114 protein-coding genes (1 of these 114 cut by a window edge) are annotated in these 111,133 nt (G+C 62.6%); 45 read left to right on the top strand and 69 right to left on the bottom strand.

Features of this window, described 5'->3' with window-relative positions; all coding sequences use genetic code 11:
• Nucleotides 1-1,153, bottom strand: partial view of a peptide chain release factor 3 gene (locus tag CQ13_RS29700; RefSeq protein WP_057846374.1) — the 5' portion only. Its footprint begins 467 nt before the window's first position; the window shows 1,153 of its 1,620 coding nt (coding positions 1-1,153); its start codon is at nt 1,151-1,153; the stop codon falls past the left edge of the window.
• Between the two features lie 156 nt (nt 1,154-1,309).
• Here CQ13_RS29700 and sugE point away from each other — a divergent pair, with 156 nt between their 5' ends.
• Complete coding sequence (gene sugE / locus CQ13_RS29695) at nt 1,310-1,633, top strand: quaternary ammonium compound efflux SMR transporter SugE (protein ID WP_057846373.1); 324 nt, start codon at nt 1,310-1,312, stop codon at nt 1,631-1,633.
• Here sugE and CQ13_RS29690 read toward each other — a convergent pair.
• From CQ13_RS29690 to CQ13_RS29660, 7 genes are all read right to left on the bottom strand, one after another.
• Entirely contained in the window at nt 1,625-2,629 is a 1,005-nt protein-coding gene (locus tag CQ13_RS29690) for an inorganic phosphate transporter (RefSeq protein ID WP_057846372.1), read from the bottom strand. The genes sugE and CQ13_RS29690 overlap by 9 nt on opposite strands.
• 15 nt (nt 2,630-2,644) lie before the next feature.
• Nucleotides 2,645-3,289 carry a DUF47 domain-containing protein gene (locus CQ13_RS29685; RefSeq protein WP_057846371.1) on the bottom strand — a complete coding sequence of 215 codons (645 nt, stop codon included), beginning with the start codon at nt 3,287-3,289 and terminating at the stop codon, nt 2,645-2,647.
• Nucleotides 3,290-3,438: 149 nt separating this feature from the next.
• Nucleotides 3,439-4,407: a branched-chain amino acid ABC transporter permease gene (locus tag CQ13_RS29680; RefSeq protein ID WP_057846370.1), complete on the bottom strand. Its 969-nt coding sequence runs from the start codon at nt 4,405-4,407 to the stop codon at nt 3,439-3,441.
• A 1-nt stretch (nt 4,408) separates the two neighbouring features.
• A complete protein-coding gene (locus CQ13_RS29675; RefSeq protein ID WP_057846369.1) occupies nt 4,409-5,272 on the bottom strand; it encodes a branched-chain amino acid ABC transporter permease in 864 nt (287 codons plus the stop codon).
• A gap of 88 nt (nt 5,273-5,360) precedes the next feature.
• Nucleotides 5,361-6,581, bottom strand: coding sequence for an ABC transporter substrate-binding protein (locus CQ13_RS29670; protein WP_057846368.1), 1,221 nt, complete (start codon nt 6,579-6,581; stop codon nt 5,361-5,363).
• 37 nt (nt 6,582-6,618) lie between these two features.
• The gene (locus tag CQ13_RS29665) at nt 6,619-7,362 is read right to left on the bottom strand and encodes an ABC transporter ATP-binding protein (RefSeq protein ID WP_057846367.1); all 744 of its coding nucleotides are present in this window, start codon (nt 7,360-7,362) and stop codon (nt 6,619-6,621) included.
• On the bottom strand, nt 7,355-8,110 hold the full coding sequence (locus tag CQ13_RS29660) for an ABC transporter ATP-binding protein (protein WP_028346542.1): 756 nt from the start codon (nt 8,108-8,110) through the stop codon (nt 7,355-7,357). Before CQ13_RS29660 ends, CQ13_RS29665 begins: the two co-directional genes overlap by 8 nt.
• A gap of 373 nt (nt 8,111-8,483) precedes the next feature.
• On the opposite strand from CQ13_RS29660, the gene CQ13_RS29655 reads away from it, so the two are divergent.
• Complete coding sequence (locus CQ13_RS29655) at nt 8,484-9,086, top strand: PAS domain-containing protein (protein ID WP_057846366.1); 603 nt, start codon at nt 8,484-8,486, stop codon at nt 9,084-9,086.
• Here CQ13_RS29655 and CQ13_RS29650 read toward each other — a convergent pair.
• A complete protein-coding gene (locus CQ13_RS29650; RefSeq protein WP_057846365.1) occupies nt 9,083-9,454 on the bottom strand; it encodes an ArsC family reductase in 372 nt (123 codons plus the stop codon). The genes CQ13_RS29655 and CQ13_RS29650 overlap by 4 nt on opposite strands.
• A gap of 109 nt (nt 9,455-9,563) precedes the next feature.
• On the opposite strand from CQ13_RS29650, the gene CQ13_RS44655 reads away from it, so the two are divergent.
• On the top strand, nt 9,564-9,722 hold the full coding sequence (locus CQ13_RS44655) for a DUF5993 family protein (protein ID WP_197427481.1): 159 nt from the start codon (nt 9,564-9,566) through the stop codon (nt 9,720-9,722).
• A 7-nt stretch (nt 9,723-9,729) separates the two neighbouring features.
• A complete protein-coding gene (locus CQ13_RS29645) occupies nt 9,730-10,287 on the top strand; it encodes a disulfide bond formation protein B (RefSeq protein WP_057846364.1) in 558 nt (185 codons plus the stop codon).
• Here CQ13_RS29645 and CQ13_RS29640 read toward each other — a convergent pair.
• A complete protein-coding gene (locus tag CQ13_RS29640; protein WP_057846363.1) occupies nt 10,284-10,988 on the bottom strand; it encodes a glutathione S-transferase family protein in 705 nt (234 codons plus the stop codon). The genes CQ13_RS29645 and CQ13_RS29640 overlap by 4 nt on opposite strands.
• Before the next feature lie 78 nt (nt 10,989-11,066).
• On the opposite strand from CQ13_RS29640, the gene CQ13_RS29635 reads away from it, so the two are divergent.
• Complete coding sequence (locus CQ13_RS29635; protein ID WP_057846362.1) at nt 11,067-11,939, top strand: SDR family oxidoreductase; 873 nt, start codon at nt 11,067-11,069, stop codon at nt 11,937-11,939.
• 21 nt (nt 11,940-11,960) lie between these two features.
• Nucleotides 11,961-12,596, top strand: coding sequence for an HAD-IA family hydrolase (locus CQ13_RS29630; protein ID WP_057846361.1), 636 nt, complete (start codon nt 11,961-11,963; stop codon nt 12,594-12,596).
• A 42-nt stretch (nt 12,597-12,638) separates the two neighbouring features.
• On the opposite strand, the gene CQ13_RS29625 is transcribed toward CQ13_RS29630, so the two are convergent.
• From CQ13_RS29625 to CQ13_RS29615, 3 genes are all read right to left on the bottom strand, one after another.
• Nucleotides 12,639-13,181 carry a 2'-5' RNA ligase family protein gene (locus tag CQ13_RS29625; protein WP_063800179.1) on the bottom strand — a complete coding sequence of 181 codons (543 nt, stop codon included), beginning with the start codon at nt 13,179-13,181 and terminating at the stop codon, nt 12,639-12,641.
• Nucleotides 13,182-13,256: 75 nt separating this feature from the next.
• Nucleotides 13,257-14,978 (bottom strand): dihydroxy-acid dehydratase, encoded by a 1,722-nt coding sequence (ilvD, locus tag CQ13_RS29620; RefSeq protein ID WP_057846529.1) that lies wholly within the window; start codon nt 14,976-14,978, stop codon nt 13,257-13,259.
• A 68-nt stretch (nt 14,979-15,046) separates the two neighbouring features.
• The gene (locus CQ13_RS29615; protein ID WP_057846359.1) at nt 15,047-15,397 is read right to left on the bottom strand and encodes a Lin0512 family protein; all 351 of its coding nucleotides are present in this window, start codon (nt 15,395-15,397) and stop codon (nt 15,047-15,049) included.
• A 112-nt stretch (nt 15,398-15,509) separates the two neighbouring features.
• On the opposite strand from CQ13_RS29615, the gene CQ13_RS41690 reads away from it, so the two are divergent.
• Complete coding sequence (locus tag CQ13_RS41690) at nt 15,510-16,136, top strand: putative glycolipid-binding domain-containing protein (protein WP_283807538.1); 627 nt, start codon at nt 15,510-15,512, stop codon at nt 16,134-16,136.
• A gap of 91 nt (nt 16,137-16,227) precedes the next feature.
• On the opposite strand, the gene CQ13_RS29605 is transcribed toward CQ13_RS41690, so the two are convergent.
• The 5 genes from CQ13_RS29605 to CQ13_RS29585 form a co-directional block, all read right to left on the bottom strand.
• Nucleotides 16,228-16,500, bottom strand: a complete 273-nt coding sequence (locus CQ13_RS29605) for a hypothetical protein (RefSeq protein ID WP_057846357.1) — start codon at nt 16,498-16,500, stop codon at nt 16,228-16,230.
• Nucleotides 16,497-17,246, bottom strand: a complete 750-nt coding sequence (locus tag CQ13_RS29600) for a DUF899 domain-containing protein (RefSeq protein WP_057846356.1) — start codon at nt 17,244-17,246, stop codon at nt 16,497-16,499. Before CQ13_RS29600 ends, CQ13_RS29605 begins: the two co-directional genes overlap by 4 nt.
• A 52-nt stretch (nt 17,247-17,298) precedes the next feature.
• Nucleotides 17,299-17,832 (bottom strand): SRPBCC family protein, encoded by a 534-nt coding sequence (locus CQ13_RS29595; RefSeq protein WP_057846355.1) that lies wholly within the window; start codon nt 17,830-17,832, stop codon nt 17,299-17,301.
• Between the two features lie 4 nt (nt 17,833-17,836).
• Nucleotides 17,837-18,202 carry an ArsR/SmtB family transcription factor gene (locus CQ13_RS29590; protein ID WP_057846528.1) on the bottom strand — a complete coding sequence of 122 codons (366 nt, stop codon included), beginning with the start codon at nt 18,200-18,202 and terminating at the stop codon, nt 17,837-17,839.
• Between the two features lie 70 nt (nt 18,203-18,272).
• The gene (locus CQ13_RS29585) at nt 18,273-19,361 is read right to left on the bottom strand and encodes an adenylate/guanylate cyclase domain-containing protein (protein WP_057846354.1); all 1,089 of its coding nucleotides are present in this window, start codon (nt 19,359-19,361) and stop codon (nt 18,273-18,275) included.
• A 104-nt stretch (nt 19,362-19,465) separates the two neighbouring features.
• On the opposite strand from CQ13_RS29585, the gene CQ13_RS29580 reads away from it, so the two are divergent.
• Nucleotides 19,466-19,921 (top strand): SRPBCC family protein, encoded by a 456-nt coding sequence (locus CQ13_RS29580; protein ID WP_057846353.1) that lies wholly within the window; start codon nt 19,466-19,468, stop codon nt 19,919-19,921.
• 35 nt (nt 19,922-19,956) lie between these two features.
• Here CQ13_RS29580 and CQ13_RS29575 read toward each other — a convergent pair whose 3' ends face one another.
• From CQ13_RS29575 to CQ13_RS29565, 3 genes are read right to left on the bottom strand one after another with little or no spacing between them, the layout of a single operon-like run.
• On the bottom strand, nt 19,957-20,655 hold the full coding sequence (locus CQ13_RS29575) for a GNAT family N-acetyltransferase (protein WP_057846352.1): 699 nt from the start codon (nt 20,653-20,655) through the stop codon (nt 19,957-19,959).
• A gap of 37 nt (nt 20,656-20,692) precedes the next feature.
• Nucleotides 20,693-21,670 (bottom strand): SDR family oxidoreductase, encoded by a 978-nt coding sequence (locus CQ13_RS29570; protein ID WP_057846351.1) that lies wholly within the window; start codon nt 21,668-21,670, stop codon nt 20,693-20,695.
• 57 nt (nt 21,671-21,727) lie between these two features.
• Nucleotides 21,728-22,252 (bottom strand): MarR family winged helix-turn-helix transcriptional regulator, encoded by a 525-nt coding sequence (locus CQ13_RS29565; RefSeq protein WP_082637710.1) that lies wholly within the window; start codon nt 22,250-22,252, stop codon nt 21,728-21,730.
• A 184-nt stretch (nt 22,253-22,436) separates the two neighbouring features.
• Between CQ13_RS29565 and CQ13_RS29560 the strand changes: the two genes are divergently transcribed.
• The 7 genes from CQ13_RS29560 (at nt 22,437) to CQ13_RS29530 (ending at nt 27,144) form a co-directional block, all read left to right on the top strand.
• Nucleotides 22,437-23,123 carry a VOC family protein gene (locus CQ13_RS29560; protein WP_057846349.1) on the top strand — a complete coding sequence of 229 codons (687 nt, stop codon included), beginning with the start codon at nt 22,437-22,439 and terminating at the stop codon, nt 23,121-23,123.
• Between the two features lie 69 nt (nt 23,124-23,192).
• Complete coding sequence (locus CQ13_RS29555) at nt 23,193-23,594, top strand: cupin domain-containing protein (RefSeq protein ID WP_057846348.1); 402 nt, start codon at nt 23,193-23,195, stop codon at nt 23,592-23,594.
• Nucleotides 23,595-23,628: 34 nt separating this feature from the next.
• Nucleotides 23,629-24,330 carry a cytochrome c biogenesis CcdA family protein gene (locus tag CQ13_RS29550; protein WP_057846347.1) on the top strand — a complete coding sequence of 234 codons (702 nt, stop codon included), beginning with the start codon at nt 23,629-23,631 and terminating at the stop codon, nt 24,328-24,330.
• A gap of 2 nt (nt 24,331-24,332) precedes the next feature.
• Entirely contained in the window at nt 24,333-25,313 is a 981-nt protein-coding gene (locus CQ13_RS29545) for a thioredoxin family protein (protein ID WP_057846346.1), read from the top strand.
• A 133-nt stretch (nt 25,314-25,446) separates the two neighbouring features.
• Nucleotides 25,447-25,911 (top strand): Rrf2 family transcriptional regulator, encoded by a 465-nt coding sequence (locus CQ13_RS29540; RefSeq protein ID WP_057846345.1) that lies wholly within the window; start codon nt 25,447-25,449, stop codon nt 25,909-25,911.
• The gene (locus CQ13_RS29535) at nt 25,901-26,602 is read left to right on the top strand and encodes a class I SAM-dependent methyltransferase (RefSeq protein WP_057846344.1); all 702 of its coding nucleotides are present in this window, start codon (nt 25,901-25,903) and stop codon (nt 26,600-26,602) included. The genes CQ13_RS29540 and CQ13_RS29535 overlap by 11 nt, the downstream gene beginning before the upstream one ends.
• Before the next feature lie 44 nt (nt 26,603-26,646).
• A complete protein-coding gene (locus CQ13_RS29530) occupies nt 26,647-27,144 on the top strand; it encodes a peptide deformylase (protein ID WP_057846343.1) in 498 nt (165 codons plus the stop codon).
• A gap of 43 nt (nt 27,145-27,187) precedes the next feature.
• Here the strand turns inward: CQ13_RS29530 and CQ13_RS29525 are convergent, their stop codons facing one another.
• Complete coding sequence (locus CQ13_RS29525; protein WP_057846342.1) at nt 27,188-28,399, bottom strand: MFS transporter; 1,212 nt, start codon at nt 28,397-28,399, stop codon at nt 27,188-27,190.
• 354 nt (nt 28,400-28,753) lie between these two features.
• Between CQ13_RS29525 and CQ13_RS29520 the strand changes: the two genes are divergently transcribed.
• Nucleotides 28,754-29,575: an arginase family protein gene (locus CQ13_RS29520; protein WP_057846341.1), complete on the top strand. Its 822-nt coding sequence runs from the start codon at nt 28,754-28,756 to the stop codon at nt 29,573-29,575.
• A gap of 58 nt (nt 29,576-29,633) precedes the next feature.
• Here CQ13_RS29520 and CQ13_RS29515 read toward each other — a convergent pair whose 3' ends face one another.
• Together CQ13_RS29515 and CQ13_RS29510 are read right to left on the bottom strand one after the other, a co-directional pair.
• Nucleotides 29,634-31,082 (bottom strand): carotenoid oxygenase family protein, encoded by a 1,449-nt coding sequence (locus CQ13_RS29515; protein ID WP_057846340.1) that lies wholly within the window; start codon nt 31,080-31,082, stop codon nt 29,634-29,636.
• A gap of 77 nt (nt 31,083-31,159) precedes the next feature.
• The gene (locus CQ13_RS29510) at nt 31,160-32,038 is read right to left on the bottom strand and encodes an NAD(P)/FAD-dependent oxidoreductase (protein ID WP_057846339.1); all 879 of its coding nucleotides are present in this window, start codon (nt 32,036-32,038) and stop codon (nt 31,160-31,162) included.
• 130 nt (nt 32,039-32,168) lie between these two features.
• Here CQ13_RS29510 and CQ13_RS29505 point away from each other — a divergent pair, with 130 nt between their 5' ends.
• Nucleotides 32,169-32,579, top strand: a complete 411-nt coding sequence (locus CQ13_RS29505; RefSeq protein WP_156433982.1) for an Rrf2 family transcriptional regulator — start codon at nt 32,169-32,171, stop codon at nt 32,577-32,579.
• A gap of 32 nt (nt 32,580-32,611) precedes the next feature.
• On the opposite strand, the gene CQ13_RS40245 is transcribed toward CQ13_RS29505, so the two are convergent.
• From CQ13_RS40245 to CQ13_RS29490, 3 genes are all read right to left on the bottom strand, one after another.
• Nucleotides 32,612-32,983, bottom strand: coding sequence for an Atu4866 domain-containing protein (locus tag CQ13_RS40245; protein WP_063800177.1), 372 nt, complete (start codon nt 32,981-32,983; stop codon nt 32,612-32,614).
• Nucleotides 32,984-33,011: 28 nt separating this feature from the next.
• Nucleotides 33,012-33,527, bottom strand: a complete 516-nt coding sequence (locus CQ13_RS29495; protein WP_057846338.1) for a nuclear transport factor 2 family protein — start codon at nt 33,525-33,527, stop codon at nt 33,012-33,014.
• A 152-nt stretch (nt 33,528-33,679) separates the two neighbouring features.
• Nucleotides 33,680-34,615 carry an aldo/keto reductase gene (locus tag CQ13_RS29490; protein WP_347337067.1) on the bottom strand — a complete coding sequence of 312 codons (936 nt, stop codon included), beginning with the start codon at nt 34,613-34,615 and terminating at the stop codon, nt 33,680-33,682.
• Nucleotides 34,616-34,713: 98 nt separating this feature from the next.
• On the opposite strand from CQ13_RS29490, the gene CQ13_RS29485 reads away from it, so the two are divergent.
• The 4 genes from CQ13_RS29485 to CQ13_RS43540 all read left to right on the top strand — a co-directional run bounded on the left by CQ13_RS29485 (nt 34,714) and on the right by CQ13_RS43540 (nt 37,089).
• Nucleotides 34,714-35,604, top strand: coding sequence for a LysR family transcriptional regulator (locus CQ13_RS29485; RefSeq protein WP_057846337.1), 891 nt, complete (start codon nt 34,714-34,716; stop codon nt 35,602-35,604).
• A gap of 50 nt (nt 35,605-35,654) precedes the next feature.
• On the top strand, nt 35,655-36,089 hold the full coding sequence (locus tag CQ13_RS29480) for an antitoxin Xre/MbcA/ParS toxin-binding domain-containing protein (protein WP_057846336.1): 435 nt from the start codon (nt 35,655-35,657) through the stop codon (nt 36,087-36,089).
• Nucleotides 36,090-36,091: 2 nt separating this feature from the next.
• Nucleotides 36,092-36,568 (top strand): RES family NAD+ phosphorylase, encoded by a 477-nt coding sequence (locus CQ13_RS29475; protein ID WP_057846335.1) that lies wholly within the window; start codon nt 36,092-36,094, stop codon nt 36,566-36,568.
• A 170-nt stretch (nt 36,569-36,738) separates the two neighbouring features.
• On the top strand, nt 36,739-37,089 hold the full coding sequence (locus tag CQ13_RS43540) for a hypothetical protein (RefSeq protein WP_156433981.1): 351 nt from the start codon (nt 36,739-36,741) through the stop codon (nt 37,087-37,089).
• 781 nt (nt 37,090-37,870) lie between these two features.
• Here CQ13_RS43540 and CQ13_RS29470 read toward each other — a convergent pair.
• The gene (locus CQ13_RS29470) at nt 37,871-38,506 is read right to left on the bottom strand and encodes a class I SAM-dependent methyltransferase (protein ID WP_057846334.1); all 636 of its coding nucleotides are present in this window, start codon (nt 38,504-38,506) and stop codon (nt 37,871-37,873) included.
• Between the two features lie 155 nt (nt 38,507-38,661).
• Nucleotides 38,662-39,162 carry a styrene oxide isomerase gene (locus CQ13_RS29465; RefSeq protein ID WP_156433980.1) on the bottom strand — a complete coding sequence of 167 codons (501 nt, stop codon included), beginning with the start codon at nt 39,160-39,162 and terminating at the stop codon, nt 38,662-38,664.
• Nucleotides 39,163-39,440: 278 nt separating this feature from the next.
• On the opposite strand from CQ13_RS29465, the gene CQ13_RS29460 reads away from it, so the two are divergent.
• Nucleotides 39,441-39,995, top strand: coding sequence for a DUF3237 domain-containing protein (locus tag CQ13_RS29460; RefSeq protein ID WP_197427480.1), 555 nt, complete (start codon nt 39,441-39,443; stop codon nt 39,993-39,995).
• 60 nt (nt 39,996-40,055) lie between these two features.
• Here CQ13_RS29460 and CQ13_RS29455 read toward each other — a convergent pair whose 3' ends face one another.
• Complete coding sequence (locus tag CQ13_RS29455; protein ID WP_057846331.1) at nt 40,056-41,315, bottom strand: serine hydrolase domain-containing protein; 1,260 nt, start codon at nt 41,313-41,315, stop codon at nt 40,056-40,058.
• 261 nt (nt 41,316-41,576) lie between these two features.
• Here CQ13_RS29455 and CQ13_RS29450 point away from each other — a divergent pair, with 261 nt between their 5' ends.
• Both CQ13_RS29450 and CQ13_RS29445 read left to right on the top strand, forming a co-directional pair.
• The gene (locus tag CQ13_RS29450) at nt 41,577-42,506 is read left to right on the top strand and encodes a DUF4238 domain-containing protein (protein ID WP_057846330.1); all 930 of its coding nucleotides are present in this window, start codon (nt 41,577-41,579) and stop codon (nt 42,504-42,506) included.
• A gap of 76 nt (nt 42,507-42,582) precedes the next feature.
• Nucleotides 42,583-43,119 (top strand): hypothetical protein, encoded by a 537-nt coding sequence (locus CQ13_RS29445; RefSeq protein WP_057846329.1) that lies wholly within the window; start codon nt 42,583-42,585, stop codon nt 43,117-43,119.
• A 7-nt stretch (nt 43,120-43,126) separates the two neighbouring features.
• Here CQ13_RS29445 and guaA read toward each other — a convergent pair whose 3' ends face one another.
• The 3 genes from guaA to CQ13_RS29430 all read right to left on the bottom strand — a co-directional run bounded on the left by guaA (nt 43,127) and on the right by CQ13_RS29430 (nt 46,722).
• The gene (gene guaA / locus CQ13_RS29440; RefSeq protein ID WP_057846328.1) at nt 43,127-44,722 is read right to left on the bottom strand and encodes a glutamine-hydrolyzing GMP synthase; all 1,596 of its coding nucleotides are present in this window, start codon (nt 44,720-44,722) and stop codon (nt 43,127-43,129) included.
• A 207-nt stretch (nt 44,723-44,929) separates the two neighbouring features.
• Complete coding sequence (locus CQ13_RS29435; protein WP_057846327.1) at nt 44,930-46,228, bottom strand: RsmB/NOP family class I SAM-dependent RNA methyltransferase; 1,299 nt, start codon at nt 46,226-46,228, stop codon at nt 44,930-44,932.
• A 71-nt stretch (nt 46,229-46,299) separates the two neighbouring features.
• Nucleotides 46,300-46,722, bottom strand: coding sequence for an MAPEG family protein (locus CQ13_RS29430; RefSeq protein ID WP_057846326.1), 423 nt, complete (start codon nt 46,720-46,722; stop codon nt 46,300-46,302).
• A 177-nt stretch (nt 46,723-46,899) separates the two neighbouring features.
• On the opposite strand from CQ13_RS29430, the gene CQ13_RS29425 reads away from it, so the two are divergent.
• The 4 genes from CQ13_RS29425 (at nt 46,900) to CQ13_RS29415 (ending at nt 49,766) form a co-directional block, all read left to right on the top strand.
• Nucleotides 46,900-47,592, top strand: a complete 693-nt coding sequence (locus CQ13_RS29425) for an acriflavin resistance protein (protein WP_245309402.1) — start codon at nt 46,900-46,902, stop codon at nt 47,590-47,592.
• 118 nt (nt 47,593-47,710) lie between these two features.
• Complete coding sequence (locus CQ13_RS29420; protein ID WP_057846325.1) at nt 47,711-48,679, top strand: dienelactone hydrolase family protein; 969 nt, start codon at nt 47,711-47,713, stop codon at nt 48,677-48,679.
• 72 nt (nt 48,680-48,751) lie between these two features.
• On the top strand, nt 48,752-48,898 hold the full coding sequence (locus CQ13_RS43535) for a hypothetical protein (RefSeq protein ID WP_156433979.1): 147 nt from the start codon (nt 48,752-48,754) through the stop codon (nt 48,896-48,898).
• Nucleotides 48,899-48,932: 34 nt separating this feature from the next.
• Nucleotides 48,933-49,766, top strand: coding sequence for a metallophosphoesterase family protein (locus CQ13_RS29415; RefSeq protein WP_057846324.1), 834 nt, complete (start codon nt 48,933-48,935; stop codon nt 49,764-49,766).
• A gap of 3 nt (nt 49,767-49,769) precedes the next feature.
• Here the strand turns inward: CQ13_RS29415 and CQ13_RS29410 are convergent, their stop codons facing one another.
• The 4 genes from CQ13_RS29410 to CQ13_RS29395 all read right to left on the bottom strand — a co-directional run bounded on the left by CQ13_RS29410 (nt 49,770) and on the right by CQ13_RS29395 (nt 53,322).
• Complete coding sequence (locus CQ13_RS29410) at nt 49,770-50,036, bottom strand: hypothetical protein (protein WP_057846323.1); 267 nt, start codon at nt 50,034-50,036, stop codon at nt 49,770-49,772.
• A gap of 119 nt (nt 50,037-50,155) precedes the next feature.
• Nucleotides 50,156-51,178 carry an NADP-dependent oxidoreductase gene (locus CQ13_RS29405; protein WP_057846322.1) on the bottom strand — a complete coding sequence of 341 codons (1,023 nt, stop codon included), beginning with the start codon at nt 51,176-51,178 and terminating at the stop codon, nt 50,156-50,158.
• A gap of 181 nt (nt 51,179-51,359) precedes the next feature.
• Nucleotides 51,360-52,850 (bottom strand): IMP dehydrogenase, encoded by a 1,491-nt coding sequence (guaB, locus tag CQ13_RS29400; RefSeq protein ID WP_057846321.1) that lies wholly within the window; start codon nt 52,848-52,850, stop codon nt 51,360-51,362.
• Between the two features lie 223 nt (nt 52,851-53,073).
• Nucleotides 53,074-53,322 carry a hypothetical protein gene (locus CQ13_RS29395; protein ID WP_057846524.1) on the bottom strand — a complete coding sequence of 83 codons (249 nt, stop codon included), beginning with the start codon at nt 53,320-53,322 and terminating at the stop codon, nt 53,074-53,076.
• A gap of 138 nt (nt 53,323-53,460) precedes the next feature.
• Here CQ13_RS29395 and CQ13_RS29390 point away from each other — a divergent pair, with 138 nt between their 5' ends.
• Entirely contained in the window at nt 53,461-54,939 is a 1,479-nt protein-coding gene (locus tag CQ13_RS29390; protein ID WP_057846320.1) for a DHA2 family efflux MFS transporter permease subunit, read from the top strand.
• A 110-nt stretch (nt 54,940-55,049) separates the two neighbouring features.
• On the opposite strand, the gene CQ13_RS29385 is transcribed toward CQ13_RS29390, so the two are convergent.
• The 3 genes from CQ13_RS29385 to CQ13_RS29375 form a co-directional block, all read right to left on the bottom strand.
• On the bottom strand, nt 55,050-55,871 hold the full coding sequence (locus tag CQ13_RS29385; RefSeq protein WP_156433978.1) for a Crp/Fnr family transcriptional regulator: 822 nt from the start codon (nt 55,869-55,871) through the stop codon (nt 55,050-55,052).
• A 319-nt stretch (nt 55,872-56,190) separates the two neighbouring features.
• Nucleotides 56,191-56,874, bottom strand: a complete 684-nt coding sequence (locus tag CQ13_RS29380) for an RlmE family RNA methyltransferase (protein WP_057846319.1) — start codon at nt 56,872-56,874, stop codon at nt 56,191-56,193.
• 117 nt (nt 56,875-56,991) lie between these two features.
• Nucleotides 56,992-57,948, bottom strand: a complete 957-nt coding sequence (locus tag CQ13_RS29375; RefSeq protein WP_057846318.1) for an alpha/beta fold hydrolase — start codon at nt 57,946-57,948, stop codon at nt 56,992-56,994.
• A 218-nt stretch (nt 57,949-58,166) separates the two neighbouring features.
• Between CQ13_RS29375 and CQ13_RS29370 the strand changes: the two genes are divergently transcribed.
• On the top strand, nt 58,167-58,796 hold the full coding sequence (locus CQ13_RS29370; protein WP_057846523.1) for a phasin family protein: 630 nt from the start codon (nt 58,167-58,169) through the stop codon (nt 58,794-58,796).
• A gap of 87 nt (nt 58,797-58,883) precedes the next feature.
• On the opposite strand, the gene CQ13_RS29365 is transcribed toward CQ13_RS29370, so the two are convergent.
• The gene (locus CQ13_RS29365) at nt 58,884-59,927 is read right to left on the bottom strand and encodes a Ppx/GppA phosphatase family protein (protein ID WP_057846317.1); all 1,044 of its coding nucleotides are present in this window, start codon (nt 59,925-59,927) and stop codon (nt 58,884-58,886) included.
• 218 nt (nt 59,928-60,145) lie between these two features.
• On the opposite strand from CQ13_RS29365, the gene CQ13_RS29360 reads away from it, so the two are divergent.
• A complete protein-coding gene (locus CQ13_RS29360) occupies nt 60,146-62,521 on the top strand; it encodes a xanthine dehydrogenase family protein molybdopterin-binding subunit (RefSeq protein WP_057846316.1) in 2,376 nt (791 codons plus the stop codon).
• A gap of 167 nt (nt 62,522-62,688) precedes the next feature.
• On the opposite strand, the gene CQ13_RS29355 is transcribed toward CQ13_RS29360, so the two are convergent.
• Nucleotides 62,689-63,483, bottom strand: coding sequence for a hotdog family protein (locus CQ13_RS29355; protein ID WP_057846315.1), 795 nt, complete (start codon nt 63,481-63,483; stop codon nt 62,689-62,691).
• Nucleotides 63,484-63,634: 151 nt separating this feature from the next.
• Between CQ13_RS29355 and CQ13_RS29350 the strand changes: the two genes are divergently transcribed.
• The 3 genes from CQ13_RS29350 to CQ13_RS29340 are packed head-to-tail and all read left to right on the top strand — an operon-like array spanning nt 63,635 to nt 67,062.
• Nucleotides 63,635-64,129: a YaiI/YqxD family protein gene (locus CQ13_RS29350; protein WP_057846314.1), complete on the top strand. Its 495-nt coding sequence runs from the start codon at nt 63,635-63,637 to the stop codon at nt 64,127-64,129.
• A 3-nt stretch (nt 64,130-64,132) separates the two neighbouring features.
• Complete coding sequence (locus CQ13_RS29345) at nt 64,133-65,947, top strand: ABC-F family ATP-binding cassette domain-containing protein (RefSeq protein WP_057846313.1); 1,815 nt, start codon at nt 64,133-64,135, stop codon at nt 65,945-65,947.
• 32 nt (nt 65,948-65,979) lie between these two features.
• The gene (locus CQ13_RS29340; protein WP_057846312.1) at nt 65,980-67,062 is read left to right on the top strand and encodes a D-TA family PLP-dependent enzyme; all 1,083 of its coding nucleotides are present in this window, start codon (nt 65,980-65,982) and stop codon (nt 67,060-67,062) included.
• A 79-nt stretch (nt 67,063-67,141) separates the two neighbouring features.
• On the opposite strand, the gene CQ13_RS29335 is transcribed toward CQ13_RS29340, so the two are convergent.
• The 8 genes from CQ13_RS29335 to CQ13_RS29300 all read right to left on the bottom strand — a co-directional run bounded on the left by CQ13_RS29335 (nt 67,142) and on the right by CQ13_RS29300 (nt 76,486).
• On the bottom strand, nt 67,142-68,371 hold the full coding sequence (locus CQ13_RS29335) for a BaiN/RdsA family NAD(P)/FAD-dependent oxidoreductase (protein ID WP_057846311.1): 1,230 nt from the start codon (nt 68,369-68,371) through the stop codon (nt 67,142-67,144).
• A 145-nt stretch (nt 68,372-68,516) separates the two neighbouring features.
• Nucleotides 68,517-69,434, bottom strand: coding sequence for an SDR family NAD(P)-dependent oxidoreductase (locus CQ13_RS29330; protein WP_057846310.1), 918 nt, complete (start codon nt 69,432-69,434; stop codon nt 68,517-68,519).
• A 174-nt stretch (nt 69,435-69,608) separates the two neighbouring features.
• Nucleotides 69,609-70,088: a MaoC family dehydratase gene (locus tag CQ13_RS29325; RefSeq protein ID WP_057846309.1), complete on the bottom strand. Its 480-nt coding sequence runs from the start codon at nt 70,086-70,088 to the stop codon at nt 69,609-69,611.
• 3 nt (nt 70,089-70,091) lie between these two features.
• A complete protein-coding gene (locus tag CQ13_RS29320) occupies nt 70,092-71,822 on the bottom strand; it encodes an AMP-binding protein (RefSeq protein WP_057846308.1) in 1,731 nt (576 codons plus the stop codon).
• 10 nt (nt 71,823-71,832) lie between these two features.
• Nucleotides 71,833-72,720 (bottom strand): 3-hydroxyisobutyrate dehydrogenase, encoded by an 888-nt coding sequence (gene mmsB, locus CQ13_RS29315; protein ID WP_057846307.1) that lies wholly within the window; start codon nt 72,718-72,720, stop codon nt 71,833-71,835.
• 32 nt (nt 72,721-72,752) lie between these two features.
• Complete coding sequence (locus tag CQ13_RS29310; RefSeq protein ID WP_057846306.1) at nt 72,753-73,826, bottom strand: enoyl-CoA hydratase/isomerase family protein; 1,074 nt, start codon at nt 73,824-73,826, stop codon at nt 72,753-72,755.
• The gene (locus CQ13_RS29305; protein ID WP_057846305.1) at nt 73,823-74,968 is read right to left on the bottom strand and encodes an isobutyryl-CoA dehydrogenase; all 1,146 of its coding nucleotides are present in this window, start codon (nt 74,966-74,968) and stop codon (nt 73,823-73,825) included. The genes CQ13_RS29310 and CQ13_RS29305 overlap by 4 nt, the downstream gene beginning before the upstream one ends.
• Before the next feature lie 21 nt (nt 74,969-74,989).
• Nucleotides 74,990-76,486 carry a CoA-acylating methylmalonate-semialdehyde dehydrogenase gene (locus CQ13_RS29300; protein ID WP_057846304.1) on the bottom strand — a complete coding sequence of 499 codons (1,497 nt, stop codon included), beginning with the start codon at nt 76,484-76,486 and terminating at the stop codon, nt 74,990-74,992.
• Between the two features lie 103 nt (nt 76,487-76,589).
• On the opposite strand from CQ13_RS29300, the gene CQ13_RS29295 reads away from it, so the two are divergent.
• The gene (locus tag CQ13_RS29295) at nt 76,590-77,504 is read left to right on the top strand and encodes a LysR family transcriptional regulator (protein WP_057846303.1); all 915 of its coding nucleotides are present in this window, start codon (nt 76,590-76,592) and stop codon (nt 77,502-77,504) included.
• 107 nt (nt 77,505-77,611) lie between these two features.
• Here CQ13_RS29295 and CQ13_RS29290 read toward each other — a convergent pair whose 3' ends face one another.
• Both CQ13_RS29290 and CQ13_RS29285 read right to left on the bottom strand, forming a co-directional pair.
• On the bottom strand, nt 77,612-78,226 hold the full coding sequence (locus CQ13_RS29290; protein WP_057846302.1) for a TetR/AcrR family transcriptional regulator: 615 nt from the start codon (nt 78,224-78,226) through the stop codon (nt 77,612-77,614).
• 62 nt (nt 78,227-78,288) lie between these two features.
• Nucleotides 78,289-78,825, bottom strand: coding sequence for a PaaI family thioesterase (locus CQ13_RS29285; RefSeq protein ID WP_057846301.1), 537 nt, complete (start codon nt 78,823-78,825; stop codon nt 78,289-78,291).
• A 134-nt stretch (nt 78,826-78,959) separates the two neighbouring features.
• On the opposite strand from CQ13_RS29285, the gene CQ13_RS29280 reads away from it, so the two are divergent.
• Entirely contained in the window at nt 78,960-79,730 is a 771-nt protein-coding gene (locus CQ13_RS29280; RefSeq protein ID WP_057846300.1) for an enoyl-CoA hydratase, read from the top strand.
• A 367-nt stretch (nt 79,731-80,097) separates the two neighbouring features.
• On the opposite strand, the gene CQ13_RS29275 is transcribed toward CQ13_RS29280, so the two are convergent.
• Complete coding sequence (locus CQ13_RS29275; protein ID WP_057846299.1) at nt 80,098-81,657, bottom strand: acyl-CoA carboxylase subunit beta; 1,560 nt, start codon at nt 81,655-81,657, stop codon at nt 80,098-80,100.
• Entirely contained in the window at nt 81,587-82,564 is a 978-nt protein-coding gene (locus tag CQ13_RS29270) for an IclR family transcriptional regulator (protein ID WP_057846298.1), read from the bottom strand. Before CQ13_RS29270 ends, CQ13_RS29275 begins: the two co-directional genes overlap by 71 nt.
• 133 nt (nt 82,565-82,697) lie before the next feature.
• On the opposite strand from CQ13_RS29270, the gene CQ13_RS29265 reads away from it, so the two are divergent.
• The 4 genes from CQ13_RS29265 to glsA all read left to right on the top strand — a co-directional run bounded on the left by CQ13_RS29265 (nt 82,698) and on the right by glsA (nt 88,244).
• Nucleotides 82,698-82,919, top strand: coding sequence for an acyl-CoA carboxylase biotin carboxyl carrier protein subunit (locus CQ13_RS29265; RefSeq protein WP_057846297.1), 222 nt, complete (start codon nt 82,698-82,700; stop codon nt 82,917-82,919).
• Nucleotides 82,920-83,081: 162 nt separating this feature from the next.
• The gene (locus CQ13_RS29260; protein WP_057846296.1) at nt 83,082-84,245 is read left to right on the top strand and encodes a TAXI family TRAP transporter solute-binding subunit; all 1,164 of its coding nucleotides are present in this window, start codon (nt 83,082-83,084) and stop codon (nt 84,243-84,245) included.
• Nucleotides 84,246-84,295: 50 nt separating this feature from the next.
• Nucleotides 84,296-86,362, top strand: a complete 2,067-nt coding sequence (locus tag CQ13_RS29255; RefSeq protein WP_057846295.1) for a TRAP transporter permease — start codon at nt 84,296-84,298, stop codon at nt 86,360-86,362.
• Nucleotides 86,363-86,384: 22 nt separating this feature from the next.
• Complete coding sequence (gene glsA / locus CQ13_RS29250; RefSeq protein WP_057846294.1) at nt 86,385-88,244, top strand: glutaminase A; 1,860 nt, start codon at nt 86,385-86,387, stop codon at nt 88,242-88,244.
• Nucleotides 88,245-88,416: 172 nt separating this feature from the next.
• On the opposite strand, the gene CQ13_RS29245 is transcribed toward glsA, so the two are convergent.
• Nucleotides 88,417-90,753 carry a Tex family protein gene (locus CQ13_RS29245; RefSeq protein ID WP_057846293.1) on the bottom strand — a complete coding sequence of 779 codons (2,337 nt, stop codon included), beginning with the start codon at nt 90,751-90,753 and terminating at the stop codon, nt 88,417-88,419.
• 225 nt (nt 90,754-90,978) lie between these two features.
• Between CQ13_RS29245 and CQ13_RS29240 the strand changes: the two genes are divergently transcribed.
• Nucleotides 90,979-92,235: an Hsp70 family protein gene (locus CQ13_RS29240; RefSeq protein ID WP_057846292.1), complete on the top strand. Its 1,257-nt coding sequence runs from the start codon at nt 90,979-90,981 to the stop codon at nt 92,233-92,235.
• 29 nt (nt 92,236-92,264) lie between these two features.
• On the opposite strand, the gene CQ13_RS29235 is transcribed toward CQ13_RS29240, so the two are convergent.
• The 14 genes from CQ13_RS29235 to CQ13_RS29170 form a co-directional block, all read right to left on the bottom strand.
• Nucleotides 92,265-92,792, bottom strand: a complete 528-nt coding sequence (locus CQ13_RS29235) for a carboxymuconolactone decarboxylase family protein (RefSeq protein ID WP_057846291.1) — start codon at nt 92,790-92,792, stop codon at nt 92,265-92,267.
• Nucleotides 92,793-93,316: 524 nt separating this feature from the next.
• The gene (locus CQ13_RS29230; RefSeq protein WP_057846290.1) at nt 93,317-93,676 is read right to left on the bottom strand and encodes a Zn-ribbon domain-containing OB-fold protein; all 360 of its coding nucleotides are present in this window, start codon (nt 93,674-93,676) and stop codon (nt 93,317-93,319) included.
• Nucleotides 93,673-94,809, bottom strand: coding sequence for a thiolase family protein (locus CQ13_RS29225; RefSeq protein ID WP_057846289.1), 1,137 nt, complete (start codon nt 94,807-94,809; stop codon nt 93,673-93,675). Before CQ13_RS29225 ends, CQ13_RS29230 begins: the two co-directional genes overlap by 4 nt.
• A 13-nt stretch (nt 94,810-94,822) precedes the next feature.
• A complete protein-coding gene (locus CQ13_RS29220; RefSeq protein WP_057846288.1) occupies nt 94,823-95,989 on the bottom strand; it encodes an acyl-CoA dehydrogenase family protein in 1,167 nt (388 codons plus the stop codon).
• Between the two features lie 9 nt (nt 95,990-95,998).
• Nucleotides 95,999-97,201: a CaiB/BaiF CoA transferase family protein gene (locus CQ13_RS29215; RefSeq protein ID WP_057846287.1), complete on the bottom strand. Its 1,203-nt coding sequence runs from the start codon at nt 97,199-97,201 to the stop codon at nt 95,999-96,001.
• A gap of 148 nt (nt 97,202-97,349) precedes the next feature.
• On the bottom strand, nt 97,350-97,550 hold the full coding sequence (locus CQ13_RS29210) for a hypothetical protein (RefSeq protein WP_057846286.1): 201 nt from the start codon (nt 97,548-97,550) through the stop codon (nt 97,350-97,352).
• Nucleotides 97,551-97,740: 190 nt separating this feature from the next.
• Entirely contained in the window at nt 97,741-98,910 is a 1,170-nt protein-coding gene (locus CQ13_RS29205; protein WP_057846285.1) for an acetyl-CoA acetyltransferase, read from the bottom strand.
• A 56-nt stretch (nt 98,911-98,966) separates the two neighbouring features.
• On the bottom strand, nt 98,967-99,617 hold the full coding sequence (eda, locus tag CQ13_RS29200; protein WP_057846284.1) for a bifunctional 4-hydroxy-2-oxoglutarate aldolase/2-dehydro-3-deoxy-phosphogluconate aldolase: 651 nt from the start codon (nt 99,615-99,617) through the stop codon (nt 98,967-98,969).
• Entirely contained in the window at nt 99,614-100,567 is a 954-nt protein-coding gene (locus CQ13_RS29195) for a sugar kinase (protein WP_057846283.1), read from the bottom strand. The genes eda and CQ13_RS29195 overlap by 4 nt, the downstream gene beginning before the upstream one ends.
• A 33-nt stretch (nt 100,568-100,600) precedes the next feature.
• A complete protein-coding gene (gene denD, locus CQ13_RS29190; RefSeq protein ID WP_057846282.1) occupies nt 100,601-101,584 on the bottom strand; it encodes a D-erythronate dehydrogenase in 984 nt (327 codons plus the stop codon).
• 188 nt (nt 101,585-101,772) lie between these two features.
• Nucleotides 101,773-102,708, bottom strand: a complete 936-nt coding sequence (locus tag CQ13_RS29185) for a carbohydrate ABC transporter permease (protein ID WP_057846281.1) — start codon at nt 102,706-102,708, stop codon at nt 101,773-101,775.
• The gene (locus CQ13_RS29180) at nt 102,701-103,660 is read right to left on the bottom strand and encodes a carbohydrate ABC transporter permease (protein WP_057846280.1); all 960 of its coding nucleotides are present in this window, start codon (nt 103,658-103,660) and stop codon (nt 102,701-102,703) included. Before CQ13_RS29180 ends, CQ13_RS29185 begins: the two co-directional genes overlap by 8 nt.
• A gap of 121 nt (nt 103,661-103,781) precedes the next feature.
• The gene (locus CQ13_RS29175; protein WP_057846279.1) at nt 103,782-105,101 is read right to left on the bottom strand and encodes an ABC transporter substrate-binding protein; all 1,320 of its coding nucleotides are present in this window, start codon (nt 105,099-105,101) and stop codon (nt 103,782-103,784) included.
• 57 nt (nt 105,102-105,158) lie between these two features.
• Entirely contained in the window at nt 105,159-106,226 is a 1,068-nt protein-coding gene (locus tag CQ13_RS29170) for an ABC transporter ATP-binding protein (RefSeq protein ID WP_057846278.1), read from the bottom strand.
• A 193-nt stretch (nt 106,227-106,419) separates the two neighbouring features.
• Between CQ13_RS29170 and gntR the strand changes: the two genes are divergently transcribed.
• The 4 genes from gntR (at nt 106,420) to CQ13_RS29150 (ending at nt 111,083) form a co-directional block, all read left to right on the top strand.
• Complete coding sequence (gene gntR / locus CQ13_RS29165) at nt 106,420-107,478, top strand: HTH-type transcriptional regulator GntR (RefSeq protein WP_057846277.1); 1,059 nt, start codon at nt 106,420-106,422, stop codon at nt 107,476-107,478.
• A 160-nt stretch (nt 107,479-107,638) separates the two neighbouring features.
• Nucleotides 107,639-109,459 carry an IlvD/Edd family dehydratase gene (locus tag CQ13_RS29160; RefSeq protein ID WP_057846276.1) on the top strand — a complete coding sequence of 607 codons (1,821 nt, stop codon included), beginning with the start codon at nt 107,639-107,641 and terminating at the stop codon, nt 109,457-109,459.
• A 119-nt stretch (nt 109,460-109,578) separates the two neighbouring features.
• Nucleotides 109,579-110,310 (top strand): SDR family oxidoreductase, encoded by a 732-nt coding sequence (locus CQ13_RS29155; protein WP_057846522.1) that lies wholly within the window; start codon nt 109,579-109,581, stop codon nt 110,308-110,310.
• 26 nt (nt 110,311-110,336) lie between these two features.
• The gene (locus CQ13_RS29150; RefSeq protein ID WP_057846275.1) at nt 110,337-111,083 is read left to right on the top strand and encodes an SDR family NAD(P)-dependent oxidoreductase; all 747 of its coding nucleotides are present in this window, start codon (nt 110,337-110,339) and stop codon (nt 111,081-111,083) included.
• Nucleotides 111,084-111,133 lie beyond the last annotated feature (50 nt).

The following is a 111,133-nucleotide window of genomic DNA, read 5'->3' as shown; positions in this document are numbered from 1 at the left end:
ACGTATCGCCGATCCGCAAGGTACCGTGGTTCGGAATGCCGACGACGTCGCCGGCAAACGCCTCATCGGCCACCGAGCGATCCTGCGCGAAGAAGAACTGCGGCGACGACAGCGACATGTTCTTGCCGGTCCGCACCAGCTTCGCTTTCATGCCGCGGCTGAGCTTGCCGGAGCACAGCCGCGCGAACGCGATGCGGTCGCGGTGGTTCGGATCCATATTGGCCTGGATCTTGAACACGAAGGCGCTCATGCGCGGCTCGGCTGCTTCAACCTTGCGCAAATTGCTGTCCTGCGCCCGCGGCGCCGGCGCGAACTTGCCAAGACCTTCCAGCAAGTCGCCGACACCGAAATTGCGCAGCGCGCTGCCGAAATAGACCGGCGTCAGGTGGCCCTCGCGAAACGCGTCCAGCTCGAACGGCTTGCAGGCTTCCGACACCAGCGCGAGTTCGTCCTTGATCTCGGCGACGTCGAGATTGGGGTTGCGGCCGGCAAGATCGGCGATATCGATCTGCTCGGTCGCGCCGGTCTTGGCGCCGCCGCCTTCGAGCAGGCGCACGCCGCCGTTGACGACGTCGTAGGTGCCGAGGAAGTCGCGGCCGCGGCCGACCGGCCAGGTCATCGGCGTGGTGTCGAGCGCCAGCGTCTTTTCGATCTCGTCCAGCAGTTCGAACGTGTCGCGGCTCTCGCGGTCCATCTTGTTGATGAAGGTAATGATCGGAATGTCGCGCAGCCGGCACACCTCGAACAGCTTTCGCGTCCGCGCCTCGATGCCCTTGGCGGCGTCGATCACCATGACGGCGGAATCGACCGCGGTCAGCGTCCGGTAGGTATCTTCCGAGAAGTCTTCGTGACCGGGCGTGTCCAAGAGGTTGAAGACGAGGTCCTGGAACTCGAACGTCATCACCGAGGTCACGACCGAAATGCCGCGCTCGCGCTCGATCTTCATCCAGTCGGAACGGGTATTGCGCCGCTCGCCCTTGGCCTTGACCTGCCCTGCCAGATTGATGGCGCCGCCGAACAGCAGGAGCTTCTCGGTCAGCGTGGTCTTGCCGGCGTCCGGATGGGAGATGATCGCAAATGTGCGCCGCCGCGCCACTTCATCTGATAGCGGCGAGCGGGACGGCGATTCGGCTGTAACGGCAATGTCGGACATGAGGCTCGAGCGTTTGGCAGGGAAAACCAGGCTGATCAAGCCTCATTTGGTGGTTGCGAGGGCTCCTGGCCAGTCCCATATCGGCAGCGGAAGGACGGCCTTCCAATTTTGCAGCTCATCCGCGGGGACGACCCTGCCGGGGTTCGGAGGGTTGTCATGGCCTGGATCGTGTTGTTCGTCGCCGGTCTTATGGAAGTGGGCTGGGCGATCGGCCTGAAATATACCGAGGGTTTCACACGGCTTATCCCATCCGTCCTGACGCTTGCCTGCATGGCAGGCAGTATCCTCCTGCTTGGCCTTGCCTTGAAAGCGCTGCCGATCGGAACCGCCTACGCGGTATGGACCGGCATTGGCGCGGTCGGAACCGCCATCCTAGGCATCGCACTGTTCGGCGAGCCTGCGACGGCCGCCCGCCTCGCCTGCATTGGACTGATCGTGGCCGGCATCGTCGGGCTTAAACTCGTCACCGGATCAGCGTAGCAACAGCACGGCCCAGTAGGTCAGTGCCGCCACGAACGCCGACGCCGGAATGGTGATCACCCAAGCATAGACGATCGAGCTCGCGACGTTCCAGCGCACCGCCGAGACCCGCCGCGCCGCGCCGACGCCGACGATCGAGCCGGTAATGGTGTGGGTCGTGGACACGGGAACCCCGAGATAGGTCGCCATGAACAGGGTCGCAGCTCCACCGGTTTCGGCGCAAAAGCCCTGCATCGGCGTCAATTTCGTGATCCGCAATCCCATCGTGCGGACGATCCGCCAGCCCCCCATCAACGTGCCGAGCCCCATCGCCGCCTGACAGGAAATCACGACCCAGAACGGGATGGCAAAATCCGCCCCGAGATGGCCCTGCGAGTACAAAAGCACCGCGATGATGCCCATGGTCTTTTGCGCGTCGTTGCCGCCATGGCCGAGCGAATAGAGCGATGCCGAGACGAATTGCAGAATGCGGAAGGCGCGATCGACCGCAAACGGTGTCGAGCGCACCGACAGCCAGGACACGATCGCGACCAGAACCAGCGCGAGCAGAAACCCGACCAGCGGCGACAGCACAATCGCCAGCAGCGTCTTCGACAGGCCGCTCCAGACCGCCGCGGAAATTCCAGCCTTGGCCATGCCCGCGCCAACCAGTCCTCCGATCAACGCGTGCGAACTCGAAGATGGAATGCCGAGCCCCCAGGTGATCAGGTTCCAGACGATCGCGCCGATTAGCGCAGCGAAGATCACGGCGGCATCGACGACGTCGGGTTCGATGATTCCCTTGCCGATCGTGTTGGCGACGTGCAGCCCAAAGAAGAGGAAGGCGATAAAATTGAAGAAGGCCGCCCAGAACACCGCGTAATGCGGGCGCAGCACGCGGGTCGATACGATCGTGGCGATCGAATTGGCGGCGTCATGCAGGCCGTTGAGGAAATCGAACAACAGCGCGACGCCAATTAAGAAGACCAGAATTGGAAAAGCCAGGGTGGCGTCCACTGAATTGGCCCTGCCCTATACCTGTTCGATCACGATCGAGTTGATCTCGTTGGCGACGTCGTCGAAGCGGTCGGACACTTTTTCGAGATGCTTGTAGATCTCGGCGCCGACCACGAAATCCATCGAATTGCCGTTGCGGTGCTTGAGAAACAGCTCCTTCAACCCGATGTCGTGGAGATCGTCGATACGACCCTCCAGTTTTCCGATTTCCTCAGTAATGGCGGTCAGCATCGCGACGTTGTTGCCGATCGACTGCATCAGCGGAAGCGCGCGGCTGACCAGATTGGCGCACTCGACCAACAGCGTGGCTATTTCGCGCATCGGAGGTTCGAACGTTCGGACCTCGAACAGTACCACCGCCTTCGCGGTCTGCTGCATCTGGTCAATCGCGTCGTCCATCGACGTGATCAGATTCTTGATGTCGCCGCGGTCGAACGGGGTAATGAAGGTGCGGCGGACCGCGGTCAGGACCTCGCGGGTGATGCCGTCGGCGTCGTGTTCGAACTGATTGACTCGTTGGCAGAATACCGGCGTCTCGTCGCCGCCGCGCATCATGTCCTGCAACGCCAGCGCGCCCTGCACGACCGTCTGGGCGTGGCGGGCAAATAAATCAAAAAACCGCTCCTCCTTGGGCAAAAAGGCACGAAACCAGCGCAGCATGGGTATTTTCCGTCGTTCAGAAACAGCCGCGGAGCGATCTGTCACAAAACTGTCATAGATCATTCGAGGGAAAAGGGCGCGACGTCGGGTCCCGGGAACCGGGTCATCCACCGCTTTGTGGAGCCTAAAAACTGCGCCAAACCGCCGTTTTAGAGGGATCGGCGGAAATAATGCGCGATCTCGCCGATGATGCCACGGCGGAACGTCAACACGCAGGCCACGAAGATGACGCCCTGGATCACCGTCACCCATTGGCCGAAGCCGGCCAGATATTGCTGCATGGCGATGATAACGAAGGCCCCCACGACCGGACCGAACACCGTGCCGAGGCCGCCGACCAGCGTCATTAGCACGATTTCACCCGACATCGTCCAGTGCACGTCGGTGAGCGAAGCGTTCTGCGCCACGAACACCTTCAGCGAGCCGGCAAAGCCCGCAATCGTTCCGGAGAGGATGAAAGCGAGCAGCTTGTACTGGTCAGTCTTGTAGCCCAGCGAGATCGCGCGCGGCTCGTTTTCGCGAATGGCTTTCAAGACCTCGCCGAACGGCGAGTTGATGGTGCGGTAGATCAGGAGGAAGCCGCCGAGGAATCCGGCGAGCACCACGTAGTAAAGCACCGTGGGCTTGGAGAGATTGAATATTCCGAACAGGTAGCCCTGCGGAATGCCCTGGATGCCGTCCTCGCCATGCGTGAACGGCGCCTGCAGATAGATGAAATAGAGAAGCTGCGACAGCGCCAGTGTGATCATCGCAAAGTAGATACCCTGCCGCCGAATGGAGATGAAGCCGGTGACGACGGAGAGCGCGGCAGCGCCGGCGGTGCCGATCACAATGCCGAGCTCGGGCGTAACGCCCCAGACCTTGAGCGCATGCGCCGAGCAGTAGCCCGCGGTTCCCAGGAACATCGCATGGCCGAACGACAGCAGGCCGCCATAGCCGATCAGGAGGTTGAACGCGCAGGCGAGCAGTGCGAAGCACAGCGCCTGCATCACGAAGAACGGGTAGATGCCCGTCAGCGGCACAACACCCAGCAGCACCGCCATCGCCGCGAACATAAGCATCTCGTCGCGCATCGCACGCGGCGTTACCGGCAGTGTATCGTCAGTCAATGCGCTCATGTCAGGCTGCCCGTCCCGTCAGTCCCGCCGGCTTCAACAGCAACACCAGCACCATCAGGACGAACACCACGGTGTTGGAAGCTTCGGGATAAAAATACTTGGTCAGTCCCTCGATCACGCCGAGCGCAAATCCGGTGATGATCGATCCCATGATCGATCCCATGCCGCCGATCACCACCACTGCGAACACGACAATGATCAGGTCCGCGCCCATCAACGGCCGCACCTGGTTGATCGGAGCCGACAACACGCCGGCCAGCGCCGCGAGGCCAACGCCAAGTCCGTAGGTCAGCGTGATCATTCTGGGCACATTGATGCCGAACGCGCGCACCAGGGTCGGATTTTCAGTCGCCGCACGCAGATTGGCGCCGAGCCGGGTTTTCTCAATCAGGAACCACGTGGCAAGGCAGACCACGAGCGAGAAGACGACAACCCAGCCGCGGTAAATCGGCAGGAACATGAAGCCGAGGTTCATGCCGCCCTGCAGTTCACTGGGAATCGCATAGGGCAGCCCCGACGAACCGAAATAATTCTGAAAGACGCCCTGGATAATCAGCGCCAATCCGAATGTCAGCAGCAATCCATAGAGATGATCGAGGCCGGCGAGCCATTGCAGCATGGTCCGTTCCAGGATCATGCCGAAAATGCCGACCGCGATGGGCGCGATGATCAGCGCCGGCCAATAGCCGATGCCGGCGATGTTCAACAGAAAATACGCGCAGAACGCGCCCATCATGTAGAGCGCGCCATGGGCGAAATTGATGATATTGAGCATGCCGAAGATCACCGCCAGCCCGAGACTGAGCAGCGCGTAGAACGATCCGTTGATCAATCCCACCAAAAGCTGGGCGTAGAGAGCTTGCATCGGTTTCGCACTCAATCTCGTTATGATGCGGGTTAGCTTGGGCCGCGAGAGGGAGGCCCGCCGGCATGAGGCCGACGGGCCATCGTTGTTACTTCTTTACCAGCGGGCAGGCGCTTTCCGAAAGCGGCCGGAAGGCTTGGTCGCCCGGGGTGGTTCCAATCAGCTTGTAATAGTCCCACGGTCCCTTGGATTCGGAGGGCTTCTTGACCTCGAACAGGTAGGCCGGATGGATTTTGCGGCCGTCGGCGCGGATCGTGCCTTTGCCGAACAGCGGATCGTCGGTCGGCGCTTCCTTCATTTTCGCCACCACCTTCACGCCGTCATGCGGATTGCCGCCCATGGCGTCGAGCGTCTTGAAATAATGAACCAGGCCCGAATACACGCCGGCCTGCACCATCGAAGGCATCGCCTTGTTCTTCATGCGCTCGGAGAAACGCTTGGAGAACGCGCGGGTGCCGTCATTCAGATCCCAGTAGAAGGTCTCCGTGAAATTCAGGCCCTGCGCCACCTTCAGGCCGAGCGAATGCACGTCAGTAATGAACAGCAGAAGGCCGGCGAGCTTCTGTCCACCGGCGACAATGCCGAACTCCGACGCCTGCTTGATCGTGTTCGTGGTGTCGCCGCCAGCATTGGCCATGCCGATGATCTTGGCCTTGGACGCCTGTGCCTGCAGCAGGAAGGACGAGAAGTCCGACGAATTCAGCGGATGCTTGACACCGCCGATGACCTTGCCGCCCGACTTCACCACGACCGCCGTGGTGTCGCGCTCCAACGCGTGGCCGAAGGCATAGTCCGCGGTCAGGAAATACCAGGTGTCGCCACCGGCCTTCACCAGCGCCTGCCCGGTAGAGTTGGCAAGCATGTAGGTGTCGTAGACCCAGTGAATCGTATTCGGCGAGCACTGCGCATTGGTGAGATCCGACGTCGCCGCGCCGGTATTGATCATGACGGCGTTCTTTTCCTTCACCAGATTGTTGACCGCCAGCGCAACGCCGGAGTTCAGCACATCCATGAAGATGTCGACCTTCTCGACGTCGATCCACTGCCGCGCGATGGTGGTGGCGATGTCGGGCTTGTTCTGGTGGTCGGCGGAAACGATGTCGATCTTCCAACCCTTGGCCGCGAGGCCCGAATCCTCCATCGCCATCTGGGCGGCGAGCGTGGAGCCGGCGCCGCCGAGGTCGGAGTAAAGTCCGGAATTGTCGGTGAGCACGCCGACCTTGACGGTCTTGTCTTGCGCCATGGCGCCGCCGCCTGCGGCCAGCGCCAGAGCGGTGCCGAGAAAGAGAGCTGAAATCCGATGTTTCATAGTATCTCCATTAATCCAGAGTGCAGCAAAGTACCGATTAAACGCCGAGATAGGTGTGGAGCTTGTCCATATTGGCCGACAACTCCGAATTCGCAAAACCGTCGATGACCTTGCCGTGCTCGACGATGTAGTAGCGGTCGGCCACCGTGGAGGCGAAGCGGAAATTCTGCTCGACGAGCAGGATGGTAAAGCCTTCCGACTTCAGCCGCGCGATGGTGTGACCGATCTGCTGGATGATGACGGGCGCCAGGCCTTCGGTCGGCTCGTCCAGCATCAGAAACCGCGCGCCGGTGCGCAGGATTCTGGCGATCGCGAGCATCTGCTGCTCGCCGCCCGAAAGCTTGGTGCCCTGGCTGTTGAGGCGCTCCTTCAGGTTCGGAAACAAGTCGAAGATCTGGTCGAGCGATAGCCCGCCACTGCGCACGATCGGCGGCAGCAGCAGGTTTTCGCGCACGTCTAGGCTTGCGAAAATGCCCCGCTCCTCGGGACAGAATGCGATGCCGAGGCGCGCGATCCTGTCGGACGAGGCACGCGTGATGTCCTGACCGTTAAAACGGATCGAACCAGTACGCTTGCCGATAATTCCCATCACCGACTTCAGCGTCGTGGTCTTGCCGGCGCCGTTGCGGCCGAGCAGCGTGACCACCTCGCCCGCCTTCACATTGAAGTTGATGCCGTGAAGGATGTGGGATTCGCCGTACCAGGCCTGCAGGTCGGAAACGGAAAGGATCTCCGCGCCCGCCGGTTTGGCGGCGGCTTCGGCCATTTTCAACTCAGGCATGACCGGCCCCCAGATAGGCTTCCTTGACGCGCTCATCCTTGGACAATTCGGCATAATTGCCTTGCGCCAGCACCTGGCCGCGCGTCAGCACCGTGATGATGTCGGACAGGTTGGCGACCACGGAGAGATTATGTTCGACCATCAGGATGGTGTGCCTCGCCGAGATGCGCTTGATCAGCGCCGCGATCTTGTCGATGTCTTCATGACCCATGCCCGCCATCGGCTCGTCGAGCAGCATCATCTCGGGGTCGAGCGCCAGCGTCGTCGCAATCTCCAGCGCGCGCTTGCGTCCATAGGGCATCTCGACCGCTGGTGTATTGGCGAACTCGCTCAAGCCCACGTCGTTCAGCAAGTCGAGGGCGCGGCCGTTGAATCGGTCAAGCACGCGCTTGGAGCGCCAGAAATCGAACGAGCTTCCATGCTGGCGCTGTAGCGCGACACGAACGTTTTCCAGCGCCGTCAGGTGCGGAAACACCGCCGAAATCTGGAACGAGCGCACCAGCCCGAGGCGGGCCACATCGGCCGGCGCCATCGCGGTGATGTCCTGCCCCTTGTACAGGATCTGCCCTGCAGACGGCCTCAGAAACTTGGTCAACAAGTTGAAGCACGTCGTCTTGCCGGCGCCATTCGGCCCGATCAACGCATGAATGCTGCCGCGCCGTACCTTGAGGGCGACATCGCGAACGGCGAAGAAACCCGCGAATTCCTTGGTCAATCCGTGGGTTTCGAGAATGAACTCATCAGCCAAACAAATTTCCCCCTCAACCGTCTCCGCGAGTTCGCCCGCGCGCGGCCAATTTTTCCCTGTTCGGGCAGGCTCTCCTGGACGTCCTGGAAACCGTCCCGAGCCCGCCGCCTCCGGCCGGAATATGCCGTCAACGCGATGGATTAGGCAAGGCGGAATGCTGCCACGCCCGACCGCGCGCTTGCGGTTCCGGATGCGCCATAAGTCGAATGGTGCGCCGGCGCGGCTCGGCCAAGCCACGAGCCACGCTCAACCGTAACCTCGCGCCGGCAAGCCATCGTTAACGGTGTTCTGCTGCAATCGGGCACGCTTTCACACAATGTTTCCCCCTCGGGGCGCATCATTTTGCGATTTAGATCGCGTAGGAACTGCCGCCTTGAAATTTGAAAGCGCCGGACCGTCAGTCATCAAATCTATCAAGCAGCGCGACCTGCTGAACACTTGGCTGCGGCTATACGCCCGCGACCAATCGATACCGCGCACGGCGGAATACCAGCCGGCGCGGATCGAGGACGAACTTCCCGACCTGGTCCTCTACGCGGTCGATGCCAGCACCCAGCCGCCACGCCTGATCATCCAGAGCGACGGCACGCGGATGTCGACGGCTTATGGGAATACCGGCAAGGGCCGCTATCTCGACGAGTATCTTGGCGCAAGGCTCGCTCCGATCGTGATGCCCGTCTATCACGAATGCATCGCGCGCCGCCTGCCGGCCTATACCATCGCCAATATCGACGACATCTACGGGCGAATCGTCGCCTATGAGCGGCTGTTGTTGCCGTTCTCGGATGACGGCAGCGTCACCCATATCATCGCTTCGCTGAAAACCATCAGCGAGGATGGCGGCTTCGAGATCAAGAATCTGATGCGCGGAAACGACCAACTGCCGGTGCCGAAGCTTCGCACCATCATCGACCGCGATCTCTTCCATCGCGCGCCCGGCCGCATTCCATCCGGCGATGAAATCGAGTCCGATTAGGCCTTTCGCCCGCGCGGCTTCGACGCGACCTCGCTCGCATAGATATCCGGCTTGAACCCGACCAGCAGTTTGCCACCGAGATCGAGCACCGGCCGCTTGATCATCGAGGGCTGCGCCAGCATCAGCGCCAACGCCTTGCGCTCGTTGAGGCCTTCCTTGTCGCCGTCGGGCAGCTTCTTGAACGTCGTGCCGGCGCGGTTGAGCAGCGTTTCCCAGCCGACATCGTCGGACCATTGCTTGAGCTTGTCCTTGCCGATGCCGGCAAGCTTGTAGTCGTGAAAGTCGTAGGCCACGCCGTGATCGTCGAGCCAGGCGCGCGCCTTCTTCATCGTATCGCAGTTCTTGATGCCGTAGATGGTGATGGGCATTGTCGTTGCATTCCGAAATGTCGTTATTGGTGCCGCCGGACAGAATTAGAGTTAAGCAGATCGGCGAATCTATCATAGATTGATACATCATTCGTGCCCGGACCATCCGATGGAATTCACCGTATTGTTTCTGGCCATAGTCATCGTGATGCTGATCGCCTGGCGCGGTCGGCGTCCGCTGGCGCTCGGCCTGTTCGGGGCCCTGCTGATCGCGTGCATCGGCACCTATCTGCATCACGCGACCGATACGCTGAAACTGTCGTTCTGAGGGACGCATGACCCAGGCGCGTGCCATTACATTAAATGCACTCAGCCTCTACGCGGTGGCGCTGGTGCTGGCGGCGGCCTATGCGGCGCAGTTCATTCTTCATGAGCTGCCCTGCCCGCTCTGCCTGCTGCAGCGCATTCTGTTCGCGGCTCTCGCCGTCGGCCCGATCCTCAATATCCGCTTCGGTCCCCGTCCCAGCCATTATGCGATGTCGCTGCTGGCGGCAGTGGCAGGCGCCGTCGCGTCGACCCGCCAGGTACTGCTGCATATCCTGCCCGGCGACGCCGGCTATGGTTCCGCGTTGCTCGGCTATCACTATTATACCTGGGCGCTGATCGGCTTCATTACGGCCATCGTCCTGCTTGCGGCGATCCTGCTGTTCGACCGCCAGTTCGAGGAAGACCGCGCCGTGCTGCCGGCCACCGGCGGCGCCTTCGCGCAAACCGCGGTATGGCTCGTGATCGCACTCACGGCGGCCAATGTAGTGACCACGCTGCTCGAATGCGGCTTCGGCGCCTGCGCCGATAACCCGGTGGTGTACGAACTGCTCAAGCACGCCGCTTAAGGCCGCTTGGGTATGTCGAGCCCGCGCTGCACCGCCGGCCGGGCGAGCCCGCGTTCCAACCATGCCGGCACCTGCTTCAGCGTATCGAACGCGACGAGATCGCGCGCACCGTAGAAGCCGATCAAGTTGCGCACCCAGCCGAGCATGGAAATGTCGGCGATGGTATATTCGTCGTCCATGATCCATTGCCGTCCGGCGAGCCGCGTTTCCGCCACTTCGAGCAGGCGCTTCGACTCGGCGACATAACGCTCGAGCGGCCGCTGGTCGGCAAAGTCCTTGCCGGCGAATTTGTGGAAGAAGCCGACCTGCCCGAACATCGGTCCGATCCCACCCATCTGGAAATGCAGCCACTGGATGGTCTGGTATCGTCGCGCCGGATCGGCCGGCAGAAGCTTGCCGGCCTTCTCGGCGAGATATTGCAGGATCGCACCGGATTCGAACAGCGGCAGCGGTCTGCCGCCGGGACCATCCGGATCAAGTATGGCCGGTATCTTGCCGTTCGGATTCAGCGACATGAATTCCGGCGTCTTCTGGTCATCCTTGTCGAAGTCGACCAGATGCACCTCGTAGGGCAAGCCAATCTCTTCGAGCATGATCGAAACCTTCACGCCGTTTGGCGTCGGCAGCGAATAGAGCTGAAGGCGGTCGGGATGTTTGGCGGGCCAGCGTTTGGTGATCGGGAAAGCGGAAAGATCGGACATCAAAACTCGTTTTGCATGGTTGTTGTTGCGTGGCTAATGTACGGCCAATGCCGCACATAACAAGGGTTCGCGCCGTTCATGACCGATCAACCGTCTCCGGCGAAGCTCGGCCTCACTGATGAGGAGCTTGCGGCTCGCCCGACCCTGTTCGCGGCCGATGCACTGAAGGATCAGGTCGTCGTCGTAACGGGCGGCGCCGGCGGCATCGGGCGGGCGATCGCCTGGCTGTTCGCGCGGCTGGGCACGCATGTCGCCGTGGTCGGGCGCGACGGCAGCAAGCTCGACGCGCTCGTCGCCCAATTGACGGGCCGAGGTCTCAAGGCATCCGCGCATGTCGCCGACATCAGGGAGCCCGACCAGGTCAACGCCCTGTTCGATACGATCTGGGCCGCGCAAGGCCGCCTCGACTGCCTCATCAACAGCGCCGGCGGGCAATTTCCCCAAGCTGCGATCGATTTTTCGGTGAAGGGCTGGAACGCCGTCATCAACACCAATCTGACCGGCACCTGGTACATGATGCAGGCCGCCGCGCAACGCTGGCGCGACCACGAGCATCCCGGCAGCATCGTGAACATCGTGGTCGTGACGACGCATGGCCTGTACGGCATCGCGCACACGATTGCCGCGCGCAGCGGCGTCATCGGGCTCTCGCGCGCCGTCGCAGTCGAATGGGCACCGCTGAACATCCGGGTCAATTGCGTGGCACCTGGCGCGATTGAAACCGAAGGCTGGAACGTGTATTCGCCGGAGGCTCGCGCCGCCTACCCGCGCTCGAACCCGATGATGCGCGTCGGCTCGCCTTGGGACGTCGCTGAAGCCACTGTCTTTCTCGCTGGTCCTTCGGCCAAATTCGTCACCGGCGAAACGCTGACCGTGGACGGCGGCGGTCAGCTCTGGGGCGAAACCTGGACCACCGGCAAGCCGGCGTATTTCGGCGGCGACGACAAGTGACGCGCTGAAAGCCGGATTCTTATGACACGCTATCGCCTCGCCATCTTCGACTTTGACGGCACGCTTGCCGATACGATCGACTGGTTTCGCGCCTCCTTTCAGGACGTGACCGCGCGTTTCAATCTCAAGCCGGTCACCCCGGAGGAACTGGAAGGAATGCGCGGGCTGTCCGCGCGGGAAATCATGGCCCGGCTTGGCGTGTCAACGTGGCAGCTTCCGGCCATTGTGAACGACATGCGAAAGCGCAAGCTTACGGCAGCGAACGAGACATCACTGTTTGCCGGCATCCCGGAGATGCTCGCCGACCTTCAGCGCATTGGTGTCAAGACCGCGATCGTCAGCTCCGACAGCGAAGCGTCCGTCCGGCTGGTGCTCGGTCCCGCCACCGCACTGATCCGCCGCTTTGACTGTGGCGCCGCAGTGTTTGGAAAGCACTGGAAGTTTCGACGGGTCGCGGGACGGCTGGACGCAAGGCCCGCGGAAACGATCTGCATCGGCGACGAGATCCGCGACATCGAAGCCGCCAAGGCGGCCGGCATGGATTCGGGCGCGGTGGCGTGGGGCTATGCCACCCCCGCCGCACTGCAAGCAGCGGGACCAACGATCCTGTTCAACTCGATCGAGGAAATGACGCAGAGGCTTGCGGCGGCGAAATAACGCCGCTGGGAGCTTCCGCTGCTTTTTCGCTGCCGGTGGCCATCATCGGCACAGGCACCATCGCGCGAGATGCTGATGGCCCCTCTGGCTGTGCACGAGCACGAACTCCGTCACGGTCCAGGCCACCGGTTCGATCGGATACTCATCCACGCTACGCGCGTCATACAGCAACGTTACATGCGGCGTGAAATTTGTGTTGGCGAGCCGCCTTAATCCTCTGCGCGCCATCGCGACACCAAGCATTTGCCGAAACGACTGCAGCCGGCGCAATCCCTTCTCGCCAATCAGGACAAACGGACGATTGCCCCTCCGCCCGCGAAAGCTTGCTGTTCGATCGAACGAGACCTCGAACGGTTCGGTCCGCAATTCCGTGGCCGCCTCGCAGGCGGCGCAAAGCTGGCGGTCCGGCAGCCCACCCAGCGAAAACAGCGAAACGTGCAGCCGGTCCGGCGCGGTGAGCTTGCCGTTGAAGCAATGGGCGCGCTTGAGCACGCCCGCCAGCCGGTGAATTCGCTCTGCTGTGCCCGCGTCGGGGAGAGCCGCGAGGAATAATCGGCCACTACTAGAACTTGCAAATCCGCCCATGACAACGCAGAACAAATCATGGACATAAGATTGTGGCAAGACCTTAACACAACTCTTCGGCAGGTTCCCGCAGCCTTACAACACACACCCGTAATGCGCCGACGACACCAGCCGGATGTATTTGTCGTGCACCGATCCCGGTCGCACCGCGGCCAACGAGGCCGGCGCGCGCCAGTCGGCCATGCGGCGGGCGATCTCGTCCGCTGACACTTCGAGATTCACGGTGCGGGCGCCTGGGTCGATGACAATGGTGTCACCGTCGCGCACCGCAGCGATCGGGCCGCCCCGCGCGGCTTCCGGCGAGACGTGGCCGATCAGGATGCCGTGCGAGACGCCGGAAAAGCGGCCGTCGGTGATCAGCGCGACATCCTCACCGAGACCCTGTCCCTGCAACTGAATGGTCAGCATTACCATTTCCGGCATACCGGGCCCGCCCACCGGGCCGACATTGCGCACGACAATGACGTTGCCCGGCACGATCTCGCCGGCGCGGATCGCGGCCATCGTATCGGCCTCGGACTCGAATACGCGCGCGGCGCCGCGAAATTGCTCCTTCTCGAGGATCTTGCCCGATAATTTGAGCAGGCAGCTCTCCGGTGCGAGATTGCCCTTCAAGACGCTGATGTGATTGTTCGCCGGCGCGATCGGTTTCGACACCGGGGCAACGATCTCCTGCGGCGGCATCTGCTCCAGCGTCGGAACATCGGCGAGATTTTCTGCAAGCGTCTTGCCGGTCACCGTCATGACGTCGCCATGCAAAAGGCCCGCGCGATGCAGCTCCTTCATGACGACTGGAACGCCGCCGATCGCGTGCAGGCTGCCCATCGCGAACGGACCGTGCGGCTGCAAATTGGCGAGCAGCGGGACGCGCTCGCCGACTTCCTGGATGCGCTCGATCGTGATCGGCACCTGGGCCTCGCGCGCGACCGCGAGCAGATGCAGGTACATGTTGGTCGAGCCGCCCATCGCATAGACGGTCGTGATCGCATTTTCGAAGGCGCGCGCGGTCATGATGTCGCGTGGCCGGATGCCCGCCTGCATCAGCCGGTACAGCGCGTCGACCGAGGCGCGGGCCTGCGCGCGGACATCGGCGTGAATATCGCTGCCGGCATTATAGTCAGCGGGATGCGAGGCGCCGCGCGGCAGCATCATGCCGATCGATTCTGCGATCGTGCTCATGGTGTTGGCCGTAAACATCGCGCCACAGGTACCGCTGCCCGGCATGACGTTGCGCTCGACTTCCAGCAGTTCCTCGCCGGAGAGCCGGCCGGACTCATTGGCGGCGCGCGCCTCGGCGTAATCCATGATCGTCAGATTGTTACCCTTGCTCGCCCATACGCCGAACGAAACGCGGCCCGGCGTGCTGGTGCCGGGATAGAGCACGAGGCCAAAAGCATTCGTCCGCGCCAGCGGCATCAGCGCGGCAGCGCCGGTCTTGTCGCAGCCGGAGATCACGATCATTGCATCGCCGTGATGCGCGTAATGACCGATCTCAAAACAGTCGGCGACGACATCGCGTGAGGCGAGGCTGTAGCCCGCCGTCGGCGTGCCCTGCGTCAACGCATCCGACACCGCCGGCGCGCCGACGACCAGCCCCTGCCCGCCGCGCTCGGCAAGCATTTCCACCAGGAGATCGGTAATGGCGCGCACGCGGTTGTTGCAGCGATGGGCGTTGGTCCAGGCGCTGGCGATGGTTACCACCGCACTAGTCTCCGCAGCACGATCCGGATCAAATCCGGCGGCGCGCAGTTCGACACGCGATCGCTTCCAATAAGTGCTGCTGTCCTGCGTTGTCATCGGGGCGCTCCAGGTCTTCTGATTGACTGCACGGACGTTGGCGTCCGGCCTGATTGACACTGAACGAATTAGCCCGTCTTGCCGTCGTCAAAACTGACGATCACAGCAGCATTGGCGATGATGATAGAGTCGCTTCCGCTCTCGGCAGGAATTTCCAGCCCGCCAGTGACGGCCGTCACGTACACCGTCCCGTACGGCAGCTCCTTGGCTACCGCTGCCGTATCCACCCCGCTCGGGTCCGGTACGGCGATCGTGACGTCGACGAACATATCGTTGGCGGTCTTTCCCAGCATCCGGAAGAAGCCGAGGCTGGAGTGGCGGATGGCGTCCGAGACGGCGCGCTTGGCGGCTTTGGTCGCATCGCGTCCGTGAACGTCGACGCCCATGCCCATTTCGGTGATACAGCGCACGCGTGCCATGGCATTTCCTATCTTATTTTCGTTCGAGTGAGAGACATATCAGCCGTCGACGATTCACGCGAGCGACAGACGAGGTAAGATTAATCTGAACGCAGCCCGCACAGATAGGTGCGTGCAGGAACCGATATCGGCTAAAATCGTTTTCGGTCTGCGTCCAATTCGAGGATCAATCTTGCAAGGCGACTCCGAAATTCTATTCTGGCGCCGAACGGACGTCATCGGCCTGGAGCGATTGATGCTCCATATTTCCGCTGACGCGGTTTTGGCAGAATCGACCGTGACCTGCCTGGAGGACGGCGGTTTTCGCCTCGACCACCGATGGAGACTGACGCCTGACTGGCGAGCTCAATCGCTGGACGTAGACCGATGGGGCCCGGCCGGTCATACTCACCTCACCCTTGAGCGGACGGATGGCGGGTGGTGCGTTAACGGCCAACAACGTCCTGATCTCGACGGTGCGGAAGAGCCCGACCTTTCGGTCACTCCCTTCTGCAACACCTTCCCTATCCGCCGGACACCTGCCGGAGCCCGGCAGAGTCTCACACTCGATACCTGTTTCGTGGACGGTGCGGCCATGACGATACAGCGCTCCCGTCAACGATACGACCGTCTCGGTCCGGATCGGGTGCGTTACGTGGATCTCGGGGTCTCGGCAGGCTTTGAGGCGGAGCTCGAGGTGGATGATCGGGGTCTGGTACTTCGCTATCAGCACCTTTTCGAACGCGTGACACCTGTCTGACGAAGGCATTGCGATAAATCGCTGACTAAAAAGCCACCCATGCCGAGCTGACTAATTTCGCACACCGATGACGATGTCGCGCTGCCGGGCTTCATCGACGCGAGATCAGCTTCAGCCAGGGCGCCGAATGGAAGGCACTCATCAGCAAGTACATCGGTACCATGCCGCCCACCGGCGATGCGTTTGCAGCCGAGCAAAGCGGATCCAGCGGGCCACCGCCAACCACTGCGGTAAGCAGCGCCATGATTGCGAAGGTCGGCGCGGCCGCAAGCGATAGCCACCTGACGATGGCAAGCGCGGCCGCGGCGCCGTCTTGGTCACAGCTCGCAGCGCCTCTCAGGTTGCTGTGAGAGGCCTCGCTCATCCCTTCGTGCCTGCGCTCTGCTTGCGGAACGCGGCCTCTCCGGCGTCCGACACCTCGACCCATCTCTTGTCGGGTGCTGCGCCTTCGACGTAGCTGTCGTGCCAATTCCACCACTTGTAGGTAGGGGTCTGCGGATAGCCCTCCGGCGAATCCTCCCAGACCTCCTGGCGACCGAGCGGTGTGATGTCGAGGTAGTTCCAGGTGCCTCCCATCTGCTCGTCACCGCGGTTGTTGATGAAGTAGGTGCGGTAGATCTTGTTGCCGTCGCGGAAAAACACGTTGGTGCCGTGCCATTCGCCGACATCGAAGTCGGCGTCGAAGCTGTCGGTGATGGTGTACCAGGGGATCAGCTCCCATCCCATTCGCTTCTTCAGGCGCGCGATGTCCGGCTGCGGCGCGCGCGAGGCAAACACGAGCGTGGTATCGCGGGCGTTGAGATGAGCGACATGGGCGACCTGATCGGCCACCATCGAACAGCCGCGGCAGGCATGGTCGGGCCAGCCGAACACGCCGGGCTCGAAGAAGGCGCGGTAGAGGATCAACTGATGACGGCCTTCGAACAAGTCGCGCAAGCTCGCCTGGCCGTTGGGCCCCTCGAACCTGTACTCCTTCTCTACGGCCAGCCACGGCATCCGCCTGCGCTCGGCGGCGAGCGCGTCACGGGCGCGGGTCGTGGCCTTTTCCTTCACGAGCAATTGCTGGCGGGCCGCTTCCCATTCCTGTGCCGAAACGGTGTGAATCTGCATGGCTAACCTCCTGTTTGTTGGGCGTTTGTTACTTGAGCTTCGACTTGCAGCGTCAGGCCGGCAGACGCGCGTCGTATTCCTTCATGAGGCCGCTCCAGCCATCCCAGAACGGCGCCGGCTCCTCTCCGCTCGCACGGGCGACCAGAACATCGAGATGCATGTGCCAACCGGCCATGTGCTTGAGCAGCGTGGCGCGGTCGGGGAAGCGCCGATGGATGACCGTGAGCAGCACGCCCTTGCCTTTGGGCTCCAGTTCGAACGTGACGTCACCGGTACTGTTCCAGGTGATCGACAATTTTCGGGGTGGATCGAATTCGGTAATCCGGCTCTGCATGCGATGCTCGCCGCCAAAGCCGGCCGGGGCCTTGCCGGGCGGATCCGTCAATTCGTCGTTTCGCCAGACGAGTTCGAAGGGCGCGCCGACCTTCGTGTCCATGTCGCCTGCCGCCATCCATTTGCGGCGCAACTCGCTGTCGGTGAGATAGGCCCAGATGCGCTCGATCGGGCCGGGCAGCAGCCGCTGGATTTTCAGCGTCGTGGGCTCGGGCAGGCTGCCGTACGCGTCGGGCTTTGTCGTTGAATTCATCGCTCTACTCCGTCACCGATTTTGATTTGGATTTTGCTTGCGCCCGGTCCTCTTCGCGCAGCAGAGCTTCCAGCCTGTCGAGCTTTGCGGTCCAGAAACGTTCGTAGCGCTTCAGCCATGCATCGGCTTCGGCGAGCCGCGCCGCCTCGAGGCGGCACAGATGGGAGCGGCCACGAATCGTGCGTTTGACGAGGCCGGCGTTTTCCAGCACCCGCACGTGTTTCGAGGCGCCGGCGAAGCTCATGTGAAACGGCGTCGCCAGTTCCCCGATCGTCAGTTCCCGTTCTGCCAGACGACCAAGCATCGCCCTCCGCGTTGGATCCGCGAGGGCGTGAAAAACGGCGTCGAGATGGGCACTACGTTCAACCATGTGGTTTAACATAGTCGCGCAACGCTAATTGTCAACCAATCGGTTTAACGTTTTCGTGATCAGGTTAGGGCTAGCCGTCCGGCACGGTGTACACGGCGCAGGGAGACGCAATGCCGCGCAGCACGTGCGTTCCCAGCGGGATCAGATTTGCGGTGGTTTCGGCGGCGAGTGCGCCTGATATCAGCACCGTTCGGCCGAGCGGCCGACAAAGCCCTTCCAGCCGGCTCACCAGATTGACCGCGGGACCTATCGCCGTGAAATCCAGCCGGTCGGCCGCACCGACATTGCCCCACAGAATTTCACCGAGATGCAATGCCACGCCGAACGACAGCGGCGGCAGCCCCTGCTCTCTCCGTGCGTCGCCGAGATGCGCCATTCCGGCCTGCGCGGAAGCGACGGCCCGGAGCGCAGCGTCGCAGGCATCGCGGGGAGATAGGCCGGTGACCGGAAAGATCGCCAGCACGCCGTCACCGATGAATTTCAACACCTCGCCGCCGAAGGCATGGACAGCGCCGGCAATGCAATCGAACCAGGCGCCGAGCGCGGCAATCACCGCCGCGGGAGGCTCGGCCTCGGACAGTGCCGTGAAGCCGCGCAGATCGGCAAACAGCAGCGCGGCCCGGATCGTCTCGCCGACCTCACGCCGCAGCGGCCCCGTCAGCACGCGCGCAGCGCTCCGCTTGCCGAGATAAGCTTCGAGTGCAGCGGTCACGGTCGCGCGCGCCGAAAGCGCGGCGAGCGGCGCTGCAGCGAAGCGGGCGGCATCGCGCAGGCGATCAGACTCCGATTGCGTGAACGGCCGCGGTCCAATCCAGCCAAGCATCGGCCCGTCAGATGCCGGGCTCACTTTATCTTCATGCACCGCTCCGCCTGCGAGCCCGGCCAACCAGCTCCGGCCAGCGTCGCCGGACAAATCTCCCGCCGTGCCGAATCCCGCCGGAGCGAACCCCACGGCCTCGATCACCGCCCCATTCTCGGCGCGCCATAACCAGGTCCGGCGGGCGACGAGCGGATGCGGCACGGCGAGCGTCAGCGCTCCGCCGGCGAGCGGCACGCCGTCCTCGATCAGGCGCGTGCCGAGTTCGGCGAGGAACCGGTCGGCGCCCGGCGAAGCGCTGGCTTCATCGACCAGCCATGTCAGCGTCGGACTTAGTTGCATGGATTGATCATGCGGCAGCGACGTTGCATTGTCACCCACGGCACTTACCTTAGGCACTCGCTGGTTGCATCAGCGTGTCCTGCCAACGACCCACGAGGCTTTCGATGACTGAATCGTTTGTGCTCCAGCGCGAGACCCACATCGCCGCACCCCGCGCCAGCGTGTTCGCTTTCCTGACGGACCCTGAGAAGATCGTGCAATGGATGGGCAGCGAGGCAGTGACGGAGATGCATCCGGGCGGCATGTACCTCCTGAAAGGCGTCGGCAGCGCCACGGCGCGCGGCGCATTCCGCGAAGTCGTGCCGGTTCACCGTCTCGCCTACAGCTTTGGCTGGGAAGGCAATGAGGAGGTGCCGCCGGGATCGGGCCTGATCGAGATCGATCTGATCGAACGGGACGGCGGCACGCTGTTGCGCATGACCCATAGCGGCCTGCCCACCGAGGCAACCCGCGACGCCCATTCCAAGGGTTGGGCGCATTATCTCCACAGGCTGACCAAGGTAGCCGCCGGCCAGGACCCTGGACCGGACCGCGGACCGAGTGGCACACGCAACGCGTAAGGATGGCGTCGGTAAAGGCGTGCATTGCTGGATGATCAGTCCTGTTTCTTCAACACCGTCACGTGGAGACGGCGCCGGATTTCCATCCCCTGTCGCCGGTAGAGCGCGATGGCCGATTGATTGTTGGTGAAGACGTGCAGGAACGGAATTTCGCCGCGAGACACAATCTGGCGCGAGATGGCGGATAGCAGCATCTGTCCGTAGCCGCGGCCGCGATGGCATGGATGCACGCAGACGGCGGTGATCTCGGTGTATTGAGCCGGCTTCATCCGCTCGCCGGCCATCGCGACAAGCTGGCCGTCGACGCGGATGCCGAGAAAGGTGCCGAGCTCATGGGTCCGCATGCCGAACGGTCCCGGCTTGGTGAGCGCGGTCAGTTCGATCATCGCTGGAACGTCTTCGACACCGAGCGTGACGATATCGACGCCATTGGCTGATGTTTCAACCGGCGTTCCAATCATCTGTTCACCGGTGTCCGCCAGCGCGATCTTGAATTCGGCGGGCGGGTTCACGGGATCCGGCGTGAACAGCACGGCGATGTCCTGCGACGACATCAGCCCGGCGAGCGCTGCAAAGCTTTCAGGCGACATGTCCGCCGTCGCTGCGAAGGGCGTGATCTCGGTCGGATAGCGGCGCGCGCGGGCATCGCCTTCGGCCAATGCCTGCTGCGTGGTCGTGAGCGCCGTCCAGATCGGATAGTCGAGGGGGTGGCTGGAGCTGTCGTGAACGGACATCAGACTACCTTCGTTCTCACTCAATGGCACGACAACTTTAGCGGTAATCACTAACGTCGGCCACCTTGCCGCCCTCCCGGACCTCGGCGGTGTAGCGCCAGATGTCCGGTCGCGAGCCGTCGATATCCGTAAAGCCATAGTGACGGGCGAGTTCGCCGGAGCTGACCGATCTCTGCTTCCACCTGCCGCGATCGGGATCGGCGGCGAGTGTAGCCACGGCGCGGCCGATATAACGCGGCGACTCCGACAGCGCGAAATCGGGCGGCGCCCGGTGCCTGCCGCCTCCCCGCTCTACCAGCGCATCGCGCCAGTTCGTTTCGGTGACGCCGAAATTCTCCAGCATCATCTCGGAGCGCAGCCATCCAGGCGTGATCGCAACCGCCGTGGCCCCGTGCGGTGCGAGTTCGTGACCTTGCGAGAAGGCGAGACGGTTCACGCTCTGCTTGACGAGGTCGTAGAACACCGAGATCCGGTAATGTTGCGCATTGTAGTCGGCGGTGCCGTCGGTGACTTCGACAAGCAGGCCGCCTGCTTTCGCGATCAGCAGCGGCAGCAGATAATGCGATGTCACCAGATGCGTCTCGATGCCGAGCCGCAGAATCCGCAATCCCTTTTGCAGGTCGAGCTTCCAGATCGGCGTATTCCATTCGGCGGGCCCGCCCTTCAGCCGTTCGGCGCCCCAGATGTCGTTCACCAGCACGTCGATGTGGCCATGCTCGGCGCGAATACGCTCGGCCAGCGTCGCGACCTGCAAAGGTTCGAGATGATCAACGGCGATGGCGACGCCTTTGCCGCCGAGGCTGGTCACGAGCTCGGCCGTCTCCTCGATCGTCTCCGGCCGGTCATAATCGGATCGCGTTGGAGCACCGGCGCGAGCGCTGCTACGCCCCGTGCAGATCACCGTCGCGCCCGCCTCTCCCAGCGCGGCGGCAATGCCGCGGCCGGCGCCGCGCGTCGCGCCCGCCACCACGGCGACACGTCCGGCAAGCGCGCCTTCATGTGAGACCATGCTCATCCTCCCCTCTCCTTCACGCGCCGATGCAGTCCGATTGCATCGAAGCGCCTGCGCGCATCATCCCGCTTTCTCTGCCGTCGCCTTGATAAGATTGTCGCGGAGCGTGACGACGTTTTCCTGCAGCCGCGCGAACTCGTCGGGCTTCAGTCCGGTAGAGGCCACGAGTTTCATGTGCATGCCCTTCTCGCGCAGCCGGCGGCCAGCCTCGGTCAGGCTGATGCGCACCTGCCGCTCGTCCGCGGGATCGCGCTGGCGGCGCAGATAGCCCATCTGCTCCAGCTTTTTAAGGATCGGCGTCAGCGTGTTGGATTCCAGGAACATCTTCTCGCCAAGCTCACTCACGGTCTGGCCGTCCTGCTCCCACAACGCCACGATCGCGATCCATTGCGGGTAGGTCAGGCCGAGTTCATCGAGGCCCTTTTTGTAGGCCCGCCCGAAGGCAAGGTTGGCCGAATAGATCGCAAAACACAGGAAGTCGCCAAGCCGCCGCTCGCCTGCCAACGGCCTCGGCTTCTGGCTGGCCTTTGAATTATCTCTCGAATCGTCCCTGGAGCCGGTCCGGGGACCGTCGTTCAGTTTCATGGGAAGTCGTCCTTTCCGACACGAACATGTGAAGTCTCGTATCCATATATATCGCATCCGATTAAATCGGAAGGGTTGACACGACGGGCCCCGGGCGCTTTATATCGCATACGATCTTTTCGTACACGATACAAATACGGTGCGCCGGAACATTTCCCGCCACCACAACATCGAGGAGAGAACCATGTCAGACCTCAAGGAACGCACCGCCACCACTTCGAAGGCCGCTTCGGCGGTCGACCTGAAGCTCGAAGTCATCGTCATCCCGGTTTCCGACGTTGAACGCGCCAAGCAGTTTTATGCAAACCTCGGCTGGCGGCTCGATGCCGATTTCGCCGGCCCTGACGATTATCGCGTGATCCAGTTCACGCCGCCCGGCTCCAACGCCTCGGTCATCTTCGGCAAGAACGTCACCCCTGCCGCGCCCGGCTCCGCGCAGGGCCTCTATCTGATCGTCTCCGACATCGAGGCCGCTCGCAACGAGTTGCTCGGCCGCGGTGTTGCGGTCAGTGAAGCGTTTCACGCCGGCGGCAACGTGCATGTCGGTTCGGATGAGCCCTATCTGTTCGGACGGGTCCGGCTAAGCGGCCCGGATCCGGAACGCGGCAGCTACCGCTCCTATGCCTCGTTCAGCGATCCCGACGGCAATGGCTGGCTGCTGCAGGAAGTCACTACGCGATTGCCCGGGCGCGTCGACGCTAACGCGACGGCCTTCAATTCGTCGGCTGATCTCGCGAGCGCACTGCGCAGTGCGGCGGCTGCCCATGGCGAATACGAGAAGCGCAACGGCGGCCAGCACGATGAGAACTGGCCGGACTGGTACGCCGAATACATCGTGCGCGAGCAGAGCGGCCGGGATCAGGCGGCATGAGCAGGCGAAGCGATCATTGCACGCAAGTTCGATGAATTCCCAAAACCAAAGGAGATCAACATGACTAGGATGAATAAGATGCAACTCATGGCGATGGCGGCGATCGTTGCCGGAGCCGTACTGACGCCGTTTGGCGCTCAGGCGCAGCAGGCGGGGGTCACGCGTACCGATCTGCAGCGGCACGATCTCAGCGCATCCGGACGCGAGGCCATTCAGGTCCGCGTCGACCTCGCCCCCGGCGTGGCGTTCGGCAAGCACACGCATCCCGGCGAGGAGATCATCTATGTCCTTGAGGGCCAGCTCGAGTATCAGGTCGGGGACAAACCGCCGGTCACACTCAAATCCGGCGACGTCCTGTTCATTCCAGCCGGCACACCCCATTCAGCCAGGAATCCCGGCAGCGTCACCGGCAGCGAGCTCGCCACCTACATCGTCGAAAAAGGCAAGCCGTTGCTCACGATGCTGAAGTGACCGTAGCAGCCTGCACCTACGAGGAGAGCCCGACATGATCGAGATTGCGTTGGCATTTGCGGCTGGCCTCCTGACAGCGGCGGCCCCCTGCATCCTGCCACTGCTTCCGGTCTTGCTGGGCGCCTCCATCGGCCGGGAGGACCGGTGGCGGCCGCTCTTTCTCGCGGTCGGGTTCATCATCGCCTTCTCCGGTTTCGCGATCCTGTTCGGCTCTTTCTCGACCGTGCTTGGCTTGTCGCACGACACGCTGCGGACCGTCTCCGTCATCCTGCTTGGCAGCTTCGGCGTATTGCTGTTGTGGCCGCAGCCATACGAGCAACTCATGACGAGGTTTCACGGCCTGCTCTCGTTCGCCGACAACATCGTCGCGCGCGCCGGATCAGGGAATGCAGGGGGCCTCGTTGTTGGACTGGCGCTCGGCGTGCTCTGGACGCCGTGCGCCGGGCCGGTGCTCGGCTCCATTCTCACGCTGATCGCAACAGCGGAAAACCTGGCCCGCGCCGCGCTGCTGCTTGTCATCTACGCTGTTGGAGCCGGCATTCCGATTCTGCTGATCGCCTACGGCGGACAATACGCGACTACGCAAGTGCGTAGGCTTGCGCCCCACACTGTCGCCTTGCAGCGAGCATTTGGTGCGGCGGTGCTCTTGGTCGCGCTGGCATTCTACACGCAATACGACAGCATCATCGCTGTCTGGTTTTCGGTGCTCTATCCGAATCTTCAACTGGGATTATGACAATGCGCAAGCTTCTCAGCCTGATCGTCCTCGCTTTTGTTGCCGTTCTTGCCATCGCACAATTTGGCCCCTCCGCGCTGCTCAGCAGCGAAACCACGCGGCAGGACTCCCGGCCCGCGCCGGAGTTTTCCGGGATTTCCGCCTGGCTGAATTCGCCGCCGCTGACGGTGGAGAGCCTCCGCGGCAAGGTCGTGCTGGTTCAGTTCTGGACCTACTCCTGCATCAACTGCCTTCGCACGTTGCCCTACGTCACCAAATGGCATGAGCAATACAAGGACAAAGGCCTTGTCGTAGTCGGCGTGCACACGCCCGAATTCGCATTCGAGAAGGAACGCGCGAATGTCGAGACTGCCATCAAGCGCCTGGGCATTCATTATCCTGTGGCGCAAGACAATCAGTATCGCACTTGGCGCGCCTTCGGAAATCAGTACTGGCCAGCCGCGTATCTGATCGACGGGTCCGGAACGATCGTTGCGACGCAGTTCGGCGAGGGCGGCTATCAGCAAATGGAAGACGCCATCGCGCGTCTTGTCGGCGAAGCCATGCCCACGGCGCAAACAACCGATCCGGATTTGAGCGCGGTCGCGACGCCTGAGCTGTATTTCGGTTCCGAGAAGAACGATGGCGCCATCGTCGAGTCGCAAGACGCTACGCGCGGCGAACGGGCCTACACGCTGCCGGACAACGTGCCGCCGAACCGGTTCGCCCTCTCCGGCCTCTGGAACGTGACGGGCGATCGCGCCACCTCCTCGGCAGACGGCGACGAAATCCTGCTTCGCTTCAACGCGCCCAAAGTCAATCTGGTCGCTGGCAGCGTCTCGCCGCAGACATTGTCCGTGACTGTCGACGGAACGCCCCAGCCGCCAGTCACCGTCGATGGAAGCAGGCTTTATCCCCTCTACGCCGGCCCCGGTGGCGAGCACGTGTTGCGGCTGAAAGCGCCCAAGCCTGGCCTGAGCGCGTACACCTTTACGTTCGGATGAACGCGACCGCGCGTGCGGTGCCGCGACTTCTGATTCAGCTGTCAAAACAGCGCGGGCGTACGGGGCCGCAGCCTGTGGAGACGTGGCAACCCGTGACTTGACCTGTCAGTCCTCATGCAATATCAATTGTTACATGAAACGAGACAGTAGACTTTCAGGCGTACTCCACGTGCTGCTACACATGGCCGAGCGGAGGGAGCCGGTGACTTCCGAAGCGCTCGCACGGGCAATGGACACCAATCCCGTTGTAATCCGGCGGATCATGTCCGGCCTGCGCGATCAGGGCTATGTGCGATCGGAGAAAGGCCACGGCGGCGGATGGACCCTCGCCCGCGACCTCGCGACGATATCGCTGCGGGATGTCTATCAGGCGCTCGGCCAGCCTTCGCTGTTCGCCATCGGGAACAGAACGGAAGCGCCCGGCTGTCTTGTCGAGCAGGCCGTGAATGCTGCGCTCGACCGGGCGTTCGACGAGGCGGAGGCGCTGTTGCTTTCGCGCCTGACTGCCGTGACGCTTGCAATGTTGAGCGCCGATTTTCAGAAGCGCCTGGGCGACCGGCGCAACCGTCATCGTCTGGAGATCGCCCATGCATCATGACGCGGTCGCCAACGCCATGTTGGCTCACTTCTCCGATCCAGAGGCGGTCACGCGATATGCGGATGGGCCGCCGCGATTCGTGCCCGGCTTTGCGGACCTTCATCGCATGACCCGTATCCTGCTGACGGAGCAGGCCGCGCCAGACGCGCGGGTGCTGGTGCTCGGCGCGGGTGGCGGCCTGGAGTTGAAGGCATTGGCCGAGGCAGAGCCGCGCTGGAGGTTCGTTGGCGTCGATCCCGCCTCCGAGATGCTGAAGCTGGCCGAGCAGACGCTTGGGGCCTTCAATGCGCGCGTGCAGTTGCAGCAGGGCTATATCGACGATGCGCCCGATGGACCGTTCGATGCCGCCACCTGTCTGCTCACGCTGCATTTCCTCGATGTCGACGAACGGCGGCGGACGGCCAGAGAAATCCACCGCCGTCTCAGATCCGGAGCGCCGTTTGTGGCCGCCCATTCCAGTTTTCCGCAGCAGGGCAGCGAGCGGACGCGATGGCTATCGCGCTATGCCGCCTATGCGATCGCCTCCGGCGCCGATCCGAACCAGGCCAACACGGCGCGTGCGGCGGTCGAGGCGCGCTTGCCCGTGCTCAGTCCAGAGCAGGATGCACAAATTCTGCGTGAGGCCGGGTTCCGGGACGTGGAGTTGTTCTACGCCGCCTTTACCTGGCGCGGCTGGATTGCGTATGCGTGAAGCGGGATAGTCTGAATCTTGGTTCCGTTGCCCAACAACCAATCATGACCATCCGTCCGATTGTCCGATATCCCGACCCTCGGCTTGCGCTCGCAGCGCTGCCAGTGACGGTGTTTGACGACGCGCTGCGCGAGCTGGCCAGCGATCTGCTCGAGACGATGCACGCCGCGCCCGGCATCGGGATCACTGCACCGCATATCGGCGTATCCCTGCGGGTCGTGGTGCTCGACCTCGACCCCATCGACGGTGCACGCATCTACGTCAATCCCGAGATCATTTGGGCCTCGCCCGAAATGATCGTGCATCAGGAAGGCAGCGTCTCGATGCCGGGGGTTAATGACGAAGTGCGGCGTCACGCGCGCATTCGGATCAGCTATCACGACATCGACGGCAATTCACACACCGAAGAATCCGATGGGCTCCGCGCCGTCTGCCACCAGCATGAGATCGATCAGCTCAATGGCCTGTTCTGGATTCAGCGCCTGTCCCGCCTGAAGCGCGAGCGGTTGATCAAGCGTTTCGAGAAGATCTCGCGGGGCTGAAGATCGGGCGGAATATGCTCTGCTATTACGCCCTGCCCTGCCTCTACGCTGGCATCGGCACGGGCCGCGCCACCATCATCGGCCTGAACGTCATCATGATCAGGAATGCGCCGAGTCCCATGATCCACGAGCCGATATAGAGCCAGGCGTAGCTGGCGAACGTGTCGTAGATCAAACCGCCGGCCAAGGGTCCAGTCGCCATGCCGAGGCTGCCGGCCATCGCGGTGCCGCCGATCACGGTGCCCATCATCCGCAATGGAAAGTTTTCGCGCACGAGCACGGCATAGAGCGGCATGGTGCCGGCATAGAGGAAGCCGAACAGCGCGGCGACCGCGTAGAACGCCGCGAGATCGCGCACGAAGACATAACCGAGTGCGCCGAACGCCTGCGCCAGCAAGCCAAAGACGAGCACGCGCTTGGCGCCAAAGCGATCGCCGAGTAGGCCGAAGGCGATACGGCCACCCATCCCCGCCAGGCCTTCAATGCTGTAGATGGTGACGGCGGCGATCATCGGGATGCCGCAACTGATGGCGTAGCTTACGGTATGGATGATCGGGCCCGAATGCGTGGCGCAGCAGAAGAAATTCGTCAGCAACAGAATGATGAATTGCGGCGAGCGCAGCGCCTGCGCCAGCGTCATCTCCGGTTCCGCCGCCGCGCTTGATGGCGCGGACGCTCCGCTCTCGAGCGTCGGCGCGCGGCGCACCAGCAATGAAACCGGGATCATGATCACTGCGACGACGAGCGCCACGATCTGCATCGAGGTGCGCCAGTCATGATTCGAGACCAGCCAGGCGGCGAGCGGCGACATTGTCATCGGCGCCATCCCCATGCCGGCGGAGACCAGCGACACTGCCAGGCTGCGGTGGGTATCGAACCAGCCGGTCACGCAAGCCATCATCGGCGCGAAGATCGCGGCGGTGGCGCCGCCGACCATCAGCCCGAAGACGAACTGAAATACGACGAGCGAGGTCGCAAGGCTCGCTAGCCCCAGGCTAGCCGCGAGCACGACCGAACCGGTCAGCACCACCGGCAGCGGCCCCAGCCGGTCGGACAGGTTGCCCCAGATCATGCTGGTGAAGGCCATCGCGAGAAAGCCGATCGTCATCGCGCTGGATACGCCGGTTACCGACCAGCCGGTATCCCGCGCGATCGGCTGCAAAAACACCGGCAGCGAAAACATGCCCCCGATCGCGACACAGCCAAGCAGGCCCCCGGCCGCGACAATCACCCAGCGATAGCGCGAATTGGTCATTCTGATCTCCTGACAGCCTCTTCGGCTGAAAGACGAACGGAACGTGCCGGAGCCGACAGGCCGAGGGCCGCCGCAGCTCACTTTTTTGCGAGCGAGGTGGATTCGTTCTGCTGACACATCTGGCCTTCCATATCTTACCGCTTGCCAGCGAGCCCTGCGGAACATCACGGACGTTTTTCTTGCGCGAGGATAAGGCTTTATTATCTGCGACGGGGCTACGCCCAAGCTCAAAACGTCCGGAGAAGGCAGCGTGCGAGCTACGAGCAACCGCCTAACCGTCATTGGAGCGCCGACAAGCGCCGGGGCATATGCCCCTGGACAGGAGAAAGCACCCGAAACATTTCGACGCCATGGATGATTCCCGCCTTGGAGCGGGTCGGATGGCAAGTTCGCGATATGGGCGACATTCCTTATTTTCGTTGGCGTCCGGACCCCGGCAATCCGAAGGCGATGAACCTGGGAGCTGTGCGCGACGCCGCGGGAGCCGTCTCCCAGCGCGTCGCGCGCGCTATGGCGGATAGCGAGGCGGCACTCGTCCTTGGCGGCGACTGCACCATCGAACTAGGAGTCGTTGCCGGCACGCTGATCGACAATGCTTCGGTTGGGTTGATCTATATCGATGGTGACGCAGATCTCAACGTGCCAGAAACCGCCGAAGGTTCACTTGACTGGACTGGTATCGCCCACATGCTTGACCTACCCGGCGCGCTTCCTGATCTGAGCGGTCTCGCATCGAGACGGCCAATGCTTCGTCCCTCCGAGGTGCTGCTATTCGGCGCTCATGAAATCACAGCGCCCGAGTCAAGAACGATCGCGAGCAATAACGTTAGACACATCGCTTTGGCGGAGATCAAAGCAGACCCGGCGTCTGCAGCCGAACAAGCAAGGGCGTGGGGACGCCGGTTTGATCGTCTGCTTGTCCATATCGACATTGATGTGCTTGCGTTCACGTCGTTTCCGATTGCCGAGAACGTCCGCTACGGAGCGCGCGGCACCGGGCTCGAATTGGAGGAGCTTGGTAAGATACTCGATATCCTCCTGGCAGCACCGAACTGGCGTGCACTTACCATAGCCGAGTTGAATCCAGATCACGCACCTGATGAGACCGCCGCATTTGGCAGCCTCATTGCTATGCTGACGCAGGCACTCGCACCCGTTGCAGCCGCTGATAGGTAGGAACTACGCGATCGGAGTATGTGCCAGGCCGCCCCGTGTATCCGTGACCCAAGCTTTCTCAACGGTGAGCATTTTGCAAGCTCAATCCACCATTGCTGGTCGGGAAGAAATTGCCGTGGAAGCCAAAAGGGATTTTATGGGGGCATTCCGCCCGAGCGATCTCGGTCATGCGAGTTGCATCGAGAACGAGGAGAAACGACCTGTCGTTCCGCCCGTCCAGAACGACCGAAAGCAACACGCCCTCAGCTTCGTTGCCAGCATCCGGCGCGGCGACGAACACGGGCTCTCCCGGATAGCATCCAGGCTCTGCCCAGACGGAGCACTCGCCCGTCTCCACGTCGATCCGGACAAGGCTGTCGAGGAAGTTGCCCGGCTGTCGATTTCCCGTGCCCCAGACCACACGGTAGGACTCTCCCGCGACCCTGCCATAGTCGACCCGAGGCAGTTCGATTGCCGTGGTGGTGATCTGACGTTTCTGCGCGGCGCAATTTGCCGTGCCGAGCGGAACGACATAGCGAGAAAGCGAGCCCACCGCGTCGACCGGCTTACCGGCGCGCAAACGCGAGAGGTAGAGCTGATCGATGATACCGGCGTCGGGGTAAGTGACGAGGTCGAGCACGAGCTCGCCGCCTCGCTCATAGGCATTGACATGATGAAACGCGAAGATTGCTTCGGCTTCCGCAGTGGCGATCCGTCGGCCAGTATCCTTCTCGACGACCTGGAAGCGCAGCCCGCGCTCCGGTTGCCACCGATAATTCTTGATGAAGGGTTCGCCGCTTAGGAGCAACCGCAGCGGGCTGACCACCAGCGGGAACTCCGCCAGGACGAGATAGCGCCTGGTCATCGCGAAACTATGCATGTACGCCGGCCGATCCACGGGTAAATCGGCGATCGTGGTTTCAGCGCCGTCCTCGTCGGCCACGCGAAACAGCCGGTACCGACTTCGCCGGCCGAATTCCACCACATAGCTGAACTGGCAGCGGCGGGTGGCGTCATGGTGCGGATGAGCAATCGAGATCTGGCCGCCAAGCTGCTTGCCGTATTCGTAATGTCCCCATGTTTGGAGAGTTTCGGAATCGAACCGCACTGGCAGGGTCGTTTCCGTGAGCGCCACCAACGATCCACCAAGAGCGTTGACGCTGACGTTGCAATTGTCGGTCGGCTTATCGAAAAATCTGGAGAGCACTCTGCCGAACAGCGTCCGACAGGGGTCGCTTGCGAACTCGCCGCGGCTCAAGCGTCCGGATCGCCGCTGTTCCCGATAGTTCGCCGAACGGATGAACCGGTTCGCATAGGAGACCTTGCCGTCGACGAAGGCAAACCGGTGCAGCATGGCGAGACCGTCGAACCAGTGGTTCACGGTTTGCTTGTCGAGGTCGAATTTGGCCGGCGCTGTCCGGAGCAACGCGCCCGACAGCCATGTCGGTCCGGTGCCGATGACGGGAAGGCTCTCGACCGCAACCTCGCGGTCGAGATCAGCAAAGCCTTTGGCAAACATGGCGGTCATGGCGTTATCCGGGTCTACCGGCTAACGCACAGGCGCGCGATTTGGTCCCGCTCGGCGCCTCGCCCTCCGTCCTGAGACTAGAAGATGAGGGATCGATGGGCGGCCACGCCGGCCATGCTTCCGTCTGATACGGCGAGCGCGATCGATCCGGCGGCGCGCGCAACATCACCGCAGGCAAATACGCCGGGAACTGAAGTTTGCTGCTGCTCGTCAACCCCGATGAATTTTCCGACCGGCCCGTCCTTCAAGTCGCAGCCAAGCTGTTCGGTCAACGGCCCTCCTATCGTCCGGCTAGCTGTAAAGATGCCGGCGAACTCAATCATGCGGCCATTTGCGAGTTCAACGGTCGGACGCTCTCCGAATATCCGCTGAACGCGCTCCTCCTCCACCGAGGCTCCACGCCTGGCCAAAGCGGACAGTTGCGCTTCGTCGGGTACAAAGCTGTCGTTGATCAGCAGCGTGGTTGGCCCCCAGTCGGGCAGCATCATGGCATGATGCATGGAGATCGCACCGACCGCCAAGACGCCGATCGGGCCTCGTTCGAGTTCGTAACCATGACAATAAGGGCAGTGGAAAATCGAACTGCCCCACCGCTCGGCGAGACCAGGGATATCAGGCAGGACATCGACGACACCACCGGCGAGAATCAGCCGCTTGCCGTGGAAGGTGTCGTTATGCGTCTCGACGTAAAATCCCGCCTCCGTGCGTCCCACCTTTGACGCAGATCCCTTCAGCGTCGCGACGGTGACATAGCGCGCCAACTGGCTTGCTGCCTCAGCGATGATCTCACCCGGCGCAGCGCCGTCTCTCCCGAGAAAGCCATGAGAGGCCGATGCAAAGCGGTTGCGTCGCTGACCCGCATCAATGACGAGTACGGTCCGCCGCGCCCGCCCCAGTTGAAGCGCCGCCGAGAGGCCGGCGAAACTGCCGCCGACAACAATGACATCGAAGTTCATGGTGATCTCCCATCCTAATCGTAACTATTACTAGTACGATATTGTAGGCATCAACGAAATTTGTCACTGTGTCAGTTGCGGAACCGATGGAAGCGGTCTAAATTGCGATGACGTCAAGCGAGGTTCCGCCGTGAGCAAGGACACAAGGCTCGCCCGTGTTGCGCATGTCCTGGTTCACATGAGCTTCAACGAGGGCACAGCAACATCCGAGACGATCGCGGCGATGCTCGATACCAACCCGGTCGTCGTCAGGCGCATCATGGGAGCGCTGCGCGAAGGTGGCTATGTGTCATCGGAGCGTGGGCCGAACGGCGGATGGCGGCTGGAACGGCCGCTCCGTGAGATCACGTTTTTGAACATCTACAGGGCATTCGACCCGGGCTCGCCCTTCACCATCGCAACCAGCGATGATCATCCGAAATGCGTCGTCGAGCGCGCCGCCAACCGCGCTTTGTCGCTTGCATTGTCCGAAGCCGCGGCCCGTTTTGAGCAGTCTCTTTCGAAGATCACGCTTGACCAACTGCTGCCGAGAAAGACTTAGGGCTGCAGCGACTCTATTCGAGGCAAGCGATATTACTGGCGTCGAAAGATCATCCCGCCGTGATGGAGGGTATCCTTGTCGACGAAGTTGCCGTCAGCGGTAAAACCGGTGTCGTCCCAATAATCGATGTGATTGCCCTTGATCTCGTAGCGGCCTTGATAGGCGCTCTTGCGCGTGCCGCGGGCTTCGTCGTAGCGGCCGTTCGGAAGAAGCTCATGGCGAATGTGGCCGCCATCGGTCACCCACATGCCAACATAGGGATGCTGCGTCATTGCTTTCTCCATCGATCGCTGTTCGGGTTTACTGGTTGTTGCGGCCTCACCGGAAGCGACAGCCACCGATAGTCCGAGGACACAAAGGGATTCCACGATCAGCGCACCTACTATGGCCAGACGACAGGTCATCTCGTTTTCCCTCAAATGATCGGCCGTCTTACTGCTGAGGCGCGGGAATGCGCCGCACGACATCTTCGTACGGCGCGAGGTCGAGATAGGCCGTCACCTCTGTTGCCTTTCCGTCGTGCATGCGAAAGATCCAGGCATAACTGTTGCTGTAGCCCCGGCCGTCGCGGGCGACCCCACTCCCCTCCCAGTGAGCGATCACATGATCGCCATCGGCAAAGACCCGCACGGCTGTTGGACGGACGGGCGTGGACAATCTCGCCGCGAATGGGCGGACGGCTCGCTCCAGAAAGGCCTCACGTCCCTCGAACTCCCCGGCGGCTGGACTCGATCCTTTGATCCTCCAGACGACATTCTCGGCGAGCACGTCGTTGAAGAAGGACGTTCCGCCCGCCACCCAGCGATGAAAGGCTTCGGCGACCACTCGCTTGTTGTCACCTTCCGCCGTGCTTGGCTGACCGCAAGGGGCAGCCGTGGTCAGGCTGGAAGCGGTGAACATTGCGGCGCACAGGCACCATGCGAGCGCGCGAGTTGCCAGGGCTCTCATGAATTTCTCCTTTGCTGCTGTACTTCTTCTTCAATCCCGCGGGGCGACGGACGCGCCGCCGAAGATGAGCTGCTGAACCATGGGACGGCCGACGAAGCGGATGGGAAAAGATCGGGTCGGGCGCGCTCGCCTGATTGAGCCGATCGAGATGATCAGGCGACCGTGCGACCCCGAGGGCACCGAGATTGTCCTCTGCCTGGGCAAATGTGCGCACACCATGACAGGCGACGTGACGGCAGGGTTCGCAAGCGTCCAGGCGATCGCCACCTGGGACGGGCTCGCGCCGACTTCCTCGGCCACAGCACTACATCGGCGATTTCGATGGACCGCTCATTGAGATGGCCGGACGACGCAATGACGCCCTTGCGTGTCGGTGAGATGCTTGCGTCGCGCGAGTCCGCAATATCCGACGGCGCGTACTTGCCGGTCAATACGCCGCCGCCGAGCGGCGACCAGGGCAGCACGCCCATGCCGAGCGCTTCCGCCATCGGAATGAGCTCATGCTCGACCGTGCGCTCGACCAGGCTGTATTCGATCTGCAGCACCACGAAAGCTGACCAGCCGCGGAGATCGGCGATCGTCTGCATCTGGGAGATGCGCCAGGCCGGCGTATTGCAGATGCCGACGTAGTGGACCTTGCCTGATCGCGCCAGATCGTCGAGCCCCCGCATCACCTCGTCGCACTGCGTGGTCATGTCCCAGCCGTGCAGGTAGAATAGGTCGATGCGGACGGTGTTGAGTTGCCGCAGGCTCTGCTCCACCGACCGCACCATATTGAGTCGGTGGTTGCCTCCCGAGTTCGGGTTGCCCGGCTCGCGCGCCATGGTGAACTTGGTCGCGAGCACGATACGTTCGCGCGTGTCCTTGATGAACTCGCCGACAATGCGCTCGGAGGCGCCGTCGGTGTAGTTCACGGCGATATCGACGAAGTTGCCCCCGCGATCGACGTAAAGATCGAAGATCCGACGCGCCTCGCCCGCGTCGGCGCCCCAGCCCCAGTCCGGACCAAAGGTCATCGTGCCGAGCGCGATTGGGGATACCCGCAGTCCGGACCGTCCGAGCAGACGGTAATGATCCAGAGACGTCATTGTCGGTGCCTCCAACTTCTATCGAGACGCACATACGACGAGACAATCGGTGAAACAATTTGCTCAATCATGACCAGCTTGGTAAGTGTGCCTAACCAATGACGATCGACCTGAACCTCGTTTCCGTTTTCCTGGCGGTCGCCGACGCGAAAAGCTTTCGCGGCGCGGCCGAGCGGCTGGGCGTGACCCGCTCGGCGGTGAGCCAGGCGATCCGGCGAATGGAAGACCGGATGGGCGTGGCGCTCGTGCAGCGGACAACGCGCAGCGTGAGCCTGACCGAGGCCGGCGTGCGACTGCACCAGCGCGTCGCGCCAGCCATTGCAGAAGTCGAACTCGCCCTCGACACCGCGCAGGATCGCGACGCCAAGCCGACAGGACAGCTACGGCTCGCGGTATCCTCGATCGCCGAGCGCTTCATCTGCGGGCCGCTGCTTGCGAGCTTTACGCACGCTTATCCAGCCGTGCGGATCGACATCACAGTCACCGACGAGGAGTTCGATATCGTCGCCGAGGGCTACGATGCTGGCGTTCGCCTTGGCGAAGTGATCGAGCAGGACATGATCGCGGTGCCGGTTTCGGGCGACCAGCGCCAGATGGTCGTGGCTGCGCCGTCGTATCTGGCGCGCTTCGGCACGCCAACGCACCCGACCGAGCTTGCGCAGCACTGTTGCATCGGTTGGCGTCCTGCGCCTGACGTGGCGCCCTATCGCTGGGAGTTCGAGGAAGACGGCCGCGAGTTCGACGTCGCCGTCAATCCCAGGATCACGACGAATGACATGTGGGTCATGGTGCGGACCGCTTGCGCCGGCGGCGGCCTGACGTTCGGCATGGACGAGACGTTCCGCCCCTACATCCAGCGCGGCGAGCTGGTGCCGCTGCTGGAGCAGTATTGCCCGCCCTTTCAGGGCTTTTTCCTCTATTTCGCGGACCGACGAAATCTGCCGCCAAAACTGCGCGCGCTGATCGACCACGTGCGATATCGCCCTTGACGGAGTCTCATCTGAGGCATACTTTTGTCTCATCTGATTTAGAGGTTCCCGTGAGCCATCAAGCCGCAATCCTGGCCGGTCTGCTCGGCGTCAAGCCGAAGAACACAGAGACGACGCTTACCCTCGCCCGTTCCGTGGAGAAGGGCCTGCCGGTATCGGCGTTGGATAAATTCGCCGGCCGCGTATCGCCGCAGGACGTTCGTCACTTCACCTATCGTGTGGTGCCGAAGCCGACGCTGGAACGGCGCCGCAAGGAAAAGCAGCATCTGACGACCGAAGAGAGCGACCGGCTCGCGCGTGTCGCAAAAGTGTTCGCCTTCGGCGTCGAGGTGTTTCGCGACGAGGCCAAGGTGCGCGATTTTCTCAACCGGCCGCATCCGATGCTTGAAGACAAGACCCCGCTCGAGCTGGCCTTGGCAACAGGCCCCGGGGCGGACGCCGTCGTCAACCTGCTGGGACGTACAGCGTATAGCGGCGGCGTCTAGGCGTGCCGAAGAGCGATCGTGTCCTGACATGCTATCGCATCGGGGACCCGGACGGCGCCTACCCCGTGTACGATGCCGAGGGATCGCGCCTCTACCCGGGCCGGTGGAATACGCGTACCAGCCCGATGATCTACGCATCCGAGCACTATTCCACCGCCATGCTCGAGAAGCTGGTGCATGCCAATCTGGTGATGCCCGCCAACCAGCACTTCATCGAGATCACGATACCAAACGGCGTGTCGTATGAAGTTTTCCAAGCTGCGGCGCATCCCGGCTGGGATTCACGCAACGAAACCATCTGCAAGAGCTTCGGCCAGAAATGGTGCGAGGCGAAGCGTTCGGCGCTCCTGATCGTCCCCTCAATCCCGGCGCGGCTGGAGCGCAACTTTCTGATCAACCCGGCTCATCCGGAAACCAAGAACATCACGCACACCCTGCCCGAGCCGGTGTGGTGGGATGAGAGGCTTTATGGGAGGTAGCTAGCTCGGAGAGCGCCGGTAGCGCCCGGGCATCCACGCCACCGGCGAAGCGAGCGTCCCCCGCATTAAGCTTACGCCTTAACCAATAATTAATTATGGCTTTGCGGGCACGAAAGGCTCAGCTTAGCGTTTTGGCAATGCTGCTCAGTAACCTACGATGGGTGAGTGCCATGACCTATAGATCGACGTTTATCGCGTCTCTCAGTGCAGTCGCGCTTGTCCTTGCCGCGGGCGAGGCATTTGCCGATCCCGGCGTGGCGCGCGGCGCAGGCGTTGCGCCGTCGCGTCCGGCTTTCCCGGCATTCCCCAAATCGGGGCACCATCACCATCATCACCGGGGAGTAGGTGGTTTCTGGCCGACCGGCGGCGTTGTCTATGGTCTGTCGAATGAGGTCGACCGACCGGTCGTCGTGGAGACTCCGCCACTCAAAACATCGGACGATATCCGCTTCACGTGCGTGTACGATATTCCCTGGGATTACGTCCATCGATGTCCGCAGTTTAACACGCCTCGGCAGTAGTTTTTCGAGCTCGTCGGCCGCATAGCGAAGGCTGTTGCGACGGCGACATCCGACCTGGCGGAATGCCCATTCCGCTTGTGTCTGATCTACATTTCAAACAGCATGAGGATATGCGTCCGCATTCTCGCGGCGAGAAGCGCCCGAGCTTTGCGTCATCTAAGGACCCTCTCAATCAATAGAGGGCGCAGAGAAGACCGGGTGCTTGCTGCACCCGTGGTCTCGTGTGCGGTTGCGCATAGCAACAAGCGCACACGAGCATACAGGTACAGCGGAAACACTCCGGCCTTCCCTGCGCAGTGGCTTACGGCTTACTTTCTTCCCGGAGAACGGCTCTTTTGCCTCCGTCACCCCTGAGAAAGCTTCGCTTCTCTGGGACTTAGCGCCAGCACCGCGGCGCCCGAACCACACGACTTCGCCGTACGCTTCCTGCGCGTACGTCGAACGCGCATTCAGCGTCCACCGCATCTCACTGCACGTTCGTGACGATGGCCAACGCCCCTCATCTGCCGTGAGACGGGCGGAGTTATGCGACTGACTTGGGTGAGAACGAAAGCAGAATATTTTTGCGCAAAGGGCTGGACAGACTTTTGGTGGTTTGCCCGTCGTGCCAGTTTGTCGCACGCGCGCAAGCGAGATCGCGCTTGCAGGACAGACAAATCAGTTTGCAGCCGGAGGGTGGGCAAAGGCGCTCTTACGCCGTGCCCACCATCTATCGTCACGTACGCCCCTGCGCACTGTTCACCAGTCCGTCACGATGAGAACACCAAGCGGCTATCGATAATTATTTCCTTGCCACAACGAACGGCCGCGCGTCCTTGCCATGTGAGGCATGGCGGGCGCGCTCGATGATCTTGAATCCCGCCGCCGAAATCTCGTGCTCCAGATCTTCCGCTGACAGGTACGCCACATAGGGCGCCTTGCCAACAAGCTGCATCAAGGGCAGCGCGATGCGCAGCAGCGGATTCATTTCCTTCAGGCACGGCGTCTTGGAAATGAAGATCCCGCCGGGCCGCAGCAGCCGATGGACGCCTCGGAGCGCCGCTTCGCGCTCCGCCACCAGATGCAGAACATTGAAGCCGAAAGCGATATCGAAGGTCCCGTCCGGCCACGGCGCCGCCTCAGGCCGCACCACTTCGAACGTGGCGTTGCTGCAGCCCGCGGCCTTCGCCTTCTCGCGCGCGATCGCGATCATTTCGCCCGATAAGTCGGTCGCCACAATGCGTCCGACTGATGGCGCGAGCTTTAGCGCCGTCGTTCCCGTTCCGCATCCGAACTCGAATGCCGCTTCGTCCCCCTTGAGGTAATGTCGCGTCCGCTCGAGCGTGCGCTCATAGCCCGCCATGTCGGCGATCGGGTCGGCGGCATATTTGCGCGCAGCGCGATCCCAGAACTGAGCATCATTTGCAACACGAAACATGGCGGCTCCCCCTGCGCGGCGACTTCTAGCATATGTGAGGAAAATGGAAATGCTAACGGCAGCGCGGGCCCGCGAGGAGCGGGTTCGCGAAAGCGTAACCCGCCGTTCACGCGTTCGTCACGATGTGACAATGCGGTGGATTACGCCGGAGCCTGTCATCGGGCCGCGCCTTGCGCGGACCCGTTGGGCTCATCCGCCCTTCGAGCGGCGTTCTCATGAACCGCGCTGCCGCGAAGCCCCCAGAGGATCAGCGCAAAGGATATGATTCCCGTCGGGGCGGCTGGGTACATGACGAGTTGGATCAGCATCTCCTGAGAGTCGCTCCCACGAGCGCCGGCCGCCGCGATCGGAATGATCGAACCGCCGGCTCCCAGGAGAGCCGCGATCACGAAACCGGCGATCGTTGCAAGTGCGGAATAGATGAGAAACCAGAATGCCAGCCGTGACGGCATCGATGTGAGTTTCAGCTTCGGCCAGACCAGACCCACGGCCACAAGCAACACACCAGTGAATCCGCTGAGCGTGTGAACCGAACGGCCGAGATTGGGTGCGGCGAAATACGGCACCGCAAATCCCTGGAAGCTCGTGAAGAGGAACAGGGCCACGCCGATCTGAATCAGCCGGTGCCCTTGGACGGCCAGTGCTGTCGCGCTCATGCGTTGCTCCTTTTCGGCTGTCACCGTGATGTCTAGCGCATTCGGCTATCGCACTCCCCCTTCGCAACGAGGAGCAGATAGGACTGGAAAGCCGATGTCGAAAGATGGATCCGTGCCGATCGGGCGTAATGCAAAGAAGTGCATGAAGCGCGTCTTGATCACGGGCATGTCTGGAACCGGAAATCCTCGGTGATCCTGGCCAGCCAGGCAGCCCTTCGCCGGGAACGGCGCGCCTGCGCCGCCGTTGACCGATGTTGCCGAATACGAAGGCCGATCCAATGGCTGGTCTTGAATTCGAGATGACCTATCGCCTGCGCGTGCGCGGTCCGATGCCGGCGACGCAAGGCTCGCCCGTCGGCGAGCACATCTACTGGGAGATGAGCGAGGGCACACTGGAAGGTCCGCGTGTCAATGCGCGTATCGCGATGCCGGGCGGTGACTGGTACCGGCCGGGCGCGGATGGCTTTGGCCGGCCCGATGTCCGCGTCCAATTCATCACAGATGACGACGCGGTTATTCTGCTGCACTACACCGGCCTCGTGCAGATGAATGACGCATTTACCAAGGCCGCCGAGGCGGCCAACGCCACGCGCTTTGAAGATCACTACATGCGGATGGCGATGCGCTTCGACGCCGGCGCACCGAAGTACGCTTGGCTCAACCAACATCTATTTTTGGCCGAGGGCCGTCTCACCGGAAAACCAGATCGAGTACCGCATTTACCGCGTCACGTAATTGCTGAATGCGCCGGATTACGCCGGAGCGTGTTATCGGGTCGCGCCTACGAGCTTCCGCAGCGTCCTGCTCGATATCGCATTGCAGGATGTCAATGAAGCGATTGAAGGCACCGCAGAGCGCGCTCTGCGCGCGGATCGACGTGAGTGCCAACGGCGTCAGCCTCCCGCCATCAAATGCTTCGCCAACGCCATGTAAGCCGGCAGCGTCACCGGGTCGTTGGCGGCGTTGCCGGCGGCCGGGTGTGAGGCATAGCGGGCGATCACCATCTCGGCTTTCGGATCGATATAGATGCCCTGCCCGTGAACGCCGCGCGCCATGAAGGCACCGTGCGCGTTATGCGTCACCCACCACTGGTTCCGGTACGAGGCGCCGGGCAATGTGGTGTAGCCGGCCGGCTTGAATTTTTCGGGATCGCCGCCGCGCGCGATGTCCTCGATGACTTGAGACGGCACGATCTGGCGGCCGTTGAAGCGGCCGTGATTGCGGATCGTCTCGCCGAAGCGGGCGAGATCGCGCAGGGTGGTCGAAAGCCCGCCGCCGCCGCTTTCGGTGCCGATGCGGTCGACGTGATAATGCGCGTCCTCTTCCGCACCCATCGGAATCCAGATCCGCTCCGATAGGAGATCGGACAGCGTCATTCCGCTCGCCCGCCGGCAAATCCAGGCCAGCACGTCGGAATTGACGGTCTTGTAGGCGAAAGCCTTGCCGTGCTCGCCCTGCTTGCGCTGCACGCACAGGAAATCGAAAATATTGGTCGCGCCCTCGTAGCCCGGCTCGATCGGCGCCATGCCGTTCGCCCGCCGCAACCCAAACACGCCGGAATTCTTGTCGGTATAGACCTCGGTGTATTCGAGGCCCGTGGTCATATCCATCGCCTCATGCACGCGCGCATCGCCGAACGCGCTTGCCTTAAGCTCCGGCACATAATCCGTGATCGGCGCCTGCGGATCGATCTTGCCCTCCGCGACCAGAATGCCGGCGAGCGTGCCGGTGAAGGATTTGGTGACCGACATCGCGATGTGCGGCTTGTGCGGCTTCAGCGCACCGAAATAGCGGTCGTAGATCAATTTGCCCCGGTGCAGCACGGCGATGCCGTCGGCATAGGTTTCCTCGAGCATGCGCGCAAACGTCATGGGACGTCCGTCCATGGTGACCGAAGCGGACGCGCCGATATCATGCTCCTCGCGCGGCAGCACCGACGCGGGCCCTGCCCCGCGCCAGACATTCACGGTCGGCACTAGTTGGCGGATATTGCTCCACGCCCAGCGGAGTTCGGGAAAGCTGCGGAACGAGCCGTTCTGGAAGGTGATGGTCTTGTCCGGCGGCGGGGGAAAGCCTTGCATCCAGCCGAACGTTTCCGGATCGGTTTCGGCGGCGGTCAGGGTGGGCTGGCTGGAGGCGGTCGCGACGGACATGAAGGCTGACTCCGGAGGGATGATTGCGAAGTCGTAACATGCTGGCGCGCAATACGCAGGCGGCGTTTTCAGCAGGGGAGATCGGCGCCGCGAGCAGAGTTGTAGCCCGCATGAGCGAAGCGATATGCGGGGGAGCGGTCCCGGGTGTCGCTGCCCTCACCCGGGCTACGCTTGCTTATAGCTTGCATGAGACAGGCGCGTCAGAGGTTGTGCCGTTAAATTCAGCAACTAATCTCTACCGTCTCTAAAAATGAGTCGGCTATGGACAGCGAGGAGGAGCAGAAGCTCCCCAAGCATCACTACATTCCCGTCCTTTACCTAAAGCAGTGGGCAAAGGCCGGTGGACGCTTCACGGAATTCAGCCGCCCACCTGGACGCTCGGTAGTGGAGCCTCGAGGCACAGGTCCAAAGGGCACGGGCTTTCGACGAGGACTGTATCGACTAAAGGGAGTCTCTGGAGAGGCTGCCGAGATGGTTGAGCGGAAATTCATGGCGCAGGTTGATAACCTCGCCAAGGACGCGCTCGACATCCTTCTTGGTAACGTCCACGCGGAATGGACCCTCAAGACCCGTAGCGCTTGGTCGCGGTTCGTGAATGGGTTTCTGTTTCGTGTCCCCGAACGAGTCGCAGAGGCACAACGAGCAATCGAAGACCATTGGCTTGAGAAATACGATGAGCGCTTGGCCGAATACAACTCTCTGAAGGCGCCGGGTGATCCTGAGTTCATCGAATTCATCATCCACCAAACCGAGCGCGGGACGCTGCACTTTGTGATGAACCAGATCGACAGCGAGCGCTTAGGGAAGCACTTCAACCAGATGAACTGGTTCACGTTAGACACCACACGGGCAAGCCGACCACTCTTTACATCAGATCGTCCAATAATCATAACCAATGGGCTTGGCTACCCCAACTCACACTTGGTAATGCCAATCAGCCCGACGCGTCTATTCGCTGCGACCAACACCGAGGAAGAGGAAAACAAGCTGCGCTCAATCCCGCAGCGCGAGCTAGTCAAGATGGCCAACCGCCATGTGGTGCGGAGAGCACAGAAGTACGTTTGGAATCTCGACGATCGGGAACTCGAATTTGTGCGGAAACACATGTCGGTAGAAGCTCACATTGACCGTGAGTTTTTCCTCCGGCCGCCAAAACGAGGGAGCGATCACCCAAAAAGGGCACTACTATAGGCACTCGGTAGACGGGTCTTTGATTGTGTCATAGATTGTCAGGACAACTTATCGGGTCGCAAGGCTGAGCTAACGCATGACCGTCTGGACGCCTGAAGAACTCGCAAAACGAAATACAGATGATGTGAAGACCATCAGGGAAAACGCCGCGAAGCGTAACCGCAGTGACATTGTCGCGATGTGCGACGTCGAACTTAAAAATCGGAAGCCTATCCGAGCAAAGCCGGGAGGTGACGGAAGCGAGCGCAGAGAGGGACAGTACGTCTCTGAGTTTCACTTTGTCTGCCCTAAGGAGCAAGGCGTAACTCGGGATGCCGACGGCATGATGTGGACAGGTACTTGGGTGGTCGCGGAAGAGAACGCGATCGACGCCCAAACTCATGGCTCTCTTGTCGCTTTGCACATCAGCAAGTCTGAGCAATCATATCTTCAAGGTGAAATTCGGGGTTGGCGCAAGTCTCCCAGGCAAAAGGAATATGTTGAAGGTCAAGTTGCCAAGACCGCGTTCGGAATCGACCAATTCAGGCCTAATGGCAACCCCGTTCCATGGCAGGGTGATGCGACTGGCGAGAAAGGTTATCGTTGGGCCGAACTTCCGCCCTCCGCACCCTGACGACCCCCTACTCCCACTCAATCGTCCCCGGCGGCTTGCTCGTCACGTCGTACACCACCCTATTGACCCCCTTCACCTCGTTGATGATCCGCGTCGCGGTGGCGCCGAGGAAGCTCATGTCGAAGGGATAGAAGTCGGCGGTCATGCCGTCGGTGGAGGTCACTGCGCGCAAGCCCACGACGTACTCGTAGGTGCGGCCATCGCCCATCACGCCGACCGTTTTCACTGGCAACAGCACGGCAAAGGCCTGCCAGATCTTGTCGTAGAGGCCGGCTTTGCGGATCTGGTCGATGTAAACCGCGTCGGCGTTGCGGAGGATGTCGAGCTTTTCCTTGGTGATGTCACCGGGGCAGCGGATGGCGAGACCCGGCCCCGGGAACGGGTGGCGGCCGACAAAGATTTCGGGCAGGCCGAGTTCGCGCCCGAGCACGCGGACTTCGTCCTTGAACAGTTCGCGCAAGGGTTCGACCAGCTTCATGTTCATGCGATCAGGCAAGCCGCCGACGTTGTGGTGCGACTTGATCGTCACCGACGGGCCGCCGGTGAAGGAGACGCTTTCGATCACGTCGGGATAGAGCGTGCCCTGCGCCAGAAATTCCGCACCGCCGATCTTCTTCGCCTCCTGCTCGAACACGTCGATGAACAGGCGGCCGATGGTCTTGCGCTTTGCCTCGGGATCACTGACGCCCTTGAGCTCGCCGAGGAAAAGCTTTGAGGCATCAACATGCACCAGCGGGATATTGTAGTGATGACGGAACAAGTCGACCACCGTCTCGGCTTCGTTCAGCCGCAGCAGGCCGTGATCGACGAACACGCAGGTGAGCTGGTCGCCGATCGCCTCGTGGAGCAGCACCGCGGCGACCGCGGAATCGACGCCGCCGGAGAGGCCGCAGATCACCCTGCCCTTGCCGACCTGGGCGCGGATTTTTTCGATCGCCTCCTCGCGGAAGGCGCGCATGGTCCAGTCGCCGGTGAATCCTGCGACCTTGCGGACGAAATTGCGCAGCAGTTTGGCGCCGTCGGGCGTGTGCACCACTTCGGGGTGGAACATCAGGCCGTAATATTTGCGCTTCTCGTCCTGGATCACCGCAAACGGCGCGTTCGGCGAGACGGCGGCGACGGTAAAACCCGGCGGCATTTTGGTGATGCGGTCGCCATGGCTCATCCACACCGGATGGCGCTCGCCCATCGACCAGGTGTCGTCGAACAGCTTGCTCGCCGTCTTCACCTCGACATCGGCGCGGCCGAATTCGCGGTGGTGGCCGCCTTCGACCTCGCCGCCGAGCTGGGCGGCCAGCGTCATCTGGCCGTAGCAGATGCCGAGTACGGGGACGCCGGAATCGAAGATTTTCTGCGGCGCGCGCGGCGAGCCTTTTTCATGCACCGATTCCGGGCCGCCGGAGAGGATCACCGCTTTCGGCTTCATCTCGTCGAAGGCTAATTCGGCCTTCTGGAACGGCACGATTTCGGAATAGACGCCTTCCTCGCGCACCCGGCGGGCGATCAGTTGCGTCACCTGACTGCCGAAGTCGACAATCAGAATCTTGTCATGCGCCGAGGCCACCGAGGGCGTCGACTCGCGGGCTTTCTGTGCTGCTGTCATGGACAGGAATTACGCGACGGGACGCGGCCTCGCAACCGCGGCAACGGGCTGACCCACATTCTTTCTCGGGCATGGACAAATCGATATTAGGTAAGTATTATTGACCTAATTTGCGGAATTGTAGCGTGGGCACGCGCAGCGTGCCCGCCATTCTTGTCGAGAACCGCAGAGATGGTGGGCACGCTTCGCTTTGCCCACCTTACTGCGTCACCCCTTCTTCAGCACCGACACAAAAAATCCATCCGTGCCCGTCCTTCGCGGCGTCATCAGCCAACCCTCCGGCGATCGCAGCGCGGCCTTCGCAAAATCCTCGGCTCTGTCCCCCAGCACGCTCGCCGTCTCGTTCAATGGCTGAATCGAAAACTCGGGATGACGTGCCACGAAGGCGCGGACTTGTTCGCCGTTTTCGCTTGCCAGCACCGAGCAGGTAACATAGGCGATGCGGCCGCCGGGCTTGACCAGGCGGCTTGCGCGATCAAGCGCTTCGGCCTGGTCCTTCAAGCGAACTTCCAGCGCGCCGGGGCGCATGCGCCATTTGGCGTCGGGGTTGCGGCGCCAGGTGCCGGTGCCGGTGCAGGGCGCGTCGATCAGCACGAGATCGGCGGATGCATTGATGTCGGCCAATGGATCAGTGTCGCCCTTCGGCGCGCGAATTTCGGCGTTGTGGACGCCGGCGCGTGAGAGGCGCTCGTAGATCGGGGCGAGCTGGCGCTTGTCGCGATCCGTTGCGATCAATCGCCCCTTGCCTTGCATCATCGCGGCCAGCACCAGCGTCTTGCCGCCGGCGCCGGCGCAGAGATCGATCACCTGCTCGCCGGGCTTTGCAGCGGTGAACATCGCCGCAAGCTGCGAGCCCTCGTCCTGCACTTCGACCGCGCCCTTGATGAAATCCTCTTCCGCATGAATGCCGGGATTGCGAGCGTCGGAGCCAAGTTCGATGCGAAGCCCGATCGGCGACCAGGGCGTTGGCTTTGCTCCGAGATAGCCGAGCGACGCCAGGACTTTTTCGCGCTTGGCCTTGAGCGTATTGACGCGCAGATCGAGCGGCGCGCGGCTCGCCATCGCGGTCGCCTCCGCCACGCGGTCGTCGCCGAACACGGCGGCCAGATGCGCATCCAGCCATTCCGGATAGTCGCCGGCGATGTGCGGCGGCGCGTCGTCGAGGGTCCGCGACGTGAGCGCTGATCGTTCGGCTTCGGTCAGCGGTTCCGGCGCAAAACGCCCGCCGTCGCAGAGAGCCGATATCGCCTCGACATCAAGCTTGCGCTCGAGCTTCATCATGCCGAGCACGCGCGCCCGCGGCGTGTCGGCGGCCATCAGCCAAGCGCTCGATGCCTGCCGCCGCAGCACGTCCCAGATCAGGCCCGAAATCGCTGCGCGATCGCCCGAGCCGGCATAACGATGCGCGGTGCCCCACTCCTTCAGCGCCTTTGCCGCCGGAACGCGTTGCGCGTCGATGGTGTCGATCAGTTCGATGGCAGCGGAAAGGCGGGCAGCGGGGGTCATTCAGGGCTTTCCATAGCGTTTTCAAGCGAAGTGGGAACCGGTTCGCGTAAAGAAAACGCGTCAAACAAAGATTAGATCAGAAGCAGAAGCTTCAGCGCGAAGTAGATCCACATCACGAGCAGCACCAGCGCGCCGGCAAACCACGCCAGGCTGCGCTGCTGGATGTTGTTCGAGGTGACGAAAATGCCGGCATGGGCAAATCGTGTCACCACGAACACCCAGGACATCAGCACAATGAAAAGGTCGGCCCGGCGCAACGGCAGCGCCAGCGCGATCAGGAGGTAGAACAGCAGGGGTACTTCGAACTGATTCGAGAAGCAATTGCCGATCTGGGCGACGCGGGCCGGATATTTCGGCTGTCCCAGCGCGATGTCCTTCAGGCTGGTTTCGCGGGCCTTCACCGCCTTGGTGCGGGCCGTCACCATCCATAGCAGCAAGAAGAAAGTGAGCCCGATCAAAACAAAGACCGGCAGCAAAACCATTTGAACCGACATGAAGATCTCCCCCGAAGCCTGCCTGAGGTCCTAAAGCAATAACGAGACGCCCCTCACCTGACAAATGCCCTTAACCGGGCTCGCTTGAACCACAAGGAGAACCCAGACGACCAACTAGCGAGAATTCCGATGGTTCTGGTCTCGAACCGGCCTTGGAAAGCAATCCGCGAGCAGGCGATGAACATCACCTCCCCGATCCTGACCGGCGCCGGCCGCGCTGCCGAGTTGCCCGGCGATTCCGTGACCTCCCTGCTCCGGGCCGTCGGATTCAGCGACGGCCCCGACGGCGGCCTTGGCATCGTCATGTCGGCCTTGGCCGGCATCGCCGCGGCGCTGGCGGTCGCGATCATGCTCTCCGTCTATTTCCACAGCGGCCACCGCAGTCGCCACGATCTGCTCAAACACGGGCTTGCAGCTTCCGCGGTGCTGGTGCTGCTCGCCTTCGCGATCTCGGACATCAGGCACGCGGCGCAGGCCTATCTCGGCCTCAATCCGGCAAAGCCCGCGGTGGAATTTGAGATCCGTCTGCCGAAGGCGGCGTTGATAACCGCGGCGGACGTCCAGATCGAGCTGCTCACTGACCGGAACCAGAAACTGGCGAAGGTCCAGGAGGCGCTGGCCACCGCGCCCGACGGCCGCAGCATCTTGCGCGGAACCGTGACGCTCGATTACCGCACCACCGAGCGCATGATGGTGCTGAACCTGCCCGGCCGGGCCCAAAGCACGTTCCGCCTGCGGCTGCCGGCAAGCCCGTCGCATTCGGAGCAGTTCGGGCCGTGGCATCTGGCCGACGGCATCGTCCCCGCCAATGGCGGCACGGTGACATCGGAGATTCATGACGCCTTCGCGATCCGCTACCGCGTGCTCTGACGCCATTGAGATACGAAGATGGCGGACCGCTGGGCACATTTGCTTTGACGCCCACAACCAGCGCTCTACTGTATCCCTGACGGTCGCCGAAAGAGAGCAGCCGCGGGAGGATTGCAACTTGCGATTTCGCGACCAGGACATCGTCTTCGCCACCGGCGCCAAAGGGCAGAATATCGACATTCTCACCGCCAATCCGGTCAACTACTTCCACGTCATCAGCAATTCGGCCGAGCTGCCCAGACTTGTGATCGACGGCAAGCTGTTCCTGCCGGCCTCGGACACTCGCAAACGTAACGGGAAACTCCCGCTGGTGATGGTGGTGCCAGGCAGTCTTGGCGTTGCGCCCTCGCACCTGGCGCATGCCGAAACGATGGTCGGCGACGGCTTTGCGGCGTTTGTCCTCGACAGTTTCGGCGCGCGCGACGTGACCTCGACGGTTGCCAACCAGACGCAGTTCTCCTTTGCCGCCAGCGCCTATGACGTGCTGGCGGCCTGGATGGTGCTGTCAGCCCATCCGGAGATCGACGCATCCCGGATCGGCGCGCAGGGCCACAGCCGCGGCGGCTCGGCCGTGCTGACGGCTGCGGCGCGTCGCTTTGCCGATGCGGTGGTCGGCGCCGGCGCCGGTTTTCGAAGCGTGCTCGCCGCCTATCCCTGGAGCGGTCATCAGTTCCTCGATCCGTCCGTCGATGAAACCGAAATCCGCGTCATCATGGGCGATGCCGATGAATGGTGCTCGCCGATGCAGGTGCAGGGCCATTGCCAGGCCATCCGCCTCTCCGGCGGCAAGGCGACGATGCGGCTGATCGGCGGCGCGCAGCACAGTTTTGATCGCGGCACCGGGATCGAGAACGTCGCGGAAGCGTCCGTTTCGCCCGCCGCGCCGACGGCCTATATCGCCAATGACGGCGCCTTCATCCATCCGCTTCAGGGCGTCGCGGAGAGCAAGCTCACCGACCGCGACCTGATGATCTATGCGCTGAAGGCCGGCTATGGCCGCAAGGGCGCGAAGATCGGAAGCCGCGACGGCGATGCTGAGCTGTTCAGGGCGGACATGCTGGCGTTCTGGCGGCGGACGTTGGGGTGACGCCTGAGATCCACCATACAAATAGTCGTCATCATCCGCGAAAGCGGGCGATCCAGTATTCCAGAGACGCTGGTGATCGAATCGATAAGCCGCGGCGTGCTGGGTACCCCGCCGGAGCCTGTCATCGGGCTCACCGAAGGCGAGACCCGGTGGCGGGGGCACGACAACGGAAGGTGGGGCGGCGACGGCGACCAAGATATCGTCATCCTTCCGACGTGAGGCTCGGCTAGGATCGGGCTAAAAGGACTACTGCATGCACGAATTTCGCCTGACGCAAATTTCCGATACCCACCTCGCCCGCCGTCTGCAAAAACTCACCGACAATTTTCACCGCGTCAGCGAGCATATCGACGCGACGCGTCCCGATCTCGTCGTCAATACCGGCGATCTTGCCTTCGACGCGCCGACCAGCCCGGACGATCTCAACTTCGCGAAGGAGCTGCACGACTCGCTGCCGGTGCCGTGCCGGCATTTGCCGGGCAATCACGACGTCGGCGACAACCCGACGGAAGTCGCCCCCGCGCCGAAGGATCTGGCGACCGAGAACGAACGGCAGAACTATCTTTCCGTGATCGGCGAAGACCGCTGGCGCTTCGATGCGGCCGGCTGGTGCTTCATCGGATTGAACTCGCTGATCATCAATACCGGGATCGAGAGCGAGGCGGAGCAGTTCGGCTGGTTAGCTTCAGAACTCGGGCGTGTGAATGGCAAGCCGATCGCGCTGTTCCTGCACAAGCCGCTGTTTTTGAACGCACCTGATGACCCAGAGACTCTCGACACGGCGATCCGCTATGTGCCGCAACCGCGGCGCAGAAGCTTGATCGAAATGTTTTCGAAGGTCGATCTGCGGCTGGTCGCCTCAGGCCACGTCCACCAGCGTCGCGACTTCACCTATCGTCACACGCGCCACATCTGGGCGCCGTCGACGGGCTTCATCCTTCCCGAACGAATTCAGCCGGTCATCGGCATCAAGGAAGTCGGGCTGGTAGAGTATCGTTTCCAGCCCGACGCCCTTGAAGTCCGGCACGTCAAGGCGCCGGGACAAACCGATATTGATCTGGATTCACTGATCGGCAGGAACGCTTAGACCTCAGTACTCCCGCTCAATGTAGTAGGAGCCATCGTCCCAAGGCTGTGACGCAAATGCGCCCACACGTGGAGCCGGGTGAAACCGGTTACCGTAGTAATAGCCCGGGGGCGTGGTGGTTCTGACGCCATAGCCTCCTGTGACGTAAGCTGAGTTCGGGTGGCTATAGCCTGTCACGCCGGGCTCCTGATAGACCACTTGAGCCATCGCAGGAGTGGCCAGCATCGTAGCGGCAACCAGGCCGAGCGATAGTTTCTTGCAGTTCGTCATTTGGCTTCTCCATCAGATGTCAAAGCCAAACGACACTTTCGAAGGGACGTTCCGCCGCGCGCCTCAAGTAGCCGTGAGCTTCTTCCCTGATGGTTCCTGGAACTCGGGGCGCGCCGACCTCAAGTCTTGTCGGGCCCGACGCGTACGAGTTGCTTGCCGAAATTGGCGCCCTTCAGAAGGCCCATGAACGCAGCCGGCGCGCTCTCAAGGCCCTCGGTGACGAACTCCTTGTGCTTGACCTTGCCCTCGCGCACCCACCCCGACATGTCGCGCAGGAAGTCGCCATGGCGCGCAGCGAAATCGCTGACGATGAAACCGCGGATGGTCAGGCGCTTGGTCAATACCGCGCGCATCAGGGACGGCGCCCATTTCGGCGCCACCGCCTGCGTATCGTTATAATGCGCAATCAGGCCGCAGACCGGAATGCGCGCAAACGCATTGAGCAGCGGGAACACCGCTTCGAACACCGTGCCGCCGACATTTTCGAAATAGACGTCGATGCCTTTTGGGCAAGCATCCTTCAGCTTGGCCGCCAGATCAGGGTCGCGGTGATCAAGGCAATCGTCGAAGCCGAGTTCATTCTTGACGTAAGCGCACTTGTCCTTGCCGCCGGCAATGCCGACCGCGCGGGCGCCCTTGATCTTCGCGATCTGGCCGACCGCCGAGCCGACCGCGCCGGAAGCGGCCGCGACAACGACGGTCTCGCCCGCCTGCGGCTTGCCGATGTCGAGCAGGCCCGTATACGCCGTCATGCCGGGCATGCCGAGCACGCCGACCGCGGTCGAGATCGGCGCGATGTCAGGATCGATTTTTGCAAGACCCTTGCCGTCGGAGATCGCATGCGTCTGCCAGCCCGCGCGCGACAGCACGATGTCGCCCTTGGCGAATCCGGGATTGTTGGAGGCGATCACTTCGCTGACGGTGCCTGCTTCCATCACGCCGCCGATCGGCACCGGCTGGGCGTAGGACGGCCCCTCACTCATGCGCCCGCGCATGTAGGGATCGAGCGACAGCCAGATGGTGCGAAGGAGCACATCGCCAGCGCCCGGCGTGGGGATGGGGCAATCCTCAAGGCGGAAGTCGGAGGGTTTTGGTTCGCCGACGGGGCGCGAGGCGAGAACGATGCGTTTGCCTTGGGACATGGGTGTTTCCTCCGGTTTGGTTCTTCGTCGTTGCGAGCCACCCGGTCGGCGCGAAGCGCCGCCGGATGACAGGCTGCGCGAAGCAATCCATCTTCGTCAAGCAAAGACCGTCATTCCGGGTGATGCGAAGCATCGAACTATGGTGCCCCGGAATGACGGTGGAATAATTCCGTCTGCCGGATTATGCCCCGCCCGGATAATTCGGGCTCTCCCGCGTGATCGTCACGTCGTGGACGTGGCTTTCGCGCAGGCCCGCGCCGGTGATGCGGACGAACTGAGCCTTGGCGTGGAATTCGGCAAGGTTGCGTGCGCCGACATAGCCCATCGCGGCACGCAGGCCGCCGGCGAGCTGGTGCATAACGTTGGCGACCGGGCCCTTGTACGGCACCTGGCCCTCGATGCCTTCGGGCACCAGTTTCAGCGTGTCCTTGATGTCCTGCTGGAAGTAGCGGTCGGCCGAGCCGCGCGCCATCGCGCCGACCGACCCCATGCCGCGGTAGGCCTTGTAGGAGCGGCCCTGCCACAGAAACACTTCGCCGGGCGTCTCGTCGGTGCCGGCGAGCAACGAGCCGACCATGGCGATGTCGGCACCGGCGGCGAGTGCTTTGGCCAGATCGCCGGAATATTTGATGCCGCCATCGGCAATCACGGGAACGTCGGCCTTCTTCGCCGCTTCCACCGCATCCATGATCGCGGTGAGCTGCGGCACCCCAACGCCGGCGACGATGCGCGTGGTGCAGATCGAGCCCGGGCCGATGCCGACCTTGATCGCGTCGGCGCCCGCGTCAATCAGCGCCTGTGCGCCCTCTTTCGTTGCGATATTGCCGGCAATCACCTGCACCGAGTTGGAAAGCCGCTTGATGCGGTTGACCGCTTCGAGCACCCGCGAAGAATGGCCGTGTGCGGTATCGACCACGATCAGGTCGACGCCGGCATCGATCAGCCGCTCGGTGCGCTCAAAGCCACCCTCGCCCACGGTGGTCGCCGCTGCGACACGCAAACGGCCATGCTCGTCCTTGCAGGCGAGCGGATGCGCGACCGCCTTTTCCATGTCCTTGACGGTGATCAGCCCGACGCAGCGGTACTGGTCGTCGACAACGAGCAATTTCTCGATGCGGTGCGTGTGCAGCATCCGCTTCGCCTCGTCCTGGCTGACGTCTTCGCGAACCGTGACGAGGTTCTCGTGCGTCATCAGCTCCGAGACTTTTTGCTTGGGATTGGTCGCAAAGCGGACGTCGCGGTTGGTAAGAATGCCGATCAGCTTGCCGGGCGAATTCTTGCCGGCGCCGGTGACGACGGGAATGCCGGAAAAGCCGTGGTCCTTCATCAGCGCCAGCGCGTCCGACAGCATCGCATCGGGACCGATGGTCAGCGGATTGACCACCATTCCGGATTCATACTTCTTGACCTGCCGCACCTGGGCGGCCTGCCCCTCGGGATCGAAGTTGCGGTGGATGACGCCGACGCCGCCTGATTGCGCCATCGCGATCGCCATGCGCGCTTCGGTGACCGTGTCCATCGCCGACGCGATAATCGGAATGTTCAGCGGAATTGCGCGGGTCACGTAGGAGCGGATATCAGCCTCCGAGGGCAAGATATCCGAGAGACCGGGCTTCAGAAGCACGTCGTCGAACGTGAAGGCTTCACGGATACCCTGAAGTCCCTGCGCCATTGCCAACTCCTTTCGGCGGCTCGCCGCCGCGATCAGTTCTATGGATGAACGCCGCCTTCGGCGATGCTACCGGCATCGCCGTCGAATCGAAGCCCATCGGTGGGGTTGACGGTGGTCGATAGCATGGCAGCACGCCGAATCAAAGCGTTTGACGGCCATGCACAGACTTTTCGGGAAACGCCGCAATCCCAAGGACTTAGGGGAAGAGTTTACGGGGAAGGCCTTACGACCGGTAGCCTGGCGGCGGCCCGTGCTGACGGATCGCCTCCACCACCTCGCGGTGCCGGCGATCCTCCCGCTTCATGTGAACCGCGATCAACGCATGCGCCGACGGCACCAAGAACAGGACGTGGAAGATCAGCCCGAAAATCAGGCAAAACACGATCAGGACCAGGTTGAAGATCGCCGAAAACGGCTGCCCGTTCAGGAGCAGCCCGAGCGGCGGCAACAGCGCGGCGAGAACGTAGATCATCATGACCTCCAGCGGCTGGCGCGGTGCATACCAGCGTCACGCAGGATTTAGGTGGTTTGCCCGGTTTCGCAATGGCTTGTGTGACGGCGGGATGATACAGCGCCCTCGCCTGCCTCACTCTCCAGTCCCCCGATCCCGATGGACAAGCAACGCCTGATCCCGCTGATCGTCGCCACCGCGCTGTTCATGGAGAACATGGACTCGACGGTGATTGCGACCTCGCTGCCGGCGATCGCGGCTGACATCGGCACCAGCCCGCTGACGCTGAAGCTGGCGATCACGTCCTATTTGCTCTCGCTCGCGGTGTTCATTCCGGCCAGCGGCTGGACCGCCGATCGTTTCGGTGCGCGCATGGTGTTCTCGATCGCCATTGGCGTGTTCATGATCGGGTCGATCGGGTGCGCGCTGTCGCAGAACGTCACCCATTTCGTCATTGCCCGCATCCTGCAGGGCATGGGCGGGGCGATGATGACGCCGGTCGGGCGGCTGGTGCTGTTGCGCTCGATCGACAAAAGCTCGCTGGTCAATGCGATGACATGGGTGACAGTGCCGGCGCTGGTCGGGCCGGTGATCGGTCCGCCGCTCGGCGGCTTCATCACCACCTACTTCTCCTGGCACTGGATCTTTCTGATCAACATCCCGATCGGGCTGCTCGGCATCTTCATGGCGATGAAGTACATCGACCCGATCAAGAGCGAGGATCCCGAGCGCTTCGATCTCTATGGGCTGGTGCTGGCCGGGATCGGGCTAGCCGGCATCGCCTTCGGTCTCTCGGTCGCGGGTCTCAATTTGTTGCCATGGCCGATTGTCGCGGGCCTCGTCGCGATCGGCACCATCTCGATGACGCTCTATGTCATGCATGCGAAACGAACCGGCTCGCCGGTGCTGGATTTCTCGCTACTGCGACTGTCCACCATGCGCGCCAGCATTATCGGCGGCTTCCTGTTCCGGCTCGGCATCGGCGCGCTGCCGTTCCTGCTGCCGCTGTTGATGCAGGAAGGTTTTGGGCTGACGCCGTTCCAGTCCGGCCTGGTGACGTTTGCCTCGGCCGTCGGCGCCATGGGGATGAAGACGCTGGCCGCACGCATCATCCGCGCTTTCGGCTTCCGCTACATGATGACGATCAACGCCGTCATCAGCGCAGTCTTTCTTGCGGCCTGCGCATTGTTCACGATGACGACGCCGCTGTTGCTGATCTTCATCATCCTGGTGGTCGGCGGCTTCTTCCGCTCGCTGCAGTTCACCGCGATCAACACCGTCGCCTATGCCGAGGTCGAGCCGGCGCAGATGAGCCGAGCCACCACGCTCGTCAGCGTCAACCAGCAATTGGCGATATCGGCAGGCGTCGCCGTGGGCGCGTTCTCGGTCGAATCGACCATGCTGTACCAGCATGTCACAGAGCTGAGTGCCGGCGTATTCCCGCCCGCATTCCTCGTGGTTGCGATCATCTCGGCGGCGTCAGCATACTTCTTCTGGCAGATGCCTGACGACGCCGGCCACGAAATTTCAGGGCGCAAGGTCGTCGAGATCTCCAGCCGCAAGGGTGCGGAAAAAGCAGCGACCAAGAAGGCCGCCAGCGAAGGCACCGAGGACGCGCGGGATCAGCGGCTCGGGTAACTCGCGGCGCATTATCACGCTCAAATGCCGGATTTTCCCGTTTCTGTGCCGCACTGAACATCCTGCCCCCGTCGAGCCGATTTGAGGCCCAGCATCCGGTCAACGACCTCTCAATGACCCCTTGGCCGTTGTCCGGTTGTTCCCCGCGTCGGAGTGCGCTGCCGCACTTTGTCCGCGTTGGCAGACAGGGAAGCTTCGGCGCCAAGCGGCGGCACTTTCATGTCTTCCGTCAGGACGATGCGAGCGATTCTACGGCGCATGAGTTGGTAGCACTCGCATGTCGCCGCTTCGAGCCGCGGCCTGTCAATCTCAATCGAGCTCCGCCGATTGGATCGGATTCCACCAGACGCGCGCAGCTTGCATACGACATGCGTCACCGTCGGGCGGCGCACACCGAGCAATTCCGAAAGCGTCTGTTGCGTCAGCGGCAGGATGTCGCCGTCGGCACGATCGTGGAGTTGCAGCAACCATCTTGCCAAGCGCGCCGTCACCGAGTGCAGCGCATTGCAGGCTGCGACGTGCTGGAATTGGACCATTAGCGCCCTGGTGTGGATTTGAACCGTTCCCCTCAAGGCGCTGCTGCGTTCAAGCGCCGCCTGAAACTGTGCCGGCGAAATCTGCAATGCGGTCCCCGCCATCCGCACCACCGCCGTCATCGGAGAGCGGGAAGGCCCCAGCGTCGTCAGAACGCCCACGGCTCCTTCATTGCCAACGACGGCGGTCGCAACGGTTTGTCCGCTCGGCATATCCATCACGAAAGCGATCAGGCCGCTAAGCGGGAAATGAATCCGTTCTATTGGATCGCCCGACCGTACCAGCACGGCGTCACGTTCGAGGGTAACCAGTCGGAAATGACGCACAAGCAAATCGAGATCTGCCGGTGGCAACGCAGCTAACAATCGATTGCCAACTCTGGCCCTCTGCTCCATCACGGGAATACTCCTTCCCAGACGGAGGCGCGGCTCGCTTGCAGAGAATTCCCGGTGGCGTTGGGGCTGCATGCGACAAAACAGACCGCGCCTGAGTACTGAAATGCTGAATACTGAAATACGCCGCTACGGGAGAAAGTTCCAGGGATTCGATGCGTGATCCAGCCCAGGACTGCAACCGTTGGAGACGCTGTCCAATCTCGCGCCGTCCAGGTTGCGCTTAGGCAGAGCCCGGTTCTGATTGAATCAGAACAGGGCCTTAGATTGTTGTTTTGACGCGTTTTCTTGACGCGAACCGGTATCCACTTCGCTGGAAAACGCTCTAGTTGCGGTGCCCTCGGAACCCCATCGCCAGCACGTAGCGCTCCGAGGAGTCCTGCCGGCTCGAGGCCGGCTTGACGTGACGCACGCTGGAAAAGTCGCGCTTCAATTGGCCGACGAGTTCGGCATCGGCGCCGCTTTGAAAGACTTTTGCCAGGAACGTCCCGCCGGGATTGAGCACCTCGGCGGCAAAGGCCGCGGCCGTCTCGACGAGGCCGATGATGCGGAGCTGATCGGTCTTGCGGTGGCCGGTGGTGTTGGCCGCCATGTCGGACATCACAACGTCGGCTCGCCCGCCCATCATTGCGATCAGCTTTTCGGGTGCGTCCTCGGCCAGAAAGTCGAGCTGTGCGAAATCGACGCCGGGAATTTCCGGCATTTCCAGCAGATCGATCGCGACCACTTTGCCCTTGCCATTGATCGCGCCGACGCGCTTGGCCGCGATCTGGCTCCAGCCGCCAGGGGCAGCACCGAGATCAACCACGGCGTTGCCGGGCTTGAGAAACCGATACTTGTCGTCGATTTCGATCAGCTTGTAGGCCGCCCGCGAGCGATAGCCCTCCCGCTTGGCCTTCGCCACGTAGGGATCGTTGAGCTGCCGCTCCAGCCAGAGCTTTGACGACAGCTTGCGCTTGCCCGCGCTCTTGACCGTGACGTGCAACCGTCCGGTGGTGTCTTTCGCCATATCGATACTTGTCTTGAAAATGCCAGCCCGGACCCGGAGCCTGGAATCAGTAGCACGGAAGTGGATGCGCATTGAAGCGAGTATAATGAGACCGCCGGACCCATCATCCTAACGTTCCTATTTGACCGTCGCGATTTCCAGGGACTCGACGGCCTGCGCAATAGAGGTGCTGTCTGCATAGGTCACCATGTGTCCGGCACCCCGGACGAGATGCAGGTCGGAATGACCCAGCACCTCATTTAGACGGCTAGCCTGTTCGGGCTCGATAATCTGGTCCGCCGTTCCATGGAAGATATGGACCGGGCACCGAATGCTCGGATAACGAGACTGGAACCGCGCTGCTTCCGGAATGAGGAACGCGCTTTCCTCAGCGGCCGCCCTTAGCTGCTTTGGCCTGAGCGTCAGGGACGCCGGAAAGCCATGCTTGAAGTTTTCCGGGACAGAGCGTGGCGCAAAGAGCTTGCGAATGAGGGCCGGCAAAATGGCCCATGAGATCATCGGCGCAACCGTGTAACGGACCAGGTCCCCTAAGACCGGTATCGCTGGACCTGATAGCATCCAGAAGTCCAACCGCGGTGTGGGGAAGTAGTACCCGGAAGCAAGCACAAGACCGCGGATCGGGTACGGGTAGTCATTTTGAAATCCGATCGCGGCAGCGACCAGCGCACCCCAGGAGTGGCCAAGCACGACGGGATCGCGCACGCCGAGCTGATCAAGAGCCTTTACAAACAGCGCCGCCTGGGACGTTGCAGTCCAGATCCGCGCGCGCGGCCGCTGGCTGTATCCGAAGCCCGGCCGATCAAAGCATATGACCCGGCTGCGGCTGGCTAGACGATCCACAAGTCCGCTGATGATGAGATCCTGGATCATCGTGCCGTTGCCATGGAACAGCACGACGCACCGAGCTGCCGGGTCACCCCGTTCGAGGTAATGCAGCCGCACACCATCGCAGTCGATGAAACGGCCGATCGGTGGGTTCTTTCGCTCGGCCAGGAACGAGAACAGTATATTCCCGATCACCAGAACAAGTAGGACACAGATGACGACGACAAAGATGGCTTCGGCAGTGGACATTCGCTGAGCCTCGTGATGTGCGTAGCCAGCCGAATTGCGGCGAGTGAAGAGCCAGTCTGCGGCATAACCGCGACATGTTGCCGACGTTCCTAAGCGGTCGTTGCGAACTAAACGAGAAGCGCGGAAAAGATCGGAAGACTTGGAACGGTCGCACAGCGATTGCGTTGCTCGGGTCGGAGCTGGGGGAGTCATCAACCTGCAATCAGCGGAGAACTAAGATGGCAAACCCACGCCAGGAGGAAAAGTCTACCCAAGGCATGGAAGACGCAGCACGCCGCGCCGGCGAGAGGACTGCTGAACAGGCCAGCCGGTTCGGACAAGCTGCAGCCGAACAGACGACGCGCGCCGGACAAGTGGCGGCCGAAGCCGGCGAGCAAGTGGCCCGGGCCAGTGCTACCCTATTCCAGCAAAACGCCGAGACGTTACAGAACACCTGGCGCTTCGGCCTGGATATGGCGACGACCGTTATGGGGCGGTCCACGGAGCAACTTGGTCGCACGCTCGGCCTATCAGGAGACGGAGTGCAACAGGCAACCGAACGATCGGCCCGCAACGCGCAAACCATCCTTTACACCGGCACGACTGCTGCCAAAGTGATGGGTGGCATTTCGCAGGAATACCTGCAGTTGGTTCGGCATCAGGTCGAGACGAGCATGGACCGCATGAATGAACTGTGGGCCTGCCGAACTCCTCAGGAGGTTGCAGCCGTTCAGACGGACTTGGTACGTGAGACCGTGGGATCTGTTCTGGAGAGCAGCCGTCGGATAGCCGACATGTCGCTCAGATTGGCCGACGATGCCGGAAAGCAGATTAAGCAAAATATGGAAGAGATACGGCGTGCCGCCTAGTGCGGGCACTATGGCTTAGCTTTGAGGGAAGAGCGGCTGGGTTTCAGCCGCTCTTCCAGTCTGCGGGCATAGCCCGGGACCCGCACATCAGCACGGCCGCAGCGCGCCGTCCTCGCGCATCATCTCCACCAGCATGCCTTCGCGTAAGCCCCGGTCGGCCACCCTGATCCGAGGCAATGGGAAGGCGTCGCGGATCGCGTCGAGAATGGCGCAGCCGGCCAGCACCAGATCGGCGCGCTCGACGCTGACGCAGTTATTATTGGCCCGCTCCTGATAGCTCATGCCGAGCAGCCGCTGGATCACCGCCGTGACGTCGGAACCGTTCATCCAGATGCCATCGATGCGCCGGCGGTCGTAGCGCGCCAGATTGAGATGGATGCCGGCAAGCGTCGTCACGGTGCCCGAGGTGCCCAGCATATGCATGTCGCGCAGATCGTTGCCGTGCTCGGCCGCAAACGGCGCCACATATTGCGCGACTTCGCGCACCATCCGCGCATAGGATTCCGCCGTGACGTCACGTCCGCCGAAATGCTCGGCCAGCGTGACGACGCCGAGCGGGACTGACATCCACGCCTTGATGCGCGGCACCGCGTTCTGCTCTTCCGGATCGCGCTCGATCCGCACCAGCTCGGTCGAGCCGCCGCCAATGTCGAACAGGATCGCGCCCCGCCCTTTGGCGTCAAGCAGCGGCGAGCAGCCGATCACGGCCAGGGTTGCTTCGGTCTCGCGATCGATCACCTCGAGCCGGATGCCGGTCTCGCTCGCGACGCGGGCACGAAAGCTGTCGGCATTGGCGGCGGCTCGGCAGGCTTCGGTTGCGATCAGCCGCAGGCGCTTGGCCTTGCGGTAGCGGATCTTGTCGCTGCAGATGCTGAGCGCCGCGATGGCGCGCTCGATCGCCGCTTCGCTGATGGAACCGGTTGCGGAAATGCCCTCGCCAAGCCGGATGATCCGTGAAAACGAATCCACCACGCGAAAACCGTCGCCGGCCGGGCTGGCGATCAAAAGCCGGCAATTGTTGGTGCCAAGGTCCAGCGCGGCATAGACACCGTTTGCCGTGGCCGCCGCAACCGCCCCTGACGGGCTGGCGCGGGCCTCAATGGCTTCGCGCAGCCGCGTATCGTGGTTCATCAAAACTGTCTTTCCGCAGACCCGTCGGGCCGCCGAAGAAAATTACCGTTCACGGAAACTTTAACAGCGCCAAGGGGCTACGCAACAACCCATCACATAGGACTATGCCCAATCGGCCGTTGTCGTGCATGACGCGGTGCGTTATCTGGGCGGGGACTCTCGGAACCAAGAATCCAACAAGAAATCCGAGAGAATCCCAAATATTTCAGGTGTTCTCGATGCAAGATCACACGTCGGCCCCCTCTCTGGACAACGCTATCGCACTGCAAAAGCATGGTGTGGGGCAGCCGGTGCGCCGCAACGAAGACGACACGCTGGTGCGCGGCAGGGGCAAATACACCGACGATTTCACCCTGCCCGGCCAGGCCTATTGCTGGATGGTGCGCTCCAGCCATGCCCACGGAATCATCAGGGGAATCGGCACGGTCGCCGCCAAGGCGATGCCGGGGGTGCTCGGCGTCTGGACCGGCAAGGACCTCGAGGCCGCCGGCTACGGCCCCTTCACCTGCGGCCTGCCGTTGAAGAGCCGGGATGGCACGCCGCTGTTGCAGACCAACCGTCCGGCGCTGGCGACCGACAAGGTGCGCTTCGTCGGCGACCCCGTGGCCTTCGTGGTCGCGGAAACGCTGGCGCAGGCGCGCGATGCGGCGGAGGCCATAGAGCTCGGCATCGAGCCGCTGCCCGCCGTGACCGATGCGGCGGAAGCCGCAAAGCCCGGCGCGCCGCAGCTTTACGACCACATCCCGAACAACGTCGCGCTGGATTATCACTACGGCGATGCTGCCAAGATCGACGCCGCGTTCGCTGCCGCCGCCCATGTAACCAGGCTCGACATCGTCAACACCCGCGTCGCCGTGGTGTCGATGGAGCCGCGCGTGGCGCTGGCAGCCTACGACAAGGCGGCCGAGCGCTTCACGCTGCAGGTGCCGACGCAAGGCGTCTCCGGCAACAAGGTGACGCTGGCAAAAATCCTCAATGTGCCGAACGACAAGGTCCGTATCCTCACCGCCAATGTCGGCGGCTCCTTCGGCATGAAGAACGTGAGCTATCCCGAATACACCTGCATCCTGCATGCGGCGAAGGCGCTGGGCCGTCCGGTAAAATGGACCGACGAGCGCTCGACCAGCTTTCTCTCAGACAGCCACGGCCGCGCGCAGCTCATCCACGCCGAACTGGCGCTCGATACCGACGGCAAGTTTCTCGCGGTACGGCTCTCGGGCTACGGCAATCTCGGCGCCTATATCACGGGCGTCGCGCCGGGGCCGCTGTCGCTCAACACCGGCAAGAACCTCGCCAGCGTCTACCGCACGCCGCTGCTTGGCGTCGACATCAAGACGGTTTTGACCAACACCACGCTGATGGGCGCCTATCGCGGCGCCGGCCGGCCCGAGGCGAACTACTACATGGAGCGGCTGATCGACCGCGCCGCCGACGAGATGGGCATCAATCGGCTGACGCTGCGCAAGCGCAACTTCATCAAGCCGTCGCAACTGCCGTTCGCGGCGGCTTCTGGCGTCACCTATGACAGCGGCGACTTTGCAGGCGTCTTCAACAAGGCGCTGGAGGTTTCCGACCACGCCAATTTTGCCAAGCGCAAGAAGGAGAGCAAGAAGAGCGGCAAGCTGCGCGGCATCGCCGTTGGGTCGTATCTGGAAGTCACCGCGCCGCCTAGCGGCGAACTCGGCAAGATCACCTTCGAGCCGGACGGTTCAGTGAAGCTGACCACCGGAACGCTCGATTACGGCCAGGGCCACGCCACGCCGTTCGCCCAGGTGCTGTCGGCGCAGCTCGGCGTTCCCTTCGAGAAGATCACCATCGAGCAGAACGACAGCGACCTCGTCCGCTTCGGCAACGGCACCGGCGGCTCGCGCTCGATCACGGCGACCGGCCAGGCGATCGTGGAAGCCTCCGCACTCGTGATCGCAAAGGGCAAGCAGGCGGCCGCGCATCTGATGGAAGCGTCCGAAGGCGACATCGAATTTTCCAATGGCCGCTTCACCATCGCCGGCACCGATCGCTCGATCGGCATCATGGATTTGGCGAAGCGCCTGCGCGAAGGCAAGATGCCCGAAGGCGTGCCGCTGTCGCTCGACGTCGACCATGCCACCAAGGACACGCCGTCCACCTTCCCCAACGGCTGTCATGTCGCGGAGGTGGAAATCGATCCCGAAACCGGCGTCGTGCAAATCGTGCGCTATTTTGCGGTCAATGATTTCGGCACCGTGGTCAATCCAATGATCGTCGCCGGCCAGTTGCATGGCGGCGTCGCGCAGGGCATCGGGCAGGCGCTGATGGAGCAGGTCAGCTACGATGCCAGCGGCCAGCCGATCACCGGCTCGTTCATGGATTACGCGCTGCCGCGGGCCGGGGACATTCCGCCGATGGAGATCGGCGACCATCCCTCGCCGGCAAAATCCAATCCGCTGGGCACCAAGGGTTGCGGCGAAGCCGGCTGCGCCGGCAGCCTCGTCTGCATCGTCAACGCGGTGGTCGACGCGCTGTCGGATTATGGCATCACCCATATCGACATGCCGCTGACGCCGGAACGGGTGTGGCGGGCGATCCAGGACGCGAAGGCGAAGGCGGCGGCGTGAGGCTACGCTACTCGTCACACACACACACACAACTGTCATCGTCCGGCTTGATGACCGGGCGATCCAGTATTCCAGAGACGCCAGTAATAGAGCCGAGAAGCTGCGGCGTACTGGATTCCCCGCCTTCGCGGGGAATGACAGGTGAGATTGGCGCGCGCCTTACCCCACTACGCCGCCGCCTGTTCGCGCGGCTGGTAGATCGCGATGTGGTGGCAATGCGCCAGCGGCGTGTTGCCGTTGCCGACGACCAGCGCGTCGAGCTCGACGAAACGATGGCCCTTCTTGTCGTAATTGCCGACCACCTTCGCACGCGCGGTGATGACATCGCCGGCTCTCGCGGCCGACAAAAGCTGCATGCGGCTGCCGACATGAATCCACGGGCCCAGGATGGCATTATCGACCAGCACGCGATTCATCACCCGCTGCAGTAGGCCGGGATGACCCAGGCCTTCCCTGGCGTAGATCGTATCCGTTTCCCTGATGTCGGCGAGATATCCCACAGCCTCTTCGCCCGCCCAGTCGCGCGGGATGGTGCCGAGCCATTTGCCGACATCATAGGAAGATGCGTTAACCGGCTTGCGTTCCGCGACCGCCGCAACTTCCTGGTAGTCTGCGAGCGAAACAGCCGGCGCGGAGACCGGCAACGACGCCGTGCCGCTGGCGCAAAGCTGGCCACGGCTCTGCACCTCGATCGACAGCACGCCGTTGTCTTCTTCCGCCCTCAGCTCAGCGAGTTCGCCGTCATAGACCGGCTTGACGAAACGCGCCTCGATCAATCCGCGTTCCAGAAATGCTCGGCCCCATTTCGTCACCGGTTGGTGCATCATGTAGGCCATCACGTCGACGCCGGGGACCAGCCCACCTGAGAACCCGAACCGCTTTGCCACGGTGTCGTCATGCATCTTGTTTTCGGATTGTTTGGCGGTGTTGTAGGCCTGGACGCGATACGGCTCGATGGGCATGCCCGTTTCCTGTTGTTTTTGGTTGTTTTTCCGCCGGTTATGGTACGCAAAGAATGTGCGGTGGCAAGCGTGTTCCCGGCCCCCGTTTCCCTCGCATTCCGGCATCGAATAGGTTACCACGCGCGGGCAAGAGAACCGCTGTCGAACCGATATGCCTGACGTGAACCAAACCCGCATCTATGTCGATGCCGACGCCTGCCCGGTGAAGGACGAGATCTATCGCGTCGCGATCCGCCACGGCCTGCCGGTCAGCGTCGTTGCGGGAAATTTCATCCGCGTGCCGCCGGATCCGCTGATCGAGCGCATCGCCGCCGGTTCCGGCATGGACGCCGCCGACGACTGGATCGCGGAGCGCGCCGGCCGCGGCGACATCGTCATCACATCGGATATCCCGCTCGCCAGCCGCTGCGTGAAGGCCGGCGCCGAGGTGATCGCGCCGAACGGCAAGCCGTTTACGGAAGCATCGATCGGCATGACGCTCGCGGTGCGCAATCTGATGACCGACCTGCGCTCATCAGGCGAAGTGACCGGTGGCCCAAAGTCCTTTGCGCCGCGCGACCGCTCGACGTTTCTGTCGGCGCTCGACCAGACCATCCGCCGTATCCAGCGCCAGCGGGCGCAGCAGCCTGCGCCGAACCAGGGTTGAACGATGGCGCCGCCGCTGATCCAGCTGAAAGATATAAGGTTGACGTTTGGCGGCACGCCGCTGCTATCAGGCGTGGAATTGTCGGTGTCGTCGGGCGAGCGCGTCTGCCTGATCGGGCGGAACGGCTCCGGCAAGTCGACATTGCTCAAGATCGCGGCCGGCCTGGTCGAGCCCGACAGCGGCAGCCGCTTCGTGCAGCCCGGCGCCACCATCCGCTATCTGCCGCAGGAGCCTGATTTCGGCGACCACAAGACCACGCTGGCCTATGTCGAGGCAGGCCTCGGCCCCGGCGACGATCACTACCAGGCACGCTATCTGGTCGAACAGCTCGGGCTCTCCGGTGACGAGGACCCCGCGCATATCTCGGGCGGCGAAGCCCGCCGCGCGGCGCTGGCGCGGGTACTGGCGCCCTCGCCCGATATCCTGCTGCTCGACGAGCCGACCAACCATCTCGACCTTCCCACCATCGAATGGCTGGAAGGTGAACTGGAAAGCCGCCGCTGCGCTCTCGTCCTCATCAGTCACGATCGCCGGTTCCTTTCCAACCTGTCGCACTCGACCGCCTGGCTCGACCGCGGCCAGATCCGGCAGATCGACCGCGGCTTCTCCGCATTCGAAGCCTGGCGCGACGAGGTGCTGGCGGAAGAAGAGCGCGAGCAGCACAAGCTCGACCGCAAGATCGTCAACGAGGAACACTGGCTGCGCTATGGCGTCTCCGGCCGCCGCAAGCGCAACGTCAAGCGGCTTGGTAACCTGCACGCGCTGCGCGACCAGCGGCGCAATTATCGCGGCGCGACGGGCAGCGCCAACCTCGCGGCCGCGGAGGCGGAAAAATCCGGCAGGCTTGTCATCGAGGCGAAAAACATCAGCAAGGCCTACGGCGAGCGCAAGATCGTAGAGAGTTTTTCGACCCGAATCCAGCGCGGTGACCGCATCGGCATCGTCGGCCCGAATGGCGCCGGCAAGACCACGCTGGTTCATCTTTTGATCGGCAACGATCCGCCTGATAGCGGCACGATCCGGCTCGGCGCCAATCTGGAAATGGCGACGCTGGACCAGCACCGCGAAAGCCTCGATCCGAAATCGACGCTGGCGGAAGCGCTGACCGGCGGCCGCGGCGACCATGTCATGGTCGGCGGCAAGCCGAAACACGTGGTCAGCTACATGAAGGACTTTCTCTTCGCGCAAGAACAGATGCGCACGCCGCTGGAGGTGCTTTCCGGCGGCGAGCGCGGCCGGTTGATGCTGGCGCGAGCGCTGGCAAAGCCGTCGAACCTCTTGGTACTGGACGAGCCGACCAACGACCTCGATCTCGAAATGCTCGACGTGCTCGAGGAGATGCTCGGTGACTACGAGGGTACCGTGATCCTGATCAGCCACGACCGCGATTTCCTCGATCGCGTGGTGACGTCGGTGATCGTGCCGGAAGCCAATGGTCGCTGGATCGAGTATGCCGGCGGCTACACCGACATGCTGGTTCAGCGCGGCGAGGACTTGTCACGGGAATCTGTCAATGGACCGGCGCCGATTGCGGAAAAGAAGGAGACCAGAGCTACCGCCCCTTCCGCTGCCCCAAAGCGCCGGCTGAACTTCAACGAGAAGCATGCGCTGGAAACGCTGCCGAAAACGATCGCGAAATTGCAGGCCGAGATCGCAAAGCAGCAGAAGCTGCTTGACGATCCCGACCTCTACGCCAAGGATCGCAAAAAATTCGACGCGGCGTCATCGGCGATTGCAAAAACGCAGGAAGAGCTGGCCGCCGCCGAAGACCGGTGGCTGGAGCTGGAAGTTTTGCGGGAAGAGATCGAGCAAGCGTAGGACTGACTACGGTTTCAAACAGAGAGAAGAGCATGACAACGCCCCTCGCCGCAAAAATCGCCCGCGAATACGGCACGCCCTGTGCGGTCATCGACATGGACCGCGTCGAGCGCAACATCGCCCGCATCCAGGTCGCCTGCGATACCGCCGGCGTCGCCAACCGGCCGCATATCAAGACCCACAAAAGCCCGCTGCTCGCACAGATGCAGATCGCAGCCGGCGCCAAGGGTATCACCTGCCAGAAGCTCGGCGAGGCCGAGGTGATGGCGGAAGCCGGCATCGACGACATCCTGATCAGCTACAATCTGATCGGCGAGGAAAAGATGGCCCGCCTCGCGGCGCTGCAGGCCAAGGCCAACATGACGGTCGCCGCCGACAATTCGACTGTGATCGCCGGCCTGCCGCAGGCCGCCGCAGCTTCGGGCCGGCCGCTGTCGGTCGTGATCGAGTGCGATACGGGGCGCAAGCGCGCCGGCGTCGAAACACCGGCCGAAGCGATAGCGCTGGCGCGCGAGATCGCTGGCTCGAAGGGGCTGCAATTTGCGGGCTTCATGCTGTACCCGACCGAAACCGGCTGGGCGGAAGCGCAAAAGTTCTTCGACGAGGCGCTGGCCGGTGTCCGCGCGCACGGGCTTGATGCGACGATGGTTTCGACCGGCGGCTCGCCCAATCTGAAAAATCTCGGCAAGCTGAAGGGCGCGACCGAGCATCGGCCCGGCACCTATATCTACAACGACCGCATGCAGGTCGCGGCCGGCGTCGCCGAATGGGATGATTGCGCGCTGAACATCTATTCCACCGTCGTGAGCCGCGCCGGACCGGACCGCGGCATTCTGGACGCCGGTTCGAAGACGCTGACATCGGATCCCGGCGGCGGCCTCGACGGCTACGGGCTGATCCTGGAGCACCCGGAAGCGAAGATCGCGCGCTTTGCGGAAGAGCACGGCTTTCTCGACCTGGCCCGCAGCAACACGCGGCCGAATGTCGGCGACGTCGTCCGGATCGTGCCGAACCATGTCTGCGTCGTCGTCAACATGATGGACGAAGTAGTGATGGTGCGCGGCGACGAGATCGTCGGCACGCTGCCGGTCGCGGCAAGGGGGAAGCTGCGGTAGGAAGGCCCCCGTGGATGGGTAGAGCGCAGCGAAACCCATCGGGACTTGCCGGGCAGCGAAGTGATGGGTGTCGCTCGCTCTACGAATTAAGCCACCTCAGCGCACCCCGGCCCGCCGCTACGCCGGTGGCGAACGAAGCTTGCAGCAGATACCCTCCCGTCGGCGCTTCCCAGTCGAGCATTTCGCCCGCCGCGAATACGCCGGGCAAGCGGCGGAGCATGAAATCGGCATCGAGTTCGTCGAAGGGTACGCCGCCCGCCGTCGAAATCGCGCGCGCGATCGGGGCTGTGCCGGTGAGTTCGATCGGCATGGCGTTGATGAGGTGAGCGAGATCGGCCGGCGACATCGACGCCAGCGAAGCGCCGGATGCCTTGGCTGCTTCCTGCAGCAAGCCGATCGCAACCGGCGACAAACCCACGGCCTTGCGCAGGAAGTTGGACAGGGATTGCTTGCCCCTTGATCCCGACAGCCGCGCGATCAGCTCTTTTTGCTCAAGATCAGGCCGCAGCGCGATGTACAGGGTCGCTTGCCCTGAAATCACAATGGCCTCGCGCAATGCGGTAGATAGCGCATAGATCGCCCCGCCTTCGATGCCAGTGCGGGTGATGATGGCTTCGCCGCGTATGCTGTGTTTGCCAAATGTCAGTGCCACACCCTTGAGCGGTTGCCCCTCAAAACGGTCACGAAAAATCTCCGACCAGGCGACGGTGAAGCCGGAATTGGCGGGCTGGAGCGGAGATATCTTCACGCCTCCTGCCGCCAGAATCTCCGTCCACGCGCCATCCGATCCGAGCCGCGGCCAACTCGCGCCGCCGAGCGCCAGCACGGTTGCGCAGGGATCGACGACGAGGGGTCCACCAGGCGTTTCAAAGCGCAGGCGGCTCTGCTCGTCCCGGCCGACCCAGCGATGGCGTAGCGCCAGTTTGACGCCCATCGAGTCCAGCCGCCGCAGCCATGCCCGTAGCAATGGAGAGGCCTTGAAGACTTTCGGAAACACCCGGCCGCTGGAGCCGACAAAAGTCTCCTGCCCCAGTGCCTCGCTCCAGTCGCGCAAAGCCTGCGGCGGAAACACATCGATTGCGGCTTGCAGATGCGGCATCGCCTCGCGATAGCGGGTAAGGAATTGCGGCAACGGCTCGCTGTGCGTGAGGTTGAGCCCTCCGCGCCCCGCCATCAGGAATTTACGCCCCGCCGATGGCATGGCGTCATAGACGGTGACCGCAGCGCCGCCTTGCGCAAGCACTTCGGCGGCCATCAGCCCGGCGGGGCCGGCGCCGATGATCGCGGCGTTTTTGGAAGGCGATGACATGGCTAGAGTGTAGGCCAGATTGGCTGCCACAATAACAGTCGTCATGCCCGGGCCTGTCCCGGGCATCCACGCCTTGATCTTGATGCGGCAACAAAGGCGTGGATGGCCGGGTCAAGCCCGGCCATGACGGCGGAGGGACGGTAAGCTACAGCTTGATCCCCGCCCTCGCCGCGGCCTGGGCGACGTACTTCTGCGTCTGCTCGAATGCGCCCTGCAGCGCCCTGGCTTCCGACACGTCGTCGATCTCGGTAAAGTGCGCGGCAATAGCATCGGGCGTCCAGTCGGACTGGGCTAAGTTGACGCCTTCGGTCTCGATGATCTTGATCACCGCAAACGAACCCGCGCCCGCGCCCATGATGGTGCGGGTCGGCGCGTCTTCGCTCAGCAGATATTCCACCGCGGGCGTGATCGCTTCGGGTTTCATCAGCGCCAGCGCCTGCGGCGGCAGCAGCTCTTCCGTCATTCGGGTGGCCGCGGTCGGCGAGATCGTGTTGACGCGGACATTGTTCTTGCGGCCCTCCTCGGCCAGCACGTTCATCAGACCGACCATGCCGGCTTTCGCCGCGCCGTAATTGGCCTGGCCGAAATTTCCGAACAGGCCCGACGACGAGGTGGTCAGCACGATCCGGCCGTAATTGCGCTCGCGCATGCCATCCCACACCGCCTTGCAGCAGTAAAACGTGCCGACGAGATGGACGTCGAGCACCTTGGCAAAGTCGGCGACGTCCATTTTTCCAAACGACTTGTCGCGGAGAATGCCGGCATTGGCGCAGAGCAGATCGACACTGCCCCACTCCTTGGTGGCTCGCTCGACCATGGCCGTGACCTGTCCGAACTTCGAAACGTCGGCGCCGTCGGCCATCGCCGTGCCGCCGGCTTTACGGATTTCCTCGACCACGGATTCGGCCGGCGTCAGCGAGCCGCCGGTGCCGTCCCGCGCGCCGCCGAAATCGTTGACCACCACTTTGGCGCCGCGGCTCGCCAGCCCCAGCGCATGCGCCCGTCCCAGACCATTGCCCGCGCCCGTGACGATTGCGACGCGTCCGTCAAACCTGATTGCCATGAGTACTGATCCCGATTGTTCCTGCCCGTCATGCCCGGGCGCCTGCCCCCGACTTGATCGGGGGTGACCCCGGGCATCCATTAAAATTGAAGAGTTTTTGATCAGCGATGGATTGCCGGGTCAACTGGTTTGAAGACGCGCTTCGCGGTTTTGCCCGGCCATGACGGGCAAAACCTAGTTGAAATAGATCAGCCCGATCCAATCGGCGACCAACGCCGGCTTGTCCTCGCCCTCGATTTCGACGGTGACGTTGGTGCGCGACTGCAATTCCTTCGGCTTGCGCAGCTTGGCTTCCATCAGCGTGAAGCGGCCGCGGACCCGCGAGCCGGCGCGGACCGGCGAGAGAAAGCGCAGCTTATCGAACCCATAGTTGACGCCCATCGCCGTGCCTTCGATGACCGGCATCACCTCATAGGACATGATGCTCATCAAGGACATGGTGAGAAAGCCATGCGCGATGGTATTGCCGAACGCGGTTTCCTTCTTTGCCCGTTCCGGGTCGACATGAATGAACTGATGGTCCTCGATCACGTCGGCATAGATATCGATCCGGCTCTGGTCGATCAGATGCCACGACGACACGCCGATCTCCTTGCCGACCATGGCCTGATAGGCCTCAAACGAGACCGGTGGTTTCTTCCAGACTTCATTCATTGATTAGCTCTCCAACCCGGCGGTCCGCACTTTCTGCAGCTCCGGGAATTCTTCTTCGCGAAACTCGGCGCCGCGCAGCGCATCGCTGCGATTATTATCATGTTCGAGCCGACGCAACTGGACGCGGCGGATCTTTCCGGAAATCGTCTTCGGCAGTTCCGTCACCAGCTCGACCTTGCGGATGCGCTTGAACGGCGCGAGCCGGGTGTGCAGATGTTTGAAGATTGACAGCGCCGTTTCCGGCGAACGCTCCACGCCTGATACCAGCAGCACGTAGGCTTTTGGAATTGCGAGCCGGATCGGATCGGGACTTGGGACAACCGCGGCTTCAGCTACCCATTCATGCTCCAGCAGCACACTCTCCAGCTCGAATGGACTGATGCGATAGTCGGAAGATTTGAAGACGTCGTCGGAGCGGCCGACAAAGGTGAGATAGCCCTCGTCGTCGGCAAACACCACGTCGCCTGAGCGGTAGAGATCGCCGTCCGCGCCGCTCAATTTGCCGTCCTCGCCCTGATAGCCCTGCATCAGGCCTGCGGGACGGTCGGCGCCGAGCACCAGCGTCACCTCGCCCTCCTTGGTGACGAGGCCGTCATTGTCGGTGATCCGCACCCGGTAGCCTGGCAACGGACGGCCCATCGAGCCGATCTTCACCTTCTGGCCCGGCGAATTGCCGGCGAGCGCCGCAGTCTCGGTCTGGCCATAGCCGTCGCGGATGGTGAGACCCCACGCCGCCTTCACTTGGTCGATCACTTCGGGATTGAGCGGCTCGCCGGCGCCGCAGACTTCGCGCAGGCTTACCTTGAAATCCGCGAGCTTCTCCTGAATGAACAGCCGCCACACCGTCGGCGGCGCGCACAGCGTGGTGACGCCGCAGCGGCCGATCGTGGTGAGCAGGGCTTTGGCGTCGAAGCGCGGCTGGTTGACCACGAACACGGTGGCTCCCGCATTCCACGGCGCGAAGAAGCAACTCCAGGCATGCTTGGCCCAGCCCGGCGAAGAAATGTTGAGATGGACATCGCCCGGCTGCAGACCGAGCCAGAACATCGTCGACAGGTGGCCGACGGGATAGCTACGCTGGCTATGCCGCACCAGCTTTGGTTTCGCCGTGGTGCCCGAGGTGAAATAAAGCAGCATCGGATCGTCGACATTGGTCGGGCCTTCAGGTGTAAAGTCGTCCGAGGCGCTGGCAGCCTGTTCAAAGGGCAGCCAGCCATCGTGGTTCGATGTCGCGCCGACCACGATGCGCACCAGTCCGTCGCCGCCGAGGCCCGCAAATTTCGCGACCTGATCCTGCGAGGCAACCACCGCCCGCGCCCTGCCCCGCTCGAGCCGATCGCGCAGTTCGTCCGGGGTGAGCAGCGTGGTGGCGGGGATAACGACCACACCGAGCTTCATCGCCGCCAGCATGGTCTCCCACAGCGGCACGACATTGCCGAGCAGCAACAACAAATGATCGCCGCGCCTCAACCCCTGCGCCCGCAGGAACTCTGCGACCTGATTGGAGCGGCGCGACAGCGTGGCGAACGTGAGCCTTGTGTCCTTGTCGCCGGGATCGACGATCCAGAGCGCCGGGCGATCCCGGCTGTCAGGATTGCGCGCGAGCTCCGCGTCGAACCAGTCGAGCGCCCAGTTGAATGGAACCGGATCCGGCCAGCGAAATCCGTTCACTGCTGCATCGTAATCGGTGCGATGCTTGAGCAGAAAGGCGCGCGCTTCCTGGAAGGTCGTCATCAGGTCTCCGTTATTTCGCAGCGAGACTCCTAACGTGCTGGATAATCCCGGAAAAATCCACCCCGCCGTGCCCCGCGGCATCGAAGGCCTTATAGATCTCCTGCGCGTGCTTGCCGAGCGGCGTCACCGCGCCCGCGGCATTGGCCGCATCCTGCGCCAGTGTCAGATCCTTCACCATCAGGGCCGACGCGAATCCCGGCTTATAACCGTTGTTAGCGGGCGAAGTCGGCACCGGGCCGGGCACCGGGCAATAGGACGTCAGCGCCCAGCATTGCCCCGATGAGGTCGAGGCGACATCGAACAGCGCCTGATGCGACAGGCCCAGCTTTTCGGCGAGCGCAAAGGCCTCGCCGACGCCGATCATGGAAATCCCCAAGATCATGTTGTTGCAGATCTTGGCCGCCTGCCCCGCGCCGGCGCCGCCGCAGTGGACGATCTTCTTGCCCATGTTCTCCAACACCGGTTTCGCTGCAGCAAACGCCTTTTCCTCGCCGCCACACATGAAGGTCAGCGTCGCGCCCTTGGCACCGCCGGTTCCGCCTGAGACCGGCGCATCGACCGAGAGCATGCCGTGCTTTGCCGCCAGCGCGTGCGCCTGCTTGGCGCTTTCGACGTCGATGGTCGAGCAATCGATGATCAGCGTGCCCTTGGTCATCACAGGGACCACTTCGTTCCAGACCGACAGCACGTGCTTGCCCGCCGGCAGCATGGTGATGACGACATCGACGCCCTTGACGGCAGCGACCGAACTCTCGGCGATCGCGGCGCCGTCGGCCTTGGCCTGGTCGCGCGAGGCTTCGACCAGATCGAACGCGGTCACCTTGTGGCCGGTCTTGACCAGATTGGCCGCCATCGGACCGCCCATATTGCCGAGGCCAATGAATGCGATATTTGCCATCTCGAATCCTCCGCTAAACTTTCTTGTTCTGATCAGGGAAATCTGAGTTCGTCAGCGCCGACCTCGGCGAAATAAGCCGCGACCATTTCCGGCGTCACGTCTTCGATTCTCGGCGGCGACCATTTCGGATTGCGGTCTTTGTCGATGACGGCGGCGCGCACGCCCTCGCGAAAATCGTCGCTCGCGAACACTTCCAGCGCGGCGCGATATTCCCGCACCAGGCATTCCTCCAGCGAGCGCGCGCTGCGCGCCAGCCGCAGCAGCTTGAGCGTCACGACCATGCCGCGCGGCGACTTTTCGTTCAGCGTCTTCAGCGTCGCCTGCGCGAAATCAGAACCATCGCGCTGCAGCGCCGCGATAATGTCTTCCATGCGGTCGTGGGAGAACAACGCATCGATCTTCACCTGCTGCGCGGCGACCGGCCCGGCCGTCTCTCCAGTCGAGAAGCCGTCGATCAGCTTCCTGATGTCAGCCGATGTCGTGCCGGATTGAACCTTCGTCAATGCCTCGCGCAAGGCCGGCAGTTTTGATGACGGCACCACCGCATCGGCAAACCTTGCATGAATGGCATCCGGACCGTTCATGGTCTGCCCGGTCAATCCAAAATAGGTGCCGATCTCGCCCGGCGAATGCGACAACAGCCAGGTACCGCCGACGTCAGGGAAGAAGCCGAGGCCGACCTCGGGCATCGCGAGCTTCGTCTTCTCGGTGACGACGCGATGACTCGAGTGCGCGGAGAGCCCGACGCCGCCGCCCATCACGATGCCATCCATGAAGGCGACATAGGGTTTTGGGAACTTCTTGATGCGGGCGTTGAGGATGTATTCGTCCCGCCACAGGATCTTGCCGAGATCGCCCTTGACCTTGGAGCTTTCCCAGAGCGCGCGGATGTCGCCGCCAGCGCAAAGGCCGCGTTCGCCGGCACCCTCCAGCACGATCACCGCAATATCAGGATCCGCCTCGAAGACATCGAGCGCCTTGTCGATGTCGTGGAACATCTCCAGCGTCACGGCATTGATCGCCTTCGGCCGGTTCAGGCGGATGATGCCGGCCGTGCCTTCCTTGCGCGCGATCACGTCGCCGTCTGCAATGGCCGCATCCGTCATCGCGCGCCCTCGATCAGCTTGCGCGACACGATCAGCCGCATGATTTCGTTGGTGCCTTCCAGGATCTGGTGCACGCGCAGGTCGCGCACGATCTTCTCGATGCCGTATTCGCTCAAGTAGCCGTAGCCGCCATGCAGTTGCAGCGCCTGGTTGGCGACCTCGAAGCCGACATCGGTGCCAAAACGTTTTGCCATCGCGCACAGCATGGTGGCGTCGGGATCCTTGCGGTCGAGCGCAGCGGCCGCGCGCCAGACAAAGGTCCGCGCCGCTTCCAGCTCGGTCGCCATGTCGGCGAGGCGGAACTGCAGCGCCTGGAATTCATCGAGACGTTTGCCGAAGGCTTTTCGCTCCTTCATGTAAGCGAGCGACTTGTCGAGCGCGCTCTGCGCGCCGCCGAGCGAGCACGCCGCGATATTGAGGCGGCCGCCGTCGAGCCCGGCCATCGCGATCTTGAAGCCGATGCCCTCCTCACCCAGCCGGTTCTCGACCGGCACGCGGGCGTTCTCAAACATCACCGCGCGCGTGGGCTGCGCGTTCCAGCCCATCTTGCGCTCGTTGGCGCCGAGCGAGACACCGGGCGTTTCGGCCGGAATGATCAGCGTCGAGATGCCGCCGGGCCCGTCGCCGCCGGTCCGCACCATCACGACGTAGAGATCGCCGCCGCCAGCACCCGAGATGAACTGTTTCTGGCCGTTGAGCACGTAATGATCGCCGTCGCGCACGGCGCGGGTGCGGAGTGCCGCGGCGTCCGAGCCGGAGCCCGGTTCGGTCAGGCAATAGCTTGCCAGCAGCTCCATGGTGCAGAGCTTCGGCAACCACTTTTGCCGCTGGCTGTAATTGCCATAGGCATCGATCATCCAGGACGCCATGTTGTGGATCGAGATGAAGGCCGACACCGTCGGACAGCCGGTCGCCAGCGCCTCGAAGATCAGCGCCGCGTCGAAGCGTGTCATCGCGGAACCGCCGACGTCGTCCTTGATGTAGATGCCGCCCATGCCGAGGCCCGCGGCCTCGCGCATCACGTCAACAGGAAAATGTTTCTCTTCGTCCCAGCGCAGCGCGTGCGGCGCGATTTTCTCGGCCGCAAACGCTCGCGCCATGTCGCGAACCGCGATTTGATCCTCGTTGAGGGCGAACTGCATCTTGCGCTCGCGCTAACGGGCTTACTTCATCAACGGAATCGAGAACTCCGCGCCTTCCTTGACGCCGGACGGCCAGCGCGAGGTCACCGTCTTGGTCTTGGTGTAGAAGCGGACCGAGTCCGGACCGTGCTGGTTGAGGTCGCCGAACCCCGACTTCTTCCAGCCGCCGAAGGTGTAGTAGGCGATCGGCACCGGGATCGGCACGTTGATGCCAACCATGCCGACATTGACGCGGGCCGCAAAGTCACGCGCCGCGTCGCCATCGCGGGTGAAGATCGCAACGCCGTTGCCGTAATCATGTTCGGACGGCAGCGCGAGGGCTTCCTTGTAGTCATGGGCGCGCACCACCGAGAGCACCGGGCCAAAAATCTCTTCCTTGTAGATCCGCATGTCCTTGGTGACGTTGTCGAACAGCGAGCCGCCGAGATAAAAACCCTTCTCGTAACCCTGCATCTTGAAGCCGCGGCCGTCGACGGCGAGCGTGGCCCCTTCCTTGATGCCGATATCGATGTAGTTCTTCACCTTCTCGACCGCTTCGCGGGTGACCAGCGGGCCGTAATCGGCGGACGGATCGACCGAGGTTCCGATCTTGAGCGACTCCACGCGCGGGATCAGCTTTTCCATCAGGCGGTCGGCGGTGGTCTTGCCGACGGGAACGGCGACGGAGACCGCCATGCAGCGCTCGCCGGCCGAGCCGTAACCGGCCCCGATCAGCGCGTCGACGGTCTGATCCATGTCGGCGTCGGGCATCACGATGGCGTGGTTCTTGGCCCCGCCAAAACACTGGCAGCGCTTGCCGGTCTGGGCGGCGCGCTCATAGATGTATTGCGCGATCGGCGTCGAGCCGACGAAGCCGATCGCCTTGATATCGGGGTCGTCGAGAATGGCGTCGACGGCTTCCTTGTCGCCGTTGACGACGTTGAGGATGCCGGGCGGCAGCCCCGCTTCCATCATCAATTCGGCCAGCCGCATCGGCACGCCGGGATCGCGCTCCGAAGGCTTGAGGATAAAGGCGTTGCCGCAGGCGATCGCGGGCGCGAACTTCCACATCGGGATCATCGCCGGGAAATTGAACGGCGTGATGCCGGCGACGACGCCCAGCGGCTGGCGCAGGGAGTAGATGTCGATGCCGGGGCCGGCGCCTTCAGTGTATTCGCCCTTCATCAAATGCGGAATGCCGCAGGCGAATTCCGCGACTTCGAGGCCGCGCTGGATGTCGCCCTTGGCGTCGGGAACGGTCTTGCCGTGCTCGCGCGCCAACAGCTCGGCGAGCTTGTCATAGTCGCGCTGCACCAGTTCGACGAACTTCATCATCACCCGCGCGCGGCGCTGCGGATTGGTGTTGGCCCATTCGGGCTGGGCAAGCGCGGCGTTCTCGACGGCCGCGCGGACTTCCGCTCTTGAGGCCAGCGCCACCTTGGCCTGGACGTCGCCGGTCATCGGCTCAAACACGTCGGCCGCCCGGCCGGACGTTCCCTTGACCTCTTTGCCGCCGATAAAGTGTCCGATTGAACGCATGAATGATCTCCCTAAGGTCCCGTCTGGGATCGCTTTCGAGCCCCTTTTTGACCTGCATTTCTTGGGATACAAGTCCGATATATTGCACCATAGATGTGCGGAAATGCTGGATCAAGGCATCAAGACGATCGACTGGGATGACTTCCGTTTCGTGCTGGCGATCGTCCGCGGCGGCTCGGTTTCCGCTGCCGCCAAGCAGCTGTCGGTTGATCATGCCACCGTAATTCGCCGTGTCGACCGGCTGGAACGGCACCTCTCCGCAAAACTGTTCAACCGCCGCAAGACCGGCTACCTCCTGACCGAAGCCGGCCAGCGCGTCGCCGACAGTGCCGAAGCGATGGAATCCACCATCGTCGCCAACCAGGAGGCGGTCGGCGGCTCGCGCGCCCAGCTCACCGGCACGGTCCGGATCGGCGCCCCCGACGGGTTCGGCAGCCATTTCCTGGCGGCGCGGCTTCTGAAATTCACCGAGCGGTATCCCGATCTCGACCTGCAGCTCGTCGCCACCGCGCGCCTGTTCAGCCTGTCGAAGCGCGAGGCCGACATCGCGATCAGCCTCTCCATGCCCAAGGAGGGCCGGATCGTCGGGCGCAAGCTCCTTGACTACAGCCTCGGGCTCTATGCCGCGCCGTCCTATCTCGACCGGGCACCGAAAATCGTATCGCGCGGCGACCTGCCAGGGCATCGCTTCGTCGGCTACATCGAGGAACTGCTGTTCACGCCCGAGCTGGATTACCTGCCCCAAGTTTCGCCGAAGATCTCGGCCAAATTCCGCAGCGCCAATCTGATCGCGCAGCTCAACGCCACCATTGCCGGCTTCGGCATTGCGGTGCTGCCGCATTTCATGGCGAAGGCGCATGCCGAACTGCGCGCGGTGCTGCCCGACGAGGTCAGGATCTCGCGTACGTTCTGGATGCTGATGCACGCCGACAGCAAGGACCTGGCGCGGATCAGGGCGGTGGCCGACTACATCCACGAGACGGTGGAAAGCGAGCGCGCGCTGTTTGGCGGGCGGTGAGCTCGAGTGAGCTGTAGGGTGGGCAAAGCGAAGCGTGTCCACCATCTTCTCGCGCGTCGGCTGGAATGGTGGGCACGCTGGGCTTTGCCCACCCTACCATTCTCCGCCTAATTCACCTTCCGCGTCTTCTTCGCGGCCGGCTTCGCCTCGGCGCGCGTCAGCGCCGCCTCGCGGCCGGCGAGGAGAATTTCGTCGGACAGCTCGCCGCTGCCGGCCACGCGCGACATCACCAGCGTACCCATCATCGTCGCCAGCGTGCCCATCGCCTGCCGGCGAGCCGTCTTGCGCGGCACGTCGGGAACCTGGTCGGCGATCACATCGATCAACTGCTCCAGCTTGGCGGCAAAGGCCTTGCGCGTCTTCGCGCTTTCCCGGGCGATCTCGGCACCTAACGTCGTAACGGCGCAACCGCGGCCGGGATCGTCGCGATGAACCGTCGAGACGTAGGAATCGATGATCGTCGACAGCCGCTTCTCCGGCGGCGTTTCAGCGGCGATTTTTCGCCAGTGCTCGACCGAGCGGTCCATCGCATAGGCAAAAGCCTCGATCACGAGCGCCTCGCGGGAATCGAAATGCGCGTAGAAGCCGCCATGGGTCAGGCCCGCTTCCTTCATCAGGTCGGCGACGCCGATGCCATGCGCACCCTTTTCGCGAAGCCGCACCGAGGCTTTTTTCACGATCCGTGCGTGGGTCTCCTGCTTGTGCTCTCTCGAATAACGCATCAACGCATCCCATTAAATGTCCCTGGTCATATAATAACAGTTATGAGCAGGAAAAGCTGCATCTAATTCGCCTTTTCAACGCCGATCATCGTGAACGTTCCGGTTGCGTGCACTGCAAGATTGCCCACACGGTCGCGGACGAAGCCTTCGGCATAGCTGGTTTGGCGGCCGAATTTTATCACCTTGCCTTCCGCCGAGATCGCGCCCGACCGCACCGACAACGGCCGCAGATAGGTCAGCTTGAGGTCCAGCGTAACCGAGGTCTGCCCCGCCGGCTGCATGGTGGTGATGGCACAACCCATGGCAGTATCCAGGAGCGCCGCGGCCGTCGCGCCGTGGAGCAGTCCGATGGTGTTTTCGAGGCTTTCATCCGGATCCAGTTCCATCACAATCCGGCCGGGCTCGGCGATGCGCATCTCGAAACCGATCAGCCGCGCCATCGGCGGCGGTGGCAGGATGCCGTCGCGGATCGCGCACATGGTCTCGAGCCCGGACATTCCGGATGCCGCCCGGGCAATCGGCCCGGGCGCCTGCCATTCCACCACCCGATGCCTGCGCATATCGAACGAAAACAGATCGACAGTCTCGGTCATAGTCATGGCGGCCCCTTTAGATGATGATCATAATTCTATATCGGTGCGAGCGGTCGCGCAATGCCCCTCGCCCGCCCTTGACAAGTCGGCGCAGTCTCCCGGAAGTGAGATCACCGACCAGAACAAGCCCGGAAAACAGAATGGAAATGCTCAACCCTCACTGCGGCATCGACCGCGACGACAGAGGCGTCGTTCGCCTCGCGATCTGCAATGCGGGGCCTCTCAACATCCTCTCCTCCGCCGTCACCGACGGCGTGCGCGAAGGGTTCGAGCGGCTCGCTGGCGACAACGCCATTCGAGCGGTCATCCTCGCCGGCCAGAGCGAGAAGAGCATGATCGGCGGCGCCGACATCAAGGAGATGGCGAAGCTCGACCAAAAGTCGGCGGAAGCCTTCATCATGCGGCTGCGCGACCTCTGCGAGGCCGTGCGCCACTTTCCGGCGCCGGTGATCGCGCGGCTTCCCGGCTGGTGCCTCGGTGGTGGACTGGAAGTCGCCGCCGCCTGCGATTTCCGGATTGCGGCCCACAATGCCAAATTCGGGATGCCGGAAGTGCGCGTCGGCATCCCCTCGGTGATCCATGCCGCGCTGCTGCCGCGGCTGATCGGCTGGGGCCGCGCCCGCTGGCTGGTCATGACGGCAGAAAATATCGACGCGCCCACCGCGCTCGCCTGGGGCCTGGTCAACGTGGTCGCCAAGGAAGGCGGGCTCGATGCCGCGGTCGAGCATACGGTGAAGGCGCTGCTCGAATGCGGGCCCGAAGCGCTGCGTTCGCAGAAGGACTTGTTGCGGCAATGGGAGGAACTGCCGTTGACCGTATCCATCAACTTGAGCGTCGGCACATTCGGAAAGTCCTTTCTGACGGGCGAGCCGCAGCGGCTGATGCAGGGATTTCTCGACCGCAAGAAATAGACGGAGGGGACGCATGAGGCCTGCCGCCCTCGACGGGCTGCGGTGGCGGCGGCTCGCACCCTGCCGGCCCATCAATTTCTCTCATGCAGACGGTGAGATTTTTGATCGGATCGCTTGGTTGCGATACTGTTGCGTATAATATTATATTCATAATTCAATATCCGGCTTGCGCGGATCGCCGCTGGCGTCGTCATGTCCTGAAATGAGGGAAGGCCCCGCAGATGAAGAAGGTGGCGAACAGGATCCAGAACTTCTGGAGGGTGGGCGAAGGCGCTTGCGCCGTGCCCACCATCCATCCGCGATCACCACACCTGAATGGTGGGCACGCTGCGCTTTGCCTACCTACGATTCCTGCGCCCCTCGCAGCCTACGGCCGCGTCGACATGTTGCTTGGCGGACCGACGGTGCGGATCGGTTCGGCGAGCCGCGCGAACTCGCACAGCAGCGAACGCGTCTTGCGCGGGTCGATCACCTCCTCGACCCAGAATTTCTCGGCGGAGCGGAACGGCGAGCGCAGCTTGTTGAGGCGGTCCTCGATCTCGTTCAATTTCGCGGCCGGATCATCCGACCCGTCGATATCGGCGCGGTAGGCGGCCTCGATGCCGCCTTCGAGCGGCAGCGAGCCCCAATAGCCCGACGGCCAGGCATAGCGCATCGAGTAGCGGTTGGCCGGCTGGTGCACGACGCCGGCGACGCCGAACGCGTTGCGCACGATGATGGTGCACCAGGGCACGGTCGACTGGTTGACCGCCGCCATCGCCCGCACGCCGTGCCGGATGGTCGCCGACTTCTCGGCCTCGAGCCCGATCATGAAGCCGGGACAATCCATTAGGTAAACCACCGGAAGATGGAAGGTCTCGGCGAAATCGACCCAGCGCATCACCTTCTGGCAGGCTTCCGCCGTCCACGACCCGCCATAGTGGAAAGGATCGCTGGCGAGCAGCAGCACCGCACGGCCCTCGAACCGGGCAAGGCCCGTGATGATCGGGCGACCGAAATTGGCGTTCACTTCGAAGAACGAGCCCTTGTCGACGACGGCGTTGATGATCGGGCGCATCTTGTAGACCTGGCGGCGATTGCGCGGCACCGCGTTCAAAAGCGATTCTTCCGCGCGTTCGGGATCGTCGCTGCAGGCCGTGGTCGGCGGCAGGTCGTATACCGAGGACGGCAGATAGGACAGAAAACGCCTGGCGCGTTCGAACGCCTCCTCCTCGGTATCGACGGCATCATCGACGCCGCCGGCGCGGGTCTGGATCTCGGCGCCACCGAGTTCCTGTTTCGTCAGGTCCTGGCCGAGGCGTTTTACGACCGGCGGGCCGGCGACGAACATCGCGGAATTTCGGGTCATGACGGAATAATGGCTAGCGGCAAGCCGCGCCGCGCCAAGGCCTGCGACCGAACCGAGCCCGAGCGCGACCACAGGCACGCGCGCCATGTTCGCCGTCGTGAACCAATACCAGCGCGTGCCGCCGACCCCACCGGGCAGATTCGCAGCGCCGCGCGTCTCGATCGTCTTTACCGAGCCGCCGCCGCCCGAGCCTTCGATGACGCGGATGATCGGCAGGCGAAAATCATGCGCCATCTCCTCGGCCATCAGCGGCTTGGCCGAGATCGAGGCGTCGGCCGAGCCGCCGCGCACGGTGAAATCGTCGCCGACGACAACCACGGTGCGGCCGTCGATCCTGCCGCGGCCGAACACGCAGTTGGCCGGCGTCAGGTGCTTGAGTTCACTGTTTTCGTCGTATTCGGCGATGCCGGAAATCGCGCCGATCTCGTGGAAGGAATTCTTGTCGATCAGTTTGTCGATGCGCTCACGAACCGTGAGCCGGCCCTGGTCATGCTGGCGCTTGACCTTGTCAACGCCTCCCATCTCGCGCGCGAACGCTTCGCGCCGAGCGAGCTCGTCGAGCTCCGGCTTCCAGTTCATCCGTATCCTCCGTCTTGATGATCTTGTTGTTATTATGGGCCGGCACCGGAAGCGGCTTTCTTTCAATCCGGTTGGCGAAGATGTCGCCCTCGGCGCCTTCCAGCAGGCCGCCGATCGCAGCGCCGAGTTCGAGCATCTGCGGCGCCACTTCCCGGTGCAACCGCTCCTCGTCGAACATCGCGGCGAGAAGGCCGATCGTCACGACGACAAAGGTTTGATATTGCGGCGACCACACCGGCACCGCGCATCCGTTGATATGCGGGCTCCAGGTGCCGCAGCCCACGACATAGCCGTGTTCGCGCAAATGGCGCCGGTTGTCTTCGATGCGCGCCTTCAACAGCGCCGCGTCTGCCGGGATCTCGCGCTCCATTTCGGCGATCAAAGCGTCGCCGACATCGGTGTCGAGCGCTGCGGTGTAGGCAAAGCCGGCCGCGGTACTCGTCATGGAGATGCGGCTGCCGGTGCCTTCGTGCAGGCCGAGCGCGTTCGCCGCGCGCGCGAATTCGAGATAGACGAGGTGATAGCGATCGGGAATCACGAAGCCGACGGTGCCTGGCAATTGATCGGCGACGTCCTGCAGACGCAGCCTGATCAGATTGCGAAGCTGCAACCCCTTCATCATCGAGGTGCTCATCGCCACCGCGCTTGGACCGATGCGGTATTTCTGGTCGCGCGGCAGATAGACGAGTTGGCCCATCCGCGTCAGCGTGTGGGTGAGCCGCGATACCGTCGACCGCGGCAGGCCACAGCGGCTGGAAATCTCCAGATTGCCTAGTCTCGCTTCATGACCCTCGAAGCAGCGCAAGACGTCGAACGCCCGCGACACCACCTGGATCACATCGCCCTCGCCTGCCAGATCGCTGGCGAGCATTCCCTGTTTGCTAAGCCGTTCCGAGCGTCTTCCCATTGTTATGGCTCCATTCCGCCCTGCGGAATAAAATTCCACTTGCAGAACAAACTACCTCAGGCAATCTGCGGCCACAACAAAAAGCCGTTCACGAGGACAGTCAGTCCGTCAGACGGTCCCCGGGAGAACGGAAATGCCAGAGATCAAGATTGTCACCGAAGTCGCCGGACGCGTGTGCGCGCTTCCCGTCGCAACTGGTGGCAACGTCGGCGACGGCGACGAGATCGCTTTCGTCGAAGCCATGAAGATGGAAATTCCGGTCACGTCGACGACGGCCGGAAAGATCAAGGCCATCCTGGTCAAACTCGACGACGTTATCGCCGAAGGACAGGTTGTCGCGATCATCGAAGCTTAACCGGATCACGGCATAAACTTTTTTGGAACGAGTTCCGCGACAATCTGTCCGGCTCTGGTATTGACGTGTACGCACGTGACGTTGCCATCGCCAGCCGCCGATGACATGATCAATGCTAACGAGAGAATTTTCGCATAGCGAAACAATCTGAGGGGAAAAACTATGACCTACCGCTTGAAGGCGCTCGCGCCACTCGCCCTTGCAGGCATCTCATGGCTGACCTTGCCGGCGGCTTATGCGGAAGACGTCAAGCTGCCGCCGACCATGGTGGTCACTGCCTATGACACCGGCACCGCGGGCTTCAACATCGCCGTCGGCGTCGGCAAGATGATGAAGGACAAATACGGCACCGATGTTCGCGTGCTGCCGGCCGGCAATGACGTGGCGCGACTGGCGCCGCTGCGCGCCAAGCGCGCGGCCATGTCCGCGATGGGCTCCGGCACCTATTTCGCCCAGGAAGGCGTGTTCGAGTTCGGCACCAAGGAATGGGGTCCGCAGCCGCTGCAGCTCGTGCTGTCCTCGGTCGATTGCAACGCCGCCACGCTCGGCGTCGCCAAGGATACCGGTGTGACCGAGATCAAGCAGCTCAAGGGCAAGCGCGTGGGCTTTGTGGTCGGTTCGCCGGCGCTGAATCAGAACGCGCTCGCCATCCTGGCTTTCGGCGACCTCAAGCAAAGCGACGTCAAGGTCGTCGAGTTCTCGAGCTACGGCGCGATGTGGAAGGGTATGATCAACAACGACGTCGACGCGGCCTTCGCCACCACCATCACCGGCCCGGCGAAGGAACTCGAGACATCACCGCGCGGCATCATCTGGCCGCCCTTGCCTCACAACGACAAGGCCGGCTGGGAGCGCGTGAAAAAGGTCGGTTCGTTCTTCTTCCCGCACGTCGCGACCTGCGGCGCCGGCATCTCCAAGGACAAGCCGATCGAGCTCGGCAACTATCCCTACCCGATTTTCATGGCATACGGGACGCTGCCCGCCGACGAAGTCTATGCCATCACCAAGGCGATGATCACGGGCTACGACGCCTACAAGGATTCCGCGCCGGGCGCAGCCGGTCTTGCGGCCGACCGCCAGACCAAGAACTGGGTGGTCCCGGTGCATCCGGGCGCCGCCAGGGCGCTGAAGGAAACCGGTCAATGGACCGACGCGCAGGAAGCCTACAACAAGGAATTGCTGAAGCGCCAGCAAGTGCTGGCCGCCGCATGGACGGACTACGGCAAGTCCAGCCCGCCATCGGACGACAAGGCGTTTCTCGAAGGCTGGATGAAGGCGCGCGCCGCGGCGCTGGCAAAGGCGAACATGCCCAACGGCTTTGAATAGCGCTGCTTAACTCGCCTGGGGCCTAAGGCGAATACCGTCTAGGGGGAATGATGTCACCTGCTGCGAGTGATAGCGTAGCCGCGCCTGCAAAACGAATTGAGTTCGACGACCCGCATGCCAACATGCAGGAAGCCGAAGTCACGCGGGTGCGGACATTGCGCGGAGCGTGGCGCTGGGCGCTGGTGGTTGCAACCGCGGTAACCATCCTGCTGTGCATCAACCAGCAATTCTCCCTGCGCTTCTTCCTCGGCTACACCCAGCTCAACACCGAGTACTTCTATCTCCTGATCGCGCTGATGCTGCCGTTCACGTTCCTGATCTTTCCGGGAACCGGCGGCGCGCCGCTCGATCGAATTCCCTGGTATGACATCCTGCTGTTTGTCGCCAGTTTCGCCTGCGCAATCCTCCTGATGCGCAGCGTCCGCAAGGCGGCAGAAGCCGGCTGGGAATTCGGCGGCGCGCCGATCCACGTGATCGTTGCCGGCGTCATCATGTGGGTCGTGCTGATGGAGGCGTTGCGGCGCACCGGCGGCTGGAGCCTGCTGCTGAGCGTGCTGCCGTTTACGGTCTATCCCCTGTTCGCCGATGCGAAGTGGCTGGGACCGTTTCGCGGCACCCAATCGACGCTGGAACAGGCGACGTCCTATCACGTGCTGTCGGGCGAAAGCCTGCTCGGGATCCCGATCCAGGCCTTCGCCGATACCGTGATCGGCTTCCTGGTTTTCGGCACCGCGCTGATGATGACGGGCGCCGGAAAATTCTTTATCAACCTGGCATTCGCCCTGTGTGGTACTTTCCGTGGCGGCGCTGCAAAAGTCTGCATCTTTGCGTCCGGCCTGCTCGGCATGATGTCGGGCTCGATCATCTCGAACGTGCTGACCGCCGGTACCATGACCATTCCCGTCATGAAGAAGAGCGGTTTCCGCGCCTCCTATGCCGGCGCCATCGAAGCCTGCGCCTCGACGGGAGCGGTGCTGGCGCCGCCGGTGATGGGCGCGACCGCGTTCGTCATCGCGCAATTCCTCAACGTCAGCTACGCCGACGTCGCGCTTGCTGCGATCATTCCGGCGACCCTCTACTACATCGGCCTGTTCATGCAGGTGGACTCTTATGCGGCCCGCCACGGCCTGAAGGGCATTCCGCGCGCCGAACTGCCCAGGGTCTGGGATACGATCAAGGACGGCTGGTATTACGTCTTCGTGATCGCGCTGCTGGTCGTGATGCTCTTGTACTTCAAGCGCGAGAGCCATGCGCCGTTCTACGCCACCGCGCTGCTGCTGGTGCTAAATCAGCTTTTCTCCAAGGATACGCGCTGGACGCCGACGACCATCAGCAAGTTCCTGGAGGTCAACGGACGCACCTTCGTCGAGTTGGTCGGCATTCTCGCCGGCTGCGGGCTTCTGATCGGCGCATTCTCGATGACTGGCGTGGTCTCGAGCCTCGCCAACGATCTGTTGCGGATCGCCGGTGACAATGCGTTTCTCTTGCTTGGCATGTGCGCCGTCACCAGCCTCATTCTCGGGCTCGGGCTGACGACGACCGCCTGCTATATCTTCCTCGCCATCCTGGTGGCGCCTGCGCTGGAGAAGCTCGGCCTCAACCGCATGGCCGTGCACATGTTCATTTTTTACTGGGGCATGCTGTCCTCGATAACGCCACCGGTCGCCATCGCTTCCTTTGCCGCGGCCGGCATCGCCGGCTCGCCGGCGATGAAGACCGGGTGGGAATCGATGTGGGTCGGCTGCATCATCTACTTCATTCCGTTCTTCTTCGTGTTGAACCCGGCGCTGGTGCTGCAAGGACCAGACCCGTATCTCGCAGCCTTGGGGTTGATGGGGCTGGCCGCGTTCGGCACCCTGTTCATTTGCGGCGGCATTCAGGGCTATCAGGTCTTTGTCGGAGACCTCAGAGCCGCCGGCACATTGGAATGGCCGCTGCGGGTCTTGTTCGTAGTTGGTGGCTTCGTGGTGGCGACGCCGGGCGGCGGGATCATGCCGCTGTCGCAGATGCAGGTGACCCTGCTCGGTCTGGCCATTCTCATTCCCACGGCGCTGGTCGCGCTGCTGCTGGTGCGGCGCCAGACGCTGGCGCCGCCGAACGGGTTGCACGCACCCTGATTGCGTTGCACAAGAGGAGGCGATGAAACAATCGCCTCCTCCGTTCACGGCCGGTCCCGCAACTTGGACCAGTTCGAAACCGCCTTTGCTGCGGTTCCTGAAAGCCTGCCACGCCGAATTCACCTCCGAGACCGGTGGCGCGGTCGCCGACTACATCCCTGAACTGGGCAAGGCCGACCCTGCCCATTTCGGCATCAGCCTCGCCACCCTCGACGGCCATGTCTACGAAGTCGGCGACACGCAGGTCCCCTTCACCATTCAGTCGATGTCAAAGCCCTTCGTGTTCGCGCTGGCGCTCGACACGCTGGGGGCAGCACGGGTCGAAAGCGTCATCGGCGTCGAGCCGTCGGGCGATCCCTTCAACTCGATCCGCCTCAACGCCGAGAACCATCCCTTCAACCCGATGGTCAATGCCGGCGCGATCTCCTGCTCCGGTCTGATCCACGAAGCCAAGGGAGACGCGGCGTTCGAATACATCAGGCAGGCGCTGGGCCGGTTTGCCGGGCGCGAGCTCGACGTCGACGATGCCGTCTATGCTTCCGAAAGCGCAACCGGCGACCGCAACCGGGCGATCGGCTATCTCCTGCGCACCAACGCCGTGATCAAGGAGAACGTGGCCGCCGTGCTGGAGGTCTATTTCCGGCAGTGCGCCATCCTGGTGACGGCGCGTGATATCGCGGTGATGGCGGCGACGCTCGCCAACCGCGGCATCAATCCCGTGACCGGCGAGCAGGTGATGACGCCGTATGCCATCTCGCGCACGCTTTCCGTGATGACGAGCTCCGGCATGTATGACTATGCGGGAGAGTGGATCTACCGTATCGGCATCCCCGCCAAGAGCGGGGTTGGCGGCGGCATCCTCGCGGCACTCCCGGCGCGGCTCGGGCTCGGCAGCTATTCGCCAAAACTCGACAAGCACGGCAACAGCGTGCGCGGCATCAAGGTCTGCGAGGCGCTATCGTCACATTACGATCTTCACATGCTTAACCGCAGCGACGACGCGCGGACCAGCATTATCGCCGATTACGACATCGGCAACAGCCCCTCGCGGCGCGTGCGGCGCGCGCAGGAGCAGAACATCCTCGCCGCCCACCACCAGGATGTCCGCGTGATCGAGCTGGTCGGGACGCTGTCATTTTCCAACGTCGATTACGTCTCGCGCCAGCTTGCGGCCAGGCCCCGCCCGCAATTGGTCATTTTCGACCTGCGCCGCGTCACCGCCATGACCCGCGCCGGCGCCCGCCTGCTCGCCGAGGAATTCCGCGAGCTCGCCGCGCACCACGTCACGGTGGTTCTGTCCGGCATCAGGCGCTCGTCGCCGGACTGGAAAGCGATCGCGGAATGGACCGAAGGTCTCACCAATATCCGCAACTATTATCTGCTCGACGCCGCCATCGAATGGGCGGAAGACCAGCTCGTCTATCGCTACGGCGGCGCCATCGACTTCTTCGAGGCGACCGAACTCTCCGAGCAATCGCTGCTGGCGGGACTGACGGACGAGGAACTGACCGATCTCGCCTCGCACGCGTCAATCCGGACCTATAAAACCGGCGAGAAGATCATCTCCGCCGGCGACCCCGCCGCATCGCTGTTCTTCTTGCGGAGCGGCGCAGTCCACGTCACCCTGCCCGACGGAGTGAGGCTGGCGACATTGACGGCGGGAATGCCCTTTGGCGAAATGGCGCTGCTGGAGCCGCAGCGTTCCGCCGACGTGCTGGCCGACATGGCCGCGACCGCGTATGAAGTTTCACTCAGTGATTTCGAGCGCTTCCGGAAACAGCATCCGCGCGCCGGCGAGCGCATCATGCGCAACCTTGCGCAGTTGCTGGCCGATCGGCTGATCCTCGCCAACGCCAAGCTGGAGCTGCTGACGTCGGGGTAGATTAGATTTGGGGCACGGTTACGGGCCGCATGGTCGAGACGCCCGACGCTGCCGGGCTCCTCACCATGAGGGTCATAGATTCGTATCCCGGATTCGACACTGCCAGACCTCATCCTGAGAAGCGTCGCGACGCGATGCGTCTCGAAGGATGAAGCCCGGCATGCGGCCTATTCTACGCCCCCGCTTTGCCCCGCCCGTTCTTTTCCGCAGCGCGGCGCAGCGCCTCGGCGAGCGCGCCGCCCTGCTCCTGCGGCTTGCGCGGCGCGGACGACGTCATCGACGCCTTGGAATATTCACGCATCTTGCTGTCCGACAGTTTGGGATTCTTGGCGCCGACTTCGTCGTCGAGCCGCAGCGTCAACGCAATGCGCTTGCGGGCGACCTCGACCTCCAGCACCTTGACCTTGACGATGTCGCCGGGCTTCACCACCTCGCGCGGATCCTTGATGAAATTTTTCGACATCGCCGAGATGTGCACCAACCCGTCCTGGTGGACGCCGATATCGACGAAAGCGCCGAACGCCGCCACGTTGGTAACGGTGCCTTCCAGGATCATGCCGCGCTTGAGATCCTTGATCTCCTCGACACCCTCCTTGAACACCGCGGCCTTGAACGCCGGGCGCGGGTCGCGGCCGGGCTTTTCCAGTTCGCGCAGAATGTCAGTCACCGTCGGCAGGCCAAAGGTTTCGTCGACAAAGGCCTGCGGCTTCAACTGGCGCACGACATCGGCATTGCCGATCAGCGCCTTGATGTCGCTCTTGGTCGCGGCGAGAATCCGGCGCACCACCGGATAGGCTTCGGGATGCACGCCGGAGGAATCCAGCGGGTCTTCGCCATCGTTGATGCGCAGGAAGCCGGCGCATTGCTCGAACGCCTTGGGTCCGAGCCGCGGCACTTCCTTGAGCTGCTTGCGCGACTTGAACGGTCCGTTGGCGTCGCGATGCTGCACGATGCTTTGCGCGAGCCCCGCACCGATGCCCGACACCCGCGCGAGCAACGGCGCGGAAGCGGTATTGGCATCGACGCCAACGGCGTTGACGCAATCTTCGACCACGGCATCGAGCGAACGCGCCAGCTTGGCTTCGCCGAGGTCGTGCTGGTATTGGCCGACGCCGATCGCCTTCGGATCGATCTTGACGAGTTCGGCGAGTGGGTCCTGCAGGCGCCGCGCGATCGACACTGCACCGCGCAAGGTGACGTCGAGCTCCGGCAACTCCTCCGATGCAAAGGCCGAGGCGGAGTAGACCGACGCGCCGGCCTCCGACACCACGATCTTCGACATCTTGAGATCCGGCAGCAGTTTGACGAGCTCGGTCGCCAGCTTGTCGGTCTCGCGCGAGGCGGTGCCGTTGCCGATCGCGATCAGCTCGACGCGGTGCGCGACCGCGAGTTTTCCGAGCGTCGCCAGTGCCGCATCCCATTGCCGCTGCGGCTCGTGCGGATAGATCGTTGTGGTCGCCACCACCTTGCCCGTCGCATCGACGATCGCGGTCTTGACGCCGGAGCGGTAGCCGGGATCGAGCCCCATGGTGACACGGGCGCCGGCCGGCGCCGCCAGCAGCAGGTCTCGCAGGTTCGAGGCAAAGACCCTTACGCCCTCGGTCTCGGCGGCCGTCCACAACCGCATCCGCAGGTCGATGTTGAGATGCACCTGGATCTTGGTCCGCCACGCCCAGCGCGCGGTGTCCACCAGCCAGCGATCACCCGGGCGCTTCTGATCGGTGATGCCAAAGCGTTGCATGATCTTCAGTTCATAGGCGCTGGGAACGCCGGCCTCGGGCACATTGGCCTCGGGCTGTATCTGCAGCTCCAGAATTTCTTCCTTCTCGCCGCGGAACAGCGCAAGTATCCGGTGTGAAGGCAGCTTCTGCAGCGACTGGTTGAAATCGAAATAGTCCTTGAACTTCTCGCCTTCGAGCTTCTTGCCCTTGCGCACCGTGGAGATCATCAGAGCGCTGGTCCACATCTCCTCGCGCAGCCGTCCGATCAGGTCGGCGTCTTCGGCGAATCGCTCCACCAGAATGGCGCGGGCGCCTTCGAGGGCGGCTGCGACGTCCGCCACCTGCTTTTCGGCGTCGACAAAGCCGGCAGCGACGACCTGCGGATCGTTCTGCGGCTGGGTCAGCAACAGCTCGGACAGCGGCTCGAGGCCGGCTTCCTTGGCAACCTCGGCCTTGGTGCGGCGCTTCGGCTTGAACGGCAGGTAGATGTCTTCCAGGCGGCCCTTGGTGTCGGCCGCCATAATCTGTGCTTCCAGCGCGGCATCGAGCTTGCCCTGCTCGCGGATCGAATCAAGGATAGCCACCCGGCGGGCTTCGAGCTCGCGCAAGTAAGTCAGGCGCTCTTCCAGGGTGCGCAACTGCGCGTCATCGAGCCCGCCGGTGATTTCCTTGCGGTAGCGCGCCACGAACGGCACCGTGGCGCCGCCGTCCAGCAGTTCGACCGTCGCCGCGATCTGCTCCTCGCGAACGCCAAGCTCTTGCGCAATCTGTCGATTGATATTTGCCACGCGACCTCTTTCCAAAGCCGATTGCGGCGGGAGGACCGGCCGCGGGGACGCCGCTTATGGACCATCTCGGATCGATTTTTCAACCCGCCGCACGAAAGAAATTGATCTGTGGATCGGCCATCGGTCACCAACGCGCACGCGGGATTCGCAAGGGAAAACACGCCGAGATAGGGGTGGATTGATGGCCTTGTAATGTGTAAACGGGCGCTCCCTCCCGGAGCTCCCATGTCGATCTGCGGTCTTGATTTCGGAACGTCGAACACGACGCTCGGCACCATGGAAGGCCGGGCGCCGGTTCTGGTGGCGTTGGAAGCGGCGCACAGCACGATTCCCAGCGCGATCTTCTATGAGGCGGATGGCGGCGTGCTGATCGGCCGCAGGGCCATCGAAGCCTATGTCGAAGGCACGGCCGGCCGCCTGATGCGGAGCCTCAAATCGGTGCTCGGTACCTCGCTGATCGAGGAAACCACCCGGCTGGGCCGAGCGCGGGTCAGCTTCCGCGATGTGATTGCCTATTACCTCGGCGCAGTCAAACGACGCGCGGAACAGGCTACCGGCCGCCAACTGCGCCATGTCGTCCATGGCCGTCCCGTGCATTTCGTCGATAATGCGCCGGACGCCGATCGCGGGGCGGAGCAAACCTTGCGATCGATTGCGCAGGGGATCGGTTTCGAGGAGGTCACGTTTCAATTCGAACCGATTGCGGCGGCGCTGGACTCTGAGCGGCAAATCACCTCCGAGGAACTGGCATTGATCGCCGATATCGGCGGCGGCACATCGGACTTTTCGATCGTGCGGCTGGGTCCCGAACGCCACGGCAAGGCCGATCGTACAGCCGATATTCTCGCCAATGATGGCGTCCGCATCGGTGGCACCGATTTCGACCGCCAGCTCAGTCTCGGCGTGGTGATGCCGCTGTTCGGATTCCGCAGCGCCATGAAGCGCGCCGGGCTCGACGTGCCCTCGAGTTATTTTCACGACCTCGCCACCTGGTCGAACATCAACCGCATGTATGAGCCGCGCGTGATGGCCGATATCCGCCAGGTACGGCAGCAGGCGGCCGAGCCGGAACTTCTCGACCGGCTGATCCGCGTGGTCTACGAGCAGCGCGGCCATACGCTGGCAATGGAAGTCGAGGATGCCAAGATCGCCCTGTCCGAGAAGCGGGGGGCGGACATTCCGCTGGAGTGGGTTGTCCCCGGTCTCAGCGCCAACATCGGCCGCCCCGATCTCGTCAACCATACCAGGCAGTTGGCCGATCGCATCGCGGCACGTATCAGGAACTGCCTCGTTCAGGCGGGACTAGCCGCGGAAGATATCGACTCCGTGTTCCTGACCGGCGGCTCGGTAAAACTCGCCCATGTCCACAAGGCGATCATCCAGGCCGTGCCGTCGGCCCGCGTCGTCGAAGGCGACATCTTCGGCGCCGTCGGCAAGGGACTGACGCTGGAGGCGCTGCGGCGATACGGCCCTGCGAATTGAGACCAGCGGTTCGCGGATCCAGCCGCCGCTCACCCCACCACTTCCGTCACCGGCTGCATGTCGATGGCAAAGGTTTCCAGAAATTTCGACGTCATGATGTAGAAGCCGACCGAAAGCTGCAGTTCGACCAATGCGGCCGGCGTCAGCTTGGTGGCAATCGCGTGGAAAGTTGCGTCCGTCGGCTTGTGACGCCTGACGATCTCGTCGGTGAAGGCGAGCGCGGCGCGCTGCACGTCGTTGAAGCAGGTCGCCGCTTCCCAGTTTTCCAGCGCCTCGTTCTGCTCGTCTGTCACGCCGACGTTCTTGCCAATACGCTTATGGGCGACGATCTCGTAAGGCGCCTCGCACAAGATGCCGGTGCGGGTGATGGCGAGCTCGCGCACGATCGGGTCCAGTTCGCCCTTGTGCCTGATGGCCCCGCCCAACCGGCAGTATTGTTCGAGGTAGCTCGGCGAGTGCGCCATCATCCGGAAGATGTTCGCATTGCGGTTTTTGCCGAGCAGTTCGCGGGTGCGATCGTTGTGCTTGGCAGGATCGCTATATTCGATGCGGGCCATTCGTCACCTTGGGCTTTGGATTTTCTGATTTGCTGACAGAGAGATCATGCACCGCAGCAGGGAGCCGATCAACCGTCGAAACGTTACGGTCGCAGGTTGGGCCTACGCTCAAGCCGTCAAACACACTCCAAAAAACTCCCTTTCTCGTGCACAAACCGGCTGCGAGCGAGCCAAATTGCCGCCTCAATGCTGGTCGATTCTCAGCACTGTCGATATTCGCTGAGTGGGGACTCAAAGGAGCGAATACTCGTCGCGGGGTGTTCCGAGTAAAACCAAACTGAGCTCATCAAGCCTTCACGGGCAAGGATGACTCATGCCCGAGTCTAGGGAGTTAGGCATGAAGGAAGCCACCAGGAAGGCGGCCTCGGAAGCGCTTGCGCAGATGCTGGCGGTAACAGCGATGCTCGTCATCGCCAGCGTTGTGTTCTACTGGCACTGAATGTTGACGCGTCGAAGCACTCAGATTTTTCACCCGTTCCGCGTAATTCTGGGTTGCTTCGTTGCGTGAGCATTGCGCCTGACACTCACCTCGTCTTCTCGAAATACGGGACCAACCTTCCGGCAAACAGCCGATAGCTCGCCGTAACTTTGTCGCCGATCGCGAGATCATTGGCGCCATGGGCCATCATGCGAAAGCCCTCGGCCGCATCGACCAGCACGATATTGTAGGGAACGTGGGCGCGGGTTTCCGGCGTCGCGGCGCGGCAGACCAGCGACGTCGCATAGACCATCGCTCTCCCGCTGGCGCGCTTCTCGACCGGATCAGGTGCGCCACAGGCGGAGCAGAAGCTGCGGTGAAAATACTGCGCCTTCCCGCAGGCGCCGCAGGATTGATAGACGATAGCCTCGGCGCCCTTGGTCCAGTCGGCGAGTTTTTCGTTCATCGCACCCGCTCCAGGAACATGCTGACGTGTGACGACAGCACGCCGCCATCGCCATGCAACAGCGCGATCGAGGCATCGCGGACCTGCCGGGGGCCGGCACGCCCGGTCATCTGCAGATACGTCTCGACGAGATGCGCCATCGCGCCACCGACGCCGCAATGGCCGTAGCTCAGTAGCCCGCCATGGGTGTTGAGTGGCATGGCGCCGTTGCGGCCAAAATGCCCTGCCCGCACGCGCGCGGCCGCCTCGCCGCGCCGGGCAAGGCCGAGATCTTCCAGCAGCATCGCCAGGGTGATGGTGAAACTGTCGTAGACGGCGGCGTAACGCACGTCCGAGATCGCGAGACCGGATGCGGCCTTGGCCTTGGCGACCGCGATCTCGGCACCGAGTTCGCTTAGAGCGGGCATGGCCGTAACGTGCTGATGGGTATGCGCCTGCGCGCAGCCACGCACGCGAATGCCGGTCGAGCCGGTGCGCTCGCGGCTGACGACGAACGCCGCGCCGCCATCCGACACCGGGCAGCAATCCAGCAGCTTCAGCGGCATCGCCACCGGCTTTGAGGCCATTACGTCGGCGACGGTGATTGGTTCGTGGAACTGCGCACCGGGATGGGTCAGGGCGTGGGCGCGCATCAGAACCGCGAACTCGGCGAGATCTTCCTCGGTGACGCCGTATTCGTGCATGTAGCGCGAGGCGACGAGGCCGTAATAGGCGGGGATCGTCGGCCCCAGCGGCACCTCGTAATTGGGGTGGCCGACCTGCGCCAGCGCCTGGATCGAGGCATCCCGGCTCTGGCCGGTGAGCCGGTTTTCGCCGCCGACCACAAGCATATGCCTCGCGACGCCGGCGTCGACCAGATGATGCGCCAGCATCGTCATGGCGAGCCCGGTGGCGCCGCCGACCTGGACGGCATGTGCGTAGGACGGCTGGATTCCAAAATGCTCGGCGAACACGGTTGCGAGCATGATGTGCGGCGAGACTGTCGAGTAGCTGCAAAGAACGCCGTCGATCTCGGATCGCTTCAGCCCGGCGTCGGTGATGGCAAGCTCGGCCGCCTGGCTCATGAGATCGAGCGAGGACGAGCCTTCGTGCTTACCATAGGAGGTCAGTCCGACACCGGTGATGAAGCTCATAATTGTTCCATCATCAATACGACTTCGGCAGCCCCAGCACCTTCTCGGCAATAAAACTGAGAATGAGCTGCGGGCTGATTGGCGCGATGCGCGGGATCAGGGATTCCCGCAAATAGCGCTCGACATGATATTCCTTGGCGTAGCCGAAACCGCCGTGCGTCATCACCGCCTGCTCGCAAGCGTGGAAGCCGGCTTCGGCGGCGAGATATTTCGCGGCGTTGGCGGCCGGACCGCACTGCATGCCCTGATCGTATTGCCAGCCGGCCGAGAGCACCATCAGCCACGCAGCTTCCAGTTCCATCCAGTTCTTCGCTAAGGGGTGCTGGATGCCCTGGTTCATGCCAATCGGACGATTGAACACGATACGGTTCTTCGCATAGGCCGCGGCCCGCGACAGCGCGACTTGGCCGAGACCCACCGCTTCCGCCGCGATCAGGATGCGCTCGGGGTTCATGCCGTGCAGGATATATTCGAAGCCACGACCCTCTTCGCCGAGGCGGTCATCGACCGGAATTTCAAAATTCTCGAAGAACAGTTCATTGGAATCGACGGGCTTGCGGCCCATCTTCTCGATCTCGTGCACGGTGACGCGCTGCTTGTCGAAATCCGTATAGAACAGGCTCAAACCGTGGGTCGGGTTCTTCACCTCTTCCAGCGGCGTGGTGCGCGCCAGCAGCAGGATCCTGTTGGCGACTTGTGCCGTTGAAATCCAAACCTTCTGGCCATTGACGACATATTTGTCGCCCTTGCGCACCGCTCGGGTTTTCAACTGCGTGGTGTTGAGCCCGGTGTTGGGCTCGGTCACCGCAAAGCAGGATTTGTCGCGGCCGTCTATGATCGGCGGCAGCATGCGCGTACATTGCTCCTTGGTGCCGAACACGACGACGGGATTGAGCCCGAACACGTTCATGTGCACGGCGGACGCACCCGACATGCCGGCCCCGGATTCCGCAATCGTCCGCATCATGATTGCTGCGTCAGTGATGCCTAACCCCGACCCGCCATATTCCTCAGGGATGCAGATGCCGAGCCAGCCGGCATCCGCCAGCGCGCGGTGGAAGTCGGCGGGGTAGCCGCCCTCCTTGTCCTTCTTCAGCCAATAGGCATCGTCGAAGCGCGAACAGATTTTGCCGACCGCGTCGCGGATCGATTCCTGATTGGCGGATAGCGCGAAATCCATGTGTCCGTCCTATGGGTTTGGCACGGCCTTGGTGACACCATCGCGCACCAAAGCGGTAATTTCGTCCGCTGAAAAACCCGCTTCGCCGAGAATTTCGGCGCTGTGCTCGCTGAGGCGCGGCGCCAGCCGCTTCGTCTCAATCGGCGTTTCGGAAAATCTCGCCGATGGCCTCATGTTGCGGATGCGGCCCTCGGTTGGATGATCGACGACCGGGAAGAAATCGGTCGCCACGATGTGGGGATCGCCGAGCAGGCTCTCGAGATCATGCATCGGCATGACCGGCACGTCGGCCTTCTCCAGGATAGCCGACCATTCGGCGGTGGTTTTGGTCTCGAGGATGCGCGCCAGCTCGGCATAGACAGCGTCGATATTGGAGGCGCGGCCGGCAAAGGTCGCAAATTTCGGATGGACGCGAAGGTCGTCGCGCCCGGTTGCATCGAAGAAGTTCTGCCACTGCTTGTCGTTGTAGACGATGACGCAGATATAGCCGTCGGAGGTCTTGTAGGGCCGGCGGTCCGGCGACAGGTGCCGGGCATAGCCGCCCTTGTCGAGCGGCGGCTCATAGGTGAGTCCGCCCATGTGGTCGCCCATCACGAAACCGGCCATGGTTTCGAACATCGGAATATCGACGCGCTGGCCGCGCCCGGTCCGGTTACGATCGACGATACTGGCGCAAATCGCGCCCACCGCGGTGAGCCCGACGATACGGTCGACCAGCGCATTGGGGACATAGCGCGGCACGCCATCGGCGGTCTGCGCCATCAGCGCCGGCAGTGCAGTCGCGCCCTGGATCAGATCGTCATAGGCAGGTTTTGCTGCATAGGGCCCATCCTGGCCGAAGCCGAATACGCCGGCGTAGATCAGGCGCGGATTGATTTTCGCGACCACGTCGTAGCCGAGGTTTAGCCGCGCCATTGCCTGCGGCCGCACATTGTAAACCAGCACGTCGGCGGATTTGATCAGCCGCAGCACGGCGTCACGCCCCACCGGCTTCTTCAAATCGAGGCAGATCGAGCGCTTGCTGCGGTTGGTGTTGAGGAACACCGGCCCCATGCCGGGATGACGGGTCGGCCCGATCTGCCGCGTCACGTCGCCGTCGAGCGATTCCACCTTGATGACGTCAGCGCCGTAATCGCCGAGCATCTGGGTGGCATAGGGCCCCATCAGCACGGTCGTCATGTCGATGACCTTGATGCCCGCCAATGGTCCCATGGCTCAGCTTGCTCCCGATATGCGGCCATTTCCGGCCCGCATTATTGTCTGGGAACCAAGTAACGGCAGGCGCTTACGAAGATCAAGGCGCGCCCAGCGTATGGGCGTATGCGCGATAGCAGCTATTTCTTCGATGGCTACTCGATAATTACTTCTTGGCCCTGGCGTCGCGTTCCCGGGTCAGCCGTTCCAGCTCTTCATTCTGCTGACTGAGCCGATCGGCGATGCGCGCTTCGTTCCGTTCGCCGGAGGCCGCGGCAGCCTGTTCGATCAACTGGCGGATGTTGTCTTCCAGAATCCTGATCCGGTTGTTCAGTTCTGCCTCTGACATCGAACGTTCGTTGCTCATAATGCACGCTCCGGACGATTTTGTAGGGTGGGCAAAGCCACTGGGTCGCGCGAATGCGCGCCCGATGACCGGCTCCGCGTGCCCACCAGCCTCATCTCTCGGCACTCATGGTGGGCAACGCGCAAGCGCGCTTTTGCCCACCCTGCGGAATGCTGCCGATGCCCAATCCGTGTCGGCATGATGCAAACGCCTACTTCGCGGGCTCCAGCACGGAGACGTAGTTCGCCACCGCCGCGCCGCCCATATTGAAGATGCCGGCAAGTTTTGGATTGTTGAGCTGCATGCCCTCGGGCGCCTGGCCGACGAGCTGCATCGCGGTCATCACATGCATGGAAACACCGGTGGCGCCGATCGGGTGACCCTTGGCCTTCAGGCCGCCGGACGGATTGACCGGCAGCTTGCCGTCCTTCTGGGTCCAGCCCTCTTTGATGGCGCGGGCGCCCTGCCCGCGCGGCGTCAGGCCCATCGCTTCATATTCGATCAGTTCGGCGACGGTGAAGCAGTCGTGGGTTTCGACAAACGAGAGATCCGAGAGTTGAACGCCGGCCTGCGCCAGCGCGCGCTGCCAAGCCACCGTGCAACCTTCGAACTGCAGGATGTCGCGCTTGGACATCGGCAGGAAATCCTGCGCGTGCGCAGTGGCGCGGAAGTTCACCGCCTTGCCCATCGTCTTGGCAGTTTCGGAATCCGTCAGCACCAACGCTGCCGCGCCGTCCGACACCAGCGAGCAGTCGGTGCGCTTCAGGGGGCCGGCGACATAGGGGTTCTTCTCGCTCTCGGCGCGGCAGAACTCGAAGCCAAAATCCTTGCGCATCTGCGCATAGGGATTGGCGACGCCGTTCTTGTGGTTCTTGGCCGCGATCATCGCCAGCGCGTCCGACTGGTCGCCGTATTTCTGGAAATAGCTTTGCGCGATTTTGCCGAACACACCGGCAAAGCCGCCAACGGTATCGCCATCCTCGGGCAGATAGGACGCTTTCAGGAGGTAGCGTCCGATATCGGCCGATGGCGTTCGCGTCATTTGCTCGACGCCGACCACCAGCACGATCCTGGCGGCGCCCGAGGCGATAGCCCGGATACCCTGGTGCACCGCCGCCGAGCCGGTGGCGCAGGCATTTTCGACCCGCGTAGCCGGCTTGAAGCGCAGTTTCGGGTCGGCCTGCAGCACAAGCGAGGCGGTAAAATCTTGTGGCGAGAAGCCGGCATTGAAATGCCCGAGCACGATCTCGTCGACGTCTTCGGCCGACATGCCGGCGTCGGCAAGCGCATCGGTCGCAACCTTGACCACGAGGCTCTCGACGGTTTCCGCGTCGAACTTGCCGAACGGCGTGTGTGCCCATCCGACGATGCTGGCTGTCATGGTCGTTCTCCCTATTCCGGTTCTGAAGGCTTTTGTAGCCTATCGGGGAACAGACTTCACGCCGGTTTCAGCGATTTCATCGCCCGCGCGGACATGGCGGTTATGCCGGGCCAGTTCCCGGATCGGATATCGGCGGGGGGGCAGAGCCAGGACCCGCCAACCGCCACGACATTTGGTTCGGCCAGCCAGGAGGCTGCATTGGCCTCCCCGATGCCGCCAGTCGGGCAAACCCTGACATTCGGGAACGGCCCGGCCAGGGCCCGAAGTGCCTTGATCCCACCGGACTGTTCCGCTGGGAAGAATTTAACGATGTTGAAGCCGGCCGCCAGCGCCTGCATCAGTTCGGAAGCGGTCGCGATCCCCGGGGCAAATGGCAGGTCGCTCGCGGCGGCGGCTTTCAACAGCCCCGGCGTCGCGCCCGGACTGATACCGAATTTGGCCCCGAGCGCGCGCGCCCGCGCCAAGTCGTCGGCGTTCAGGATCGTGCCGATACCGACGATGGCCTCCGGCACCTCGGCGATCATGGCCTTGGCGGCATCCGCGGCGGCCGGCGTCCGCAAGGTGACTTCCAGCACACGCACCCCACCTGCCACCAGCGCACGAGCGAGCGGCACCGCGTCTTCCAGCCGCTCGATGGTGAGCACCGGGATCACCGTCGCGGACTTGAAGATCGTGGCGAGCTGTTCCTGCCTTGTGGCTGCAGTCATGGCGATGCCTTGCGAGAATGAACGTGGTTCGGGATGAGGCCGGACGGCATCTCCGCACGCGGGATGATTGCCCCGGGATGGCATACCACAACGCCGGCCAGACGATGCCCGGCCCGCGCAGCTTCAAGCGGATCCGCGCCGGCAAGACGCGCGGCGACATAGGCGGCGGCAAAACTGTCGCCGGCCGCCGTGGTATCGACGACGGGCGCCTCCACCGGCTTGGCCTTGATCGGATAAGGAACACCTTCCAGACGCACGATGCTCGCCGGCTCCGAGAGCTTCAACACCACCTCGGCGCCGGGAATCCGGGCCAGCAAGGCTTCGTTGGTAACGCCCGGATAGAGCGGCAGCAAATCCTCCGTGGAAGCCAGCACGATATCGGCAGCCGTGAAGGCCTCTTGAAAAACGGAGCGCGCAACATCCAGATCGGGCCAGCCGCGTGCACGAAAATTGGTGTCGAACGCGAAGCGCGCCCCATTGTCGCGCGCGCGGTTGAGAGCCGCAAACAGCCGCGCCCGTCCCTCCGGGCTGTAGAGCGACAGTGTAATGGCCGAGAGATAGATGACATCGTAGCTGGCGAGCGCATCAAGGATCTCCGGCGTCTCCGGCAAATCCATAAGACTGCGCGCGGCGGCGCTATCGCGCCAGTGAAAGAACCGGCGTTCGCCCTTGTCGTCGGTCTCGATCATGTAGAGACCCGGCAGTTTGGCGGGCAGCCGAACCACGTGCGCCGTCCCGACACCCTCCGCGGCCCAGCCTGCTATCATCTCATCGCTAAGTCTATCGTCGCCGAGCGCCGTGATATAATCGGCGCCGGCGCCGAGGCGCGCGAGATAGACGGCGGTATTGAGCGTATCGCCGCCGTAGCCGCGCGAATACAGGCCAGCCTCAGCCCCTTCGGCCTGTTTCAGCTCGACCATACACTCGCCGATGCAGGCTACCTTGCTCATGACCGCATTCGCGTGAACTGGCGTGCAATCAACTCAGGCCGCGAACTTGCCGCCGAGCTCATCCTCGATATGGATCCGGATAATGTCGTCGAACGTCTTTTCCGCGGTGGTGAAGCCGAGCTTGAGTGCGCGGTCGGTGGAAAAATCGCGCGGCCAGCCAGAGACGATACTGATGATGGTCTGATCGGGCACGCGCTTGATGCGCGCGGTGACGTTCTTGCCGGCGACGCGATCGAGCGCCGCGATTTGTTCGCCGACCGTCACCGACATGCCGGGCATGCTGAGGTTACGCCGCGGCCCCATCGCGTCGAGATCCATGGTGCCGGCGTGGACCAGAAAGTTCACCGCTGATTTCGGCGAGGCGTGCCAGTGCCGCACGTCTTCGGAGACCGGCAACACGGCCTCCTCGCCGGCGAGCGGCTCGCGAATGATGTTGGAGAAGAAGCCGGAGGCCGCCTTGTTCGGTTTGCCCGGCCGCACGCAGATCGTCGGCAGGCGGATCGAGATGCCGTCGAGCAGGCCCTTGCGGGTGTAATCGTTGATCAGGAGTTCGCAGATCGACTTCTGCGTGCCATAGCTCGTTAGCGGGGTATGGAAGAATTCATCGCCGATCTTTTCCGGGAAAGGTGCGCCGAACACTGCGATCGAGGACGTGAACACCAGCCGCGGCTTGTAGCCGCCGCCGGCGTGGCGGATGGCATCGATCAGGTATCGCGTGCCGTCGAGATTGATCCGGTAGCCCTTGTCGAATTCGGCCTCGGCCTCGCCGGAAACGATCGCGGCGAGATGAAAGATCACGTCCGGTCGATGCGCGATCAGCGGCTCCGCCGCTCCGGGATCGGCAAAATCGGAAGCCACGACTTGAATCGGAATCGACGCGTTGGGCTTGGTGGGCGCCACCACGTCCTGCAGCGTCATTCGGGTGATGTCGTGCTTGCCGAGGCGGCCGTCGCGCAGCAACCGTTCGGTCAGCTTGCGGCCCACCATGCCGGCGGCGCCGAGAATCAAAATGTGCAAGACCCCTACTCCCTCTTCATACTTGGTCGTCCCGGCCTTGAGCCGGGACCCATACGCCGCGGCCGATGCAATCAAGATGGGATGGTTGACGGCTTCGACTCAACCATTGCTGCCGGTGGTTATGGGTCCCTGCTTTCGCAGGGACGACAGCGATAGTTTTGCTATTTCTTGATGCGGACCTTACGCGCTCACTCTTTCACGGCTCCCGTCATGGCCGACACATAGTGCTCGACGAAGAAGGCGTAAAGGATGACCAGCGGCAAGGAGCCCGCCAGCGCACCCGCCATCAGCGAGCCCCAGCGATAGATGTCGCCATCGACGAATTCGTTGACGATTGCGACCGGCACCGTCTTGTTGGAGGTCGATTGCAGGAACGTCAGCGCATAGATGAACTCGTTCCAGCACAGCGTGAAGCAGAAGATGAACGCCGAGATCAGTCCGGGAATCGCCAGCGGCAGCACGATTTTGATCAGGATCTGCCAACGGCTGGCACCGTCGATCAGCGCGCATTCCTCCAGCTCGAACGGGATGGTTTTGAAGTAGCCCATCAGCAGCCAGGTCGAGAACGGGATCAGGATGGTCGGATAGGTCAGGATCAACGCCATCGGCGAGTCGAACAGGCCGTACTGGAACACGACGGTGGCCAGCGGAATGAACAGGATCGACGGCGGCACCAGATAGGCCAGGAAGATCAGGCCGCCAACCATATTGGCGCCCTTGTAGCGTAACCGGACGATGGCATAGGCCGCGAGCACGCTGGCGATGATCGACAGGATGGTGGCGCAAACCGCGACATACATCGTGTTCCAGAGCCACATCGGATAGTGGCTCTCGAACAGGAGCTTGTAGAAGTGCTTGAAGGTCGGATTCCACGTCCAGAACGGATTGTACTTGTCGAGATCGAGCAACTGCTCGTCCGGTTTGATCGCCGTCAGGCCCATCCAGTAGAACGGGAACAGCAGCACGATGACGATGATCGACAACGGCAGATAGAGCGTCACCAGCCGGCGCGGCACCGACTGCAGATAGCTCATGCCTTCGCTGTGATCGTCCTTCGCGATGGTTGGCGCCGAGCTATGCAGGACGGCCTTGAGATCGATCCGTGAGGTGGGGAGATCAGTCATTGTTTTCCCCTTGCTGCCACTTGCGGCGCTGCAGGCCGAACCAAGATACCATGATGGCGGCGAGGAGGAACGGGATCATCGCGCTCGAGATCGCCGCGCCCTCGCCCAACTGACCCGCGATGATTGCGCGCTGATACGACAGGGTCGCCATCAGATGCGTGGCATTGACCGGACCGCCCCGCGTCATCGCCCAGATCAACTGGAAGTCGGTGAAGGTGAACAGCACCGAGAATGTCATCACGACGGCGATGATCGGCGTCAAAAGCGGATAGGTGATGAAGCGGAACATCTGCCAGCGCGACGCGCCATCGAGCGTCGCGGCCTCATAGAGCGACGGCTGCACGGTCTGCAGGCCGGCGAGCAGCGTGATCGCGACGAACGGCACGCCGCGCCAGATATTGGCGAAGATTACGCAGATACGGGCCCAGGTCGTGTCGCCGAGGAAATTGATGTTCTCGGTGATCAGCCCCATCTGCTTCAGCGACCACGAGATGATCGAGAATTGTGAATCAAAGATCCACCAGAATGCCAGCGCCGACAGCACTGTCGGCACGATGAAGGGGATCAGCACCAGCGCGCGCAGCATCGCCTTGAACGGCATGTTCTCGTTCAACAGCAGCGCCAGATAGAGCCCTATTCCGAATTTGATGGCGCTCGCGACAAACGTGTAGAGAAGCGTGTTGAATACCGACAGCCAGAAGATCGCGTCATCCCACAGCCATTCGTAATTCTCGGTCCCGACATACTGCCCGACCCGGCCGATACGGGTATCCGTGAATGAAAGCCAGATACCGAGGCCAAGCGGATAGGCCAGAAAGAAGATCAGGAAGGCCAGCGCCGGCACCATGAACCAGAAGCCCAGCCAGTTACGGTTGTGCTTGAGTTGGTCCCACGCGCTGGCCTCGCGGATCTCCGTCTTGGCGCGTCGTGGCGCGATTGCGATGTCAGCCATGCCTGATGTCCCAATTACTGCTTCTTGCTGCGCGTGATTTGCCGGAAAGCCGTCCCCCGCTTTCCGGATCACGCCTGTATTGACGGAGCGGACGGCGGCACCCGCCGTCCGCTCCGGTTCATCAGCGATAGATGCGCTTCAATTGCCGTTCGGCTTCCGCGATCGCCGTCTTGGCATCCTTGGCGCCGGTTGCGTAGTTGGCGAACATGTCGACCACCAGGAAGTCGGCGATCGCAGTCGCCGCCTTCTCGCCCGGCGTGCCGATGCCGGACGCGGGCAGCGCGCGCTTGCTGGCCTGGCTGAACACCTGGTTCTTCGGGTCGGCCGTCCAGACCGGCGAGTTGTCGTAGGCATTGAGCGTGTGGGTGAGATACCCGCGCGCACCCATCAGCCACTTGTCATAGTTTTCCTTCTCCAGCATGAAGGCGACGAAGGCTTTTGCCGCGTTCGGATATTTGGTGAACTTGAACGCCAGAATCGGAACGACGAGCTGCAGTTCGGTCGGTTTCCCGATCGGACCGACCGGCCACAGCGCATGATAGGTGTCTTCCGTGAGTTCCTTTTTGCTCGCATCGTCCTTTGCCGCGACATAGATCGAGATGCCGTTGGCGGTGCAATGCAGTTCGCCGGCCAGGAACGCCTTGTTGTTCGACGAGTCGTTCCAAGACGCGACGCCCGGAATGAATGTCTCGGACAGCGCCTTGCAGTATTCGAGCGCCTTCACCGTCTCGGGCGAGTTGATGATGACCTTGTTGTCCTTGTCGACGGTGTAGGCGCCGTGACCCCAGAGGATCCAGTGCAGCCAGGCGTTGGCGTCGCCCGAGGCGTGGCCGAGCGGGAAGCCGGCCGGCGTGTTGTTCTTCTTCAGTGCCTTGCACATCTCGAGGAAACCCGGGAAGTCCTTCGGGAATTCCTTGAAACCAGCCTTTTCCATCGACGATTTGCGGTAGGTCATGTAGCCGCCGATGGTCGCGACGGGAATGCCGAGCCAATTGTTGCCTTGCTTGCAGGTCACCGCCGCCGCATCGGTCCAGCCGCCATATTTCTTGCCGAGATAGTCGGCAACGTCGTTCATCTGCAGCACCTGCGCCGGGAACAGTTGCGGCAGCGTGTGCAGACCCCAGGCGAGGTCGAGGCCCGAGCCGGTGTTGGCGGCAACGGACGCCTTCGGCTGCACGTCCTCGAATGACTCCGAGAACACGTTCATTTCGGTGCCGGTCGCAGTCTTGAACGCGGCGACCATCGCGTTGAATGCATCGTCCTCCGCCGGCACGAAGCGCTTCCAGCGCATCACGGTGAGCTTGGCGCCCTGCTCCGCCTTCCACGGCGAAGCTTGCGCCCAGGCCTTGGCGAAATCGAGCAGTGCGGGTCCGGTCAGCGCGCCGGCCGCCGCCAGCGCGGTGCCACCCTGCAGCAGAGAGCGGCGGGTAAAGTCTTGCATAGTCCATCCTCCCTTTGAATATTTTTTGGTTATTGCTCAGCCACTTTTAGTTATCGCTCAGCCATTCAGTCGCTTGCCGGTCGTCTCGTCGAACAGGTGCACGAGCGCCGGATCCGGCTTGAGCCGGACCTTGTCGCCCGGACTGAATTGATGCCGCTCGCGGAACACGGCGACTATCTGCTCTCCGCCAAGCTTGGCGAAGACCTGGGTTTCCGAACCGGTCGGCTCGACCACGACGATCTCGGCTTCGGCGCCGTCATCGGCGATGGTGAAATGCTCGGGCCGCACGCCATAGACCGCCGGCTGGCCTTCCGAATTGGCGGGCGCCGTTTTCAGCGGCAGCTTGACGCCGTTCGGGCCTTCGAAGCCGGCGACGCCGTTCGACTTCACCTTGCCTTTAAGGAAATTCATTGCCGGCGAGCCGATGAAGCCCGCGACGAACTGGTTGGCCGGGGTGTCGTAGAGTTCGAGCGGTGTGCCCATCTGCTCGACGATACCGTCATGCATCACCACGATCTTGTCGGCCATGGTCATGGCCTCGATCTGGTCGTGGGTAACGTAGACCGTCGTGGTTTTGAGCCGCTGGTGCAGTTCCTTGATCTCAGTGCGCATCGCCACGCGAAGCTTCGCGTCGAGGTTGGACAAGGGCTCGTCGAACAGGAATACTTGCGGGTCGCGCACGATGGCGCGGCCCATGGCGACGCGCTGGCGCTGACCGCCCGACAATTGCCGGGGATAGCGATCGAGCAACGGGGTCAGCGCCAGGATTTCCGCGGCGCGCTTGACGCCGGTCGAGATTTCCTCGGGCTTGGCGCCGCGCAGCTTGAGCGAAAAGCCCATATTGTCGGCGACCGTCATGTGCGGATAGAGCGCGTAGTTCTGGAACACCATGGCAATGTCGCGCTCTTTGGGCTGGACATTGTTGACCACGCGATCGCCGATCGAAATCGTGCCGGAGGTGATGTTTTCGAGGCCTGCGAGCATCCGCAGCAGGGTCGACTTGCCACAGCCGGAGGGGCCGACGAGCACGACGAACTCGCCATCCTCGATCGGAATCGACACGCCGTGCAAAACTTCAAAGTTTCCGAACGACTTGCGCACGTCGCGAATCTGTACCGACGACATCGAACTCTCTCCCCTCAATTTCTGCTTTGTGGCGCCACAGACGGGCGACGACGCCATGCTGTCTTTTCGACTCTAATGCCGGAAGTCGAATTCAACGGTCATTATCATCCGCAGTTTGGCGGCTTTTAGCAATCCGATGGTAGCGCTGTCAATAATTGTTCAAACGTCTAATTTGTTGTGATATGAGCGCAAGATGGGACGAAAACAGACAAAGTCTGGCAAAATCCGCCTCACCGAGGTCGCCAAGCTCGCTGGCGTCAGCCCAATCACGGCATCACGTTTTTTCAGGAACCCCGAAGCGCTGTCGCTTAGCAAGCGGGAACGCGTCGACAGTGCCGTGAAGGAACTGGGTTACGTACCCAATCTCGCCGCGCGCGCCCTCGCCTCGCACCGTACTGAAGTCATCGGCGTTGTCATTCCTTCTCTCACCAACAACGTATTCGCCGATGTGTTGCGCGGCATCTACGATTCCTCCGAAGGTAGCCGCTACACCATTCAACTTGCCAATACGCGCTACAGCATCCTGCAGGAGGAAAAACTGCTGCGCCTGTTTCGGGCGCAGAAGCCCGCGGGATTGATCGTCACCGGCATCAATCAAACCGCGGAATCGCGCACGATCCTGGAGTCGATGAATTGCCCGGTCACGCAGATCATGGAGATCGGCGACAGTCCTGTCGACATGATGGTCGGCTTTTCGCACTACGATGCAGCTTCTGCGGCGATTTCGCACATCCTCGAGCAGGGACGCCGCCGCATCGGATTTCTCGGTGCGCGAATGGACCCCCGCGTGCAGCGGCGGTTCGAAGGGTATCGTGATGCCATGAAAGCGGCCTCGCTGTTCGACCCGAACCTCATCGTCACGACTTCCGTACCCACGACCGTCACGCTTGGCGGAACGCTGTTCGCCGACCTCCTTGCCCAGACGCCCGATATCGACGCGGTCTTCTGCGTCAACGACGATCTCGCGCTCGGCGTTCTCTTCGAATGCCAGCGTCGGCAGATATCGATTCCCCGTGACTTGGCCATTGTCGGCTTCAACGACCTGGAATTCACCGCCGCCGCGGTCCCCTCGATCACCAGCGTGCGAACCAATCGCTATGAAATGGGACGGCACGCCGTCACCATGGTGATCGACGCGATCGAGGGCCGTCGTCCCCAGACGCCGGTGCTCGACCTTGGCTTTCAGTTGGTGGTCCGTGAAAGCTCAACGCGACAAAGCACCGTAATGGCCGGGTCTGTGGGCATAGATTGAGCGCGGATAGAAAATGGTAGCGCTATCTTTTGGCCCGAACTAAGATCGGTTGCTCAGTAGCACACGGGCGAAGGCGCGTTGCAGCGGATGAAATTTTCAGCATGGTGCAATCGCCGCCGTGATTTTAGCCGCCCATGAGCTTGCAGTGCGGGAGGAACCAATGAAAAAGAACGACAACAAGACTGCCACCAACGGCAAGGGCCGAAGACTACGTTCCCTCGAGTGGTTCGATAATCCACATAATCCGGGAATGACGGCGCTCTATCTCGAGCGCTATCTCAATTACGGCCTGACCCGGGAGGAATTGCAATCCGGCAAGCCGATCATCGGCATCGCCCAGACCGGCAATGACCTCTCCCCCTGCAACCGCCACCATCTCGAACTGGCGCATCGCGTGCGCGAGGGCATTCGCGCGGCCGGCGGCATCGCCATGGAATTCCCAACGCATCCGATCCAGGAGACCGGCAAGCGGCCGACGGCGGCGCTCGACCGCAACCTCGCCTATCTCGGCCTGGTCGAAATCCTGTTCGGCTATCCCCTCGACGGCGTGGTGCTGACCACCGGCTGCGACAAGACCACGCCGGCCTGCCTGATGGCGGCGGCGACCGTCAATCTACCCGCGATCGTGCTGTCGGGCGGTCCGATGCTGAACGGCTGGCACAACGGCGAGCGCACCGGCTCGGGCACCATCGTCTGGAAAGCCCGCGAGATGCTTGCCGCCGGCGAGATCGACTACAACGGGTTCATCGAACTGGTGGCGTCCTCAACGCCGTCGGTCGGCCATTGCAACACCATGGGCACCGCCTCGACCATGAACTCGCTGGCGGAAGCGCTCGGCATGTCGCTGCCCGGCTGCGCGGCGATCCCGGCGCCGCATCGCGAGCGGGGCCAGATCGCCTATGAGACGGGCAAACGAATCGTCGAAATGGTTTGGGAGGATCTCAAGCCCTCCGACATCCTGACCCGCAAGGCGTTCGAGAACTGCATCGTGGTGAATTCGGCGATCGGCGGCTCGACCAACGCGCCGATCCACATCAACGCGCTGGCGCGGCATATCGGCGTCGAGCTCTCGATCGACGACTGGCAGAAACATGGCCATGACATCCCGCTCTTGGTGAACATGCAGCCGGCCGGCTTCTATCTCGGCGAGGAATACCATCGCGCCGGCGGCGTGCCGGCGGTGGTGCGCGAATTGATGGCGCACAAGCGCATCCACGAAGACGCCGTCACGGTCAACGGCCGCACTATCGGCGAGAACTGCCGCGAGGCGCCAAAGCCCGACGGCGACGTGATCTGGAGCTACGACAAGCCGCTGGTGAAAGATGCGGGCTTCCTGGTGCTGCGCGGCAACCTGTTCGATTCCGCAATCATGAAGACGAGCGTGATTTCAAAGGAATTCCGCGACCGCTATTTGATCAATCCGAAAGACCCGAATGCGTTCGAGGGACGCGCCATCGTGTTCGAGGGACCGGAGGATTATCACGACCGGATCGACGATCCCTCGCTCGCTATCGACGAGCACTGCGTGCTGTTCATCCGCGGCGCCGGGCCGATCGGCTATCCCGGCGGCGCCGAGGTCGTCAACATGCAGCCGCCGGCGGCGCTGATCAAACGCGGCATTCTTTCGCTGCCCTGCATCGGCGACGGAAGGCAGTCCGGCACCTCGGGTTCGCCCTCGATCCTCAACGCCTCACCCGAGGCCGCCGCCGATGGCGGACTGGCGATCTTGCGAACCGGCGACAAGGTTCGCATCGACCTCAACACGGGCGATGCCAACATCCTGATCTCGATCGATGAATTGAAGAAGCGCCGCGCCGAGTTGAAGGACAAGGGCGGCTTCCCCTACCCGGCCCACCAGACGCCATGGCAGGAGCTCTACCGCTCGACCGTCGGGCAGCAGGCTACCGGCGCCTGCATGGAGCTCGCCACGCGTTATCAGAATATCGCCGGCACGGTCGGCGTGGCGCGGGACAATCATTAGGTGAGCGCCGTCATTGCGAGCGAAGCGAAGCAATCCATGCCTCCGCGCAGGAAAAAATGGATTGCTTCGTCGCTATCGCTCCTCGCAATGATGATGAAGAAAAAGAGGAAAAGAAAAACATGTCAGATCGACTGAAGGGAAAGCGCGCTGTTGTCACCGCCGCAGCGGCGGGCATCGGCCGGGCATGCGCAATAGCATTCGCGCGCGAAGGCGCCACGGTAATCGCCACCGACATCAATGAAAGCGGCATCGCCACCCTGGGCAAGGAAGGCGTCGCCGAGACGGCACGACTTGACGTTCGCAGCACCGCCGAGGTCGACGCCTTCGCCAAGCGCATTGGAAAGGTCGACATCCTGCTCAACGCGGCGGGCTTCGTGCACCACGGAACCATCCTGGACTGTTCGGAAGAGGACTGGGACTTCTCGTTCGACCTCAACGTCAAATCCATGCACCGGACCATCAAGGCGTTTCTGCCGGCGATGCTGGCGGGCGGAGGCGGCAGCATCGTCAACATCTCGTCTTGCGCGGCGTTGAGGCCACCGGCGAACCGTTATGTCTACAGTGCGTCCAAGGCGGCGGTTTCGTTGCTCACGCGCGCGGTTGCGCTCGACTTCATCACCCAGGGCATCCGCTGCAACAGCATCTGCCCCGGCACCGTGGAGACACCCTCGATGCTCGACCGCGCCGCGGCCGTCGGCCCGCAGGGCAAAGAGATGTTCATCGCTCGCCAGAAGATGGGGCGGCTGGGCACCGCAGAGGAAATCGCGGCCATGGCGATCTATCTTGCGAGCGACGAAGCCGCGTTCACCACCGGTGTCGACCTCGTCGTCGATGGCGGCTACATGCTCTGACGTCCACGCTGTCAAAGGCTCCCAGCATGAACAAGATCGATCTGAACGGCCGTTGCGCCGTTGTCACCGGCGGGGCGCAGGGTTTTGGGCGCGCGATCACCGAACGCTTCGTCGCATCGGGTGCGAAGGTCGCGATCTGGGATTTTGACCTGCCGCTCGCGGAAAGAACCGCCAAGGAAATCGGCCCGGCCGTATCCGCCTTCAAGGTCGATGTCTCCGACCCCACCGCTGTCGAGAAGACCCGCGACGAAACGCTGAAGGCGCTCGGCAGGATCGACATCCTCGTCAACAATGCCGGCATCGCCGGCGTCAACAAGACGGTCTGGGAGACCGACCTTGAGGAATGGCGCAAGGTACTGCGCATCAATCTCGACGGCCCCTTCATCTGCTGCAAGGTGGTAGTGCCTGCGATGCTCCAGCAAAAATACGGCCGCATCGTCAACATCGCCTCGATCGCCGGCAAGGAAGGCAATCCCAACGCGGCGCATTATTCGGCCTCGAAGGCCGGCCTGATCGCGCTGACCAAGTCGCTCGGCAAGGAACTCGCGCAGCACGACATCCTCGTCAACGCGGTGACGCCGGCGGCGGCGAAAACCGCGATCTTCGACCAACTGACGCAGCAACACATCGATTTCATGCTGTCGAAGATTCCGAAGGGACGGTTTGTGCTGGTGGAAGAACTCGCGGCGATGGTGGCGTGGCTGGCGTCGGAGGATTGCGCGTTCTCGACGGGCGCAGTGTTCGATATCTCCGGCGGCCGCGCGACGTACTAGGGTCTGTTGGGATTCAGGATTCTCATCCGGGCTTGGTTGTGATTCAAGCT

Origin of the sequence: Bradyrhizobium retamae, assembly GCF_001440415.1 — a bacterium.
Classification (GTDB): Bacteria; Pseudomonadota; Alphaproteobacteria; order Rhizobiales; family Xanthobacteraceae; genus Bradyrhizobium; species Bradyrhizobium retamae.
This window is presented reverse-complemented; position numbering and strand designations above follow the sequence as displayed.

Bases quoted from the DNA above. Each gene is read 5' to 3' on its own strand.
- sugE (WP_057846373.1), top strand. From the start codon at position 1,310: ATGGCCTGGATCGTGTTGTTCGTCGCCGGTCTTATGGAAGTGGGCTGG.
- CQ13_RS29685 (WP_057846371.1), bottom strand. From the start codon at position 3,289: ATGCTGCGCTGGTTTCGTGCCTTTTTGCCCAAGGAGGAGCGGTTTTTT.
- CQ13_RS29680 (WP_057846370.1), bottom strand. From the start codon at position 4,407: ATGAGCGCATTGACTGACGATACACTGCCGGTAACGCCGCGTGCGATG.
- CQ13_RS29675 (WP_057846369.1), bottom strand. From the start codon at position 5,272: ATGCAAGCTCTCTACGCCCAGCTTTTGGTGGGATTGATCAACGGATCG.
- CQ13_RS29670 (WP_057846368.1), bottom strand. From the start codon at position 6,581: ATGAAACATCGGATTTCAGCTCTCTTTCTCGGCACCGCTCTGGCGCTG.
- CQ13_RS29665 (WP_057846367.1), bottom strand. From the start codon at position 7,362: ATGCCTGAGTTGAAAATGGCCGAAGCCGCCGCCAAACCGGCGGGCGCG.
- CQ13_RS29650 (WP_057846365.1), bottom strand. From the start codon at position 9,454: ATGCCCATCACCATCTACGGCATCAAGAACTGCGATACGATGAAGAAG.
- CQ13_RS44655 (WP_197427481.1), top strand. From the start codon at position 9,564: ATGGAATTCACCGTATTGTTTCTGGCCATAGTCATCGTGATGCTGATC.
- CQ13_RS29645 (WP_057846364.1), top strand. From the start codon at position 9,730: ATGACCCAGGCGCGTGCCATTACATTAAATGCACTCAGCCTCTACGCG.
- CQ13_RS29640 (WP_057846363.1), bottom strand. From the start codon at position 10,988: ATGTCCGATCTTTCCGCTTTCCCGATCACCAAACGCTGGCCCGCCAAA.
- CQ13_RS29635 (WP_057846362.1), top strand. From the start codon at position 11,067: ATGACCGATCAACCGTCTCCGGCGAAGCTCGGCCTCACTGATGAGGAG.
- CQ13_RS29630 (WP_057846361.1), top strand. From the start codon at position 11,961: ATGACACGCTATCGCCTCGCCATCTTCGACTTTGACGGCACGCTTGCC.
- CQ13_RS29625 (WP_063800179.1), bottom strand. From the start codon at position 13,181: ATGGGCGGATTTGCAAGTTCTAGTAGTGGCCGATTATTCCTCGCGGCT.
- ilvD (WP_057846529.1), bottom strand. From the start codon at position 14,978: ATGACAACGCAGGACAGCAGCACTTATTGGAAGCGATCGCGTGTCGAA.
- CQ13_RS29615 (WP_057846359.1), bottom strand. From the start codon at position 15,397: ATGGCACGCGTGCGCTGTATCACCGAAATGGGCATGGGCGTCGACGTT.
- CQ13_RS29605 (WP_057846357.1), bottom strand. From the start codon at position 16,500: ATGAGCGAGGCCTCTCACAGCAACCTGAGAGGCGCTGCGAGCTGTGAC.
- CQ13_RS29600 (WP_057846356.1), bottom strand. From the start codon at position 17,246: ATGCAGATTCACACCGTTTCGGCACAGGAATGGGAAGCGGCCCGCCAG.
- CQ13_RS29595 (WP_057846355.1), bottom strand. From the start codon at position 17,832: ATGAATTCAACGACAAAGCCCGACGCGTACGGCAGCCTGCCCGAGCCC.
- CQ13_RS29590 (WP_057846528.1), bottom strand. From the start codon at position 18,202: ATGGTTGAACGTAGTGCCCATCTCGACGCCGTTTTTCACGCCCTCGCG.
- CQ13_RS29585 (WP_057846354.1), bottom strand. From the start codon at position 19,361: ATGCAACTAAGTCCGACGCTGACATGGCTGGTCGATGAAGCCAGCGCT.
- CQ13_RS29580 (WP_057846353.1), top strand. From the start codon at position 19,466: ATGACTGAATCGTTTGTGCTCCAGCGCGAGACCCACATCGCCGCACCC.
- CQ13_RS29575 (WP_057846352.1), bottom strand. From the start codon at position 20,655: ATGTCCGTTCACGACAGCTCCAGCCACCCCCTCGACTATCCGATCTGG.
- CQ13_RS29570 (WP_057846351.1), bottom strand. From the start codon at position 21,670: ATGAGCATGGTCTCACATGAAGGCGCGCTTGCCGGACGTGTCGCCGTG.
- CQ13_RS29565 (WP_082637710.1), bottom strand. From the start codon at position 22,252: ATGAAACTGAACGACGGTCCCCGGACCGGCTCCAGGGACGATTCGAGA.
- CQ13_RS29560 (WP_057846349.1), top strand. From the start codon at position 22,437: ATGTCAGACCTCAAGGAACGCACCGCCACCACTTCGAAGGCCGCTTCG.
- CQ13_RS29555 (WP_057846348.1), top strand. From the start codon at position 23,193: ATGAATAAGATGCAACTCATGGCGATGGCGGCGATCGTTGCCGGAGCC.
- CQ13_RS29550 (WP_057846347.1), top strand. From the start codon at position 23,629: ATGATCGAGATTGCGTTGGCATTTGCGGCTGGCCTCCTGACAGCGGCG.
- CQ13_RS29545 (WP_057846346.1), top strand. From the start codon at position 24,333: ATGCGCAAGCTTCTCAGCCTGATCGTCCTCGCTTTTGTTGCCGTTCTT.
- CQ13_RS29540 (WP_057846345.1), top strand. From the start codon at position 25,447: ATGAAACGAGACAGTAGACTTTCAGGCGTACTCCACGTGCTGCTACAC.
- CQ13_RS29535 (WP_057846344.1), top strand. From the start codon at position 25,901: ATGCATCATGACGCGGTCGCCAACGCCATGTTGGCTCACTTCTCCGAT.
- CQ13_RS29530 (WP_057846343.1), top strand. From the start codon at position 26,647: ATGACCATCCGTCCGATTGTCCGATATCCCGACCCTCGGCTTGCGCTC.
- CQ13_RS29525 (WP_057846342.1), bottom strand. From the start codon at position 28,399: ATGACCAATTCGCGCTATCGCTGGGTGATTGTCGCGGCCGGGGGCCTG.
- CQ13_RS29520 (WP_057846341.1), top strand. From the start codon at position 28,754: ATGATTCCCGCCTTGGAGCGGGTCGGATGGCAAGTTCGCGATATGGGC.
- CQ13_RS29515 (WP_057846340.1), bottom strand. From the start codon at position 31,082: ATGACCGCCATGTTTGCCAAAGGCTTTGCTGATCTCGACCGCGAGGTT.
- CQ13_RS29510 (WP_057846339.1), bottom strand. From the start codon at position 32,038: ATGAACTTCGATGTCATTGTTGTCGGCGGCAGTTTCGCCGGCCTCTCG.
- CQ13_RS40245 (WP_063800177.1), bottom strand. From the start codon at position 32,983: ATGACCTGTCGTCTGGCCATAGTAGGTGCGCTGATCGTGGAATCCCTT.
- CQ13_RS29495 (WP_057846338.1), bottom strand. From the start codon at position 33,527: ATGAGAGCCCTGGCAACTCGCGCGCTCGCATGGTGCCTGTGCGCCGCA.
- CQ13_RS29490 (WP_347337067.1), bottom strand. From the start codon at position 34,615: ATGACGTCTCTGGATCATTACCGTCTGCTCGGACGGTCCGGACTGCGG.
- CQ13_RS29485 (WP_057846337.1), top strand. From the start codon at position 34,714: ATGACGATCGACCTGAACCTCGTTTCCGTTTTCCTGGCGGTCGCCGAC.
- CQ13_RS43540 (WP_156433981.1), top strand. From the start codon at position 36,739: ATGACCTATAGATCGACGTTTATCGCGTCTCTCAGTGCAGTCGCGCTT.
- CQ13_RS29470 (WP_057846334.1), bottom strand. From the start codon at position 38,506: ATGTTTCGTGTTGCAAATGATGCTCAGTTCTGGGATCGCGCTGCGCGC.
- CQ13_RS29465 (WP_156433980.1), bottom strand. From the start codon at position 39,162: ATGAGCGCGACAGCACTGGCCGTCCAAGGGCACCGGCTGATTCAGATC.
- CQ13_RS29460 (WP_197427480.1), top strand. From the start codon at position 39,441: ATGGCTGGTCTTGAATTCGAGATGACCTATCGCCTGCGCGTGCGCGGT.
- CQ13_RS29455 (WP_057846331.1), bottom strand. From the start codon at position 41,315: ATGTCCGTCGCGACCGCCTCCAGCCAGCCCACCCTGACCGCCGCCGAA.
- CQ13_RS29450 (WP_057846330.1), top strand. From the start codon at position 41,577: ATGGACAGCGAGGAGGAGCAGAAGCTCCCCAAGCATCACTACATTCCC.
- CQ13_RS29445 (WP_057846329.1), top strand. From the start codon at position 42,583: ATGACCGTCTGGACGCCTGAAGAACTCGCAAAACGAAATACAGATGAT.
- guaA (WP_057846328.1), bottom strand. From the start codon at position 44,722: ATGACAGCAGCACAGAAAGCCCGCGAGTCGACGCCCTCGGTGGCCTCG.
- CQ13_RS29435 (WP_057846327.1), bottom strand. From the start codon at position 46,228: ATGACCCCCGCTGCCCGCCTTTCCGCTGCCATCGAACTGATCGACACC.
- CQ13_RS29430 (WP_057846326.1), bottom strand. From the start codon at position 46,722: ATGTCGGTTCAAATGGTTTTGCTGCCGGTCTTTGTTTTGATCGGGCTC.
- CQ13_RS29425 (WP_245309402.1), top strand. From the start codon at position 46,900: ATGAACATCACCTCCCCGATCCTGACCGGCGCCGGCCGCGCTGCCGAG.
- CQ13_RS29415 (WP_057846324.1), top strand. From the start codon at position 48,933: ATGCACGAATTTCGCCTGACGCAAATTTCCGATACCCACCTCGCCCGC.
- CQ13_RS29410 (WP_057846323.1), bottom strand. From the start codon at position 50,036: ATGACGAACTGCAAGAAACTATCGCTCGGCCTGGTTGCCGCTACGATG.
- CQ13_RS29405 (WP_057846322.1), bottom strand. From the start codon at position 51,178: ATGTCCCAAGGCAAACGCATCGTTCTCGCCTCGCGCCCCGTCGGCGAA.
- guaB (WP_057846321.1), bottom strand. From the start codon at position 52,850: ATGGCGCAGGGACTTCAGGGTATCCGTGAAGCCTTCACGTTCGACGAC.
- CQ13_RS29395 (WP_057846524.1), bottom strand. From the start codon at position 53,322: ATGATCTACGTTCTCGCCGCGCTGTTGCCGCCGCTCGGGCTGCTCCTG.
- CQ13_RS29390 (WP_057846320.1), top strand. From the start codon at position 53,461: ATGGACAAGCAACGCCTGATCCCGCTGATCGTCGCCACCGCGCTGTTC.
- CQ13_RS29380 (WP_057846319.1), bottom strand. From the start codon at position 56,874: ATGGCGAAAGACACCACCGGACGGTTGCACGTCACGGTCAAGAGCGCG.
- CQ13_RS29375 (WP_057846318.1), bottom strand. From the start codon at position 57,948: ATGTCCACTGCCGAAGCCATCTTTGTCGTCGTCATCTGTGTCCTACTT.
- CQ13_RS29370 (WP_057846523.1), top strand. From the start codon at position 58,167: ATGGCAAACCCACGCCAGGAGGAAAAGTCTACCCAAGGCATGGAAGAC.
- CQ13_RS29365 (WP_057846317.1), bottom strand. From the start codon at position 59,927: ATGAACCACGATACGCGGCTGCGCGAAGCCATTGAGGCCCGCGCCAGC.
- CQ13_RS29360 (WP_057846316.1), top strand. From the start codon at position 60,146: ATGCAAGATCACACGTCGGCCCCCTCTCTGGACAACGCTATCGCACTG.
- CQ13_RS29355 (WP_057846315.1), bottom strand. From the start codon at position 63,483: ATGCCCATCGAGCCGTATCGCGTCCAGGCCTACAACACCGCCAAACAA.
- CQ13_RS29350 (WP_057846314.1), top strand. From the start codon at position 63,635: ATGCCTGACGTGAACCAAACCCGCATCTATGTCGATGCCGACGCCTGC.
- CQ13_RS29345 (WP_057846313.1), top strand. From the start codon at position 64,133: ATGGCGCCGCCGCTGATCCAGCTGAAAGATATAAGGTTGACGTTTGGC.
- CQ13_RS29340 (WP_057846312.1), top strand. From the start codon at position 65,980: ATGACAACGCCCCTCGCCGCAAAAATCGCCCGCGAATACGGCACGCCC.
- CQ13_RS29335 (WP_057846311.1), bottom strand. From the start codon at position 68,371: ATGTCATCGCCTTCCAAAAACGCCGCGATCATCGGCGCCGGCCCCGCC.
- CQ13_RS29330 (WP_057846310.1), bottom strand. From the start codon at position 69,434: ATGGCAATCAGGTTTGACGGACGCGTCGCAATCGTCACGGGCGCGGGC.
- CQ13_RS29325 (WP_057846309.1), bottom strand. From the start codon at position 70,088: ATGAATGAAGTCTGGAAGAAACCACCGGTCTCGTTTGAGGCCTATCAG.
- CQ13_RS29320 (WP_057846308.1), bottom strand. From the start codon at position 71,822: ATGACGACCTTCCAGGAAGCGCGCGCCTTTCTGCTCAAGCATCGCACC.
- mmsB (WP_057846307.1), bottom strand. From the start codon at position 72,720: ATGGCAAATATCGCATTCATTGGCCTCGGCAATATGGGCGGTCCGATG.
- CQ13_RS29310 (WP_057846306.1), bottom strand. From the start codon at position 73,826: ATGACGGATGCGGCCATTGCAGACGGCGACGTGATCGCGCGCAAGGAA.
- CQ13_RS29305 (WP_057846305.1), bottom strand. From the start codon at position 74,968: ATGCAGTTCGCCCTCAACGAGGATCAAATCGCGGTTCGCGACATGGCG.
- CQ13_RS29300 (WP_057846304.1), bottom strand. From the start codon at position 76,486: ATGCGTTCAATCGGACACTTTATCGGCGGCAAAGAGGTCAAGGGAACG.
- CQ13_RS29295 (WP_057846303.1), top strand. From the start codon at position 76,590: ATGCTGGATCAAGGCATCAAGACGATCGACTGGGATGACTTCCGTTTC.
- CQ13_RS29290 (WP_057846302.1), bottom strand. From the start codon at position 78,226: ATGCGTTATTCGAGAGAGCACAAGCAGGAGACCCACGCACGGATCGTG.
- CQ13_RS29285 (WP_057846301.1), bottom strand. From the start codon at position 78,825: ATGACTATGACCGAGACTGTCGATCTGTTTTCGTTCGATATGCGCAGG.
- CQ13_RS29280 (WP_057846300.1), top strand. From the start codon at position 78,960: ATGGAAATGCTCAACCCTCACTGCGGCATCGACCGCGACGACAGAGGC.
- CQ13_RS29275 (WP_057846299.1), bottom strand. From the start codon at position 81,657: ATGAACTGGAAGCCGGAGCTCGACGAGCTCGCTCGGCGCGAAGCGTTC.
- CQ13_RS29270 (WP_057846298.1), bottom strand. From the start codon at position 82,564: ATGGGAAGACGCTCGGAACGGCTTAGCAAACAGGGAATGCTCGCCAGC.
- CQ13_RS29265 (WP_057846297.1), top strand. From the start codon at position 82,698: ATGCCAGAGATCAAGATTGTCACCGAAGTCGCCGGACGCGTGTGCGCG.
- CQ13_RS29260 (WP_057846296.1), top strand. From the start codon at position 83,082: ATGACCTACCGCTTGAAGGCGCTCGCGCCACTCGCCCTTGCAGGCATC.
- CQ13_RS29255 (WP_057846295.1), top strand. From the start codon at position 84,296: ATGTCACCTGCTGCGAGTGATAGCGTAGCCGCGCCTGCAAAACGAATT.
- glsA (WP_057846294.1), top strand. From the start codon at position 86,385: ATGAAACAATCGCCTCCTCCGTTCACGGCCGGTCCCGCAACTTGGACC.
- CQ13_RS29240 (WP_057846292.1), top strand. From the start codon at position 90,979: ATGTCGATCTGCGGTCTTGATTTCGGAACGTCGAACACGACGCTCGGC.
- CQ13_RS29235 (WP_057846291.1), bottom strand. From the start codon at position 92,792: ATGGCCCGCATCGAATATAGCGATCCTGCCAAGCACAACGATCGCACC.
- CQ13_RS29230 (WP_057846290.1), bottom strand. From the start codon at position 93,676: ATGAACGAAAAACTCGCCGACTGGACCAAGGGCGCCGAGGCTATCGTC.
- CQ13_RS29225 (WP_057846289.1), bottom strand. From the start codon at position 94,809: ATGAGCTTCATCACCGGTGTCGGACTGACCTCCTATGGTAAGCACGAA.
- CQ13_RS29220 (WP_057846288.1), bottom strand. From the start codon at position 95,989: ATGGATTTCGCGCTATCCGCCAATCAGGAATCGATCCGCGACGCGGTC.
- CQ13_RS29215 (WP_057846287.1), bottom strand. From the start codon at position 97,201: ATGGGACCATTGGCGGGCATCAAGGTCATCGACATGACGACCGTGCTG.
- CQ13_RS29210 (WP_057846286.1), bottom strand. From the start codon at position 97,550: ATGAGCAACGAACGTTCGATGTCAGAGGCAGAACTGAACAACCGGATC.
- CQ13_RS29205 (WP_057846285.1), bottom strand. From the start codon at position 98,910: ATGACAGCCAGCATCGTCGGATGGGCACACACGCCGTTCGGCAAGTTC.
- eda (WP_057846284.1), bottom strand. From the start codon at position 99,617: ATGACTGCAGCCACAAGGCAGGAACAGCTCGCCACGATCTTCAAGTCC.
- CQ13_RS29195 (WP_057846283.1), bottom strand. From the start codon at position 100,567: ATGAGCAAGGTAGCCTGCATCGGCGAGTGTATGGTCGAGCTGAAACAG.
- CQ13_RS29185 (WP_057846281.1), bottom strand. From the start codon at position 102,708: ATGACTGATCTCCCCACCTCACGGATCGATCTCAAGGCCGTCCTGCAT.
- CQ13_RS29180 (WP_057846280.1), bottom strand. From the start codon at position 103,660: ATGGCTGACATCGCAATCGCGCCACGACGCGCCAAGACGGAGATCCGC.
- CQ13_RS29175 (WP_057846279.1), bottom strand. From the start codon at position 105,101: ATGCAAGACTTTACCCGCCGCTCTCTGCTGCAGGGTGGCACCGCGCTG.
- CQ13_RS29170 (WP_057846278.1), bottom strand. From the start codon at position 106,226: ATGTCGTCGGTACAGATTCGCGACGTGCGCAAGTCGTTCGGAAACTTT.
- gntR (WP_057846277.1), top strand. From the start codon at position 106,420: ATGGGACGAAAACAGACAAAGTCTGGCAAAATCCGCCTCACCGAGGTC.
- CQ13_RS29160 (WP_057846276.1), top strand. From the start codon at position 107,639: ATGAAAAAGAACGACAACAAGACTGCCACCAACGGCAAGGGCCGAAGA.
- CQ13_RS29155 (WP_057846522.1), top strand. From the start codon at position 109,579: ATGTCAGATCGACTGAAGGGAAAGCGCGCTGTTGTCACCGCCGCAGCG.
- CQ13_RS29150 (WP_057846275.1), top strand. From the start codon at position 110,337: ATGAACAAGATCGATCTGAACGGCCGTTGCGCCGTTGTCACCGGCGGG.